Here is a 111,183-nt window from a genome sequence, read left to right on the forward strand (position 1 = left end):
AACTGCCGACCTCAGCCTTACCAAGGATGCGCTCTACCACTGAGCTACGACGGCGACGACGGAGCGGATAACCGCCCGTACCTATTTAACAACGAGACACTACACCAAACTGGTCTGCCAATCTGCGTTTAAACAGAGAGGCGAATGGTGCCGTCGGGCAGGATTGAACTGCCGACCTCAGCCTTACCAAGGATGCGCTCTACCACTGAGCTACGACGGCGTCTCGCTGAGGAGGCGGCTTTTAGCCAACGACTCTCGGGGGGCGCAAGTGAAAAAATGCATGTTGATCAAAATCTTTGCACGATGTCTGTTGTCTGAATGGATATCTCGGATCGCGATAACAACGGTTCCTCTGCGGCCCCTGCTACGGAACCGCCCGTGCCGGACGCGAAGGCTCCGGTCGCCAAGCCCTTGGACCCCAAGGCAGAAAGGGCGCAGCGACTTGCGGCTGCGCTGAGAACGAACCTGCGTCGGCGCAAGATGCCGGGGGCTGCGGCGCGTCCGGAGCCAAAGGATCGTAACTAGAGGTGAGCGCCTAGCGCACAAAGGTGTGAAACAAGCCCTTTCAACGGGGGCAAAGGCCTTGCTAGATAGCCGATACACCGGACCACAGTGGTACCGGTCCTGAAGGTTTCCATGGACAGCATTGTCATCCACGGCGGCAATCGCCTGAACGGCTCGATTCCCGTAAGTGGCGCCAAGAACTCCGCCATCAAACTGATGGCCGCTTCGATCCTGACGTCGGAGCCTCTGCGCCTGACCAATATGCCGCGCCTTGCGGACACCCGTTTTCTGGGCGCGTTGCTGCGCGAGTTCGGTATCACCGTCACCGAGAGTGATGGTGGCGATGGTCAGCAAACCCTGTTTGACGCGCGTGAACTGACCTCGACGTTTGCGCCCTATGATCTGGTTCGCCAGATGCGCGCTTCGTTCAATGTGCTGGGCCCGCTGCTGGCGCGTACTGGCGAGGCGAAGGTTTCGCTGCCGGGTGGTTGCACCATTGGCGCGCGTCCGGTCGATCTGCACCTGATGGCTCTGGAAGCCATGGGCGCTCAGATCGAGCTGGAAGAGGGCTATGTCACCGCCTCGGCCCCCAAGGGCTTGCAAGGTGCCGAGATCGAGTTTCCGTTCGTCTCTGTCGGCGCGACCGAGCATGCCTTGCTGGCGGCCGCGATGGCCAACGGCACTACGGTTCTGAAGCGTGTAGCCAAAGAGCCTGAAATCGGTGATCTGGCCCGCTGCCTGATCTCGATGGGTGCCAAGATCGAAGGTCTGGATACGGACCAACTGGTCATCACGGGCGTGACGTCTCTGCATGGCACTGACTGGTCGGTGATTCCGGACCGTATCGAAATGGGCTCCTATGCTGTGGCTGCTGCCATGGCTGGCGGCGAAGTTCGACTGACCAAGGGGCGTGCCGACCTGATCGTGGCCCTGACCGATCTGATGCGCCAATCTGGTGTGGAGATCGAGGAAGCTGCGAACGGCGATGTCATCGTTCGTCGTGACCCCACCCAGCGTCTCAAAGCGGTCAATGCCACGACCGAAATCTATCCGGGCTTCGCGACTGATCTGCAGGCCCAGTTCATGACCCTGATGACCCTCGCAGAGGGCGAGAGCGTCATTCACGAAACGATTTTCGAAAATCGCTTCATGCACGCACCGGAACTGATGCGCCTCGGAGCCGATATTACCGTATCCGCAGGCGAAGCCCGCGTGCGGGGTGTCGAACAGCTGCGCGGCGCTCCGGTGATGGCAACGGACCTGCGGGCATCGATGTCGCTGGTGATTGCTGGTCTGGTCGCCGAGGGTGAAACCACGGTAGGCCGCGTCTATCACCTGGATCGCGGCTTCGAACGGATGGAAGAAAAGCTGGGGGCCTGCGGTGCAGACGTCCGGCGCGTCAAAGGCGACGGCCAAGAGCACTGAATCGATGACTGACCCGATCGACAGCGTCCGCGAAGAGCACAACCACAGTGACGGCTCGGCCAAGACCGACCTTGCGCCGTTGCGTCTGCTGGCCGAGGACGCTGACGATCTGCAGATCATTTCGGCCGCGCTTCAGGATGCGGTCATGCGGCCGGTCGATATCCGGTGGGAGCGCAAGGCACGGCGTCTGACGCTGGTTCTGTCGCGGTTCTGCTGGGAGTGCGGTGGTACGCGTGTCGCCTCGGCAATGCAGTTCGGCGACGTCCAGTCGGTCAAGAGCCGCCGTTTGCCTCGCGCACCAGAGAGCCCGCTGGAGTTGCTGGCCATCGATTTCATGCCGACCGAAGCGCCTTCCGGTCGCGTGATCATGATGTTTGCCGGGGGCGGTGATCTTCGTATCGATGTGGAATGCCTTGACGCAGTCTTGACCGATCTTTCAGATCGCTGGCCGACTGCGGCAGCACCGGCGCATCCGGCCGACGACAACACCCCTCTGGAAGCCTAGGCTTTAATGACATGAATGCGGATCTGACCAAGATCGAGATCGACAGCGGCAGCCTGCCTGCCGCGACAGCCGAAATCGAACACGAGCGTCGTGTGGCGATCTTCGATCTTGTCGAATCCAACGTCTTCAAACCCGAGGGCGGTGCGAGCGGACCCTATGTGCTCAAGCTCTCGTCGCAGGACAACCGCTTGGTTTTTGACATTAGCGGACCGGACTACAACCACGTCCACGCCCTGTCCCTGACGCCGCTCAAGACTGTGATCCGCGATTACGGCTTGATTTGCGAAAGCTATTACGAGGCGCTGAAAGGCTCTTCACCCAGCCAGATCGAGTCGGTCGATATGGGCCGCCGCGGACTGCATAACGAAGGCGCAGAGCTGCTTCAGACCCGCCTTGAGGGCAAGGTCGAGATGGACAAGGAAACCTCGCGTCGCTTGTTCACTTTGGTTTGCGCCCTATATCGACGCGGCTGAACTCGACTAATCCACCGTTTTAGTGCATTAGAGCGCGCTCTGATCAACGGCTCGCGTCAACGCCCGGCGCGAGCTCATTGCTGTTTCAACGGGCGAGAGAGGCCGCATGGCTAAGGAAGAACTACTTGAGTTCCCCGGCGTGGTCAGCGAATTGCTGCCCAACGCTACTTTCCGCGTAACGCTGGAAAACGATCACGAAATCATTGCCCACACTGCAGGCAAGATGCGTAAGAACCGCATCCGCGTGCTGGCAGGCGATAAGGTTCTGGTCGAAATGACTCCGTACGACCTGACCAAGGGCCGTATCACCTATCGCTTCAAGTAAGGACGCGCCTTGTCGCGTCCTGACGTCACGGCTGGGAAGTTGGTATTAGCCTCTTCCAGCCCGCGCCGGGTGGAACTCCTGGCGCAGATCGGAATCGTTCCCGATCAAATCGATCCCGCAGATATCGACGAAACCCCGCTCAAGGCTGAACTGCCTGCGCGGTTGGCGCAGCGTCTTGCAACGTCCAAAGCGGCCGTTGTGGCAGAGCGTCATCCCGATGGCGTAGTGCTGGCGGCGGATACGGTTGTCGCTGTGGGGCGTCGTCTGCTGGAAAAACCGGCTGACGAAAATGAGGCCCGTCGATTCCTGAAGCTGCTGTCGGGTCGCAATCACCGTGTTTTCACCGGCATTGCTGTGGTTTCCAACGGTCGCACGTCGTGGCGTGTCGTTGACACTCGCGTCACCTTCAAAACCCTGTCTGATTCAGAAATCGACGCTTACGTCGCCTCTGGCGAATGGCGCGGCAAGGCAGGCGGCTATGGCATTCAGGGTCGTGCAGCGGCCTTTATCCAGCGCATCGTGGGCAGCCATCCGGCTGTGATGGGCCTGCCGCTCTATGAGGCCAGCAATCTTCTATACGGTGCTGGCTGGCGTCCGGCGGCGTAAAGTCGGTGGCCGACTTTCAATATTATCTGGACGAGATGCCGGGCGAAACGCGCGGCATCGTCGTCTCGGATGACCGAATCCACTCTCTATATATAGAGCGCGACAGTGATACGCCCCAGCACCGCTTGGGAGCGCAGAGCGTGGGTCGCATCACCAGAATCGAACCGGGGCTGCGCGCAGCCTTCGTGGATCTGGGATGTGGTGAACCCTACGGCTTCATGGGTCTGGGAAAGAACCAGCGCTTTTCCGAAGGCGAGAAAGTTCTTGTCGAGGTCACAGCAGAACCCCGCGAAGCCAAGGGGCCGGCGCTTAAACGTCTCGGCAACGCCGATGGCGAGCCTCGTCTGGTAAAACCTGCACCACGCGTGCGCGAGATTTTGGAATCACTCGCTGGCTCCAATCCTGTCCGGATGGGACTTGAAGCCATCGAAATGGCGATTCACGCCGAGGAAGAGGCTAGTGCGGCCCAAGTCCTGCGCCCGGAATATGGGCTGGATTTATCCGTACAACGGACACGCGCCTTAATTGCCGCCGATATCGACTACGCTCCGTTGCCCGGCAAGGACAGTCGTAAGGGTAGGGACGCAGTCAACAAACACGGGCTTTTCGAGGTCGCGCGTCTTCTCCGGCTCAGGCACTGGGCGGGTACGGTGGTGGTAGATCTTGCCGGAGTGGGATTCGTCGACGATACGATACTGACGACTGCCAAGTCCGCCTTTTCCACGTTCGAGAGCGTGTCATTTGGCCCATTAAGTCGCTTTGGTCTGTTGCAGTTCTCGCTTCCGTGGCGGTACCAGCCGATCGATGAGCGTCTGGCTCATCCCGCAACGGCGGGTTTCAATGCCGTGCGCGAGCTTCGGCGGGCGCTGCTGACCGATACGGCGTCGCCCGTGTACGAGTTGGTGTGCGGGGCAGGGGAGGCCGCTGTTCTTGCTCCTGCTGTCCGATCGCTGGGGCCGAGAGCGCGACTTTGCGCCGACGGTAAGCCCGGCCAGTACATTATTAGAGAGGGATAGAACCATGGCCCTGTGCCCGATCTGCAAGCGTCACGAGACCGTCGAGAAATACAAGCCTTTCTGCTCGCGCCACTGCGCGGACATTGACCTCAATCGCTGGTTTACCGGCGGCTACGCCATTCCGGGACCTGAAGAAGAGATTGATGAAAAAGATCGCGGAATTGAGTGAATTAGCCTCTAGACAGCCCGAAACACTCCCCCTATAGAGACCACCTCGCCGCGGCGCAGATGGCCGCAGCGAAGACGAGATGCCTGGATAGCTCAGCTGGTAGAGCAGCGGATTGAAAATCCGCGTGTCGGTGGTTCGAACCCGCCTCCAGGCACCATCTCCTTTCCCTACATACGTAAACAATGCTCAATCCGACCACGGTTTGCCGTTTCGGATGCCTGCTGCCATTGTCGCAGGCCATGAAATAGTCATATTTCAGCTGGGGACGTTTCGCGCCAGCGGAGCTGTTACTTGCACAACGATATGCGCGAAACGGGCATATCCCGCAAATTCCTTGCGTTAGCCGATATCGGGCTCTCAACAATCAGGTAAAAGCTATTTTCCGGCCTTGACGCTCCGTTAGGGGTTCGTCAAAGGGACTTTAACCGCATTCCTTACTTGCAGGGCTGAGGTGGAGGGCTATTGTCCTTACTGCAGTCCTCGCCTCGGTGCCGTTATGGTGCGAGTATGGGGTTCGGCGCCAACCGGCGGGGGAGAAATCCGGCGGTGGTTAAGATTTCATTTGAGAGGCGTTCGACTGACGCGGGCGTCTCTTGGGTTCCACGAGTCAGACCAAAGCAGGAACTGGCGAAACATGCTCGATAGCAAGAAGACGAATATCCTCCTGGCCATGGCCGGCGCTGCCGTCCTTATGGCAGGTTCGCCGGCTCTGGCGCAGGACGCCGCTCCGGCAGCTCCGGCCGCCGCAGCCGCACCGGCCGCTGATGCCGCCGCAACCCCGGCTTCGACTGAAGCCCCGGCAGCTGACGCTGCTGAAACTCAAGAAGATCCGGCTTCGGTTAAAGAAGCTACCGGTGGCGGCCACGGCAAGCTGACCCCGATCGGCATGTTCATGATCGCCCACCCGGTCGTTAAGATCGTTATGGCTGGTCTGCTGCTCGCCTCGATCTTCTCCTGGACTCTGCTGCTGATCAAACTGGTTGAGTTTGGTTCGCTGAAGAAGGCCACCGCAAACTTCCTGGATGCTTTCCGCGGTGCTCGCACCCTGGCCGACATCCGTCGCGTTTCGACCTCGGAAGAGTTCGAAGGCAACCCGCTGGCTGACATGGCTGCTGCCGCAACTTCAGAAATCGAAGTCTCGCGTCAAGCTGGTCTGGACGTTGCCGGTGCAAACCGCGGTTCGACCGTCCACCGCGTTGAAACTGCAGTTGCTGCAGTTCAGTCGACCATCGGTGGTCGTCTGTCGGGTGGCCAACAGTTCCTGGCTTCGGTCGGTTCGTCGGGTCCGTTCATCGGTCTGTTCGGTACCGTTTACGGCATCATGAACTCGTTCATCGGTATCGCCGAATCGAACACCACCAACCTGGCCGTTGTTGCTCCGGGTATCGCTGAAGCACTGCTGGCTACCGGTATCGGTCTGTTCGCAGCTATCCCGGCTGTTATCTTCTACAACTACTTCTCGACGAAGATTGCAGCTTACGGCACTCAGGCTGACGGCTTCCAAGCTGAACTGCTGAACACCATCTCGCGTCAGCTCGACAAGGGAGCATAAGACGGATGGCCGCCAAACTTTCCGGTTCCGGCGGCGGCAAGTATACCGTCGAGGCGAACAGCGAAATTAATATCACGCCCTTCGTTGATATTATGCTGGTTCTACTCATCATCTTCATGGTGGCGGCTCCGCTCGCCACCGTGTCGGTGCCGGTAGAACTCCCTCGTGCCGTCGCTCCGCCGGCCCCGAATCCGCCGAAGCCGATCTTCATCTCCATCCAAGACGATGGTGATGTTTACGTCGGCGACTTCAGAACGTCGGTTGAGACTCTCGGTGAAGACCTGAAGTCGCAAATCGGTACGCGTTCTCCTGACGAAGAGCGGATCTTCATCCGTGGTGACCAGAAAACCCGTTATGGCAACTTCATGCAGGTCATGAACGCCTTGCAGGACAACGGTTTCTACAGTGTCGCGCTCGTCGGCAACGAACAGTAAGGGGGCTAAGGATAAGCATGTCCGCTGAACCTCATCAGCCAAGAAACCCCCTTATCGATGCGCCCCGGAAGAAGAAAAAGCTTTCTGCCGGTGCCATCGTCGGTATCAGCGCGTCTGTAATCGTCCACGCCTTGGCAGGTCTGTACCTGTACAAGACGAAGTTCGAAGTTCAGCCGTTCGACTACGTCGACGAAGCAGTGGATGTGGAGCTGATGGACGCTCCGCCGCCGCCGCCTCCGCCGCCGCCGCCGCCTCCGCCTCCGCCGACGGATACTCCTCCGCCGCCGAAGCTTCAGGTGCGCGAACCGGTAGTGACTGATCTGGCTCCGCCAGTGACGGTCAACATCGAGCCGACCAAGAAGGAAGACCGTCGCGATTACGAGGGTCCTCCGGTAGTGGTCCAAGGTCCTCCGCCGCCTCCAGCGCCGCCGGCTCCGCCGCCGCCGCCGAAGCCGTCGGTGATCACCAACCCGCAGTGGTCGCGCCAACCGCGCGTCACTGAGCGCGACTTCCCGCAACGCGCCCTTGACCGTGGTGTCAGTGGCTCGGCTACGGTGGAGTGCACGGTGACCCAATCGGGGTCGCCGAGCGGTTGCCGCGTTGTTAGCGAAGAGCCGTCGGGCATGGGCTTCGGCCAAGCCGCGGTTCGCGTTATCCAACGTGGTCAGCTTTCGCCGCGTACGGTTGACGGTGCTGCTCAGGACGCCAAGTTCGTAGTGCGTATCGTCTTCCCGCTGGCTGATTAATCAGCCTTTGTGGTGACCAAAGTTAAGGCGCTCCGGTTTCGACCGGGGCGCTTTTTCTTTGCCTGAAACTATCGAACGGGAGCCGGATTGCGGCTCTGCGCGTTGGCGACGTACAAGCGGATTAACGCGGCAATGGCCGTTGAATATGAGGACATGACATTGCGCACGATTTCGACTTCGATCCGTCTGGGAATGGCCGTGCTGCTTGGCAGCAGCGTGATGGCGGGATGTGCGTACAACGAGACGCTGGGCCGCAACCAACTGGTGATCATGGACGACAGTGCTCTGATCCAGGCATCCCAGTCGGCCTGGAACCAGACCCTGCAAACGCAAAAGATATCGAACGACCGCGCCATGAACGCGCGTGTGACCTCGGTGGGAACGCGACTCGTACAGGCCGCAGGGCTACAGAATCGCCAATGGGTTTACGCCGTCTTTGATGATGCGACGCCCAATGCCTTCGTGCTGCCGTCGGGTCATATGGGCGTCACGACGGGCCTGCTGCGTCTGACGACCAACGACGACCAGCTGGCCACGGTGATCGGGCACGAGATTGCCCACGTGGTCGGCCGACACGCGGCAGAACGCACCAGCACCAGCAGCCTTACCCAGCTTGCACTTGGAGGCATCCAGAGTGCGGCAGGAGACTATGGTCAAGCCGTTGGTGCATTCGGCGGCATCGGGGCCCAGTTGGGCGTCCTGCTGCCGTTCTCGCGTAAGCACGAACTCGAAGCCGACCGTCTGGGCGTGGATTACATGGTGCGTGCAGGATACCGCGCGAGCGAATCTCTCGTGCTGTGGCGAGCTATGGCTAGCGCGCAGAATCGCGCAGGTACGCCGGAGTTCGCTTCGACCCACCCGTCGGACCAAACCCGTATTGCCGCGCTTGAGGCTTATATCGCCCAGCGGGGCTACTGATTTTCCAAAGAACGGAAAAATACATCGCGTTTGATGAAAAGTGCTCTTGAATCAAACGCTGAGGCTAGGTAGAGAGAGCGCCTCGCAGCGATGTGCAGCCTTAGCTCAGCTGGTTAGAGCGCCGGTTTGTGGAGCCGGAGGTCCTCAGTTCAATCCTGAGAGGCTGTACCATTCCACCGCTTTCGGGCGGTGACGCGAATAAAGAGGTCGGACTGGCGAAAGCCGTGTCCGACCTTTTTGCGTTTAGGCCTTGGTTTCCGTGGCCTTTGGCGGCTTGCGCTGGGGCAGCAGTCGAGCCAGCACGGCACGCACCGGAGAGGGGGCGGGAACCTCGACCGTGGCAGCGGGAAGCGTTTCATGCGGCTTAGGCGCGGGACGTCTCAACGCCTCGACGGGCTTGTCGATCTGCGAAAGGGCTTCGGCGGCGGCCGCCTCGCCGGCGGCAATGCCGGGCTCGAACGCCTTCCATTCACGGATATCGACGCCCTCGGGCTTGGGCAGAATCAGCACATCGGTTTCGGCGCGTGCTTCGGTCAGTTCGGCGCTGGTACTTAAGGTCGCGGCGCGCATCAGGATCGATACGATGGGTGGGCCCTGTTTCCATGCGCCGGACATGATCCATCGCCACCACGACGGAGGGTTCTCCAACTGCTCGGCATTGACGCCGCGTGTTTGCGAGACGTCACTGCCAATCATCGGGCCATGGTTGAACCGGCGCATGACGTCGCTGGGGAAGTTCCGGAGCACGGCCCCGTCCACCAGCACCTGTCCGTTGCGGACATAGGGCGGGATCACCCCTGGAATAGCCACGGACGCGCGAAGCGCATGGCGCAGGAGGCCGTCACGATGAACCTCGATCCGCCCTGAGGTCAGGTTCGCAGATACCGCAAAAAAGGGTAGGGGCATGTCCTCGATGGCCAGATCGTCATAGGCCTCCTTCAGCAAGCTCCCCAGCTTGCGCGCGCGGGTCAGTGCCACGAGCGGGATGGCTATGTCGGATAGAGGGTCATTGCGGACGAAGGCGTTATGTATGCGTGTCTCCAGCTCGTCCTGTGTCCATCCCAGAGCGGGGCCAGCAGCAATGACGGCTCCCATTGAGGAGCCACCCAAAAAGTCGAGCGGAATCTTTGCGGCTCTCAGTACGCGAAGGACCCCGATATGGGCATAGGCGCGCGCGCCGCCGCCGGACAGGACCAGACCCACGGACGAGCCCGTGATGATGCGTGCGATCCGGTGCGCGTCATGCGCGGACCCATCCTGACAATGGAACCAGCGGCCGGGCGTCATCGCTGAAAGCCACGGTTGTGACGGGCTGCGCTGGTTGCTCGGGACGGGCGACAGGAGGATCAAATCGGTCAGTTGATGCACCAGTTCGGTGTCGCCGTTTCGTCGACCGACTTGAGCGGGCGGGGCATTGTTCGGGTCCCCCACGATGAAGAGCCTGTCGACCTGTCGGGCACAAAGATGGGCCCACACCGGATCAGCGGCCTCGGCGACATAGAGGACGAAATCGTTGCTATCTTCCACGCGAGCGAACCAGTCGGAGGCCAGTGTCTTGGCATCGCGGTCGATGATCGTGACGCGATAACCCTCGGCCTGAATGGCCGCATGAATGGCATCCACGAACGGGCGGATCGGGGCTTCACGGGCGGAGACAAAACCGTAGACCGTAGGGAAGTCGGTGCGGCCCTTTTGGCGCGTGCGACGGATCATGACCCGCGCGACTTCGGCCATGAGATCGGGGTGGGCGCGGCTTATCTCGTAGAAGGCAGCGCGGGGCAGGGCGATCACCTCGCTGTCGCGCAGGGCGACAACATTCGAGGTATGGGCCGTGTCAGCCAACATCGACATTTCGCCGACGGGCGTGCCCGGCTGGACCACGCCGATGAACTCCGCCTCCTGCCCCTCGCGGGGTTTGAAGACCCCCAGACGGCCCGATTGAAGAATGTAGAAGGTGTCTGCCGGATCACCTGCCGAGAACAGCCGGTCCCCTTCGGTCAGGGCAAACCAACTGGCTCTGCTGTCGGGATGCTCCGTCAGGATGCGCGCGAGAGTGGCGTCCAGATTGTCTCTTGTGTTGGTTGGCATCGGCTCTGCTTTAGTCTGTTGCAGACAATACCGTTGTTCGTTCGCAACTCGATAGTCGGTTTGCGGCTTTATTGCTGAGATTGACGATACGGAGTGAGCGACAGTGAGAGCATCATGATCCTGTCGCCCGTCGAATGTGTGTCGATGAGGACGATCGTTAAAACCGTTCGCGCTTATCGCGGCGATCCGGTTTAACCTCGCCCAAAGAGCTCTAACGGAAGTGAATCATGACCGATCCGAATAAACCCAGTGACGGTATGCCCTCGGAAGAGGATCTGAACGCACTGGACATCACCGATGCCGAGGCGGCAGCCATCAACAGCATCGCGCACCCTCTGGTTGCGGAGGCGGCTCCGGATGCCAACAGCGATCTGGTGAAGATCGACAGCCTGCCGTCAGGCGTGGTGTTTGTGACGATCAACCGTCCGGAAAAGAAGAACGCTTTCAACGCCGAGGTCATCGCGGCCCTGCACGAGGCATTCGAGACCCTGCAAGGCGCGGATCACGTCCGTGCGGTGATCGTGCGCGGTGCGGGGGGTACGTTCTGCGCCGGTGCCGATCTGAACTGGATGCGCGACGCGGCCGAGTGGTCCGAGAGCGAGAACCGTGACGATGCTATGGGTCTGGCCCGTATGCTGAAGGCCCTGCACGACGTTCCGGCCCTGACGGTGGCGCTGGTAGAAGGTGCAGCCATGGGCGGCGGTGCGGGCATCGTAGCGGCCTGTGACATGGCCGTCGCCGTAGAGGGTGCCCGTTTCGCATTCTCGGAAGTGCGTCTGGGTCTGATCCCCGCGACCATCGCGCCTTATGTGGTCGAAGCCATTGGCGCACGTCGCGCACGCCAACTGTTCCTGACGGCCAATGTATTTGAGGCCGATTATGCGGCGCATACGGGTCTGATCGACCTGATCATCGGTCAGGACCAGATCGACGAGTTCATCACGATGGTCACCGATGGGCTCATGGCTAATGCGCCGGGGGCTATGGGCGATGCCAAACGTCTGGTGCACGATGTGGCCGGACGCGAAATCGACGGGCGTCTGATGGAAGATACGGCCAAGCGTATCGCCAGGGCGCGCATCTCTGCCGAAGGTCAGGAGGGTGTCCGTGCCTTCCTCGACAAGCGCACGCCAAGCTGGGCGGAGTAATCCGACATCGAAAAGGGGGCCGGTTGGCCCCCTTTTTTTTAGCTGATCCCGAGGATCCAGCCTTCTTCGTTTTCGACCTTGGCCACGTCTTCGGACGAGGTGCCCGCCGGAGGTGCGAAGGCTTTTTGCAGCTTGCCCTCGTCGTCCATGGTGGCGATGGCCTCGGCGGCGGCGCGGACTTCGGACTGGGTCTTGTATTCCTTGACACCGTCGGCGCTCACCTGACGGGTGGCTTTGAACAGGGCAGGCCAGACCTCGACGACCAGAGTGTTGATCGACGTCAGATCGTCTTCACCTAGTTCGCGCCAGCCCGTGCCGAACGGCCACAGAGCTGCCGACGTCCCCAGCTTGTCCAGCAGGCGGCGCAGCATCGGCACGCCCACCAGCGTCAAACCCCCGATGGCCCCTGCGCCGTGCATCTGCCAGACGCTGTGCGGGGGCAGCTTCAACTTGCGTGCGGCCAATTCGGTAGCGCGGAATTCGGGGATGTCGCTGCCCGAGCCTTCGGGCGGCTTGGTGGTGGTCAGCCAGCGCTGCGCTTGACTGGCCGGAGCGCCCCAGAACGGCCACGGCTGATCCGTCATCAGGCGGTTCATCTTGGCGGCGACCTGATAGCGGTTGTTGGTGTTATCGGCCTTGTCGACGATGTTGGTCGACAGGAACTTGCCCATCGCGTCCCACGGGCGACCTTCCAGCTTCAGCAAGGCTGCTGTGCCGGCCGGGAAGCCGAAATCAAAGTCCAGACCCAGCAGGACACGGTCGCCGCGCTTGCGGTGCTCGGCCAGCAGGTTCTCCAGCATGGCTTCGCCTTCCGTGCGCGAGGCAACATTGTGGGTCTCGGTGTACAGGCGGAAACGCACATCGCGCTTGGCCACGCCGATCCACAGGGTTTGCTCACCCAGTTTCTTACCTTCGGCGGCAGTCCATTTTGCGATGATGTATGCGTCGAACAATCGGGCCACGTGGGGCTCCAGTTAAATAATAGCGGTTGAGGAGTTGGTTTGTTTCTAGCGGTCCGTGCAACGGACGGGAAGGGTGGTTAACCCTTCACGACCGCTTCGATGTGCGCCAGCCAGCGTCGGGCCAGACGGAGGCCCTCGTTGGCCGAGCCTGTCAGTTGAGGGCCGGAAGAGGTGTTATTGGCCGCAGGGCCGCCTTCCGGTGCGCTCCAGTGGGCCCGCCACAGACTGATTTCGAACTCGGGGCAGTGCGGGTCACGGAACATCAGGCGAAGGATGACGCTTTCGGCATCCTCGACCAGCACATCAAGATCATTGCGACCCAGATGGCGACGCACACGGGCGACGACGTGGCGATCAACGATCACCTCTGCGCCCTCGATCTCGGGGTATTCGAAGACCAGACCGATGGAGCCCTTGTTCCAGAGAACGGCCAGTTGCTCGTTGTCGAGGTCCAGGCCCGCAGCCTTGCCCTCGGCCGGCGCGATAGCCTGCATGTCCGGCGTACCGGACAGTGCATTCTTCATCGCCCTGCGCAAACGCCGCTCGGACTCCATCCACCATGACAGGAAGAAAAAGGTGGTGGTCGCAAAGGCGGCGATCAGGGCGACCAGTAATATGGCCCTGAACGTCTCCCCCATGATCACCCCTCCAAATCTAGGTCCACGACCACCGGAACGTGATCACTGGGCTTTTCCATATCGCGGGCGTCGCGGTGGGTTTCAATCTCACGGAATCGGTCCGCTGCTTGGGGGGACAGTAGGGCGTAGTCGATGCGAATACCATTGTTCCGCTGCCACGCTCCGGCCTGATAATCCCAGAAGGTATAGGTGCCCTTGGGTTCGTTACCCAGTTCGTGGGCATCTGAAAGACCCAGCCATTTCATGCCCTTGAGGGCAGCGCGGGTTTCCGGCTGGAACAGGGCGTCATTGACCCAGTCTTCAGGCTTGGCCGCGTCGTCGGCGGTCAGGATGCAGTTGTAGTCGCCGCATAGGGCCAGCGGCTCTTCGAACGACAGCAGCTCCTTGGCGCGGTCGTGCAGGCGCTGGAACCAGTTCAGCTTGTACGGAAACTTGTCGGTGTCGATCGGATTGCCGTTAGGCAGATAGATGGACGCGACCCGGACCGGTGTGGGGCTTTCGATCAGTGCCTCGATATAGCGCGCCTGTTCGTCGTTCTCGTCACCGGGCAGGCCGCGAACGACGTCCGACATCGGGAATTTGGACAGTAGTGCCACGCCGTTATAGCTCTTCTGGCCGTGTGTCTCGACGTTGTAGCCAAGGCTTTCAAAGGCTTCACGCGGGAACTTCTCGTCCACGCACTTGATCTCCTGAAAACAGGCGACGTCGGGTTGAGCGGCTTCAAGCCACGCCAGCACGGTAGGCAGGCGGGCGTTGACCGAGTTCACGTTCCAAGTGGCAATACGCATAGGTCTTGATTAGGCCGACGAGACGGCAACCGGAAGAGACAAAAAGAAAAACGCCGCCGGGGTGATCCCCCGACGGCGTCTGTTCCATCAGAATGACCGCTAGGATCAGTCTTGGGCCGGCACGTTGCTGCCTTGCGGAGCGCCATCGGTCAGCTTGCAGCCACCGCCGATTTGGGCGGCTTCGGCGCAAGGATAGACTTGCTGCACGACATGCTCGTTGTTCAGGCGAGCGATGAGGCCATCGGTGCCGTTGCACTTGGCTTCATAGAAGCCGCCGTTCGGGTTCGAACCCATGAAACGCACGTCGGCGATGTCGCAGGCTGCCGCATCCGAACCGGCGAACCACGTCTTCACCGTGGCGATCTGCTCGTCCTTGGTGGTGTAGTTGCAGGTCACATTGGCCGAAGCGAGGGTGAGGCAGGAATCGACTTCCCAGCCGCCGCCAGCCTTGCGGTTGATGCGATAGCCTTCGACGCCTTCGCAGCCGACTTCATAGACGAAGTTCTCGCCCTTGCGGCCGATCAGAGCGTACTCGTTCACGGCGCACGGCACAGCGGCTTCGCGAGCCATGTTGGCGATGACGGTGTCATAGTTGGCGTTGGCCGGCAGGGAGCATTTCGGACCCAGAACGACTTCCGGGTTGGCAGCCTTTTGGCGGGCCTGGGTGGTGTCGTTTTCGTAGCAGTCAACGATGGTCACCGGATCGGTGGTCACCAGCATGAAGCCGAAGTCATTGGCGCAGGCGACTTCGAAGAATTTTTGCTGTTCGGCCGTGACGCCGAGCAGCTTGGCTTCGGTCGGCTGGCAGCGGACGCTGTTCGCGGTCAGGATGCCTTGGGCTTCGGCCAGCACTTCTTCGGGCGACGGGGCAGCCGGTGCAGCAGCCGCTTGCTGACGGCGACGGCCTTGTTGTTCGCGGTTTTGCAGACGACCCGGTTGTACGCGTTCAGCGTTCGGGCGTACGTCACCGGCTTGGCTGCGCTGTTCCTGCATGGCAGGAGCGGCAAAGGCCGACGCCGGTGCAATGGTCAACAGGGCCAAGCTGGCGGCGACGCACAAAGCTTGCGACTTGGAACGGTAGGACACTGGGTAAACTCCTCGCCTCATAAATTTCTGGTGCAGCCTTGGCTGCATGAAATCGCAGGGTCAAGGCAAGATTGGGGTCGGACACTGGACCGGCGAAAGAAAATCTGACAAGTCGGAAGCATAGTTTCGATTGGAGACGGACTTGGCCGACGGGACCTCCCCGGACCTGACGCGCGTAGAGCGGGGTCTCACCTATCCTCAACCAGCGCTGCCCGAAGCCGGGCAGGCGATCGAGGTGGCAGACGGTGTTCTGTGGCTGCGGTTCGCGCTTCCCATGGCTTTGGACCACATCAATGTCTTCGCGATAGCGGACGGGCAGGGCTGGGTCATTGTCGATACGGGGCTGTTTACCGACCCCAGCCGCGAAGCATGGGAGACAGCCCTCGCAGGCGCGCTGAAAAATCTTCCGATTAGTCGCGTGGTAGTCACCCATATGCATCCGGATCATATGGGCGGTGCGGGGTGGCTATGTGCGCGAAGCGGCGCACCCTTGCTGATGTCACGACTGGAATACCTTTCGGCCCAGTTTTACATCACAGAAGATGCCGCCCCCGCTTCGGCAGAGGCCGAGGTGTTTTATCGCGCGGCCGGATGGAGCGAGGACGAGATCACGCGCTGGAAAACGCGACGTGGCCGTTTCTCCAAGACCGTATCGGCGCTTCCTGCGCAGTTCATCAGGCTTAAGGACGGCGATGAGCTTACCATTGGTGGCCGTGTGTGGAGTGTGGTGACGGGCGAGGGGCACAGCCCTGAACATGTCTGTCTGTGGCGCAAGGACGACGGCGTCTTCATCGCGGGCGACCAGATCCTGCCCAAGATTTCTTCGAACATCGGCGTTTGGGATACCGAGCCGGAGGCCAATCCGCTGGATGAATGGCTGCGGTCGCTGGAAGACCTGAAGGCGATGTTGCCGGATGATCTTCTGATCCTGCCTTCGCACGGCGAGCCGTTCTATGGCGTGACCTCGCGCCTTGAGGCGCTGTTGCGCGGGCATGAGGTAGGGTTAAAGCGGCTGGAGCGTTCGCTGAAGCAACCGTGCCGCGCGGTCGACGTGTTCGGTGCGCTGTTTGCCCGCAGTATCGGGCCCGAAGTTTTAGGCATGGCGACCGCAGAATCGCTGGCACATTTGAATTATCTCGAAGCCCGTGGTCGGGTCGTGCGTGAACGCGATAGTGACGGCGTGGACTGGTGGAAGATTGTGGAGGAAGCCCAGTGACCGATTTGATCAAAACGCGCGTCGAGAATGGCGTGATGTTCGTGGTGATGAACCGCGCCGACAAGATGAACGCGATCACGCAGGCGATGTACCTGGGCATGACGCAAGCCTTCCAGCAGGCCCGCGAGGACGACAGCGTGCGTGCTGTGCTTCTGGCCGCAGAGGGCGACAGCTTTACTGCCGGTAACGACATCGCCGACTTCATGCGACTGGGTCAGGTGGACGGCAATCTTGTCGACAGCGACGTGTTCAAATTCCTGAAGGCGCTGGCGGATCTGGACAAGCCGCTGGTGGCCGCTGTGCGCGGTCGCGCTGTGGGTGTGGGTCTCACCATGCTGCTACATTGCGATATCGTGGTGGTCGCCAAGGATGCGAAACTCTCTGCACCGTTCATCAATCTGGCGCTGGTCCCCGAGGCGGCTTCGACGCTGTTGATGCCCCGCGTGATCGGCCACCCGCGTGCGTTTGAACTGTTCGCTCTGGGCGAGACGATCGACGGCGGGCAGGCTTATGAATGGGGTCTGGCCAACCGCGCGGTGCCAATGGCGGCGGTCGAGGCGGTGGCGCGCGATTTTGCTGAACGTCTGGCCCAGCGCGCGCCGAATGCCGTGCGCCAAACCAAGCGGTTGATGCGCGATGCGGAAGGCATGTGGGACCTGATGCAGCGCGAAGGCGAAATCTTCTCTAACCAGATGAAGAGCCCCGAGGCGCTGGAGGCCTTCACCGCCTTTATGCAGAAGCGACAGCCGAATTTCGGCTAAGGGGCTGATAACCCACAGCTTAGCTTTGCTGTAATCCAGATTTGGCGGGCATCCGATCAATTGATGATTGATTCGTGTGGCGCTTGGTCCTAGTGCGCGCCCATGAAAACAGTGCACGCGTTCCCGTCTGATACGACCGCCCCCGCCGTGGTGGCGATAGAGCGCGAGTCTGCGGTCGATGCAGTGGCCGTGGATGCACTGGTTATGGCGGCCTTCGGTCCGGGGCGTTTTGCCAAGACTGCAGAGCGCCTGCGCGAACAGTCGGCAATGTTGTCGGGTTTCACCATCTATGACGATGGGGCACTGATCGGCTCGGTGCGCCTTTGGTCGGTGACGTCCGGTCAGGCGCGAGGCGCGTTCCTTGGCCCCATCGCGGTCGCGAAAACCATCCGCAGCACGGGTCTGGGCGGCAAGCTCGTCGCGCGCTGCATCGAGGAAGCCCGCGATCTCGGCTTGGACGGTATTTTGCTCATCGGTGATCCGCCGTATTTCGAGCGCTTTGGTTTCAAGCCGGCACCCAAGGCTGTTTTCAGCGGCCCTGTGAATGCCGCCCGCGTCATGTGGTTGCCCCTGACGGATGTGTCGCCAGACGGTCCGGTACGGCCGGTCGACTGAGCCCGCGCAAATACGGCTTCAAATAGCGGCCATTGCTGCCCATATTCTGCGTATGCAGAATCCGACGGACAAACCGGAAAAGTCTATCTCCTCGCTTCAGGCTATGGCCGATGCCGCAAAACAGGCACCGGGAAGAGGGCTGCCGCCGGTGCATCTCTGGCATCCGGCGCATTGTGGCGACATCGACATCCTTATCCGCGCCGATGGTGTGTGGATGCATGAAGGGTCGCCGATTGGCCGCCCAGAGCTTGTCCGACTGTTCAGCACCATCCTTCGCAAGGATCCGGACGGCTACCATCTGGTGACGCCCGTGGAGAAGCTGAAGATAGAGGTGGAAGACCTGCCGTTCCGCGCCGTCGCGGTGCGTGAAGAGGGCGGGCAACTTGTGTTCACGACCGATCAGGGTGACGAAGCGATCGCCGGTGCTGAACGCGCCATTGTCGTCGAGACGGACGCCGCGACGGGCGAACCGTCACCGCGCGTCCATATACGCGGTGACCTGTGGGCGCGCATCGTCCGCTCTGTCTTCTACGATCTGGTGGAACGTGCCGAGGAGATTGACGGTGCTTTGGCTGTCCGCTCCGGTAATTCGGTGTTTGCGCTGGGGCCAAAAGGGGCAGGGCTTTGACCGAGGCGCAGTCGCAGGCGTTGCGCGCGCTGCTGGTTGCGCGTCTGGGAGCGCCGTCTGACTGGAGGCTCGAGAGTGCGCCGCGCTTTTCCGACTTCGATCTGAACCACGAGATGGAGCGCCCCGAGCGGACGCTGCGTCCCGCTGCGGTCCTGATCGCGGTTATGGAGCGCCCTGAAGGGCCCACTGTCCTGATGACCCGACGCTCAGACTCTCTGGCGAGCCATACCGGACAGATCGCCTTTCCCGGAGGGCGTCTCGATCCCGGTGAGACGGCAGTCGATGCCGCCTTGCGTGAAGCGTGGGAGGAGGTCGGGCTGGACCCTGCACTGGTCGAGGTGCTGGGAGTCGGCGATGGATATGAGACCGGCACAGGCTTCGCTGTCACGCCGGTGGTTGGCTGGCTGAAGGGCGAGCCGAGCCTGAAACCGTCACCCGCCGAAGTGGCCGAGGTGTTCGAAGCACCGTGGAGCTTCTTGATGGATCCGGCCAACCATCGTCGCGACTTTTATGACAGCGAAGGTCAGCCGCGGCGCTGGTTCTGGGCCATGCCTTACCGCGAGCACTACATCTGGGGCGTGACGGCGGGCATTCTACGCCGTCTGTGCGACCGGCTGTATGAGGACAAGGTGGCGTGAGCACGCCTGATCTAACCGCACAGGAATGGATGTCGGCAGAGAGCTCGAAGGCCGTCATCGCTGCCCTGGAGGTCGCGGGCGGGCAAGACTGTGCGCGCTATGTGGGCGGCTGCGTCAGGAATGCGATTTTGGGCGCGCCGGTCGATGATGTCGACATCGCCACCCAGCTTTTGCCGAACGAGGTACTGGCGGCGCTGAAGCAGGCGACGATACGCGCCGTGCCGACCGGGATCGAACACGGGACCATCACCGCGGTGGTGCAGGGGCGACCCTACGAAATCACTACGCTGCGGCGTGACGTCGAAACTGATGGCCGCCGCGCGGTCGTCGCATTCACCAAGGATTGGGCCGAAGATGCGGCGCGTCGCGACTTCCACCTGAACGCCCTTTACGCGAGCGGCACGGGGCAGATTTTCGACCCGACCGGCTACGGATTGGATGATGCACTGGCAGGCCGTATCGCCTTTGTAGGGGAGGCCGAGCAGCGTATCCGTGAAGACTATCTGCGTATTCTGCGGTTCTACCGCTTCTGGGCATGGTATGGCCGTGGTCCGGTCGATGCGGCAGGACATGCTGCATGTTCGGCCTTGGCACAAGGCGTCGCGACCCTTTCAGCAGAGCGGATTTCCAAAGAACTGCTGAAGCTACTCGCTGCCCCTGATCCGGTTCCGGCTGTGGACGCCATGATGGATGCGGGTGTGCTGGGTGTTCTGCTGCCCAAGCTGGAAACTTCGCTGTTCAGGGCTGTCGCGGGTATAAGTGGCGATCCCCTGTTACGGCTGGCGGCCTTGTTGCCGCGCGATCAGACGGTCGCGACCGACGAAGCCAAGCGTTTGCGTCTGTCGAACCATCAGCGGGATCGCTGGCTGGCGGCGATCATACCCTTGCCGAGCGATCTTAATGCCAAGCAGGCCCGCGAGGTGATCTGGCAGGCCGGGGCGCAGGCTTTCGCCGATCGTTCGATATTGGCTGAGGCCGGTTCACCGCAGTTGGCCCCCTATGCGGCACTGCGCGAGATGGCGCGCGACTGGGTGCCGCCACCCATGCCGGTGGGCGGTCGGGATTTGGCGGACTTGGGGATCAAGGCTGGTCCTATGACAGGGCAGATACTCAAGGCGTTCCAAGCGTCGTGGATCGCAGATGATTTTCCCGCGCACGGCCATCATGAACGTCTGGCGCAGGCTATTCGACAGATCGTGCCCGCTGGAAACGGGTGATCACGGGGCGGTGGTCCGAGCCGTTGCGTCTTCCAAGTTTCCTCTCGACCACAACCAGTTCGGGTGAATGCCACACCTGATCAATGGTGATCGCTACGGGCGAGGGCACTTTGGCGGGCCATGTTCCGGGGAAGCCCCCTGCGGGTATCATGCCGTTCGATTGCTGAATCTGGCGTCCGATACGGCCGGACGAAACAGAGTTGAAATCGCCGGCAATTATGGCGTCATCGCCCAGTTTTTCGCGGGCGATGGCGAGGTCTTCGGCCTGAGTAATCTGGGCGTGCTGATAACGATAGGGCCACGGGCGGGTTAGGTGCGCGGCCATGAAGCCGATGCGGCCCAGTGGAGTGGTGATGCGGGCCGAGGCGGAGAACAATTGGTCCTTGGTGTTCTCCTTGATAGGTTTGATGGGCCAGCGGCTGGCGACCAGAGCGCGGGCGGGGGCTACGTTCCGGTTGCCGACAATCGATACCTCGCGATGGGGATGATCCGGCAGCAGGATGTCGAGGTCGGCTGCGGGGGCCTCGCCCACTTCGACCAGCAGTACAATGTCGGGATCAGCTTCGGCGATGGAGGCAGCCATTGCGGCCACGTCGGTATTTCGTGCCCAAAGATTGGCCGAATAGACAGTGATCGTTTCGGACTCTGCATCGGCCTTGGCCTGAGCGGGGAACCATTGGGGCCAGACCGCGACGGTCAGCATAACGGCGGTAAAGGTCGCGAACAGTGCCGAAGGCCGCAGGCGTAGCAAAGCCAGCAGTCCCGCCCACGCTACACAGGCGAGCAGGGCCGGAGCGACGAAATGATTGGCCAGGTCCGGCCAGCGATGTTCGCTCTGGCTCAAAGCGGCCAAGGCCACGCCAAGCGGGATCAGTGTGATGCCCATGGCCAGCAGGTTCAGAATAATCCGGATTGCAGCGCGGGATTTCGTCATGTCCGCAGCGATAGCTGAAACTCCGGAGCGCTCCAAGCATGGCAGGTTTCCAACTTTGTCTGTCCTAACCGTCGCGCGCAAACCTCGTTGAAATAAGGGATTGGGCGACGCTTGCGCCCATTTGCGCGCCTTGGCGGGCGAGCGGCGGATGCTGGCTTCCGACGAACAACGGAGGCCGTGAATGACGGACGATAGCGCGCGGTTGGGCCTGCCCTATGTGATGGCGGGCCAACTGCAGAAACATGTGACGGTGAACGAGGCGCTCACCCGTCTGGATGCTCTAGTGCAAACGGCGGTGGTCAGCCGCACCCGTTCCAGCCCGCCGAGCGTGGTTACGGAAGGCGACCTTTATCTGGTGGGCGATACTCCGTCAGGCGCTTGGGCGGAAATGGCCGCGGGTGATCTGGTGCGGGCCGACGTGGGCGGCTGGGTCAAGGTGGAGCCGCTCTCCGGCATGCTGGTGAGCGTGCTGGACGAAGGCGTCACTCTGGTGCGTGCCGAAGAGGCATGGCGGGGGCTGGGCGAGACGCTAGGCGGGATTTTGCAGGTTGATCGCTTGGGCGTAGGGGCCGAGGCCGACGCTACGAATGCGTTCAGCGCACGTCTGAACAAGGCTTTGTGGGCCGCACGACCCACTGAAGATGATGGCGACGGCGACTTGCGGTTCACCCTCAACAAGCAGGGGCCGAGCCATACGGGATCAATCCTGTTTCAAAGCCAATGGAGCGGTCGCGCCGAAATCGGCCTGATGGGCGACGACGATTTCAGGTTCAAAGTCAGCGCCAACGGTACGACGTGGAACGAAGCGCTGCGCGTCGATCGCTCGACGGGACGGGTCTGGTTTGCCTCCGGCGCCTCGCGGCGCGAGACGGTGGTTGTAGCGTCGTCCGCCACACAGAGCGTTCCGGCATGGGCACGCTGGGTCGAGGCGGTTTGCATAGGGGCGGGCGGAGCGGGTGCCGAGGGTATGTCCGGCACAGCGGCCACAGTGCGTCACGGTGGTGGCGGTGGCGGTGCGGGTGGGGTCAGCCATGCCATCTGGGCTGCCGAGCACCTCGGGCCGCTGAACATCGTTGTGGGCACCGGCGGCACCACTTCGGGCGCGCATGGCGGTGACACCACCATCACGACCCACGGCCACCTTGTCCTGAAGGCAAGTGGCGGGCGCGGGGGCACTGCGGGACAGGGCGGTGCTGGCGGCTGGGGGACCGGTGGCATGGCCAGTTCCGGCCTTCCCACCAATCGCGCGGAATGTCCTTCGTCGGCTGGCGGTGGCGGCTACGGCGGAAGCCTCAGCAGCACAGACGTCGTCAGCTCAGGTACAAGCGGCGGCGTCGGCCATCCCTGCGGCGTCCCATCTCAAGGGGGGGCGGGCAGTAACGTGGCAGTGGGCGGAGCAGCACCTGCAACGGTTCTGCCTGATCTCGGGTGGCTGGGCGGAGGCGGCGGCGGCGGTGCTGCCAGCGCTCAGTCGTCCGGCTTTGCGGGGGGCGACGGGGCCGAGTTTGGTGCAGGCGGCGGCGGTGGCGGTGCCGGTCTCAGCGCTGGGGGCGCGGGCGGCCACGGGGCCTCGGGCGTCGTTCGCCTGACGTTTGTGGGCTGATCCGATGACCCGCGATGTAACCGGCGACGACCTGTCCGAGCTGCTGTTGGACGCGGAGATCTGGGACGCACCTGATCGGCTGAGCGCTGACGAATGCCTCGACGAGATCGGTGCCGACTGGCGCCAGACCCGTCCGCGAAAATCCCGCTTTGAAGAGGAAATGTGAATGCGTAACCCATCTTCTGCACGTCCCAATCTGGCCGAGGGCCGATGGGTGTGGCGCAGGCTCTATGTCTATCTGGCGACCATGTTGATCTGGCTGTTGCTGCGCGATGCGGTACATCGCGCGCCGCCGGAGCAGGTTCGGCATCTGGCGGATGGCCTCATGGGGCTCGTGGCTTTGATGAGCCTGCTCTATCTGGTCGCGCCGTCGGCCCAGCAGGTGGTCAACCTGGCGCGTGGCCACAAGGCGGGTGGCCAATGAGCTTTCGCCTGTCCAAGCGCTCGCTCCAGAGCCTGAGCGGTGTCCATCCCGATCTTGTCCGCGTGATCCAGCTGGCGATCCAGCGCACGCCGGTGGATTTCATGGTCATCGAGGGACTGCGCTCGCCCCAACGTCAGGCAGCGCTTGTCAAAGCGGGGGCAAGCCGCACCCAAAACAGCCGTCATCTTAGCGGCCACGCGGTGGACTTGGCCGCATGGGTCGATGGGCAAATCCGCTGGGACTGGCCCCTTTACCCCCGCATTGCCGAGGCGGTTAAGGCGACCGCCCACGAATTGTCGGTGCCGGTTGTGTGGGGCGGCGACTGGCCCAGTCTACGCGATGGCCCACACTTCGAGCTGTGCCGGAAGATCTATCCATGACTGGCTTGAACAGGGTGCTGACACCAGTGGGCTGGGTAGCGGTTGCGGCGGTTCTGACGGTCTTGTTGGTGGCCTTTGCAGGGTTTGATCCTTTGGGCCTGAGAGCGCGCAAGATGGAGCAGTTGCGGCGACAGGCCGAAGCGGGTGCGCAAGAGCAGCGGGCCCGCCATCTTGAAGCCAGCGAGAACGCGCGGTTGGAGACGCTGCAAGCGGAGGGCGCGCTCCGCCGCTCCGACTTGGCGCAAAACACAGGGAAACTGGCAGGGGAGGCGGGGGATGACCCGACAGGCCAAATCACTTTGGGCGATGCTCGTCTTGAGCGCCTTCGCCAGCATGACCGCCTCGTGTGCGAAGGTGCCGGTTACGGTGCCTGTCAGCCCGCAGGTGGTGCTGCCCGCTGAGGTGACAACGCCGTGCCAGATTGCCCGCCTAGGTGCTACAGCCACGCTGGCTGACCTGGAACAGGCCTATATGCAGCGGGGTGCACAATTGGCGGCCTGCGACGCGGCGCGAGCACTGGCGCTTGAGGTCATTATGACCGAACGCCGTATGCGAACGGACTGGGCTAGGCAAGATTAACCGGGCAGGTTTTTCCTCTGCCGGTTAATGGCATTCGCGATGCCGATTGCTGTGTAAAATAATTGCCTAAAATCAATAGGTTAAAATATTAAGGAGCGCTGGTTTGTGGCGCGTCGATTGCGGCTTCATCGCGCGAGTAGAATGCTCCCGGCGCTAAAATGGCGCTGGCCACACAACGTGAGCAAGGAAGCCAAAATGGCCAATTCGATCAACACCAACGCCGGCGCTCTGATTGCGCTGCAACACCTCAACTCGACCAACCGTCAACTGGAAACCACGCAAAACCGCGTGAACACCGGTATGAAGGTTGCCACTGCTAAAGATAACGGAGCCATTTTCGCTATCGCCACCTCTCAGCGCGCCGAAATGGGTGCTCAAGATGCGGTTCGTCAGTCGATTCAGCGTGGTCAGTCCATCGTGGACGTCGCGTTGTCGGCCGGTGAGACCGTGATCGAGGCCCTGCAGGAGCTCAAGAGTCTGGCTGTCGCCATTCAGGATGCGCCCAAGACCTATGCTGCTGACGGTACCACCGTCACGGGTCTGGGTGACAACGCCAAGAAGCTGGTTGCTGACTTTGAAGCCATGGTGAAGGAAATTCACGTGGCTCTGGCCGGTGCTACCTTTGACGGCGTGAACGTCTTCAAGGCGACGGATGCCGCCGGTATCAAGGTCACCATCAACACTGCTGCCGCGAACAATACGTTCGAGATTAAGGGAGCAAGTGCTGCTGCGACGGCTGCGGACCTGGCATTCGGTAGCACGGCGGGTACTGCCGGTGCGGCTGGTACGTTCAACCAGGCCACGGGCGCCTGGGCTCCGAAGGCAACTCCGACCGCGGGTGCAACCCCGTCGGCGTTGACCGACTATGGCGTGGACAAGGTTGAGGCTGCGATTACGTCGTTCTCGTCGACCATGGCTGACCTCGGCACCAAGTCGAAGTCGCTGGGTCGCCAGATGACCTTTGTCGACAAGTTCCAGGATTCCCTGGAAACCGGCATCGGCAATCTGGTGGACGCGGATCTCGCCAAGGAAAGCGCGAAGCTTACCGCGCTGCAGACCAAGCAACAGCTGGGTGTGCAGGCTCTGGGCATCGCGAACCAGTCGAGCTCCATCCTGCTCAATCTCTTCCGCGGCTAATCGCGAAGGAGGAGGGCTGGAATGGCAGCCTGCCAAAGGGGGCGGTTCAACCGCCCCCTCTTTCCTTTGGTCGGCAATATATGCCGCCACCCGGTAAGTTCTGCCGGTCTTGGTGGGCATATTTTTCCTAGTGCGTTCTAGAAGGCAGGCGTAGTCCGCCCTTCGAGTCCTGATATGGCAACGGTTTGGCAGTTGGCCTGACGTTTGCACCTATGCGTAGCGAGCAAAATGCTCCCGTGGCCAAAATGGCGACGGCTTCACGAAGTGAAACACACATAGGAGGCCAGAATGGCCAACTCGGTAAACACCAATCGTGGTGCGCTGATCGCACTGCAGAACCTCAACGCGACCAACCGTTCGCTGGAGGTAACCCAGAACCGTGTAAACACGGGGATGAAGGTTTCGTCCGCCAAGGACAACGGTGCAATCTTCGCCATCGCTACGTCGCAACGCGCCGAAATGGGCGCGCAAGATGCCGTCAAGCAATCCATCGAGCGTGGTAAGTCGATCGTCGACGTCGCTCTGGCTGCTGGCGAAACGGTTGTCGAAGCCCTGACCGAAATGAAGAGCCTGGCCGTCGCCATTCAAGACGCTGTCGCCGGCTCGGACACTGCCAACAAGCTGAACGCCGACTTCTCGGCGCTGGTGACCGAAATCCGCTCGGCTGTCGCCGGTGCGACCTTCGATGGCGTGAACCTGTTCAAGGCCAATGCTGCGGCCGTCGAAGTCACGATCAACACCGCCAGCTCGAACAACAAATTCACCGTCAAGGCCGCCGCCGGTACCGCATCGGGCGCGATTGCCGCTGATGGTTCGATTGATCCGACGATCAACGCCACGGGTACGGCGTTCAACTTCGACACCCTGACGGCCCGCACGGCTGCGAACGTCGAAACCGCCATCAACAACTTCACCAGCGTCATGGCCGACCTCGGCACCAAGTCCAAATCGCTGGACCGCCAACTGACCTTCGTCGGCAAGATGCAGGACTCGCTTGAAACCGGCATTGGCAACCTCGTCGACGCCGATCTGGCCAAGGAAAGCGCCAAGCTGACCGCGCTGCAAACCAAGCAGCAACTGGGTGTCCAGGCGTTGTCGATTGCCAACCAGTCCAGCTCGATCGTCCTGAGCCTGTTCCGCTGATTTCTACGAGACAGCCGCCTTTGAGGGGGCTGTCTTCGCCCACCTAGACCATCCAGAAAGAGTATCCAGTAACCAGTAAGCGTGTGTGCGGGCAGAAGGCCCAACCTTGCCAAAATGGCGAGGAAACAACGTGACATGGAGGCCAGAATGGCCAACTCGATCAACACCAATCGTGGCGCACTTGTTGCGCTGCAGACCTTGAACCAGACCAACAAGTCGCTGGAAACCACGCAGAACCGCGTGAACACCGGCATGAAGGTTTCGTCGGCCAAGGACAACGGTGCCATCTTCGCCATTGCGACTTCGCAACGTGCGGAAATGGGCGCTCAGGATGCCGTGAAGCAGTCCCTGCAACGCGGTCAATCCATCGTGGATGTGGCGCTGGCTGCGGGTGAAACCGTGACCGACGCGCTGACCGAACTGAAGAGTCTGGCGGTTGCCATTCAGGACTCGACGGCGGGTGGGTCCAGTGAAACCAAGCTGCTGGCCGATTTCGACGCCATCGTCAAAGAAATCCACACCGCTCTGGCCGGTGCGACCTTTGACGGCGTGAACCTGTTCAAGACCGGCACTCTGGTTGAGGTCACCACCAACACCGCGAGCACGGGCAACAAGTTCACCCTGAAACTGGCTGCTACGGCGGCTGCGGCAACCGGTCTTGCCTTCGGTGGCTCGCCGACCCCGGCAACCGGTGCGTGGGATCCGCCTGCGGACGCGACAGCCAAGCGTACGGCCTACACTGCGGCCAATGTCGACACGGCTCTCAACGGTTTCACCACCGTGCTGGCCGATCTCGGCACCAAGTCGAAGTCGCTGGACCGTCAACTGTCGTTCGTCAGCAAGCTTCAGGACTCGCTAGAGACCGGTATCGGCAACCTCGTCGACGCCGATCTGGCCAAGGAAAGCGCTCGCCTGACCGCTCTGCAAACCAAGCAACAGCTTGGCGTGCAGGCACTATCGATCGCCAACTCGTCGAGCAGCATCCTGCTCGGCCTGTTCCGCTAACACGTAGGGGAGGGAGATACCTTCACATCCGTCGGATCTCCCGACCCTGACCACCTCGAATACCCAGTAAAAGCAAGCGTTGAGTAACGAGCGCAAGGCTCGCCCCGCCGTAAAACGCGGGTTCACAAAATGTGAAACATGGAGGCCAGAATGGCCAACTCGATCAATACGAACCGCGGCGCTCTCGTCGCTCTGCAGACCTTGAACCAGACGAACAAGGCGCTGGAAACCACGCAGAACCGCGTGAACACCGGCATGAAAGTCTCGTCGGCCAAGGACAACGGTGCAATCTTCGCGATTGCAACGTCGCAGCGCGCTGAAATGGGTGCCCAGGATGCGGTCAAGCAGTCGCTTCAACGCGGTCAATCGATCGTGGACGTGGCACTGGCTGCCGGCGAAACCATCGTGGATGCCCTGACCGAACTGAAAAGTCTGGCCGTCGCTATCCAGGATGCTTCCGGCGACACCGCAACCAAGCTGAATGCCGACTTCACCGCCATGGTGACGGAGATTCAAACCGCGATTGCCGGCGCGACCTTCGATGGCGTGAACCTGTTCACGGACACCACCGCAGTATCGGTTTCGACCAATACCAAAGGCGGCACCTTCTCGCTGCACGACGGCACGGCAGTCGATCCGATCACCGACGGTGATGCGGACATCTCGGTTGTGGCCAACCGCACTGCGGCAAATGTCGATTCCGCGATCAACTCGTTCACGGACGTGTTGGCCGGCTTGGGTACCAAGTCGAAGTCGCTGGATCGTCAACTGTCCTTCGTCGGCAAGCTGCAAGACTCGCTGGAAACCGGCATCGGCAACCTCGTCGATGCGGATCTGGCCAAGGAAAGCGCTCGCCTGACGGCTCTGCAAACCAAGCAGCAGCTTGGCGTGCAGGCGCTCTCTATCGCGAACTCGTCGAGCAGCATCCTGCTCGGTCTGTTCCGGTAATCGGTAGGAGAGGGTGTCGTTGCCGAAAGCGGCGACACCCCTTCCTGATCACCTCAGTACTGTGACCGGCGCAAAATGCGCCCGCCGCCAAAAAGGCGGCGTTTTGTAAAAAACAAGGAGGCCAGAATGGCCAACTCGATCAACACGAACCGTGGCGCTCTCGTCGCTCTGCAAACCCTGAACCAGACGAACAAGGGCCTGGAAACCACCCAGAACCGCGTCAACACCGGCATGAAGGTGTCGTCTGCCAAGGACAACGGTGCAATTTTCGCGATTGCAACGTCGCAGCGCGCTGAAATGGGCGCACAGGACGCAGTGAAGCAATCGCTGCAACGCGGTCAGTCGATCGTGGACGTGGCTTTGGCTGCGGGTGAAACCGTCGTCGACGCCCTGACCGAAATGAAGAGCCTCGCCGTTTCGATCCAGGACGCTGTGGCGGACTCGGACACCGAAACCAAGCTGATGGCGGACTTCGACGCTCTGGCGAAAGAAGTTCACACGGCTCTGGCTGGCGCGACCTTCGACGGTGTGAACCTGTTCAAGGCTAACACCGACGCTATCTCGGTCACCATCAACACGGCTTCGGCGAACAACAAGTTCGAGCTGAAGGCTGCGAGCGGCACTGCGTCGTCGGCCTCGCTGGTGTTTGGCGGTACCGCAGACGGCACAGGCGGCTGGACCGCTCCGGCCGACAACGCGGCGAAGAAGACGGCCTATACCGCCGCCAACGTCGAAACCGCGCTGAACACCTTTACCTCGACCCTCGCGGACCTTGGCACCAAGTCGAAGTCGCTGGATCGCCAGATGACCTTCGTCGGCAAGATGCAGGACTCGCTGGAAGCCGGTATCGGCAACCTGGTTGACGCTGACCTGGCTAAGGAAAGCGCCAAGCTGACGGCTCTGCAAACCAAGCAACAGCTGGGTGTGCAGGCGCTGTCGATTGCGAACTCGTCGAGCAGCATGCTCCTCGGCCTGTTCCGATAACCCTGATGGGGACGGGCAGGGAAACCTGCCCGTCTCGATCACTAGAACGGAAAGGACGCGCAAAAGGCGCGAACAGATATGGCAGACAATATCTCCGCTATCAGCAGCGTAGGAAACGCACTGACCGAGCCACCCCGCAATGATGCGATGGCACCCGCATCGGCATCGCAGAGCTCGGCGCAATCTGCCGAGGCTTTGGGCCAACAGCGACTGGTCATCGAGCCGGTCTCGTCCCACCGCTTTGTTTATAAGGTGTTGGATACCAACACTGGTGAGGTCATTCGCCAGCTCCCCAACGAGCATGTCGAGAAGATGATCACCGATCCCAGCTACAAACAGGGCGGGCTGGTCAAAACCTCGGCTTAAACCGCGGTCCGGAGTTCGCCTGCTGATTGAAATTCAGTGGTCGCCTTGACCCCGCCGGACACTGTCGGTCTACTTTCCAGCGCCTCCGGAATCGCTCCGGCAGGCGTAATCGTGGTTTTCATGGCGTTAACCATACGCTCATGAGTCATGGTTAATGAGGGAAGCGGTACAGAAAGTCCGGGGGCTTAAAGCCATGACCACAAGCGTTCATACAAATAGCTCGGCGCTGATTGCGCTGCAAAACCTCAACTCCACCAACAGCAAGCTGGGTGCGGTCCAAAACCGCGTCAGCACGGGCTTGAAGGTGCAAGGCGCAAAAGACAACGCCGCGACCTGGGCTATCGCCCAGAACCAGCGCGCCGACACGTCTTCGCTGGAAGCTGTTAAAACCAGCCTCAACCGCGCAACCTCGATCGCCGACGTCGCTTTGGCAGCCGGTTCGCAAATCTCGGACATCATCACCGAACTGAAGCAAAAGGCAGTTGCTGCCTCGGACCCTTCGGCTTCGGACGCCTCGAAGAAGGCTTATAACGACGAGTTCCAGACGCTGGTGGCGTCGCTCACGTCGTTTGCCAAGAACGCGACCTTCGATGGCAAGAACATCCTCGACAACTCTCTGACCGCCGACCTCGAATTCATCGCCAGCGCCGATGGCGGCGAGACCATCGCCCTGACGCCACAAGCGCTGGATGCCGATGCACTGGGCCTGTCGGGTCTGGATCTCACGACCGATCCCGCGACGGCACTTACCGCAGTGACCGACGCACTGGCGACCTCCAGCGAAAAGCTGGCCGAGCTGGGCGCTCAAGCCAAGCAGATCGAGCGTCACACCACCTTCGTGGGCAAGCTGATGGACTCGCTGGAAGTTGGCGTCGGTAACCTGGTCGACGCCGATCTGGCCAAGGAAAGCGCCCGTCTGCAGGCGCTGCAAGTCCAGCAACAACTGGGTACCTCGGCTCTGTCGATCGCCAACCAGGCACCGCAGTCGATCCTGTCGCTGTTCCAAGGCTAATCCCCGAAAACGACTTTCCTCAAGCGCCGGCCCGACATGTCGCGGCCGGCGCTTTTGCGTCTGGCGTGTGCGCTGGAAAAACGTCCGCGAGTTAACGATTTCGCGCCACGAATACTGTAAAGCTAGGGCTAGGGAGTTTGCGCAGATGCGGGTCAACAACAGTTACCTGTTGGGTCTGTACGGGGGCGATCCATACGGTATCGGCACCTCCGGCACATCTGCGTCTGCCGTAAAGGCACAGCCGACAGCCCCTTGGAGCACTTCGAGCGCCAGCAAGCAGCCGACGGCGTCCGAGCTTTTGCGCAAGGCTATTGGTAGCAGCCGCTTCATTGATGAAGGTGCGAACAAGCTCGATCTGCGCACCAAGAATTCGAGCGAATACAAAACCCTCTTCGCGATGCATACCGGCCTTCAGATGCTGGAGGCATTAGCCCTGCGCGGCATGGAGAAGGGTATTTCCAAGACCGAAGCCGCCAACCTGCAAAAGCGGTTTGATGCCGGTCTGAAGGAAATCTCCAACTACCTCGCCACTGCGGGTTCGGAAGTGGACACTGTTCGGCTGGTGAACGGCGTGTCCTCGACCCGCTCGCAGAGCACGACGGTCATCCCCAAGGACAACCACGTCTATAAGACGGGGACGATACACAGCGGAAGCCTGACCGAGCCGGTCGCCGCCTATCAGGGCGACGTTCGCTTCAATATCAGCATCCGGACTGCGTCGGGTACCCAGTCGATTGCCATCGATCTGGGCCAGATGGGCGATACCCCCCGCACGCTTGATGCGGTGGTTGGCCATATCAATAGCAAGCTTGAAGCCGCAGGCGTCGAGACGCGCTTCTCGCGTCAGGAAATCCCCGGCGAGCCCAAGACTATGACAGTCGGCAGCAAGACCATAACCTTGCCGTCCACAACCAGTTCTTGGGGCATGACCGTTACAGGAAGCTCGACCGAGACGGTCGGCTTCAGCGCGGTGAATACCGGCACTTCGGTCAGCGTCATTCAGGGGTTTGGCGTAACCAATGCAGTTCAGGCCTTGAAGTTCGATCCCTCGGGTATGGCGGGCGGCAGCCCGGGTATCGGCGAGACCAACTGGGTCGATGGGCGCATCGACCAGTCATCACTGCCAAAAGGTATCTCGACCGTGCGCGCCTCAGCGGCGGCGGCGGACGGGGGCACATGGATCGTTGCCGACGTCACGGACGACGTTAACGGGCACAGTGTGCGCGGGCAGTCTGATGTCGTGCTGATGAAACTGGATTCGGCAGGGCAGGTCATTGTCAGTCGCGGGCTGGGTGCCGCCTCGTCGGCTGCCGGTTATGCAATCTCTGTGGCCGATGATGGTCGGGTTGCTGTGGCCGGTTCCGTCACCGGTGGCCTTGTTCCGGGCCAGACGGTTGCCAATGTCTCACTGAGCGACAGCTTCGTGACCGTGTTTGACGACAAGGGCGTCGAGCAATGGACCCAATCGCGCGGTGCCAAGGCGGCGGACGAGGCGACAGCCGTCTCGTTCGGAGCCGATGGCCGCGTCTATGTTTCCGGACGGGCCCAGTCGGCTATGCCCGGGGCCTCTGCCTCGGGGGGCTGGGACAGCTACGTCCAGACGTTCGGAGTCTCGCAAGCCACGCCGAACGGACCCGTCACCGCCACCGCATTGGGCACTACCCAGTTCGGCACCATTGGCGATGACAACGTTCAGGCCATGACTGTGGACGGGAACAACCTCTATACGGCCGGCGTCGAGAACGGCAGCTTCGTTGTTCGCCAGTTCCGTATCGGAACAGGTGGTGCGCCCGAACTGTTGTCGACCCGAAATCTAGGCGCTGCGATTGGTGGCGAAGTGGCCGGAATCGCGGTGTCCAAAGGGAAGCTTATCGTTTCGGGGGCCACCAAGAACGGCAGCCTTGATGCTGGCACCATCAACCGTGCCCATGCCGGTGGAACAGACGTCTTCGTCGCCAGCCTGTCGACAGACCTCGCGGCCTCAGGGGCTGATCGCCTGACCTATTACGGCGGCGCGGGCGAAGACTCGGCTGCGGACGTAAAGATCATCGACGGCGATGTGTGGGTGACCGGGACGTGGGACCGCGACAAGACCGCAAAAGACAGCGACCCCCACATCGCCTATCTGGCCAAGATCGATGCCGAGACGGGAACGGTCGACTGGAATCGTACGTGGACGGGCGAGAAACAACAGGCCAAGCCGATGGCTCTGGCAGTCTCGCAAACAGGGACCAGCGTACTGGACAAACTGGGCCTTCCCAGTGGCGAACTTGTTCAGGACGTTTCGCAAAAGCTTGTGGATTCCACCGCGCTCCGGGCGGGCGATCGTTTCTATGTGACCAACCCGAACACCGGGCGCAAAACCGCCGTCACCATCGACGCCAAGGACACGCTGCAAACCCTGGCGACGAAAATCGAGACGGCATCGGGCCGCCATTTAAAGGTGACCGTGTCGACCGAGCGCGACAAAGGCAGCTCAGATGACGCAAACAACCGCGTGCTGGCAGGCGGGGGTCAGTATCTGACTATCACCAATGCTGACAACCGCGAGGGCGCGCTGATATCGGGTGGCGAGACAGGGCGGGACGCACTGGCCGGTCTGGGCATTTCCGCGGGTTTCATCGGCAAGGGTGACGACAAGCGAAAAACGGTGGGGATCGAACTGCCGCCCTCGCTGAACCTGTCATCTGCCGACGCTGCTCTGCGTGCGCGGGACTATGTCCAGTCGGCCCTGCGCGCCGTCCGCGAAGCCTATCGCGCCATGAGCCCGACCATGCTTAACGCCAGCAAGAACACCAATACCGGCACCGCTTCGCCGTACTGGTCAAACCAGATTGCCAACTATCAGGCCGCTTTGGCGCGTCTAACGAGCTAAGCTTCGCAAGGCTTTAGTTGACGCGAGTGTCTTCTGCGGGGTTATTGAAGCCATTAATCGCGTAGAGGGCCGCATGGCTTTTCCAAAAGATACCCGCACGATCGTGCTTGTGGGCGTAGGCGTTGCCGTACTGGCAGGTGCCGGTGCCGCCCTCATGTTCGGCGCGGGTAAACCGAACGACCCGAATGTTAAGCCTCCGGCTGCAGAGGGCGGTCTCAAGATCGATCTGGCCGAAGCGCCTGCGCTGGAAGCGACCCGCGAACTGCGCTGCTATGTCGGTGGCCAGTTTGTCGGCATGGCGACCTTGGCCAACTGCGCCCAGCGCAATGGCGTGGCCAAAGACACGCTGGATGTCGGTCTGGATGCAACCGGCGCCTTGGCCGCAGCTCCGACCGCTTCATTCGCGCCGCCGCCCAGAGAGCCGGTCGTCGATGTTCAGCCCAAGCCCGAGCGCCCGTCGACCACTACGGCACCGGCTGTCACCAACGCTTCGACCGATGGCGTGTGCCTGCGCCATGTCGGTAACGAGTGGCGTCAGGTGGGGCAGGGGCTAAGTCAGGCGGACTGCGTCAAGGCGCTGTACGCCGGTGTTTGCGTTCGCACGCCGGGCGAAGCTCAATACGGTCGCTGGAATGATGTGACGCTGCGACTGGTCCCGCGACGTGTCGAAAGCTCGAACGACAACGCCAGCTTCCGCACCTTCACCGAACAAAACCGCCAATGCCAGTTCCCGAGGCTGTAATGCGCTCTTTCGTTAAAGTTGGCCTTCTGGCTGCTGTGTCCGCTTTGGGCCTTTCGGCCTGCGAAAAGCCGGTCGAGGCTCCGATGGATGCAGGCATCTGCTACCATCTGGGCGATGACGCGACCCAGAAGAACGGCATCCGTTTCAACGTTGTCGCTCGGGACCAGCCGCAGATCGAGTTCTGCGCGGCGCGTCTGGAAGAGTTGCGGATCAAATTCCTGCGCATGGGCGGCTCGAACAATGATCTGATCGGGGCGTATCAGGGCCAGTTTATTTTCATCGACCGTCAGGGCGTGAAGATGAGCAAATCGCTGACCGGACCGCGTTTCTTTGCCCTGACACGCACGGGCGATGGACGACTCGCCATTCCCGGTGCAATTCAGCGCGAGATCGACGGGCGACCGATTGCAATCGCTCCCTAACGAACACGACATTTCCGGTTGCGAAATCGGAACATAAATGGAACATTCCGCCAACTGCTTGCAGAATGGCGGGCTAAAAGAACAAAAGGACATCGGTCATGGCGGGCAGCGTCAACAAGGTTATTCTGGTCGGCAATCTGGGCCGCGATCCGGAAATCCGCACCCTGAACTCGGGCGACCGCGTCGCTAACCTGCGTATCGCGACCTCGGAAACCTGGCGCGACAAGGCCACCGGCGAGCGCAAGGAAAAGACCGAGTGGCACTCGGTGGTCATCTTCAACGAGAACATCGTCAAAGTGGCCGAACAGTATCTGAAGAAGGGCTCGACCGTTTACGTCGAAGGCTCGCTGCAGACCCGCAAATACACCGACGCCCAGGGCGTCGAGAAATACTCGACCGAAATCGTCCTCCAGCGCTTCAACGGGACCCTGACCATGCTGGGCGGCCGTTCGGAAGGCGGCTCGGGCGGCGGCTACGGTGGTGGCCAAGGCGGCGGTCGTAATGACGACGACTACTCGTCGGGCTTCTCGACCGGCGGTGCAAACCGTCCGTCGGGTCCGAAGGAAAGCTATGACCTGAACGACGACATCCCGTTCTAAGTCAAAGGCTTCGGCCAAAAACATATGACGCAGAGAGCGTATAGCTATCGCGACGACCCTACCGTCCCGTCCTTTCCGGACGACCGGCCGGTGGTCCTGTTTGATGGCGATTGCGCTCTCTGCTCACATTCTGCGCGGACCTTGCTCAAGCATGGTCCGCGTTTTCGTTTATTGCCCACGCCGTCGCCGCTGGGGCGAGCCCTGCTGGATCACTATGGTCTGGACGTCGATGACCCGGCGACCATGCTGGTGATCGAGGACGGCAAAGCTGTTGGCATGTCTGACGGGGTGATCCGCTTGGCGGCGGGGCTGCCGCTTCCGTATCGGCTGGGTGTTCTGGCGTGGCTCGTGCCGCGTCCGGTGCGTGACCGGGCCTATACGTGGCTGGCGAGGAACCGACGCAAGTTCAGGGGAGAGGCATGGTGTGCCATGCCACCGACCGGCGTCGATGTTTCCGACCGCGTAATCGGCTGATTGATCAAAGTTTCGGGGGAGACTGTATGTCCAAGCGTATCCTGGTATTGGGGGCCAATGGTTTCATTGGTTCGCGCATAGCCGCCGCCCTGTCGTCGTTTGGTTGGCAGGTCAGGGCGGGGGCGCGTAACCCCCTCTCGGCCGGACTGCGGGCCCCGCATTTCGAGTGGGTGAAGGCCGATTTTCACGCACTGACGACACCCCAAGCGTGGGCACCCTTGTTGGAAGATGTCGAGGCGGTGGTGAACTGCGTCGGCGTGCTGCAGGACGGCGGTAAAGACAGCAACCGCATCGCCCACGTCGAGGGGCCCCGCGCCTTGATCGCTGCGTGCGAGGCCGCCGGCGTTCGCCGTCTTATCCACCTGTCCGCTGTCGGAGCAGACGCGGCCGCTGGTACGGAATACGCAACCTCCAAGGCCGAAACGGAGGCCATGGTGATGGCCTCGGAACTGGACTGGGTGATCTTGCGACCGTCACTGGTGGTGGATCGTGCGGCATTCGGGGGGACAGGCTTTCTCCGCGCGCTGGCGGCCATGCCGCTGGCGATGCCTGTTGTCGGGGGCGATCAAAAGTTCAAACCCGTTCCGCTTTCCGATCTGGCAGAGGTAGTGGTCCGTCTGGCGTCCACGCCAATAATCAATCGCGAGGTCGTGGAAATCGCCGGTCCCGAGACTGTGACGATGACCCAGACACTTGCGCTTTATCGGGGGTGGCTGGGGTTAAACCCCGCACCTGTCGTGCGCGTTCCGCGCTGGATGGCCGCGCCGGCCATTAGGGTGGGCGATATTCTGGGGCGATTGGGTTGGCCGTCCCCTCTGCGCACCACTTCGATGAAGCAACTGGATTACGGGGCCGCAGGGCAGGACAGCGACTGGGCCGAGCGGCTGGGTATCCGTGCCACCGGATTTGGCCGTTTCCTTTCGGAAAATCCTGCGGGCGTTCAGGACGTTTGGCATGCACGCCTGTGGGCGGTCCGGCCTATTGCAATCCTGACCCTTGGGCTGTTCTGGCTGCTCACTGGCGTGATCAGCTATACGGCGGGGTGGGAACAATCCTTTGCTATTATCCGCGAGTCCGCCGCGGCGAGATGGGCGTGGCCGATTGTTTGGTTCGGTGCTCTGCTGGATGTCGTACTGGGGCTGGCCTTGTTCGTCAGGCCCTGGACGGCACGGGTAGCGACGATGATGTTCCTCGCCACAGTCGGTTATCTGATCGCCGCCACGGTCTTGCTGCCGCACTACTGGTTCAACCCCTTGGGGCCGTGGCTCAAAGTTCTGCCGATGATGGCGTTGTGCCTGTTTGTGGCTGCCACGGATGCGAGGCGCTGATCCATGTATGAGCTGCTGAAGATCATTCACATCATGTCCGGTGCCGTCCTGTTCGGCACGGGCGCGGGCATCGCCTTCTTCATGGTTCGCGCCCACCTGACCAAGGACGCGGCCACGGTCGCCTCGGTCGGTGCCATCGTCGTGCTGGCAGACTTCCTGTTTACCGCGTCTGCTGTGGTGGTTCAGCCCATCAGCGGGCTGGGCCTCATCCATCTTCAGGGATATGGCCTGTTCGAGCCGTGGCTGGTCGCGGCCTATGCGCTCTATGGGCTGGTGGGCGTTTGCTGGCTTCCGGTGGTGTGGATCCAGATGCAGATGGCCAAACTGGCAAAGGCTGCCGCTGCTGATGGGCTACCTTTGCCCGAGCGCTATCACCGCCTGTTCCGGACATGGTTCATCCTCGGATGGCCCGCCTTTGCAGGGGTAATCGGCATCTATTGGCTGATGGTCGCCAAGCCCGTGTTCTAGCGGGCGAAGCGCCCCTTTGTCGCGGCTTCTGCCAAGGCTTCGCGCACAGCAAGGGTCAGCTCTTCCATCGTCCGGACCTGACGCACGCCATAGGCCTCGGCGGTGATGTCGACATTGCCCTTTCGCCAGAAGCCATCGGGGGCCAGCACGATCAGCTTTCCGCCACGAGCGTGCAGGCCCATTTCCAGCAGGCTGATCGGGCTTTGGGTGCTGGGCGCGAAATACATGACGATGACGTCGCTGGCTTCCAGTGCGGCCAGTTCCCATTCCACCTGACGGCGGAACTCCGGCTCGGACGCTTCGGGCTTCCACGCAGGGTTCCAGTCCGGACGACGCGGGTTCAAGATCACCACATCCATATCCGACAGCGCGCGGGTCATGGCGGCCTGCCAGTCTGGCGCGCCGCCCATGTCGATGCTGCCGCCCATGAACACGCGCGGCAGGTTGTGGTCCAGCGGAAGAGGCGAGGGAGACGTCACCAGAACCGGCTCCGCGAGGCCTTCACCGGCAAATGCCGACATCGCAAAGGCTGCACCCATAGCGCAGGCCATACGGCGCAGTTTTATCGAAGCAGGGGACATGGGAATCTCGCGTAAGCCACTGGAACGGGCTCTATTAGCGCGTGTCGCAGATTACCGAAACACGCTGACAAATATCGTGAGAAGCCAAAGCACACGCCCTATGGCATGGCCTGTGGGGAAATGACCGATCAAAAGCTTACCCCACTGGAAATCGGCGCCATCCTGGCCATTGTGGTCATCTGGGGCGTGAACAACGCCGCCGCGAAACTGGCGACGGAATATATGCCCCCGCTGATGGTCGCGGGGCTGCGCTTTGCCATTGCTGCGGTTTGCTTGTTGCCGTTCGTGCGCCCGCCGTTTCCGAACTGGAAGGCGATGCTGACAATCGCATTCCTCGGCGGTGCGGTGCACTACGGTCTGGTCTATTACGCCTTCTCTCTGGCGCAGGACGTCAGTCCGGTATCCGTGGCCACACAGATGTGGATACCGTTCACCTCCATGTTCGCCTTCCTGCTATTGGGCGAGCGGCTGAAATGGCCGGCTGTCGTGGGGATGATTATCGCCTTTATTGGCGTCGCATGGATGACAGCGGACCCGCATGCGCTGCATGACTGGGAAGCCATTGTGTTCGGCATTCTGGCCGCGGCGGTTTGGGCGCTGGTGACGGTGATTGCGCGTCGTACCACGAAGGTCCCGCCGTTGAAGATGCAAGGGATCCTCGCGTTGACTGCATTGCCGACGATGGCGCTGGGCTCGTTCGTGTTTGAAACGGGTCAGCTCGAGGGCTTGAAGGCTGCACCCCCGCTGGTCTGGGCGTCGATTGTGTGGGCGGGGCTGTTGTCGTCGGTTATGGCCACCAGCTTGCTGTTCTGGCTGGTCCAGCGCCGCGAGGCGGGGCGGGTTACGCCCTACCTGCTGGGTTCAACCGTGGTGTCTGTGCTGATGGGCTGGTTGTTCATGGACGACCTGCTGACCGGCCAGATCGTGGTCGGCGCTGCTTTGACGCTTGTAGGGGTGATCGTTGTGTCGCTGGCCGAACGAAACCTGCGTGTCGGCGCGGCGAGGTAATCACGCCGAAATGGAATGAAAAAAGGGGCGGACCATTTGCGTGGTCCGCCCCTTTTGCGTCGTTGAGCGCTGGGTTAGTTGGCCTTGATCACCGCGCAAGCCACGCGGTCACCTGCGCCGCCAATGGGTTGGCTGGTGTGGTCGTCGCGGTTGGCGTGGATCACGATCGCCGAGCCATCGGCGTCCAGCAGCGGCTGCCCCGGGGCACCGTCGATCAGGCGGGCCTTGCTGGTGAACAGTTCGGCCTTGGCCACACCATTAGCGTCGGCATAGATGTTCGGCAGATCGCCATCATCCGGACCGGCCGGATTAAGCAGGCCATGCGGCACCTTGGGGTCGGCATGGTTGATATGGGCACCGGCGGAGGTGAAAGGCGCTTCGCACTGGCCGGTGGCGTGCAGGTGGATGCCGTGCCAACCCGGCGTCAGGCCTTCGGCCTCTACGATCATCAAAACGCCCGATGCGCCTTGTTTCAGTTGCACATGGCCGGCGGCCTGACCTTGATTGTTCAGCAGGTGAACCAGCATTTCCGACGCGCTCGGCGCGGTTTGTGCGGCCTGTGCAGCATGACCAGCATGGCTATGGTCCTGTGCGACCGCAGCGCAGCCGATCGTCATGGTCAGGATGCCGCTGGCGGCGATGGCGATGGCAGTTTTTTTCATTGTCATTCTTCCTGTTGCTATCGGCATTTTGGCCCCTCGCAGCTTTTGCCACAACGGGCCTAGAGTGCTAGAAACCGACCCTAGCGGATCACGTTCCGATTCCGGCCATTTAAAGCCTGATTTCATTGACCGACGACAGTTACCAAAACGGCGCACCAGCGTCTTCCGGCGATATCGCAACGATCACTATCGAGAATGAGCTGAAACGCTCGTACCTCGACTATGCCATGAGCGTTATCGTCAGCCGTGCATTGCCTGACGCCCGTGACGGCCTGAAGCCTGTTCACCGTCGCATCCTGTATTCGATGTACGACCTGAACATGTCGCCAGACCGCGCCTATTCGAAGTGCGCGCGTGTTGTCGGTGACGTGCTGGGCCGCTTCCACCCCCATGGTGACTCGTCGGTCTACATGGCGCTGGTGCGTATGGCGCAGGATTTCTCCATGGGCCTCACGCTCGTGGATGGTCAGGGTAACTTCGGCTCGGTCGACGGCGATATGCCGGCTTCGATGCGTTACACCGAAGCACGCATGACCCACGCCGCCGTGGCGATGCTGACCGATATCGACAAAGACACTGTCGATTTCCAGCCGAACTACGACGAAAAAGAACTCGAACCTGCCGTTCTTCCGGCGCGTATCCCGAACCTACTGGTTAACGGCGCGGGCGGTATCGCCGTCGGCATGGCGACCAACATCCCGCCGCACAACCTGGGCGAAGTGATCGATGCTGCTGTCGTCCTGCTGGATGATCCGAACGTGTCGGACGAAGCCCTGCTGGATATCGTTCCGGGTCCGGACTTCCCGACCGGCGGCGAGATCATGGGCCGCACCGCGCCGCGCAACGCTCTGCGGGACGGCCGTGGCTCGGTCATCGTTCGCGGCAAGGCCTCGATCGAAGAGATCCGCAAGGATCGCGAAGCCATCGTCATCACCGAGCTTCCGTATCAGGTCAACAAACAGACCCTGATCGAGCGTATCGCCGAAATGGTGCGCGAGAAGCGTCTAGAAGGCATTGCCGACGTCCGCGACGAATCCGACCGTACCGGCATGCGCATGGTCATCGAGCTGAAGCGCGACGCTTCGGGCGACGTCATCCTGAACCAGCTCTACCGCTACACGGCGCTGCAGTCGTCGTTCGGCGTGAACATGCTTGCGCTGAACCATGGCCGTCCGGAACAGATGGGCCTGCGCTCGCTGCTGGAAGCCTTCCTCGAGTTCCGCGAAGAAGTCATCGTTCGCCGTATCAAGTTCGAACTGAACAAGGCGCGTGATCGTGGTCACGTCTTGGTCGGTCTGGCTGTGGCCGTCGCAAACATCGACGAAGTGATCCACATCATCCGCTCGTCGGCTGATCCGTCGGAAGCCCGTGAACGCCTGCAGGCCAAGGCTTGGCCCGTCGGCGACATGATGGCTCTGGTCGACCTGATCGCCGACCCGCGCACCGTTCTGGTTGAAGGCGGTCTGATCCGCCTGACCGACGAGCAAGCCAAGGCCATTCTGGCGCTGACCTTGTCGCGTCTGACGGGTCTGGGCCGTGACGATATCTTCGGTGAAGCCAATACGCTGGCAGGCACGATCTCGGGTCACCTCGAAATCCTGTCTGATCGCAAGCACGTGCTGGCCATCATCCGCGAAGACCTGCTGTCGGTTAAGGACCAGTTCGCTGTGCCGCGTCGCACCGTTATCGGTGAAGGCGACCACGAGATGGAAGACGAAGACCTGATCCCGCGTGAGGACATGGTCGTGACCGTCACCCATACCGGCTACGTCAAGCGCGTGGCGCTGAACGCCTACCGTACGCAACATCGCGGCGGTAAGGGCCGTTCGGCCATGTCCATGAAGGACGAAGATGCCATCACTGGCGTATTCTCGGCCTCGACCCACACGCCGGTTCTGTTCTTCGCCACCAACGGCAAGGCCTATAAGCTCAAGACGTGGCGCCTGCCGCTGGGCACGCCGCAGTCCAAGGGCAAGGCCTTCGTCAACCTGCTGCCGATCGAGCCGGGTGACAGCATCATGAACGTGCTGCCGCTGCCGGAGGATGAAGGCACGTGGGGCGACTACGACATCATGTTCGCCACTAAGTCGGGTGACGTGCGTCGTAACAAGCTCAGCGACTTCGCCACCGTGAACCGCGCAGGCAAAATCGCCATGAAGCTGGAAGAAGGCGACCACATGGTTGGTGTCGCCATCTGTAATGCCGAAGACGATATCCTGCTGACGACCGCTCTGGGCCGTGCCATCCGCTTCAAGGCCGACGACGTTCGCGTCTTCAAGGGTCGCGACTCCACGGGCGTGCGCGGTATCCGTCTGCAAGACGGCGACGAAGTTATCTCCATGGCTGTTCTCGGCCGTGTTGACGCAACGCCGGAAGAACGCGCCACCTACGTCAAACTGGCTAACGCCAAGCGCCGCGCGACATCTGAGGACGGCGAGGAAGACAACACCCCGACCGAGGCCGAGGACGAGGTCGAAGCTTCGGTCGAGCTGTCAGCCGAGCGTTTCGCCGAACTCGAAGCCGCAGAGCAGTTCATCCTCACCGTCTCTGAAAACGGTCTGGGCAAGCGCTCGTCGGCTTACGAATACCGCCGCACCGGTCGTGGTGGTCAGGGTCTGACCGCGCACGGTCTGGGCGGCCGCGCTGGCAAGCGTCTGGCTGCAGCCTTCCCTGTGGAAGCTGCCGATGACCTGCTGCTGGTCACCGACGGTGGTCAGATGATCCGCACCCCTGTCGAGCAGGTCCGCATCGTCGGCCGCGCTTCGCAAGGCGTGATGATCTTCCGCACCGGCAAGGACGAGCGCGTCGTCTCGGTCGAGCGCCTGCCAAGCTCGGGCGAGGACGATGCCGACCTGGGTGAAGGCGACGTCATCGAAGGTACCGCTACGGAGGTTTCGGCGACGGAGGCTCCGGCCACGGACGCGTCGGAAGACTGATCCTTATGGCTGTCGAACCGCAACTGTGGGTCGACGGCCATCCGGCCACCAAGGCCTACCTGCTGCAAATGGCAGCCGTAAACTATGGTGCCGTGACCTCCTTCGGTTACGCGCAAGGCGGTGTTCGCGGGTTGGATATGCATTTGGAAAGGCTCGCGGCTTCATGCCGCGAGCTTTTTTCATGCGATCTGGACAAGTCGTTGGCTGTCAAATGGATAGCCCATGCAGTTCAGGCGCTGGATCAAGCTTGGGTCCGTGTGACCGTCACTGGATCGGACATGTCACTCCGCGCGCCGGAAAGCGTCGAGGGCCTTAGGGTTGGCGTTTGGGTTTCGGGCCCTTCGTCGCCTCTGCCGGACGGGCAGGCGGTTCGTTCGATCCGACATCTTCGCGAATTGCCGCACCTTAAACACCTGGGGACGACCGGCATTATCCACGCCCGACGTCAGGCGCGGCTGGAAGGCTTTGACGATGCCTTGCTGACGGGCGAGGTCGGCATGATTTTAGAGGGCACGCTCTGGAATGTCGGCTTTGTGCGAGGCAACACTGTCGTATGGCCGACCGGCCTCATGCTGGACGGCGTGACCCGGCGGCTCATAGTCAAGGGGCTGGACCAAGCCGGCATTCCGCAAACTTCAGAGGTCGTGACCCTATCGGACCTCAAGGCCTATGATGCGGCGTTCCTGTGCAATGCAGCAACCCCCGCTGCCAGCATAGACCGTATCGATGCGCATGCGTTCGCGGGAAATCCTCAAATGATCCAGCGGCTTCGCGATGCATGGACTAGCCAGCCTGTCCAGCTACTGTAGGCGAACAGGTTTCCGGACGAAGCGGTCCCGTTTCCGCTATTTTTGACTTTTCGCACCTGCTAAGACTTACGAACTTACCCTTGGGGAGGCTTCGGGAAGCCTATGCGTATTGGACTCTATCCGGGCACTTTCGACCCGGTCACAAATGGCCACCTCGACATCATCGGTCGTGCTGTCAAACTGGTCGACAAACTGGTGATCGGCGTGGCGCAAAACGACGCCAAGGGGCCGTTGTTCACGACCAATGAACGCGTGGAAATGCTGCGCGAGGAAGTGGCGCATTTCGGCGGCACCATCGAGGTTCGTCCCTTCTCGAGCCTGCTTATGCATTTCGCGGAAGAGCTGAACGCGAACTGCATCGTGCGTGGCCTGCGTGCCGTGGCGGACTTCGAGTACGAATTCCAGATGACGGCAATGAACCAGCGCCTCAACAGCGAGATCGAGACAGTGTTTCTGATGGCTGATCCGCGTCATCAGGCGATTGCTTCGCGTCTCGTGAAGGAAATCGCTGTGCTTGGTGGCAACATCGAAAGCTTCGTCAGCCCCACGATTGCGGCGGCTGTGCTGGATAAAGTCCGCAAGGACTGAGGTATATCTGAATGAAAAATCTGGTGATTTCGATGGTCGCGGCGTCGACCTTGCTGGTCGGTGGAGCGCAGGCCCAAACGGCAGACTGGCGCACGGTTACGCCCGAGAATCTTTGGATCATCGATACGTCCAAAGGCCGCGTGATGGTGGAACTGGAGCCCCGCGTGGCTCCTGCCCACATCGAGCGTATCCGCACCCTGACGACTGCGGGCTTTTACGACGGCCTGAAATTCCACCGCGTGATTCCCGACTTCATGGCCCAGACCGGTGATCCCAAGGGGACCGGCGAGGGTGGTAGTGAACTGCCGGACGTTCCGGGCGAGTTCTCTTTCCGCCGCGGTCGTGATGCCGGTTTCGCCGCGGTTCCGACCGCCACCGGTGGCTACCGCGGCATGGTTGGCTCGGTCGCCGTGGTTTCGCAGCCTGATGCCCAGATGATGATCAATGCGGACATGAAGGTGCCCGCTGTTCCGCTGTTCTGCGCCGGTGTGGCGGGCATGGCCCGCGCGGGTTCGCCCAACAGCGCCAACAGCCAGTTCTTCCTCATGACTGCCCGGAATGACGCGCTGGACGGCAACTATACGGTACTTGGCCGCGTGGTTGGCGGAATGGACGCGATCAAGGCGCTCAAGAAGGGCTCGGACAGCAGCGACGGCGCGGTCGGTGAAGGTGCGGACACCATCACCCGTGCGCGTCTCGCCTCGCAGTTGCCAGAGAACGAACGTCCCGACGTGCGCGTTGCCGTCGCTGGCGGGGCTGTGTTCAATGCGGCGGTAGAGGCCGCCCGCACCGCACGCGGTTCGGCCTTTGACGTCTGCGACGTCGAGATTCCGGTGGAGATCGGCACCCGCTGATTTCACGCTAAAACATAAGGGGAGGGGTCATGAAGCCCGCATTGGTTCTGGTCGCAGCAGCCGCTGCGTTGTTCGGTTTGGCCCCTCTCGCTTCGGCGGCAGTTGATACGCCGTCGGCTGCTGACTTCGAGCAGGTTCCGCCCGAAAACCTGCTGGTGATCGACACCACCAAAGGCCGGATTTGGATCGAGATGACGCCGGACGTCGCTCCGCTCCATGTCGAGCGTCTGCGTCTGCTGGCTCGCGAAGGCTTCTATAACAACGTTAAATGGCACCGCGTCATTGACGGGTTTATGGCCCAAACCGGTGACCCGACGGGGACAGGCGAGGGCGAAAGTTCGCATCCTGATCTGAAGGCCGAGTTCACCTTCCGGCGGGGTGCCGACACGGCGTTCACGCCCTTCGTCAGCCCAGCAGGCTATCCGGTCGGCTTGCACAACAGCCTGCCGATGGTCACCCAGCCCGATCGCTTCTTCACCCACTCCGAAGACCGGAAAGCTACGGCCTGGGCTGTCTATTGCCCCGGTGTCGCAGGCATGGCGAGAGACGACGATCCCGACAGCGCCAATAGCCAGTTCTTCCTCATGCGCGACTATTACCCGACGCTGGAGCGGCGCTATTCCGTCTGGGGCCGCGTGGTGGCTGGGCAAGACGTGGTCAACAGCCTGAACGCGGGTGCGCTACCCAGCGGAATGGTGGAAAACCCCGACCTGATGCTGCGGGTGCAGGTGGCATCCGATATGGCCGTAGCCGAGCGCCCGCAGGTATATCGCGCGCGTCCAGATGGGCAGGCGTTTAAAGCCGCCGTGGCTGATATTATGCGCCAGAAGGGGGCCGAGTTCTCGGTCTGCGACGTGCCCGTACCCATGCGGATCGTGGATCCGGCCTAAGATATCAGGCGGCGGGCTTTGCCCCGCCCTTGTTCGAGCGCCGCCGGCGACGGCGGCGTTTGCGGGTGGGTTGTGCAGCTTCGCTCATCAAGGTCAGCAGCAGCCCCTCACGTAATCCGCGGTCGGCCACGCGTACGCGATCGCACGGCCAAGCCCGCTGCACGGCTTCAAGGATGGCCGCGCCCGCCAAGACCAGATCGGCGCGATCTGGCCCGATGCAGTTCTCTGCCGCGCGTCCTGCGGGACCCAGAATGATCAGGCGATTAGCAGCCGCTTCGCAGTCGGCGCGGGTCATCCATAAGCCGTCCACCAGATCGCGCTGATAGCGGCGCAAGCCGAGATGGATACCGGCAAGACTGGTGATCGCACCCGACGTCCCCACCATATGGGCGCGGCCTTGTTTGTACAGGGCGTGGTATTCGGGATCGTTCGGAGCACCGGCAGCGATGGCTGCGGCCACGTCGGCGACCATGGCCTCATACCATTCAACCGGAGACCCTTTTGGCTCTGGATGGCGTTCGGCAAGGGTCACAACGCCCAGCGGGGCCGACATCCATGCGACGGTTTCCAGCTTGTCGTCGGTGCGGCGCATCCAAGACAGCTCGGTTGATCCACCGCCTACGTCGATCACCAAAACCGCCTCGGACGTGGGGTCGATCAGATTGATGCAGCCCGCCACCGACAGGCTGGCCTCTTCGGCGGGGTCGATGATGCGAAGTTGCAGGCCGGTTCCACGGCGGACGCGTTCGATGAACGCCTCGCCGTTTTCGGCGGCGCGACAGGCTTGAGTCGCAACGGCGGCCAGATGTTCGGCTTTCAGACCACGGCGGGCAATGCGTTCGGCGCAGAGGGACAGCGCCTCATAGGCTCGCTCCATCGCCTTGTCGTCGAGCTTTCCGGTACGTGAAAGACCTTCGCCAAGGCGCACTATACGGCTGAAGGAATCGACCACGCGGAAGCCGTCACGCGACGGACGCGCGATAAGCAGGCGACAATTATTGGTCCCCAAATCCAACGCGCCATACAGCGGCGCATCGCGATTTGAATCGCTCGAACGGCGGGGCCGAGCGGGCTGGGACCGTGAGTCGCGGCCGTGAGGCGCGCCTTTGGTCTCCGGCATTGGGCCGACTGGGTATGTGGGCGGTCCAGAGTGGCGCCCGTCTCAATCAGCCTAGCCCGCCAAGGGGACCGAGGCCAAGCCCCTTATGCGTGGTGTTGCGGATTAGGTTGTTAGAACAGCGTTACAAATAGTCACATACAATGACAATTTGAATGCAACCGAAGGGCTTTCCGGTGCGTATCGATTGCATGATCAACGCTCGCACAGCTCGATTTGGTCTGGGCCAAAAGGTCCGCCATATCCACCACGCCTTCTATGGCTTGGTGCTGGACGTTGATGCGCAATACGAAGGCGCGCCCGACGAAATCGGGTCGGTCAGCCCCGAGCAGCCGTTCTATTCCATCATGATCGACAGCGATGAAGGCACTTTGATCGCCTATGCCGCCGAGGAATCGATCGTGATGACGGAGGGCGTCGAGCCGATCACCGAACAGGAGCAACTTCGCCTGTTCAACGTCGATGCCAATGGCCGACACTCTCCGCGTATTCACGCGCTGCAATAATCAAACGCGGAAACGGTCCCACGGGCCGGTGATGGCGACCGTCGCCCCTGGCGAATACAGGTTCACGAACATCGTCTGACCATCGGGCGAGAAGCAGCAGCCCGCCCATTCATTGCTGCTGTCGTCGTCCTCGTGCGGTTCCGCGTTGCGGGCTAGGGTATAGATGCGCCCATCGGGCATAACGCCCTTGATGTGGTTGGTGCCGACCTTGCGATCCTCGCAGCCGATGATGTGGCCGTTGGGGGCAATGGTGATGTTGTCGATGTAGTCCAACACGGCGCGGTCCGCAGATTCCACGAACAGCTCCAACTGGCCCGGTTGTGTCGTCTCGTCCTGCGCGCCTTCGCGTGGGGAGGGGGCATAGCGCATGATCTGGCCGTGTCGGCTGACGCCTCCCGAGGTGCAGGTGAAATACAGATGGTCGTCGGCCCAGTGCAGACCTTCGCCTCGTGCGAACAGGGCGGCCCCCTTGGCGTGACCGCGCAGGTTCAGGTCGCCTTCCGGACTTTCAACCTCGTCCAGATCGACCCAGCGCACTGCTAGCTTGTCGCCCTGTTTCCAGAGGGGGCTGTTCCAGTTTCGGGTGTCGGCGGAGGGCTGATTGGCGATCATCAGCGCTTGCAGGCGACCACCCTTGTCCAGATGGCGCGGATCTATCGGCAGATAGCGATAAAAGAGCGAGTTCTCGACGTCTTCGGTCAGATAGACCACGCCGGTGCGCGGATCGATGCAGGCGGCTTCATGCTTGAACCGGCCCATGGCCTTGATCGGCTTGGGATCAATTAGTCCCGTCGCATTCGCAGGCACCTCGAACACCCAGCCGTGGTCTTGTGGCAGGCCGTGTTTCAGGCCCGCAACGCTCTCTTCGCACGACAGCCACGATCCCCACGGCGTCTTGCCGCCCGCGCAGTTGGTGGCCGTGCCCGCCAGCGACAGGTGGCTGCGCTCCAGCTTTTTGGTCTTGAGGTTATAGACCAGCGTGGTCGTACCGCCGCCCAGCGGATAAACGCCGCCGTCCGGATCGGGATAGACACCATAGACCTTCGAGCGGTCGATATTGTCGGCCAGACGGTGCGTTGCCCCCCACGCCGAGAGGTTGATTTCGTCCGGGTCGACCTCGTGGTTGCGCACTAGAATGACGCGGTCGTCGTCCATTGGAAAACAGGCCATGCCGTCGAACTTGTCCGGCGTCATCAGGCCGTCGCTCATCGTTTCGCCTACCTGAGAGATAACGCGATAGCTAAAGCCTTCGGGCAGGTCGATCAGGCCGTAGGGGTCTTTGACCATTGGGCCATAGCCAAAGACCTCATTGTGGAAGGTGGCATCGACAAACCCTTCAGCCAGCGCATGGGCGCGTTGGGCGTAACCGGCAAGGGCGAGGGCAGTGGCGGAGACCATAAAGGCGCGGCGGGACTGGTTCATAGGGCTGTCCATGTCGGGAACGGGTTACACGGGTATGACAGGGGTTTGTACAGACTGTGAAACGGCGCGCTTTGGTGCGGAAACACCGAGGAGCAGTCCGAGCACGCCTATCCGCTTGGCAATTTCATAGGCCAAAACCGATCCCCCCACTGTGATGAACAACACAATGCCCATTTCGGCGAACAGCGGAAGTTTCATTTTCTCAACATTAGCAGCGACCACGACCGTTATCGTCTGGTGGACGATGTAGAAGCTGAAGATACCGCCCCCCAGATACTTCATCAGCGGAGTGGTGCGCGTCACATGCTTGGCCGCAAAACCGAGGATGGCGACGATGAAGCTCCATTGGTCCACCGCATAGACGGCGCGCATGAGATTGCGCAGGGCTTCGGGCGGGGTCGTCCCCTCGGGATACAGGGTCATGTAGCTGACAAAGGCGACATAGCTGACCAGCGCCACTGCCAATGCCACGTAGCGATGCTTGACGAACTGCGACGTCAGCCTTGGTGCGTCCACCATCAGGCAGCCGAATGCAAAGGCCGGTAGGCTGAGCGCGTGGGTATAGAGATCGCGCACGACATCATGGGTGACGGGGAAGTGAGGGTACAGGCCGATACGGATCGCGGCCAAGAAGGCGATCGGCAGAATGAACAGCCACGGGCCTCGCAACACACGTTCCAGACGTTGTGCCCACACACCGAGGCGTGATGCGGCTACGCCTGCAACCATGGCCGCCATCAGCCCGTACAGCAGGACATAGGCAAGGAACCAAAGATGGTTCCAGGTGGGCGTGATGAGGCATTCTTCGGGGTTGCACCACTGGCCGCTGGCGGTCATGTACTTGGTCCAGAAGCCAGCCGTTGCGACCTCTGGCGAAAGGCCTGACAGTAGCGTGCCGGTGCGCGCCATCTCCATGACCTGGTAATAGGTTTGGGGCGGCACGATCATCATCATGCCGAACAGAAGCGGCAGGCCGAGACGCGACAGGCGTGCACCGCCCAGCCGCTCGGCCGCACCCGAACCCTGACGCTTATAGGCTTCGTAAAGCAGACGGGTCGCGGAACCGGAAACGATGAATAACAGTGTCATTCGCCATGGACTGGTGAACCACATCAGCGGCTGTAGCCATTCCTGCGGGCGGGCGCTGTTCACGTGCCAGTCCCACGGCACATAGAACATGCCGACGTGATAGAGGATGAGCAGGGCAAAGGCCCCGATGCGGATGGCATCCAGATCGTGCCGGCGCCCGATCATTGTGCCTTGCGGTTGCGAGAGTGCTTGGGTCATGGCGGCTATTCGGCGTAACATTGCGTGCTGGAACAAGGTCGAGGGGGCCGGTGTGGCCAGCGGTGGGACGAAACGCGAATGGTTGTGACGAGTGGCACCTGGGGCGGGACGAACGGAGCCGACAGGGATGACCTGCTAAAGGGCGGGGGGCTGATCGTTATCGGCGCGGGGCTGGTTTGCGCGATCAACGTCGTCACCACCTTGATGGACACACCCGACGCGGCGCGGTGGGAGCCGCTGGTCTGGGAAGTATCGAGCCTTATCGGATTGGCCGCTGCGATCTGGATACCCTGGCTGGCCGCCGCCAAGGCCCATCCCGATGAGTTATTGGCCGCCCGTTGGGCCACGCGTTTGCATTTCGTGGCGGTGCATATCGTCGGCCTCTTGGCCTATAGCGTGGTGCACGTTGGCGTCTTCGTCGCCCTTCGCGAGGCGACCTATGCGGCCATGGGCGCGGACTATGATTTCAGCGGCTTTTTGTCGGAGTTCCGCAAGGACCTGCTGTCCTATCTGCTGCACCTGTCGGTGTTCTGGACGGTCACCATGGTGCGCCAGAACCGCAACGAAGAGGTAAGGCCCGTCAGCTTCGATATCCGTGATGGGGCGCGGATCATCCGTGTGCCGCTGGCCGACATCCTGGCCGTGACGGCGGCGGGGAACTATGTCGAGTTCCTGCTGGCTGATGGTCGCAGGCCTTTGATGCGGGCGACCATGGCGGCGGTCGAGGCGCGGCTGGCTCCGGTCGGATTCGTACGCAGCCACCGCTCGTGGCTGGTCAATCCCGACCACATGACGGGTTTGGAGCCTGCGGGATCGGGAGACTGGACCGTATCGCTGGGCGCGGTGGAAGCCCCCGTGTCGCGTCGCTATCCGCAGGCGCTGGAGCGACTTCGGGCCTAGCGCTGGAACGGGTAGAAGTCGTTGCCGAGGTGAAGGATGGACGTCAGTTCGTCCAGAGCGCCACGGCTTTCCTCCAGCAGGGCCGGATCGGCCAGATCGGCAGGGCGCAACTCCTCGCGGTACCAGCGCAGCGCCCACATGGTCAGGCGGGCGTGCAGTTCATCCGTCATCCGCATGGCGGCGTTGGTAGCGGCCAGTTCCTCATCCGTCAGCACGACACGCAGGCGCAGGCAGGCGGGGCCGCCGCCATTGGCCATGGACTGGCGCACATCCACATATTCCACGCGGCCGATCGGCCCGTTTGACGTGGCGATACGCTCTGCCACCGCATGGCTGCGCGGGTTATCGCGCGTCTCGGTGGGGCAGATCAGGGTCAGGCGGTCCTCGCCCGGTATCTGGATCAGCATGGAGTTGAACAGATAGCTGCTGATCGCATCGGCCAGAGGCAGGTCAGCGGCGGAAACCTCGACGAACTTCGGCTCGAAGCCCTTGGCGGCGGCGCGGATGGCGGCCTTGGTGGCCTCAAGGTCTTCAAACGCCAGTTCGTGGAAGAAGAGGGTATCCAGCGCGCCCACGCACACCACGTCATTGTGGAAGGTGCCGCCCGCGATGGCGGCGCGTCCCTGACGGGCGAGGACCACGTTCGAGGCGGTATGGCGGCGCATGATGGCCTCGCACGCCTCGCGGGTCTGGCGGGCGGGGAAGGGACCATCCCACGCCTCGAACGCCTCGCGGCCCCAGACGAACAGGTTCACGCCCTCGCTGCCGTGGTCGGCGCAAAGGCGCACATGGTTGGCCGCACCCTCGTCGGCCAGATGGCTGACCGGCGACAGGGCCGGATGGACGGCGAAATGGCTCGCGTCGGGGAAGAGGGCGTTCAGCGCCCTTTGCGTCTGCTCGTGCTCAAGGCTGCGGTGCAGGTTGGTGACCAGATTGGCGGGCGTGAAATGCACGCGGCCATCTTGGCTGTCGGCACTGGGGGTCACGGTCGCGGCGTTGGCCGCCCACATGGGCGAGGCCGAGCAGGCGGCGGCGGCAAAGCTCGGCGCGTCCTTCCATGCCCGCTCCAGCACCTGTGCGTCGGTACCCGCGAAGCCCAGAGAGCGCAGGAAGGGGATGCTCGGGCGTTCATGCGGGGGCAGGACGAACTGCGGCAGGCCGAGGTCTGCAAGCCGCTTCATCTTGTCGATCCCCTGCAGGACCGCCGCACGCGGAGACGAAGCCTCGCCCTTGTTCAGGCTGGACGCCAGATTGCCCGGCGACAGGCCCGCATAGGAGTGCGTCGGCCCGATCAGGCCATCGGCGTTGGCTTCGACCGCGTGCGAGGACATTACATCAGGCCTTTGATTTCACTGGCAATGTTCTTCACGCCCTGAGCCTCGAAGCTGGCGACCGGATAGGCGCAGTAGTCGGCGGCGTAGTAGGCGCTGGGGCGGTGGTTGCCGCTGGCACCGAGGCCGCCGAAGGGCATGTCACCCGCTGCGCCGGTGGTCGGGCGGTTGAAGTTCACCACGCCTGCGCGGATGGTGGTGATGAAGCGATCCCACAGCGTGGCATCATCGCTGATCAGCCCAGCCGACAGGCCGTAGCGGGTGTTGTTGGCGGCCTCCAGGGCGTCGTCGAAACTGTCCACGCGGATGACCGACAGGAACGGCGCGAAGATCTCTTCATCCGGCACGTTCACGCCCGTCACATCGATGATGGCGGGTTTGACGAAAGCATCGGCCAAGCCGTCAATCGGACCCGAGGCGCGGATGACCTTGGCTCCCAGGTCGATACGTTCCTGAAGATCAGACAGAGCCTTCTTGGCGGCGCGTGCCGAGATCAGCGGGCCGCCGTAAACCTCTTCATTGCCGTTCCATGCGCCGTAACGCAGGCGGTCCGACAGTGCTGCCACAGCCTCGACTACCGCGTCACCCTGCGGGCCGTTCGGCACGATCAGGCGACGGGCGCAGGAGCAACGCTGGCCCGAGGTGATGAAGGCGGACTGAACAACGTGAGTGGCCGCAGCCTCGGGATCGGACACGTCCCAGACGACCAGCGGGTTGTTGCCGCCCAGTTCCAGCGCGAGGATCACATGCGGATCATCGGCGAACTTCTTGCGGAAGTGGGCTCCCGCTGCGCCCGATCCGGTGAACATCAGGGCGTCGATCTTCTGGTCCAGCAGGGCCGCGCCGACGTCCTTGCCCCCCTGTACCAGATTGATCACGCCGTCCGGCACGCCCGCTTCCAGCAGGCATTGCACCATCAGTTCACCCGTCTTGGGGGCTTCTTCCGAAGGTTTGAACACCACCGTGTCGCCCGCCAGAAGGGCCGGCACGATGTGCCCGTTCGGCAGGTGGCCGGGGAAGTTGAAGGGGCCAAGCACTGCAGCGACGCCATGCGGGCGGTGGCGCAGGACGGCGCGTCCAAACGCGGTGTCGCTGCTGCGTTCGCCCGTGCGCTCGTCATAGGCGCGGATGGAGATGTCCACCTTGCCCTGCATGGAGCCGACCTCGCCTTGCGTCTCCCACAGGGCCTTGCCTGTCTCGCGGCTGATGGTCTCGGCGATCTCGGCGGCGCGTTCCTTCAGCTTAGCCTGATATGCCTTTAGGATGGCGACGCGCTCTTCGCGCGGGCGTAATGCCCAGTCGGCCATGACCGCGCGGGCCTTGGTGACGGCGTCTGCGACCTGTTGCGGCGTGCTCTCTGCGCCTTCCCAGACGACTTCGCCGGTGGTGGGGTCGATGGATTGGAACGTGGTCATTGCGGCAACTCAGACTTTAACGCGGACGGTATCGCCAGCCTTGACCTTTAGGGCGGTGGCGGCGTCGGCGGTGATGGTGACGGTATCGGCTTGCAGGTCGGCCTTCACGCGCACGGCGCGGAACTTGGCCAGACTATCGGTCGAAATCAGGGCGGGCAGGTCGGCCTGAATGTCGTGACCGATCTGGACCTTAAGCGGGCGGGCATCGCGCACGGTGCGGATGTTGTCGCGCCCACAGGTAACGGTGGGGCCGGCATCGAAGATGTCGACTAGGCCGTTGGGGCGGAACCCTTCGGACTCCAGCAAGGCCATGGCGGGCACGCCCTGAGGGTGGACTTTCCCGATCACCGCGCGGGCCGGTTCGGGCAGAAGCTCGACATAGATAGGGTGGCGCGGGGCCAGATCGAGGATGAACTGTTTGTCGGTCGAGCCGGTCATCCGGTCGGCGTCGTCAAAGTCCATCGGGAAGAATTTGTGTGCGACGTGATCCCAGAAGGGGCATGCCCCGTCCGGCGTGAAAACGCCGCGCAACTCCGCCAGCACATTCTCGGCAAACATATCAGGCTGCGTGCCCATCAGCATATAGCGCGACTGGGCCAGCAAGCGCCCTGCGCCCCCGCGACGGCGGTCGGCCTTGAGGAACAGCGAGCCCACCTCTGACCAGCCCGCGCATTCATTCACCAGCACCAGCGTCTGGTGGTTCATCTTCACGCCCAGCGAGGGCGACTGGGTGATGTTGTTCACGAGGCGGAAGGAGAAGAAGGGACGCTTCAGACCCACGGTCGCTTTGACGCCGCCGATGCCGTCGACATCGCCTGTGTCGCCATCTTCAAGCATCAGGGTGTACCAGGCTTCTTCCCACGGCAGTTCGCCACTGAAGGACTGTTTGCTGGTCTCCAGACGCTCGCTCAGGACATCGGCATCTTCGGGCAGGCTGGTGAAACCCGGACCCGAGAGGATCGCCAGTTCCATCAAGTCGTCGAGGTCCGTCGGCATAGCGGGGCGAACAATAAGCATGGCTTACAGGGTCTCCAGACGAAGCTTTTTCAGCCGTTTCGCATCGATTTCACCAGACGCGATCTTGCTGAGAATAAGGGCAGACAGGCGGGCGCGCTCAAGGAAGCTGTCAGGCCACGCATATTCCTGATCGGAGTGGATATCGCCGCCTATGACGCCCAGCGTGTCGACATTGGGCAGGCCCGCAGCGTGCAGGTTGTTACCCTCGCAAACGCCGCCCGAGGGTTGCCATCGGATAGACTGGCCCAGCAGGTCGCCCGCCGACTTCACCGCGTTGAACAGGGCGGTCTGGCTAGCATCCATCGGTTTGGGCGCGCGGGTCATGCCGCCGTGAAGGTGCAAGCTGATGCCTGCAAATGGCGGCTCGGATGTGATCTCGGCAATGGCATCGATCACCCATGAAGCAGACTGGGCATCGGGCACGCGCACATTGAAGCGCACCACGGCATTGTCGGCCACGACGTTCAGCGGTGATCCGCCGTCGATCTTGGAAACGTTGACCGTCACACCTTCGCGCTGGCCGTTCAGAGCGTGCAGGCGGGTGGCGATGATGGCGGCGGCGGCAATGGCATTCGCACCTTCGTGGAAGGCACGGCCCGCGTGGGCGGCCTTGCCGTTGACGATCAGGTGGTAGTTGCCGCTGCCTTTGCGTTCACCCGCCAGTGTGCCATCGGGCAGGGAAGGCTCATACGTCAGGCCAATATGGCCCTTGGCGCCGAGTTCAGCCAGCAACGGTGCGGAGCCCGGCGATCCGATCTCTTCATCTGGCGACAGCAGGGCCGTCCAGCCGACATTGTCTTTCAAGGGGTGGGCCTCGAACGCTTCGAGGGCACCCAGCATCACACTGATACCGCCCTTCATGTCGGCGATGCCCGGCCCGTTCAGCGCGCCATCGTCACGGACGCTCAGAGTCTGGAACGGGCTGCTGGCGTCAAAGACCGTGTCATAGTGGCCGGTCAGAACCAGTTGAACAGGGGCGTCAGGACGGCATGAGATTTTCAGCGCAGGGGCATAGTGGTCGGTTGTTACCGAACCGTCCGATGCCACCGATGTCGATGTCGCCGTACCTACACGTTCGATCTTTGCGGGCAGGGGCGAAAAGGCGAGTTCCAGCGCATCAAGCACGCCAAGCAGGCCATCAGTGTGTCGACTGCCCGAGTTCACGTTAACCCACGCGATAGCCCGTTCGATCAACTCTCCGGCACGCGGTGCCAGAGCAGCAAGGACGCGTTCGTCGTTCGGATGCAGCTCCATATCCAGCAGCCTATAGGCCCGAAGAACAAAGGTGAAGGAGCGATGATTTATGGCGCGGCGGATGGGAATCCGTGCAGTGCAGCGATAGGTTTTACCTCTTGAAGGCCGGAGTCGCGCATGAACCGTCGTTTTGTATCCCCGTTCGCATCTCTCGAATCGCGCCAGCAGGCCGAGTCGATGCAGGCCTGTTCAGTGACAGGGTTCGTGCTGTGGGCTGTTACGCTGGGAGTATTGGCGACGGCGATACTGGCAGGGATGGGGTCCGAACCCGAAGCCTCGCGAGGGGCAGCGGCAGGGCTATGCATATTTATGGCGGTGGTGGCAGCGGCCGCTGGCTGGGTGCAGTGGCGCAAGCCGAACCGCATTTTGCCGTCCTTCGGCGTGGCTTGGTCTCTGTATGAACTGTCTTCGTTGATGGTGGGCCTAATGGTGGGAGCACCCATGGCCGCGGGCGGGCTATCGTCCGCCTTTGCATGGGGAACGGCGGCTGTATTGGTGGTGTGCGCCGCACTGCATGTCGGCGCTCTGCGGGCGACCTTCTATCTGGCGCGCGCACAGTAGGGCCCGAGCCGACAGGCTCAGACTTATTGCAAAGCTTGATCGAGCGCTTTAACACCGCCGCTATTCGTGGCGGGGGAACTACAGTGAAATCAGCGGGTTTTGCCGTCTGGCGGGCGTTCCTCCATGCACCGTCCACGTATGCGCAAGCTCGGTTTATGGCCAGAGTGGCCTGCGCGGCTGTCGCAAGCCGCGCAATCTACACAGTCTATGCCTTTCTTGCCCTGCGGCCTTCCGGTGAAGAGGTCATTGCCGAACTGAGACGGGTTAAAGGGCCGGTGACGCTTGATGAAGCGGCCATCGACCAGGTGATCTTCGAGCGTGTCGCGGACATATTCGTCTGGCTCAGCGGAGGGATGACCGTAGCGGTGGTGGGCCTCTGCGCCGGGCTGGGAATCTGGCAATGGCGTCGTCCGGGGACGGCCATGCCGCTGACGTGCTTGTGCATCATCGCCTTTACTGTCCTGGTAACTCTCTTCGGTATCCAGAACGAACACGTGAGGGCCGCAGCACTGGAGCCTCAGAACCTGATCCTGCTGATGATGAAGCCGGTGCTTGTCGTGATGCTGTTTGCCGCCTATCGCGGAGGACGTTTCTGCCAACTCTATCGGAAGGACACGCCGTGACCGCGACCATCTATCACAACCCGAAATGCTCCACGTCGCGCAAGGCGCTTGAACTGCTGCAGGAAAAAGGCATCACGCCGACCGTCGTTGAATATCTCAAGACGGGGTGGGATGCGGCTACTCTGGATCGTCTGGCCAAGTCGACGGGGAAGGGTTTTGCCGGCATGCTGCGTATGCGCGAGGACGAGGCCAAGCAGTTGGCGGCGGATGGGGCATCGGACGATGTGATCCGTGCGGCCATGATTGCCAGTCCGGTGCTGGTTGAACGCCCTATCGTTGAGACCGCCAAGGGGGCGAGGATCGGTCGTCCGCTGGAGACGGTGCTCGAAATCCTCTAAGATCCAAAAGAAAGGCCGGGCGATCTGCCCGGCCTTTTTGTTTAGCCTCTAGTCTCGCTCGCGACGCCAGCGGATCGAGATGTTGGAGGTGTTGTCACCGCTGAAGGCAGAGGTGACAGCGATATTGCGCCGGACTTGCCACTCTACCCGCACCGTCGCACCGGCTTCGCCGCCGCCGATGATCTCGAGGTAGAGGTTTTTGCCCAGACGGCGTCCACCGGCGATGGTCATATTGGACGCCTCGCCGCCGAAGGACAGGCGATCCAGACCAGCCAGTTCGCGAAGGTTGCCGATGATGTCGAGGCCGCCACCCCCTGCGAGCGATGCCACACCGGAGGCCAGTTGTGCAGCCTCAAGAGCCGACAACTGCGAGACCGAGCGCCCGAACAGGACCCGCGCAAGGATTTCATCCTGCGGCAGTTCCGGCTCTGAGGTCAGGGCAATCTTCGGGCTGGCTGCCGTGCCGGTCACCTTGATGATCGCGGTGATCGACGGGTCCTCGCGGGTTGCGGTCAGGTTCAGCAGTATCTTCGCCGGATCGGTCGACAGGGTGATGCTGCCATCGTCGTCGAAGGTGAAGCGCTTGCCGGCGAAGTCGTAATCGCCGCGTACTACATTGGCCGTGCCCGAGAGCTCGGGCGAGGCGAGTGTGCCGCGAATACGGGCATCGGTTCGCAACAGGAGATCGAGACCGCGACCGCGTACCTCGATCTCGTCCGCCGTCAGATTGACGTTCAGAGCAATCGGGGTGGACAGCAGCGGGGTTGCCTCCGAACGTGAGCGGGTGGCCACCGGACGGCGCACCGCGTTGCGGTCGGTGACCGGCGCGCGGATGATGCCGTTGGAGCCGGGCAGGTTGGGCGTAATCTCTGCCTTGTCCACGTTCAATGTGCCGCGCAGGGTGATAGCGCGGGCATAGCGTTCCACCTGCACCGTGCCACTGGTGTTCACAGTGGCCACGTCGTTCTCGACGAGACGGAAGTTCTTCAGACCCAGCGTCAGGTTACCCAACGAGGCATCGGCATTGCGGTTGCCGCCAAGACGGTTGTCGGTCACCAGATCGCAGGTGAAGGTCTCGTTGAAGGTATTGGGCAGGGCCGAACCACGGCGCTCGAACCACAAGGTACCAAAGCCGCACAACTGGCCATTCCCATAGTCCTTGGCACTGAGGCGGGACAGGCGGACGCCTTCCTGATTGAAGTCGGCGTTCAGGAACACGTCCTTCAGGCGCAGGCCGGTAGAGCCTTCGTTGAACTTGCCGTCGGTCAGCGCAACGTTGCCGACGATGGTCGGCGAACGCACGCGACCGCTCAGGGTGACGTTGGCGCGTAGATTGCCCTCCAGCTTGCGGTCGATACCGTCCACCAGATCCCACAGCGGTTTGATCTCGCCATTGATCTTCAGATCGCCGGACAGGTTGCGCGTTTCGTCGGTAACCAGCTTGGCCGGATTGGCTTGGTTGATCATCGGCAGGGTCAGGTCCAGCAGGGCGAGAGCCCCCTGAGTAGCCTGATTGCGCGGATCGCAAATGCCGCCGCGGTTGCCGTAGGCGGCGCAGGCGCGGATGTTCATCTCGCGGGCTTGCAGGTCCGCGATCAGACGACCGTCTACGAGGACGTTGTTCTGGTCCGCACGCACGCTTGCGCTACCGGCGTTGGAGAAGACCACGTCGGCACCCCCATCCAGTGACGGTGCGCCGGTGTTCGACAGATTGGCCGTGCCGGTAATCAAGCCCTGCAGGTCGCTGTTGAGCGACTTGAGCGGTACATTTTGCAGGTTCAGTTTGGCATCCCAGCCCGTGCGGCCACGACCGAGCGGGCGCGGGTCCAGCGCCAGTGTGGCCGTGCCGTCGCCCAGCTGTGCCGCAACCAGTGCGCGATTGGTATCACCACGTCGCTCCACAAAGGTGCTGGGCAACAGCTGAGCGCGGATGCCGCGAATAACCGCATTTCCGCTGCCTTCCAGACGGTGGCCGTCACTCAGGCGGCGGTAAACCAGCGGGCCCTGGAAGGAGATCGGGTTTTCGCCCGTCATAACCAGATTGGTATTGAGCGTCAGCGCCGACAGATTGCCCTGACCAACCACTTCGATGCGGCTGAAATGCATGTTGCTGCCACGCAAAATCAGATCGCGGGCGCGAAGCGACACATCCACGCTCTCGGGACCGGCATTGGCAGGCAGCTTAATATAGCCGCGAACCTCGCCACGCTGGATGAAGGCACCGGGACGACCGGTGACTTCAAGGTCGGCGGTGGACGGGATCAGGTCCGACAAGGTGATGAACCCCTTGGCGGTGATGCCGCCGGCGTTCACATCCACATCGCTGAGGGCAATGGTGTCCTTGCCCAGACGGAAGCGGGCCTGACCGCGCGCGGCCTGACCTCGGTTCATGCCTGTCAGGGTGACGAAGCCGTCCGACGACCCGTCGCCGACGTTGAATTCCAGTCCCATCTTGGCGGCGTTGAGGATCAACTGGCCGATGGCAACTTTCTCGAAGTCGGCGTTGAAGCGGGTGCGCGGCGTGTTCAGCTTGCCAACGATAAAGCCGTCGCCCGCCATATTGCCGTCAATGGCGACAGGACCGACGCCAAACGGGCCGCGTGCCTTCCAGTCCAACGCAAGATTGAGCTGGTCGCCTTTGAGCGTACCCTTCGCCGCAACATCGGCCTTCTCGCCAATGAGGCGGCTGCCTTCAGTGAGGTGGATCGTGCCGTTGGCGAGGCTGCCGTTCAGCTTCAGCTTGGGCGAGCGGCCCAGCAGACGGTCGACCTCTTCAATGCCGAAGAAGAAGTCGCGGCCGCCACCGTCAAAGTTCAGTCCCCATGCACCGCCGGAGCGGGGCATGCTGCCACGCAGCTTGCCGCCAAAACGACCGCGCGCACCGGGCTTGATGACGCCGATATTGTTGACGTCGAAGTCTGCGTTGAATGACAGACCGCCCATCAGGTTGCGACGGCCCGAACCCGTTAGATTGAGCGCCGAGCCTTTCAAATCAACGTCTTGCAGCAGGATGTTGCCGTCGTTGAGGCGCGAGGCCGTTAGGTTCAGACGAGGCGAGCTGCCCAGCAGTCCGCCGATGACGCCCTTGGTTGTGCCACCCGCTCCGGCGAGCTGGCCTTTGACCGTATAGGTCTGGTCTTTGGTTTCCAGTCCCAGCGGGCCGCTGAGCCGGCTCAGGCCATAGCCCGCCAGTTCGGCATTGCGCACATCCACCGAGCCGTTGAGGGAGAACTTTTTGGCGTCGCCACTGAACACGCCCTCATAGGCGGCGGCGTCGCCGATCTTGGTGCCTGCCAGACGGGTCAGGGACGGGGTGCGAACCGTAAGCTTGATATTTTCGGCATAGGAACCGCCAGTCGTGCGGACATACCCCGAAGCCGTAGAAGTGATGTTCTCTGCCACCAGCTTCCATGCCATGCCCTGATAGCCCTCGCGCTTGCTGTCAGGCGCGGCCGCAAGGCCGATGCTGGCCGTGCGGCCAAAGCGCTGGATGAAGGGCTCCATCAGGTCGGAACCCGAGAAGTTCACATAGCCCGACATATAGGAGTTGGCCTCGGAGAAGTGGCCGTTGATGCGCAAGGGCGTGAACTCGCCGGTGGTCATCACCATGCGCACGTTGCGGCCATCCATCAGGCCCGTCGCCGAGAAAGGTTGGTCCGGCGAATAACCCAGGCTGCCAGCCAGAGGTCCGCCCTTGGCTTCCTGCGCCTGCAGGCTCAGGCGGATATCTTCGGGTTTGTCGCTCAGTACGGCCTGAACTTTGAGGAAGTCACCCGGCCGGCTGAGGCTGAGGGCATCGAACTTGATGTCTTTGTTGCCGGTTCGCGGCAGACCCGCGCTGCCGGACAGCCGCCATTTGCCGTATTCCTTGGAGAAGTCCTCCATCAGTTCGACGTCAGCGGCGAATTCGTCGATGTCGATGGAGAGCGCCTGCGGGCCGGAGGGCTCTAGGCTTGGTTCGAGTTCAGGACGGCGGATCAGGTGGATCGACTTGGCCGTGATTTCATCGGCATGGAAGCGTTTGACCAGAAGCGACCAATAGTTCCAGTCCACGTGAACGTCACGGGCTTCCAGCCACACGCCATCCTTGTCCGTTACTGTGACGCGCTGGATCGTGAAGTCGTCAAAGATATCGCCGCGAACGCCTTCGACATTGATCGCGCCATAGCGACCGATCTTCTTGCCGGCGACAAAGCTGGTGATCAGTTCGCGCCCCGCGTCAGACACCAGATAATAGCGGCCGCCGACCAGGGCGATGACCCCGATGCCGACGAGGGCACCCATGCCAATGCCGGTGAACACGGCCACCGTGCGGATCAAGGAACGCTTGCGCTTGGCCTTTTCGCGAGGCGAGGGTGTCGCCGCGTCGCTTGCGGAGTCAGGCGTTTCGGATTCGGGCGTGTCCGGCGGCAGATCGGTCAAAACGATTGGCCAATGCTGATGTAGAGTTGGAAGCTGGAGTCGCCCTCACGCTTGTTGAGCGGGAAGGCCACATCGGCCCGAACCGGACCGAACGGTAGTTTGTAACGCACACCGACGCCTGCGCCATAGCGCATATTGCCGAGGTTGGGGGCTTCGTCCGGGCCTGTGGCACCGCCGTCGATAAATCCGACGGCTTGCCAGCTTTCGCCGATGTTATGGCGCACTTCGAGAGAAGTTTCGAACAGGCTGACGCCCCCGCGGGGCGTGTTGTCCGGCAGGCGGGGGTTGATGCTCTGATAGGAGTAGCCGCGAACCGAGCCGCCACCACCCGAGTAGAACAGGCGGTCCGACGGCACATTCAGCTCGTTACCGCCGACAATGCTGCCAAGCTTGAGCCGACCGGCCAGAATGGTGCTACGGGCGCTGCCAATCGGGTAGTAGGCGGAGCCCTCGGCATGTCCGCGCAGGAAGTAGACGTTGTCCTCGCCCGCCACGATGGTCGGTTGCAGCGAACCGGAAACACGCCAACCCTCTGTCGGGTCCAGCAGGTCATCGGACCGGTCCAGCAGCGCCGATGTGCGCAGGGTCAGAATTGCGAGATTGCGGTCCATAGCAATCGCGTGCTCATCAATGGGGTCGTATCGCAGTTCCTGATAGCGACCGGCATCAAGCCCGATCCCGTACGAGAACCACGAGTTCGGCCCCCAACGCTGGTTCAGGTCGGCCCCAAAGGTCACGGCCTGACGCTGATAGGCGTCGGTATCTTCATTTACCAGCCATCCGCTGAGGCGCAGGGTGCGGTTCACCCGGCGGAAGTGCGGCAGGCTGTATTCGGCACCCAGGCGGCTGTCGATCGAGCCCCAGTGTCCGCCATAGGTCAGGGTCTCTGCGCGTCCGCTGCGGTTCAGGCGATTACGATACACACCCGCGCTAAAGCCGTCGTCGGTGGCATAGGTAGCGCGAGCGTCGATCTGGTCACGGCTCTTGTCCACCAGACTGACCGAGATCGGGACTGTAACCTCGGTCGCGGTGCGGACTTCGGGAGAGTTACCGTTGGGCAGGCTGACATCGACCGAGGCGTAGACGCCTGTATCGACCAGACGGCGCTCCATCTCTGCGAGAGCCTCCGGCGAGTAGATGTCGCCGTCCTTCCACGGTATCAGGCGTTCGACGAATTCCTTGCGCGTGCGGGTAGGCACGCGCGCGTTCTCGTTGGCGCGGTCGCCCGGGCGACGGCGACTGATGATGTCGCCGCGAATGTTGCGCTCCAGCCTGACCAGTGGGCCGGGGTCCAGATGGAACTCGGGACGCATCTGGTGATCGACAACGATATCGGCGTCGGGAGTATCCAGCGTCGCGCGTTCGCCCGTAGTGCGCGACAACGAAACATCTTCGATCTCCAGCAGACGAGGGTCGGCGGCGGCGTAGGCGAAGCCGTTGTTCTTGAGGACCACAACACCGCGCGCTTCGGCCGCCAGTACCGGCTCGAGGCGGGCAGGGGTGCCATCCTCTAGCTTTACGGCGTCGCGGGTTTTGGCGACGATATCGATCTCGGGGTGAACAGGGGCAGCGCCGAGGCGGACATAGGGAATGTCACCCGAAGCTTCGGCCATGCCCTCCGGAATGCGCACCTCGCCATCATCGTCGGTATCGAGAGAACTGTCTTCGGGCGCGACAGACTGACGACCGCCAGCGGCGTCGGGCGTGGCTTGAATGGCGGCTGTGGATGCCGAAGGCACGGTAGCCACGTCACGCGGCACACCGTCGGTCCACACCAGTTTTTGTTCGCGAATGACGAACTGGGGGCCGGGGTCGACCAGAACAATGGCGCGATTTTCCTCCACCGCCGTGGTCACTACTGGGCGGTAGTAGCCTTCGGTATTCAGGATAGCGACGGCCAGTTCCTGCGCGGAGCGCGCGCGGCGGCGCGCTTCGAGTTCGGACTGGGGGGCGTTGTCAATTTCGCCCACGGCCCGCTCCAGCTTGGATTGCAGGCCGTCGGGGAAGGTCACGCCCTCGGCGGGACGGACGTCGGCTCGGGGAACATCGGCGTGGGCGAGGGATGTGAACCCCATGAGAGCGCTCACCGCGCCGCCACAAAGAAGAAGCCCGATTTTCAAAGCCAAACCCCGTTTCTTAAGCCGAAAAGCCGCGAGGGGATCGCGGCGTCAGATCGTCAAAGTATGACGGGGGCGCATAGCACCCCCGACTGTCATCAATAGAAGAGGGTTTCGCTTTCCGGCTGAACCGACTCTTCGGAGGACTTCGGCTCGACCGGTACCGATTCAACCGGAGCAGCGTCGGTGGCCGGAGCCGGAACTTCGGCCGCTGCAGGCGCAGCCTGTTCGGCAGCTGCCGGAGTAGCCTCTTCGATTTCCTCGACTTCCGTCACGACCGGCTCGGAAGGCTGCTGCGGGTTATCGCACGCGGCCAGAGACAGGCTTGCCACAACGGCGAGGGCAGCGGGGATCGAAAGGAGTTTCATGCGCATGTTCATTTTTGACTCTTGAAGAACCGAAACGCGGGCTGAGGGGAGGCGGTTCCAGACTTAACCCACGCGGTTTGTGCAGACTTTGCCATGAATGGATTATGAAGTGATGACAGCCAACGGCACAACTTGCGGTGTGCCTGTTGATGAGGTGCGTTTGCTAGCGTCCACGATGGTGAGTCGAGAATCACGGCCCGCCGGTTCGATTCTAATGCGCCTTAAAACAAAGACTTCTGTTATCTGTTGTCCGCAACAGCTGAAAATCGGGTCTGATTTCTGCTCGAGCGCTAAAAAACGCATGGAAAACACGTTTTTTGTCGACGGCGGGCATAGAGGCCCTTGACCAACGAGGCGGAATCCAACAGAAAGCCGCCTCACACGGAGCGGTCGCCGCGGTTCTCCACGGATCGGCAGCTAAGTGGTTGTTTTTACAGTGTGCGCCCCTAGCTCAGTTGGTTAGAGCATCTGACTTTTAATCAGAGGGTCCTCGGTTCGAGCCCGAGGGGGCGTACCACTGTAAACAGCCTGTTCTGTTTCCAGACAATCTGATCTTCCTTCGCGCTGTTATCATTTTACGACAACGGTTTGAGCATTGTCGACGCACGCTGGAACGAACCCTGGCGAGGCGGGGTTATCCTCGCCATGACATCTTCAAAAATCGCTATTCTCGTGGTCGCAGGCCTGTCGCTATCTGCATGCGCGACGACCGGCGCGACCTCGTCTGCCGTGCGGGGCGTGGATCAGGTCAATGCCGGACTAGGCAGCGCCCTGCAGGCACCGCTAGAAGACCTTAATCTGGTCCGCCAAGAGATTCCCGCTGTTCTGAATGAGGCGGTTGCCGCACCTTACAGTGTATCAGGCATGGGGCGGTGCGCCGCTATCGGTGCCGAGATCGCCCGTCTCGACGAGGCGCTGGGTCCGGACCTTGATGTCACCAATGCTGCCGAAGATGTTGCTGTAGGCGATCAGGCAGCGGATGCCGCCGCCGATGCGACACTGGATGCTGTGCGCGACACTGTCACCGACTTCATTCCGGCCCGTTCGTGGGTGCGTCGTCTGACGGGGGCTCATCGTCATAGCGAACAGGTGAAGGCAGCGGTCCGCGCGGGTCTGCAACGACGCGCCTTCCTCAAGGGGATCGGCCAGCAAAAGAACTGTGCACCCCCTGCGGCACCCGCAGGATTCAACCGCCGCTAATAAAAGAAGGGAGCCGGTTGGCTCCCTTTTTCAATTCGATCAGGCCTTGAGGTGGCGGGCGCGGAAGTCCTTGCGGAACTGCTCGAACTCGCCCTTTTCGATGGCCTCGCGCATGGCGGCGGTCAGGGCTTGGAAGAAGGCGATGTTGTGCCAGCTCAGCAGGATCTTGCCGAGGATTTCGTCGGCACGGATCAGGTGGTGCAGATAGGCGCGGCTATAGTCCTGCGAGGCAGAGCAGGGGACCATCGGGTCCAGCGGGCTCTCGTCTTCGGCAAACTTGGCGTTCTTGATGTTGATCGGGCCATCCCACGTCCACGCCTGACCGTGACGGCCAGCGCGTGTCGGCAGAACGCAGTCGAACATGTCGACGCCGCGATAGACGGCTTCGACCAGATCGATCGGCTTGCCCACGCCCATCAGGTAACGCGGACGGTCCTTTGGCAGGAACTCCGGTGCATAGTCGAGGACTTCGCACATGGCCTCGTGGCCTTCACCGACGGCGAGGCCGCCGATAGCATAGCCGTCAAAGCCGATCTCCTGCAGGCGCTCGGAGGACTCGCGGCGCAGGTTCTCATAGGTCGAGCCCTGCTGGATGCCGAACAGGGCCTGCGTGTCGCGGGTGCCGAAAGCGTTCTTCGAACGCACAGCCCAGCGGGCCGATAGTTCCATACCCTGACGGGCGCGCTTTTCTTCGGCCGGATAGGCCACGCACTCATCCAGTTGCATCACGATGTCCGAGCCCAGACGGTCGGCCTGAATCTGGATCGAGCGTTCCGGCGTCAGAACGTGTTTGGAGCCGTCGATGTGGCTGGAGAAGGTCACAGCCTCTTCGGTCAGCTTGGAGATGCCCGACAGGGACATGACCTGAAAGCCGCCGGAGTCCGTCAGGATCGGCTTGTCCCAGCGCATAAACTTATGCAAGCCACCCAGTCGCTCCATGCGCTCCGGCCCCGGGCGCAGCATCAGGTGGTAGGTGTTGCCGAGGATGATGTCGGCACCCGTTTGCTTCACCTGATCGACCGTCATGGCCTTGACCGTCGCGGCAGTGCCAACCGGCATGAAGGCAGGCGTGCGGATGTCACCGCGTGCGGTTTTCAGGACGCCGGTACGGGCGCGGCCATCGGTGGCCTTGATATCAAACGGGAAGGTCAAAGTGTTCTTACGCGGTTAGAGCAGGCGCTGAAGCTGTTCGGCGCGTTGCAGGTCCTTGGGGCGGCCAAACAGTTTGCAGGTTTCGATCTGCTCGGCGACGGAGGGGATATAGATGCGTCCGCCGTCGACCGCCACAGGGATACGACTATTGAAGGTCATCATGGTCCATTCGCCGCCGTTGCGGACTTCCATCTCGGCCATGACCTCGACGGGAACGGGCGTGGTCAGAATTTGGCCGAACACGCGCGAACGGAACATGCCTTCACCCGGATCGGGTGACACTTCGCCATACAGGCCCTCAATCAGTGTCTTGGCGTCCCGCGGGCTGCACAACACATCGACGTCCGGCACATGCCATTCCGTCAGCCCGCTGAGCGCCATCGCCGCCCCGCCAAACACCCACCAAGGATCGCGCAGCTCCGTGGCCGCCGAGGCCAGAATATCGAGAGCGGCAGAGAGATCTTCGGGCAGGGTGTCGTAGTACGTAGGCATAAGACTTCTATAGTCCGCGAAGGTCAGCGAACGAAAGATCGCTGCTACCCGCAGACACAAAAAAGCGACGGCCGTGGCCGCCGCTCAATGTGATTGACCTTGGTATCAGCCGTATTTCTGCGCAAACGCCTGATCACTCATCGTGACGTAGATAATGGCTTCGATGAAGGCGATTAACGACGGGATGAAGGTCCAGCAGAAGAGCAGATAGATAATTCCCCAGCCGACGCGACCGAGATAGAATTTGTGAGCTCCAATACCGCCAAGAAGCAAAGCGAGCACTACGGCCATAACTTTGCTCTTTTGACCGGTCGCCCCGGCGACAATCTGCGGAGCGCCGCACTTAGGGCACTGGAAGGCGTCCTTGTGAAGAACAGTAGCGCAGCCACTGCAGTATTTTTGGCCGCCCATAATGGCATCAGTCATTTGATTTTCCCCGACTCATATTGTCTGGAGAGAAGTGTAACGCTGATATTCTTAACTGCGACCAAATACCGCAAAGCTTCCTTCAATTAGTGGGCTTTGAACAACAGGCTCCCGTCGCCATACGAATAGAAGCGGTACTCGTTTTCAATGGCGTGCTTATAGGCCGCGTGCATGGTCTCGAACCCTGCAAAGGCGCTGACCAGCATGAACAGGGTCGACTTCGGCAGGTGGAAGTTGGTCATCAGCACGTCGACCGCGCGGAACTTATAGCCCGGCGTGATGAAGATGGCGGTATCGTCGTGGAACGGACGGATGATGCCGTCCTCGCCGGTCGCGCTTTCCAGCAGACGCAGCGAAGTGGTGCCGACGCAGACGATGCGGCCTCCCTTGGCGTGCACTTCGTTCAGGGCATCGGCGGTTTCTTGCGAAACCGTGCCCCATTCGGAGTGCATCTTGTGATCCTTGGTGTCGTCAGCCTTCACCGGCAGGAATGTACCGGCACCAACGTGCAGGGTCACGGCATGGGTAGAGACACCGCGCTCCTTCAAAGCCGCGAGCAGTTCAGGCGTGAAATGCAGGCCCGCCGTCGGTGCGGCGACAGAACCGTCATGCTCGGCATAGACGGTCTGATAGTCCTTCTGGTCCTGATCGTCCTCGGGGCGCTTGGCCGCGATATAGGGCGGCAGGGGCATGACACCGACGTTGCGGATGGCATCGTCCAGCGCAGGGCCAGCCAGATCGAACTTCAGCGTGACAAGGCCGTCGTCGCCCTTGGCCTCGATGGTGGCGTCAACGCTGCCCATCTCGCAGGCGCGGTCGGTATCGGTGCCGAAACGCACGCGGTCACCGACTTTCAGCCGCTTGCCCGGTTTCATGAAGGCCGACCAGACATCCGGCGCATCGCGGTGGTGCAGGGTGGCCTCGACCTCGACCGTCAGCGTCTCGCCTTCGGGACCGACACGCTCGCGGATGCCGCTCATGCGGGCAGGGATGACGCGGGTGTCGTTGAACACCAGCGCATCGCCAGGCTGAAGCAAGTCCGGAAGATCGCGGACGATGCGATCCTCTAGCTGGCCATCCTTGACCACCAGAAAACGGGCGCTGTCACGCGGGGAGACGGGCCGCAGGGCAATGCGGTCCTCGGGCAGGTCGAAATCGAAGTCGGAAGTTTTCACAGGGCGGGGTGAACACCTGACCGCGCGGGCGGTCAAGTGCTGCCTTTATCGACCGTAGCGCGAAAGGTTCAGATCGCCCGTCTCGATGGCCGGTGTCTTGCCTGAAATCAGGTCGGTGACGACGGCCGCCGAGCCGCACGACATGGTCCAGCCCAGCGTGCCGTGTCCGGTGTTCAGCCACAGGTTGGAATAACGGCTGGCCCCGACGATTGGCGTACCGTCGGGCGTGTTGGGGCGAAGGCCACACCAGAACTCTGCATTCTCCAGATCACCGGCACCGGGGAAGAGACTCCCAACCGAATAGTTCAGCGTCGCACGGCGTCGCGCGACCAATTCCTTGTTGAAGCCGTTCAGTTCAGCCATGCCACCGGCGCGGATGCGGGTACCCAGCCGCGTGATGGCTATCTTGTAGCTCTCGTCCATCACGGTCGAAACGGGCGCGCGCGCATCGTCAACGATGTTGGCGGTGATCGAGTAGCCCTTCACCGGATACACCGGCAGTTTCAGATCGAGGTCCTTGACCATCTGCGGCGACCAGGAGCCCAACGCCAGCACATAGGCATCGGCTTTCAGGGCCTCCTTGTCGGTCACCACGCTGTCGATCTTGTCGCCTTCGCGGTTGATCGACTTGACCGTCTCGTTCCAGCGGAACTTTACGCCAGCAGCTTCGGCCATCTTGGCAAGGGTTTGGGTGAAGATACGGCAGTCGCCCGTCTCGTCACCCGGAAGGCGCAGAGCGCCTACATACGGCACATCCGAGAAAGCCAATCCAGGCTCCGCACGTCGGCAACCATCGGCGTCCAACAGCTCATACGGGACACCCTCGGACTGAAGCACCGAGACGTCCTTGTGCGCGTCCTTAAGCTGCTTCTCGGTACGAAACAGTTGCAGCGTGCCTTGCTGGCGACCGTCGTACTGTATGCCGGTCTGTTTGCGCAGCAGGTCCAGTTCATCGCGGGCGTACTCGGCGAGGCGGACCATGCGGCCCTTGTTCACCGCATAGCGGGCAGGGGTGCAGTTACGCAGCATCTGTAGCGTCCAGCGGATCATCGCCGGATCAAAACGGGTATGCAGGATAAGCGGCGCGTGGCGCATCATCAGCCACTTCACTGCCTTGGTCGGAATGTTGGGAGCCGCCCACGGTGCCGAATAGCCTGGGGAAATCTGGCCAGCGTTGGCGTAGCTGGTTTCCAGCGCCGCGCCGGACAAGCGGTCGACAACGGTCACCTCGTGACCGGCCTGGTTCAAGTACCACGCTGTCGTGGTGCCGATAACGCCTGCCCCTAGAACCAGAACACGCATGTTTCACGCTCGCCTTGTGCGGCCCTATCGGCCTGACGTTGCGAAAGCTACGCGCAGATATCAGGATTTTCCTGTCTTATTGCGCAATGTTCTGTGAATATGCGAAGCCAAACGCAACATTATTCAAGCTACACGGTGGTAAATTGTGCTGACCATTGACGAGGTGGATCGCCGTATCGTCCAGAGGCTTCGGGTAGATGGTCGCATCAGCAATGCAGACCTTGCTGATTCTGTTGGACTTTCTGCCTCGGCATGCCTGCGTCGGGTTCGCCAGTTGGAGCAGCGCGGGGTTATTCGCGGATACACTGCTCTACTGGGTGCCGAGGAAGAGGAGGGGTTGGTCGCCTTCGTGCAGATTTCTTTGGAAAAACAGACCGATGAATATATGCGGCGGTTCGAGGAAGCCGTGCGCCACTATCCCGAAATCCGCGATTGCTACCTGATGGCGGGGGCGTCGGACTATGTGGTGCGCGCGGTTGCGCCGACGATGGCGGCCTATGAAGTGCTGCACAAGGACGTGCTGTCGCGTCTGCCGGGGGTGTCGCGCATCCACTCCAGTCTGGCCATCCGCAATGTGCTCAAGGCGCGATAGATCGCCAAAAACCGCCGGTGTGGGCATAAGTCTTCGTTGACCCCACGCGCGTGAGGCGGCAAACCCGCCCGATGCTTCAGAACCTTGAAACCCTGTCCCGTGAGGCCCGTTCGTGGCCGTTTGAGCAAGCCCGTAATCTTCTGGCGCACGTGCTCAAAAAACGGCTGTCGGACGCCGACCGCGCTGTTGCGCAGTCCCTGATCGATGCTGGCAAGGCGGACGAGGCTCTCAAACAGTTTGAAGGCCTTGGCCGTCCAGTCATTCTGGAGACCGGCTACGGCCCGTCGGGCCTGCCGCACATGGGTACGTTCGGCGAAGTCGCCCGCACCACCATGGTGCGCAATGCGTTCCGTGCGCTGACCGGGGACCACTGGGAAACCAAGCTGATCGCCTTCTCGGACGATATGGACGGCTTCCGCAAGGTGCCGGAAGGTATCCCGAACCCGGAGATGCTGCGCGAAGACCTGCACCTGCCGCTGACCAAGGTGCGCGACCCGTTCGGCACCCACGACAGCTTCGGTGCCCACAACAACGCGCGTCTGCGCGCCTTCCTCGACAGCTTCGGCTTCGACTACGAGTTTATGTCGTCGAGCGAGACCTATAAGTCGGGCCGTTTCGACCAGACTCTGCTGCTGATGCTCGAGCGTTACGACGCGATCATGGGCATCATGCTGCCGACGCTGGGCGAAGAGCGCCGCGCGACCTATTCGCCGTTCCTGCCGATCAGCCCGATCACCGGCCACGTTCTGCAAGTCCCGACGCTCGAGCGCAACCTCGAGAAGGGCACAATTGTGTTCGACGACCCTGCGGGCGGTCGCACCGAGGTGCCGGTCACCGGAGGCCATGTGAAGCTGCAATGGAAGCCGGACTGGGCCATGCGCTGGACCGCGCTGGACGTCGACTACGAAATGGCCGGTAAGGACCTGATCGAGTCGGTTCGCGAAAGCGGCAAGATCTGTCGTGCACTGGACGGCTCGCCGCCGGTGGGCTTCAACTACGAACTCTTCCTCGACGTCGAGGGCAAGAAGATCTCCAAGTCGAAGGGCAATGGCCTGACGATGGAAGAGTGGCTGCGCTACGGCCCGCCGGAATCGCTGAGCTGGTACATGTTCCAGTCGCCCAAGTCGGCCAAGAGCCTGCACTTCGGCGTGATCCCGCGCGCGACCGACGACTGGATGTCCTTCGTCGAGCAGTACAAGACTCAAGAGCCGAACAAGCAGATCGATAATGCGGTCTGGTCGATCCACGGCGGCAACCCGCCGGAGACGACGTCGCCGGTCAGCTTCTCGCTGATGATGAACCTTGTCGGCGTGGCGAATGCGTCGAGCAAGGAGCAGCTCTGGGCGTATTTCGCCAAGTATCTGCCGGAAGCGACGCCGGAAAACGAGCCGCTGCTCGACCGTCTGATGGACTATGCGCTGAACTACTACGAGGACTTCGTGAAGCCCACGAAGGTCTATCGCGCACCGACCGAGATAGAAAAGGCGGCTCTGCTGGACCTCGCCGGTCGTTTGAAGGCATTGCCGCAAGACACTACGGACGGCGAAGTCATCCAGAACGAAGTCTATGCTGTCGGTAAGGAGCATGGCTTCGAACCGCTACGCGCATGGTTCGGCGCTCTATACGAAGTGCTGCTAGGTGCATCGCAAGGCCCGCGCTTTGGTTCGTTCGCGGCCATCTATGGCCTGCCGCAATCGATCGAATTGATCGAGAAGGGTGCCAACGGCGAACTGGCTGCCTGATCGGTCGATCAGTTTTGAACATAAGGCCGCTTTCCCTCGGGAGAGCGGCCTTTTTTCTGCGCATGAACCAATCCTGACAGAGTTTGTCGGGGAGCCTTCAGACGGTCTGGCGCATTGTGTCTGCATCGACCAACTCGATGACAGGAGAGAGCCATGTCGAAGATTTTCAAGGCCGGTTTGGCCACCGCTTCACTGATCGCTGCACTGGGTGCAACGGCTGTCCCGATGACCGCTAACGCGCAAGCGAACGGCATCACCAACTGCGACGCCCCTGGCGGCCGTCAGCAGGCCGGTGCCGCTATTGGGGCCGTCTTGGGCGGTCTGGCCGGTAGTCAGGTTTCGCGTAATGAGCGTGCGCTGGGTGCCGTCGTTGGCGCTGGTGCGGGTGCAGCTGCTGGTTCGTATATCGGCTGTAACCAGCAACGTGCGCGCGCTGGCCAGCAAGGTGGGCAGGATATGTATCGTGCCTCGTCCAACCTGAACATCCGCTCGGGTCCGGGTACTAACTATCGCACCACGGGCCGACTGTCGGCCGGTCAGCCCTTCACGGCAATCGGTTCGCAAGGCGAGTGGGTGCAGATTGCTGGCGGTGGCTGGGTCAACGCCCGTTACGTGACCCAGTAATCAGCCACTCCTTAGTAAGCGTTTGAGCCGTCTCCATAACGGGGGCGGCTCGTTTGCTATCTGCAGCTACTGGCTGACCCAAACGATACGCGCCATCCACTGGATGTCTGCGCGCAGGAGCGTGCGCGGCGGATAGGCAGTATTCAGGGAGATGAGTTGGACATGCCGCGACGTCGTCGGCCCGAGTTCTTTGGCCAGCGTCTCGCCTGAAAGGGTTCGCACCGCGACCCTGTCGCCAGATCGCACACGCGTATCCAGCAGATCGACAATCACCTTGTCACCGGGGCGATACAACGGGTGCATGGAATCCCCGTCGATCTCCAGACTAAAGAGCCCTTCACGTAGCGAGGGGAGAGCTGTCCGTTCCCACCCCTCGGCAAGCGGCAGCCCATCGTCCGAGAAAAAGCCCATCTCGCCAGCCTTGGCCAAGCCCAACAATGGCAGGCTTTGGTCTTTGGCGTCGTCGGCCATGGCGGCAAACTCGGCCAGTGACGTGTCGCTGGCCGTGAGGACGCGCATCACGCTTTCGGTCGAGGGCCATCGCGGCCTTGGCGGGTCACCCGGACCAAAGCGTTTAGAGGGGTTGAAGCTGGTCGGGTCCAGTCCGGCGCGTCGTGCCAATGCGGAAGGAGAAATGCCTTCCCGTTTGGCGAGAGCGTCCAAGCCTTTCCAGATCTTGGCGTGGGTGAGTGGCATTTGAACTTCCCGGGGGAAGTGCAAAATAGGTTAGGACGTTAGGAATATCTACCTAGTTCGTCAGAGGTGCTGTTGATTGCGACCCGCTCCTGCCAAGCGGTGACGCCGCCCCATACCAATGCAATGATAATTCCAAGCGATGAGCAGTTCACGACTGTCGAATAGGCCGACAGCGTAGGGGCAAAATTGATCAGAACCAGAAACTGGCAGGTCATGATTAAGAGCTGCAACGCTGCGGCCCATACCGGCCACGCGCTGTCGGATTTCCAGATCAGAGCTCCGAACGTGAACAGCAGAACGACATCGAGCACCCAGATCGCGATTGTTGCGTGGATCGCAAAGCCGTATTGCACGCGTAGGAATGTAGAGAGGAGCCAGCAGAGCAGATAGACTACCGCTCCAGTGCGCTCTTTAGCGCCCCCTAAAACCAACGCAAGGACACATCCGGCCAGCATCAAGGCCGCACCAATCCATCCGGCGATCGAAGTGAACAAAAAAGCCCCCAATCGAAATACTCGATGGGGGCTTTTTCACATTTTATTCCCTAACAAATAGTGCCGCTAGGGATTTTAACGAATTTTCCGGTGTTTAACTCACTGCGCGAAGCATGCCCTTGGTCGGACGGATCGGCGTGTCGTCCCATTCCAGCGGCTTATCGACCGGACCGGCTGCATAGACACCCCAGCCCATGCGGCGGTGGTCTTTTTGCATTTCAGCGTGGCATTCGACGATGGCTTCACGCGCAGCCGACAGCGCGGCGATGGTGGCCATTGCCTTCGATTGCGAGGCGGTGCCGGCAACCGGAGAAATGGAGAGTTGGTTACGGCCGGCGATCATGGCCTGAACCATGGCTGCGGCGTGGGCGATAGCCGCATCAACCGACTGTTCGGTTGCGTACAGCTCGCTCGAGATGCTGGTGACGACTTCGGTGCGGTCCATGTGTGTTCCCCATAAAACGCCGATCTGGCGAATTATGTTTAACAACGGTTAAGCTCGTTCGTAAAGACCTTATTAACCTTTTATTAACCAACTCATCGGTCCGCCGCACTAATCTCCTGTAGAATCATCAAGTTGGAAGTGGGCAGTAAGCGTTGCAATTGGCTTGTCGTGAGCCTCTTGCCAGGCCTCGGCTGTTACATATGCGACCTTCTTGCCTGCTTTGCGGATCTCTGCGCGGGCATAAACGTCGGTCGCACGGCCGACTCGCAGATAGGCGATCGACACATTGATCGGACGTGGAAGACGCAACCTTGGATAGAGATGCGACACCTTCGCCATGGCTGCCATTTCAAGCAGAGCGGCTGTCGTTCCTCCGTGGAGGGCCGGGATGAGCGGATTGCCGATTAAATGGTCGGAGAACGGCATGACAACCGTGACCTGATCGCCGAAGACCTCGGTCTTGAGGTTCAGGAACTGGGCATAGGGCAGGTGGTCGAGCAGGGGCTTGGTCATTCGGCGTCTCCTTGGCTTTGGTCACGCAGGGACGGCTTGTGAATGATGTAGGCGGCCTGTGAAGCCGCGACCGGATCGTTAGGGTCGTCTTCGAAAGCCCATGCGCGGACGAACGCCATGGTGCGATTCAACTGATAGCACTCTGCCTCTGCCAACAAATCACGACCGGGGGCAGCGGCGCGCATGTAGTCAACGCGCATGTCGAGCGTGGCGATGGACTGAAACTGGTTTAGCGCCAGCCATACCGACATGCCGCCAACGTGGTCCAACAGGGTGCTGACCAACCCGCCTGCCAGCACTCCGGAGGCCGGATCGCCGACCAGTTCGCGACGATAAGGCACGCGCATGCGCACGCGACGATCCTCGTGGCCCAAAAACTCGAAACCCAGTGCGTGGGTGTGTGCAGAGCCCGCTGCCAACTGGGGCAGGATGGCGAGCAGTTCAGGATTAGTCATTGAAACTCCTTGGGGAGGGCGGTCCAAACTGTGGGGCCGACCGCAAGGTGTTGTCTAGCGACGCGGTTAAAGATTCACTGCGTGGAGATTTGGTTCGCCGAAGGCTTCAACTTCGGTACGCGATGCCATGGCACGGATCATCGCCATACGCAGACGCTCGGGCTTGATCGGCTTTTCGACCACGCAGATCATGCCGGCTTCGAGATAGCCGGTGACATCGTCAGGATCGGCATTGGCGGTCAGGGCGATAATTGGCACTGAAGCGCGATCATCACCCAGTGCCCGAATGGCGCGAGTGGCTTGCACCCCGTCCATGCGCGGCATCTTGATATCCATCAGGATGATGTCGAAGCGCCCGTCCTTGGCCGCTTCCAGCGCTTCGGCACCGTCTTCGGCTGTCTCGGACGTGCACCCGAACATTTCGCATAGAGCGCGGGCCACGACACGGTTGGTCGCGTTGTCGTCGGCGATCAGAACGTGCGGACGGCCCATGACGTCCAGCCCTTCAAGATGGGCTACGTTGGGTTCTTCCTCGACGGCAGCGGTCGCACGTTCAACCGAGACGTCAAAGCCATAGGTCGTGCCGCAGCCATTATTGTTCTCGGCAAAGATACGACCGCCCAGAGCGTTCAGTAGGTGCCACGCTGTGGCCGAGGCGATGTTGCCTGTTGTCGAAAGGTCGCCAAAGCACGTAGCCAGTTGTTCCACATCCAGACCCGGGCCATCGTCACGGACGCGGGCCTGAAGTTGGATGCCAGCCGCAGTCGGTTCAGCCTTCAGCCCAACCTCGATCACGCCGTTTCGCGACCAGCGCAGGGCGCTCTCGATTAAAGTGTCATAGGTTGCGCGGAAACGCGGAGGGTCGATGAGTGCCAGAAGATCGGTGTCGCCCTCATAGCTGGCCATGATCGTAACGCCGGCGCTTTCGGCGCGAGTATTCCAGTCTGCCGTGATGGAATCCATAAACTCTCGCAGCGGCGTGGGCTGCAGGTTCAGGGTAAAGTTCCCGGTTCCGATTGCGGCGAGATCGCGGGCCTGTTGCAGCAGGCTGGTGCCCTCGGCAGCTGAGTTATGGATCGCGGCGACATATTCTGGGATCTGGCGGGACTGCGGTTGGCGTTTGATGAGCTCGGCAAACGCCTGAACATTGGCCAGGGGCGGGGCCAGTGCATCGGTCAGTGTGCGAACGAACAGGGCCTTTGCTTGGGCAATGGCCTGCTGATCCAGTTGGCGCGACTCGAGTTCCTGAATCCGGGCTTCTTGTTCCGCCAGCCGTTCGGCCTGCAGCCCGTTGACGAAGTGGAACAGCTTGATCGCTGTACCCACGCCGAAATACTGGCCGCGATGGGTCACGATGAAACCGCGCATCAGGGTGGACGCGCTGGATTTGAGAATGGTCTGGGAGAAGGACGCGATGCGGACGTCGGCATCCACAATCGCCGGCTCGGTATCCATGATCAGCGACACCGGTCGCGATGAATAACGGCTCTGGCCCAAGGGGGAGGCGAGTTTCAGCAGGAAGTCTTGACGATCGATCAGACCCACGGGGCGTCCGTTGTCGACCACGGGCAGAGCCATGGTGTCCGGATGCTGGGCAAACCAGCTAAAGACCTCGGGCACGGTGGCATGAGGGCTGACTGGAGGCACACGTTCTGTGAGCGTTTCAATCGTCGGCATTAGGCCGCACTCCACTATAGGAAATGTAACATCGCTTGGAATTCTTTTCTGAACGGTTAAGCTGTTGGTTGTGCGGACGTTCACACCTGTGAAGCCGTAGAAATGCTGCTTTTTTGCAGCACAGGGGCGTTGGCGCTATAAGCGCCGCTTCTTACCGAGCTTTCGTACTCTTTCTGGATGCGCGCGGCCCTTTGGCCGACCGCAGGTTTCTCATGAACGCTTTCCAATCCTCGTCGCCTTCCCAAGCTGCCCTCGTCCTCTTTTCGGGAGGGCAGGACAGCGCCACCTGTCTGGCCTGGGCGTTGGCTAAATATAGCCGAGTCGAGACCATAGGATTTGATTACGGTCAAAGACATGCTGTTGAAATGTCTGCGCGTTTGTCGGTTCGTGAAGAGATGAAGCGGGTGCTTCCTCAATACGCAGAACGCCTCGGCGACGACCATGTGGTCGATTTGACGGGTTATGGACGTATTGCGGAAAGCAGCCTGACCAGCGAGGTCGCCATCGAGATGGACGCCCGCGGGCTTCCCGCGACCTTCGTGCCGGGGCGTAACCTGATCTTTTTGACGACGGCGGCAGCCCTGTCAGACCGTCGGGGTCTGGGCGTACTGGTGACCGGCGTGTGTGAGACGGATTACTCCGGCTATCCGGACTGCCGTCAGGCAACTATCGACGCCATGTCGCACGCCCTGACGCTGGGTCTGGATCGTCCGGTGCCGATTGAAACCCCGCTGATGTACCTGACCAAGGCGCAGACGTGGGAGTTGGCAAACGAGATCGGCGGCGAGCCCCTGGTGGACGCTATTATCGAAGCCTCGCACACCTGCTATGCCGGTGATCGCGAGCACCGCCACGACTGGGGCTATGGCTGTGGCACATGCGCGGCGTGCGAGCTGCGCGAAGCGGGCTATCGCCAGTGGAAGGAAGGCTGATGACCTATTCGGTCAAGGAATGCTTCCTGACGGTTCAGGGCGAGGCGGGGCAGGCAGGGCGCGTCTCGGTCTTCCTTCGTTTTGCGGGCTGCAATCTGTGGAGCGGGCTGGAGCGTGATCGCGAAACCGCCGTCTGCACCTTCTGCGATACGGATTTTGTCGGCACCAACGGTGATGGCGGCGGCAAGTTCAAGACTGCGGACCTGCTGGCCGATCATGTGAACAGCTTCTGGACCGGCCGCGAGGGCGATCCGAAGTTGGTTGTCTGCACGGGGGGCGAGCCTCTGCTGCAGCTGGATGCACTGCTGATCGACGCCCTGCATGCGCGAGGCTTCGAGATTGCCATCGAGAGCAATGGCACCATCAAAGCCCCTGACGGCATCGACTGGATCTGCATCAGTCCCAAGGCCGATGCCGAAGTCATCCAAACCTCGGGGCAAGAGCTGAAGCTGGTCTACCCGCAAGAACAGGCCATGCCCGAACGTTTCGATTACATGGATTTCGAGCGCTTCTGGCTGCAACCGATGGATGGCCCGGATCAGGCCGCCAATACCCAAGCGGCCATGGACTACTGCCTGAAACACCCGCAGTGGCGTCTCAGTATCCAGACCCACAAATACATCGGGGTCAGATAAGCCGTCTGCCGAGTTGATTTGCCGTCGACACCGTCAGGTCAGCATTCCTGACCACGGCGCTGACGGCGTTCGCAGCGGCGCTCTTCCTTTTTGCGCTTGGCGCGAAGTTCTTCGTCCGACGTGGTGACGGCATCTACACCCGCACCGATGACTGCACCCGTGGCCTTGGCGGTGCCGCCGACAACGGCAGCGCCCGCGCCCACTACGGCTCCGGCCACGCATCCGCTGAGGCCGAGGGTCAAAACCATTACTGCGCCGATAGTGGCGATAGAGGTTGATCGGCGGTGGTGAGCATTCATGGGATTGTGTGCCATTATCGAAACCGGCAAAGCGGCTTCAGTCGGGGGAGTGATGATCCACATAGTACCGTTTGAAGCGGACCTACATAAGGCGGTACTTTCCGACATCTGGTTACGCGCCTCGATGCAAGCGCATCCCTTTATCGGCGAGGCGACGTTGCGCGAGCAGCAGCCGCTGATGGAGGATGTCTATCTGCCCATGGCGACGACCCGCGTGGCTGTGAAAGATGGCCGGATTGCCGGTTTCGCCAGCCTTCTGAAAGACCACATCGCCGCCCTGTTCGTTGATCCGACGGCACAGGGTCAGGGGATCGGGCGCGAACTGCTGGACCACGCGGCGCGGGGGCGGGAGCAACTGTCTCTGGAAGTCTACCTCCATAATCGAAAAGCCGTGGAGTTTTACGAACGCTATGGCTTTGTCATCGAGAGCCGGCGCGAGGTCGATGATCAGGGGCAGCCGTTCCCGAACGCCCGCATGATTTGGCGCAGGCCATGAAAAAGGGCGCTGGAGTGATCCAGCGCCCTTTCGCTTTCGGGGAATCAAACGGCCTTACAGGCTGTCGACCATCACCAGTTCGGCATCTTCCTTGGCGGTGATGGTGATCACCGGCTCGTCGATGATACCAGCGCCGTCGCGGGCGTTCAGCGTGGTGCCGTTGACGTCGACCTGACCGACAGCCGGAACCAGATAGGCGCGGCGACCGGATTTCAGGTCATAGGTCAGGCTCTCACCCGCCTTCAGCGTCGCGGCCAAAATTTGGGCGTCGGCGTTGATGTTCAGCGAGCCGTCGTTGGTGTCGCCCGAAGCCACAACCGTGAACTTGCCCGAGCGGTCCGACTTCGGAAACTCGCGCTGACCCCACGAAGGTTCTGCACCCGGACGATCGGTTTCGATCCAGATCTGGAACAGGGTCGTCAGCTCGTTTTCCATATTGTACTCGGCGTGACGTACACCGGTACCGGCGCTCATGACCTGCACATCGCCAGCGCCCGTGCGGCCCTGGTTGCCCATGGAGTCCTGGTGGGTGATCGCCCCCGTGCGGACATAGGTGATGATTTCCATGTCGGCGTGCGGGTGGGGCGGAAAGCCCGACTTCGCACCGATCTCGTCATCGTTCCAGACGCGCAGACGGCCCCAGCCCATACGATTGGGATCGTAATAGTTGGCGAACGAGAAGTGGTGCTTGGCATTCAGCCAGCCGTGGTTGGCGCCACCGAGGGTATTGAAAGGACGGACATCGATCATAGTGATCTCCCCAACGCTTAAAGTGTGCAGCCCGTTGCTGCTTCGTTGAGAGCTATATAAGGAACAGTTACTGTTACGAATAGGGGTGTAATGATCACGGATTGTTACGTGCTGCTCCTTTCTAACGTAGCGGTGGAGAATTGGCGAGCAGTTCGGTTCTTCGGCACCGTCACATGGTCTGGCGGTAGATCACGATCGGATGCATGCCTTGACGACAATTAAGTATTGTCGTTCTCTGTGGGGCTTTCATCGGGAGCGCATACTTTGATCAATGGCTTGATGTTTGCGGGCGCGCTTCTGGCGATGGAGCCGGAACTTCAATGGGTATCGCTATTGAAGGTGTACGGCGACGAGGTTACGCAGGATGTATGGGCGGATAACGAACGGCTGCTTCTCAAGCTGATTGGCCACCACCTTTGGATCGAGGAAAGCGTTCTGGACCGACGTCCCATTCAGGGATGTATGACATCCCATCAAAGAGGATGGGTCAGCCTTCCGGTCTGTGTCGGTGCCCGTCTAGAGGAAATGGAGGCACCGGAAGGAACAGTGTCTCTGACCATCGCCCCGTCACATGACAACGCCTCGGTGGAATGGACCTGTACCGGGACGGGTCGAGCCGGATTCGATGGATCGCGGCAGGTCGCCACTTTTAACCGAGCCGCCCTTGATAACCCTTCGATAGAAGACGTTCAGCGGGCCGCGCAGTGTTTACTGGCAGCAAGCAGAAACGGAGAGTGATGATGGCCGGATTTGTCACGAATTGGGGAAGGGTGATCAGCCCAGTCGCCGTTGGCAGCGCCCTTTTAGCGGCTACCGCCGTTCAGGCTTCGATACCGCCCACCTATAACATCATGTTCATCGGCGATGCGCGCGAGGCACGCGCAATCGGCGCTGCCGTCAGCGCCTATATGATCCAGCACGACGCCTATTTCGATCAACCTCTGGAGATGTCGCGATCGTCTGTGGCGGGGTGTATGGAGACCGACACTTACGCCGCCTGCATTGCCGAGGCGTTGAGCGCCCCCGCGCATTCATCGGTTCATGCCCCGGTGGTGGTCTGGGCGAGAGTGGATGGTGACAGCTTGATCTGGAGCTGTGCGGGTCGACTTGGCGAGGCTTCAGCCACGCTTGACGTATCTTTCAACCCGCAGAAGGCCTTGTTCGGTTCGGGTGAAGAGCAGAGCGCCGAACTTCGCAAGGCCGTTGCCTGTATCAAGGATGCGGGCCGGTCGGGCTAGCCTCCGAACATTCTAAGCGTATAGCGGCTATCGCGACTGGACATATGGGATCGGACACTTAGCGAATAGGTGCCGGTCCGAGGCATCGTGTGCCGCAGGCCTTGAACATTCAGATAGACCTCAGCGTCCACACTTCGTGCCAGAACGCTGCCTTTACAGGCGTCATCGGAAAAGATCGTTAGCGTTGGGCCCAACATTTCCAAGGTAAACCGCGCCAACTCGCCTTGGGTGGCGGCAAATTGGTAGCAATCGAAAAGGGCACCCTCTGATGTCTGACGGTCGTCGGCTATCAGTTCGCCGTGATAATAGGAGCCGGGCGCAATTCGAACGCTTCTATCATCGTTGCTCGTTAGACGAAGACTGTAACGACCAGTCTCAATATTGCGAAGTCCGATACTATAGATCGCAACAGCGACTTTTATCGGGGTCTCCGCATGGAAGGTTAGAAAGGAGATTTTTTGGCCACCTTGACCTTCCACGCCATCAGAAAAGCTTTTGCAGTCCGGAGCGGCTGTATCATCTCCGGGAATGACAATCAGTTTGGGGTTAAGGGTGGTTTCACCTTGAACATCAATCGCATAGTTGGTTCCTGCGCGCAGGCTGATTGTGTAGCAATCGACCGGCATGCGAAGGTTTGGATCGACGTCGCTTGCTGTCAACTCCCCGTGATGCAGACGGCCCACGGTCAGTGTTTCCTGGGATATCGCGGGCGATGCCAGAAACAGGGATACACATAGGACTGATAGGGGCTTTTTCACCGTACTATCCTTAGTGAATGGCGCGCGTTTGGAACATCAGCGCGCAGCTTAACACTCATTTGAATAACGGTAATCTGTAAAATGGTCGATGGCGCAGGATGCCGACACCTGAGGTGTCAGTCTTCAAGCGGTATCCCGTGCGCTTGGCAGTACATATGCCGCGCGTTTCGCGCCGAGTTACCCATTTTAACCTGCTCGACGGTCCAGGCGTCGAGGTCGCGGCCATCGGGATGACGTAGATCGACGCCCGCGCGTCGCAGTCGGCTCAGTAGGACTGAAGCACCGTAGTTAGCCGCTGAAATCCAGCCCAACATGTCACTGATGTCATCGGGTGAGAGCCCGTCCTTGTCAGGATTGTAGGCGTCGGAATCCAGAGCGTCGCCAAGCTGCTGAAGAACATCTGTGATGTTGACGGCCATTGGTACGCTCTTGGGTTGGTGTGGAAGTCTGAATGAGTTCACGCAACAACTTTAAACCAATACTGACGCCCTTACGGCTCCTTAGCCCACCTGCGCCCGATGCCGCAACTTGGCATCCGCCAGCACAATCGCTGCCATCGCTTCAACGACCGGAACGCCGCGCAGGGCGACGCAGGGGTCGTGGCGGCCCTTGGTGCGTAGGTCCACTTCGGCACCATCGCGATTGATGGTCTGGCGGTGGGTGAGGATCGAGGAGGTGGGTTTGAAGGCCACGCGAGCGGTGACGGGCTGGCCCGTCGAGATGCCGCCGAGGATGCCGCCCGCCTTGTTCGACAGGAAGACAGGCTCGCCATCGGGGCCGATACGCATTTCGTCGGCGTTTTCCTCACCTGACAGCATGGCGGCCTCGAAGCCCGCGCCGATTTCCACGCCCTTGACGGCGTTGATGGTCATCAGGCCCGATGCCAGTTCGCTATCCAGTTTCGCATAGAGCGGTGCGCCCCATCCGGCAGGCACGCCGGTGACTTCCAGCGCCACGACCGCGCCGATGCTGGAGCCTGCCTTGCGCACGGTATCCAGATAGGCTTCCCATTCCGGCACCACTTCATTGGATGCCGCGAACAGGGCGTTGTCATAGACGGCGCTGAAGTCGATCAGCTCGTCGGGGATGCGGTGCGGACCCAGTTGGACCACGCCAGCGCGGATCTGGATGCTATCGCCCAGCACCTTGCGCGCCACGGCTCCGGCGGCCACGCGGCTAGCGGTTTCGCGGGCGCTGGAGCGACCGCCGCCGCGATAGTCGCGCACGCCGTATTTGGCCTGATAGGTGAAGTCGGCATGACCGGGGCGGAAGGCGTGGGCGATCTCGCCATAGTCCTTGGAGCGCTGGTCGGTGTTTTCGATCATCAGGCTGATCGGCGTGCCGGTGGTGACGGGGCCGTTGCCGTCGTCGAACACGCCGGACAGGATTTTCACCGCGTCGGCCTCTTGGCGCTGGGTAACAAAGCGGCTGCCGCCCGGTTTGCGCTGGTCGAGGAAGGGCTGGATGTCCGCTTCGGTCAGCGGGATCAGGGGCGGGCAGCCATCAACGACGACGCCAATGGCCGGCCCGTGGCTTTCGCCCCAGGTGGTGATGCGGAACAGGTGACCGAAGCTGTTATGTGACATGGGTACGGGGATTAGGCCGCGCTGGCCTGTGTCGTCCAGTGCTGAGTGAACTGCTGGCGCATATGCTGAGCGTCGCTCAGGTGCTCGTCGCGGGCTTCGAGCGTGATGAACAGGTCGCCCGCAGGGTGTGAGCCACGGGCGGGCAAACCCTTGCCGGGGAAGGAAAGCTGCACCGGCTCTTGCATGTCTGGCACCAGCCAAGCGGTTTGCGGGCCGACAGGGGTATCCATCTCGATACGGCCACCGTCACGCAAGTAATGGGCCGGTACGCGCTTGTGCACGAAGAGATCGGACCCGAACACTTCGATGCCGAACTGGGGGCGGATGCGGACAGGGATGGTGGCGATATTCTTGAGCCGCAGACGGTCACCGTGGCGAAGACCCGCAGGAATGCGTAGGCGATACAAGCGTTCTTCGATCCATACCTCTGCGGTGCCGCCAGTAATGGCCTGAAGCGGGGTAATGACCGCCACCGGAGCGGGGCGCACGACGTGCAGATTGCGCGTGGGTGCACCGAGGGCGGGGCGGGGAAGCGGCTGGTTTTGCAGTAGGTGGTAGGCTTCGACCACATAGCGGAACAGCACCACGTCGCCATTGGGCGAGTCGGGGTGAACCGCCTTCGCCACGCGCCGGAAAGCGGTCGACAAATCCGCAGCCGATGTGGGCCCTGTAAGGCCTAAAATCTGGCGGGCCTCGAAAATTGTTAGCCGTCTTTGCTCCATGACAAAGACTGTTGCGGCAATATGGTCAAAGGGTCGTTAACCGTAACGACGCCGTTGGCGGACTTGGGTCCGACAGGCGAGAGAGTTATAACGCACGCCATGAGTCACGCAGCCATTCCACCCAGCCCGTCCCGCGCCGATTATGAGGCGCAACTGGTCCGTAACTCGGATGACAGCATCTTTGACGCTGCAGACCCGATGGCTGTCTTCGCGGACTGGCTGAAAGAGGCTGGCACGACCGAACTGAACGATCCCAACGCCATGACCTTGGCGACTGTGGATTCCCACGGCATGCCCGACGCCCGCATCGTCCTGTTGAAGGACATCGATGCACGCGGCTTTACCTTCTATTCCAATCTGGAAAGTGCCAAGGGGCAGGAACTGGCGGACCATCCGCAGGCCGCGCTGGTGTTCCACTGGAAGTCGCTTCGCCGTCAGGTGAGGGTGCGTGGGGTCATCGAGCCTGTAACCGCCGAAGAGGCGGACGCCTATTTCGCCAGCCGTGCGCGTGAAAGCCGCATCGGCGCATGGGCTTCGTCACAGTCCCGCATGCTGGAAAGCCGCGACGTGCTGGAACAGCGCGTGGCAGAGGAGACCGCCCGCTTCGAGGGCAAGGATGTACCGCGTCCGCCGCACTGGTCCGGTTGGCGACTGGTACCCGTGTGCATCGAGTTCTGGCGCGACCGACAGTTCAGACTGCACGACCGTATGCGGTTCGTCCGCCACAACGGGCAATGGGACGTTGAGCGGCTCTATCCGTAAATCAGGTGCCGTAGCGCGCCCAGAAGGTTTCGACCGCATCCTCGGCGATAGCGCGGGCAGTGCGTGACTGAACCGGATCCTTGTCTGTCGCCAACGGCAGCAGCAAGACTGGATACTCGACCATGCCCAGAAGTTGGCTCACCGCCCAACTGGGTTTTTCCAGCTTCAGCAGACCATCCGACGCCATCGCATCGAGCAGGGTGATCAGTTTGTGCGCGATATCTCCGCGTCCCTGATCAAAGAAGTTTGCCGCCTTGGCGCTAAAACGGGGTCGTTCTGCAACCACCAGCCGGAACATCTTGCGCACGAAGCCGTCGGACAGAAACTCGATATAGCGCGTCAAATATTCGACCAACGAGGATCGCGTGGGGCCGGTGGCCTCGGCGACCGACAGGATTCGGTCATAGAACTCGTTCGCGGCTGTATCGATAACGGCCTCGAACAGATCGGATTTACTGGCAAAGAAGCTGTACAGGGTCGCGGTCGAGACACCTGCAGCCCGCGCGATCGGCTCGATGCGCGCGGCTGCGTACCCTTCGGCCACAAACCGCAGGCGGGCCTCTCGGATGATCGTCTGGACCCGGGGGTCCTGGGGGGTGTTCATGAAGGTCCAATGGGCTGATGAGCTTTCATCTGTGCCGACATTGGACCAGCTTTGCTATTGACGCAACATAACAATGTTATGGAAAGCGCGAATATTGTCCCGCTTTGTCAAGATGACCGGTTATCGGACATACGGCTCAAGTAACGGGTGTAAAAGCACTGGTGCTACCAGACGTAGTACGTCGTTGCGATCTACCAGTCGAACAGCGGCAGTAGCATCGGCAACAATAAAGTCTGCGTGGACACGCGACGGCTCTGTAAAGGCCTCGTGACCGGGGCGTACAGTCAGCAAATATTGGTTCACAACAGAGTCCGCTGTGCGCCCGCGCTCGATCTGATCACGCAACAAACGACGGATGAAGCGAATGTCCGCAGGCGTATCCACGAACACCTTCACATCAAACAGCGCGGCCAACTGGGCGTTGCACAGAAGGTGAGTACCTTCGATGATCACAACATCGGCGGCGGGGACGTGTTCGCCGCCCGGCTCCCGCCCGTGGGTGATGAAGGAATAGATCGGAGCCGTAATCGCCTTACCGGCCTTGAGCGACGTAAGGTCGCGGATCAGTAGATCGTGATCGCGCGCGTCGACATGGTCGAAGTCGTGGGTCGCCGGATCGAAGCCGGGCACCGAAGCCGCATCGCGGTAATAGGAATCCTCGCGCAGGAGCGCGGCAACGCCTTCGGGAAGGGCTGAAATCAGGGCTTCTGCAAGCGTGGACTTGCCCGAGCCCGAGCCGCCGGTAATGGCAATAAGAATGGTCATAGGCCGGTTTCATTCACCGTTGCGGCCCGCGAAGCAAGACGACGAACGGCGAAAAATCCCTTTGAAGCCCCAATCCTGACGTTAGGTCACGTTGCATGGCCTTGGCTTAATGGCTTAGCGTCGCTGATAGCGCCGGTCGAAGAACAACAAGAGCGCAATACAGGGTCATATTTAAAGAGGAAACGCTTGATGCTGGGATTGATGCAGGACTGGCCGCTGACGGTAGATCGTATTCTCGATCATGCGCGCGAGTGGCATCCGCGATCAGAGGTGGTGACGCGCTCCGTCGAGGGGCCAATCACACGCGTGACCTATGCCGACTTGCACCAGCGCGCGAAGAAGGTGTCCAACGTCCTGAAGGCCTGGGGGATCAACGCCGGCGATCGCGTGGCGACCCTGTGCTGGAACACCGACCGCCACGTCGAGGCATGGTACGGCATTATGGGTATCGGGGCGGTGTGTCACACCCTGAACCCGCGCCTGTTCGCCGAGCAGCTGGTCTACATCATCAATCACGCCGAGGACCGCGTGATAATGACGGACCTGACGTTTGTGCCATTGCTGGAAGCCATCCTGCCGCACATTCCCAAGGTCGAACGCTTTGTCATCATGACCGACAAGGCGCACATGCCCCAGACCAAGCTGCCGAACTGCGAGGCGTATGAAGACCTGATCGATCAGGCTTCGGCCGATGTTGTCTGGGGTGGCTTCGACGAGAACACTGCCTGCGGCCTTTGCTATACGTCTGGCACGACGGGCAATCCCAAGGGTGTACTCTACTCGCACCGCTCCAACTTCCTGCACACACTCATGACCATGCAGGCCTCGGTGCTGGGAGCCACGCCGGACGATGTGATCCTGCCGGTCGTGCCGATGTTCCACGCCAATGCGTGGGGGATCGCCTTTGCCGCACCTGCTACGGGGACCAAGCTGGTCATGCCCGGTGCCAAGATGGACGGTGCCTCCATCTACGAGTTGTTGGAAACCGAGGGCGTGACTTTCTCGGCCGCCGTCCCGACGGTCTGGCAAGGGTTGCTGCAGTATATGCGCGAGACGGGCTCGCGCCTGTCGACGGTGAAGCGGGTGCTGATCGGTGGTGCTGCGGTGCCTGAAATGCTGATCCGCGCCTTCGAGGACGAATACGGCGTGGAGGTGGTTCAGGGCTGGGGCATGACCGAGACGTCTCCGGTCGGCACCATCTCCAACCTGCGTCCTGAAATGCGCGGCTGGACCAAGGACGACCAGATCCGCCAGCGCGTTAAACAGGGCATTCCGCCGTTGGGTGTCTCGCTCAAACTCGAGAACGACGAAGGTGAGGAACTGCCGCATGACGGCGAGACCTTCGGTCGCCTGCTGATCAAGGGACCGACCGTGGCCAAGGCCTATTTCAAAGGTGACGGGCCTATCGTCGACGCCGAGGGTTGGTTCGATACCGGAGACGTGGCCACCATTGACGATCACGGCTTCATGCAGATCACCGATCGCGCCAAGGATGTGATCAAGTCCGGCGGGGAGTGGATCAGCTCCATCGAAATCGAAAACCTGGCGGTGGGTCATCCCAAGGTGGAACTGGCGGCCGTCATCGGTGCGGCTCACCCCAAATGGGACGAGCGTCCGCTATTGATCGTGAAGCTGAAAGAGGGCGAGGCGCTGGACAAGCAGGAGCATCTCGACTTCCTGCAAGGCAAAATCGCCAAATGGTGGATGCCTGACGATGTTGTCGCGGTGGAAGAGATTCCGCTTGGCGCAACGGGCAAGATCGACAAGAAGCTGTTGCGTGAACGAATGAAGGATTATCGCCTTCCTTCAATCGGCTAGCGGATTCGAGAGGTCCTGATCCATGTCCCGAAACAAATCCCTGGTTGGTCTTTCTCGACTGCTTCTGTTGGTCACCCTTCTGACGCCGCTGATGGTGTTGGGGGCTGTGCTGGCGACGCGGACGGGTTTGATCAGCCTTGTGACGGGGTATGGCACCTTGGGCCTCAAAGTCGCGCCGGTACTGGCGTGGGTCGGGGCAGGGGCGGGCATCGTCTCGCTTCTGCTGCTGATCAAGAACCGGTCTTTGTGGCTCTATGGCGTTTTGTCAGTAGTCATCGCCGCCGTCTCGCTGGGAGCGGTGCAATACCAGTTGGCGCGTTTCGGGCCTTCGCCCCGCGACGTGACGTCCAATGTGGAGGATTCTCCGGCCTTTGGCCGTGCGCTACTGTCCGAGCGCCGCGCTGCGGGCGTTCGTCCAACGGTCGCCGCGGACTGTGATGGCCTTGAGGCTATCGACAGCCAGTTGGCACCCGATGTTGCCGCCTGGGCCCTGAAGCAGTCGGGCGTGACGGTCATGGGGATGTCTCCGTTCCGCGTCGATGGATGGAAAGAGGGTATGTGGTTCGGCATTCAGCACGACGTCACTGTGCGCATCCGTCCGGGACGCACGGATGTGCGCGTCGCGGCCCGCGACGGTCTGCCGATCGGTCCTCAGGCCTGTGATCTGGCCAAGCGCATCATCAGCGAGATGAATGCCCTGCGTTAAACGCTATGAAATAAGGTGCCAGTGCCCCGAAAGGCTGTACTCGTCGTCGGTGGTCACCCGACCATCCCGCGCCAGTTTAATCAGGTGTGACAGTACCGACAGGCTGGCGGCGGGCCATAGGGTCTGGCTGACGACGGCATAAAGCACGGGGACCATCTGGGCGATGGTGGTGTCACCTGCTTCGAGCCGCTCCAGCACCTGCGCTTCCCGGCCCGTGCGGTGGGCATGATACCCTTTCAAAAAGGGCTCGACGTCTGTGATGGGAGCACCGTGCGTGGGCCAGATCACATCAAAGCCACGCGCCATCACTGCCTCAAGACTAGCCATGTAGTCCGACATGTCGCCATCGGGGGGAGCGACGATTGTGGTGGACCAGCCCATGATGTGGTCGCCACTGAACAAGCCGTTCTCCTCGCGCAGCACAAAGGCCAGATGATTGGAAGCATGGCCGGGCGTCGCCATGACCTCAATCGTCCAGCCGTCGCCCTCGATGACTTCACCGCCGGAAATGATGACATCGGGCTGGAAGTCTTCATCGTCGTGTTCATCCAGACGAACCGCCTCTAATCCATCACGCATCGGAGGTTGTGCGGCGTAGATGGGAACTCCGCCGCATGCAGCCGCCAGGGCCTTGCTGAGCGGGGCATGATCAGAGTGGGTGTGGGTCACCAGAATATGGCTGACCGTACGATCTCCAATGGCGGCCAACAGCGCAGACAGATGCGCTTCATCTGCGGGGCCGGGGTCGATAACCGCAACCGCTCCTCCGGCACCCACGATATAGGTCCCTGTGCCGGTGAAGGTGAAAGGTCCGGGGTTGTTCGCGATCACCCGTTCCACCCGCGCCGATACGCGATCGTTGCGGCCGTAACTGAAATCGAATGACTTGATGAACTGCATGGTTTGTCCGGTCGAGAGGCGGTCCGGGTTTGATACGCCCATGGGGCTGGCCTGCCTATAGACAGCCTTGTTTCCTTAAGCTGACCAAGGCTCCGCAATCGGTCCGGTCAAAGGAGAACAGCTGAGTCGCGCAAGTTCTGTGTCTTCAGCTCGACAGTGTCTAAAGTCGCAAACCTGATTCGACGAACCCGGATAGTTAATTCGAATACTGTCAAGTTTGAAGAAGGTGCCCTCGGGGTAGCATTCCATGAGCTTCAACCGGTGCAGCAGCGCTGCCGGAGACGTGTGGGAAGCAACTGAAAATGTTCGAAAAACTGCATCATTGTGGCGTAATGCAAATGCCCCATCGACTGCGGACTGCTTGGAAAAGCCTGTGAATACTTAACGAAAAAGATCTCAGGCTTTGCCGTAATATGACTGTGATCCAAATGTGACGTAATTACCGCGATGTAGCCATATTTGGCCTAATTCCGTTACGGGCCGTTGACGACGTTTTGTGGATAGGGACGTATCGGCGTTCCACGGAGGAGGACTCAATATGTCGAATTTTAACGGGCGTAAGTGGTTGCTCGCCAGCAGCGTGCTGGCTGGAGCCGCCCTTGCCGGTGTGGGAACGGTTGCGCACGCGCAGTCGAGCCAAGAAGAAGTCGCTCAAGTCAGCGACATCGTCGTCACCGGTTCGCGTATCTCGCGTCAGGACTACAAGTCGGCCAGCCCGATTGTGACCGTCGACGCAGAAGACATTCAAGCGACGGGTTCGGTCACGATCGACTCGCTGATGAACGACCTGCCGCAATTTACGCCGTCGATCTCGTCGACGTCGAACAACCCGTCGAACGGCGGTCAGGCTAACCTCGACCTGCGCAGCCTGGGTTCCAAGCGTACGCTGGTGCTGGTGAACGGTCGCCGTCTGGTTCCGTCGAACGGCGACGGTTCGGCTGATGTCAACTTGATCCCGTCGGCTCTGGTTCGCAGCGTTGAAACCATCTCGGGCGGTGCTTCGGCTGCCTATGGTTCGGACGCTGTTGCCGGTGTTGCCAACTTCATCCTGAACGACCGCTTCTCGGGCGTGCAGATCGACGCCCAATACGGCCAGACCGACCGTGAAGATGGCGTGACCCAAAGCTACACCATGACCGTCGGCGGCAACTTTGCCGATGACAAAGGTAATGCTGTATTCTCGGTCAACCGTTCGACCCGCGACCTGATCTTCAACGCTGCACGCGATTTCTCGTCGATCTCGGGTGCTTCGGGCACCTCGCCGATGGGCTCGGTTGTGTTCGACAGCGCCAACCTGCCGTCGGCCGCTCTGGTTCGTGGTTACTTCAACGATCCGGCTCTGGCCCTGACCGGCGCCTTCGGCTTTAACAACGACGGCACCGTCTTCAGCCACGCCAAGGCCCTGAACTTCAAGAGCCCGGGCGGCATCGAGTATGATGGCTTCTATGAGCCGGGTTCGAACTATCTGTTCAACACCGGTGCTCTGAACTACCTGTCGCTCCCGATGGAGCGCTGGAACGTTTATTCGGCCGGCCGTTACACCGTCAGCGAGAACCTCGAGTTCTATGGCGAAGCCCTGTTCAACCAGTACGAAGCTTCGCAAGAACTGGCTGCAACCCCGGCCGCATCGTCGACCGGCTTCCGCGCTCCGGCAACGAACCCGTTCATCCCGACGGACCTGAAGAACTTCCTCAACAGCCGTCCGAACCCGCTGTCGTCGTTCCAGCTGAACAAGCGCTTCACCGACCTCGGTGGCCGTCATGCTTCGTATGACTATAGCGTTTACCAGCTGACCGGCGGCATCCGCGGTACCCTGCCGAACACCGACTGGACCTATGACCTGTACGCCCAGTACGGTCGCGTCAGCAACGCTGAAACCCAAACCGGCAACGTGTCGCGTTCGGCTGTTCAGACCCTGCTGGACGCACCTGACGGCGGTGCCAGCATCTGTGAGGGCGGCTTCAACCCGTTCGGCGTACAGCCGGTGTCGGCTGACTGCTTGAGCTACATCGGTCGTACCTCGCGCACGGCAACCGAAATCGAACAAACCGTTGTTGAAGGTACCCTGCAAGGTAAGGCCTTCGACATGCCGGCTGGTGAAGCCCGTCTGGCTGTCGGCGTTCAATACCGCGAAAACAGCTACGACTTCGCTTCGGATCCGTCGTTGGCCCGCATCAACCCGATCACCCCGCACCTGGGCGCAAATGGCCTGCCGGACGGTGGTAACATCGGTGGGGTGGAAATCGCCGGCTTCAACGCCGCTGACTCGCTGAACGGTTCGGTTCGCAGTATCGACCTCTTCGGCGAACTGCTGCTGCCGCTGCTGGCTGACAAGCCGCTCGTCAAGCAGCTGGACCTGACCCTGGGCTGGCGCTACGCCGACTACAGCTCGATCGGTGGCACCACGGCCTACCGTGCTGACATCGACTGGGAAGTGGTTGACGGCTTCCGCGTTCGCGGTGGCTTCAACCGCGCTGTTCGCGCTCCGTCGATCGGTGAACTGTTCTCGCCGGCAGGCGTAGGCTTCCCGGCCATCGGTAACGCTAACGCGACGGCTCCGGGCGGCGACCCGTGCGACGTCCGCGGCTTCTTCCGCCGCGGTGCAGACGCCGCTCAGGTTCGCTCGCTGTGTATCGCTCAAGGCCTGTCGGCTTCGGTCGTAGATAGCTACGAGTTCTCGAACAACCAGGCTAACGGTTGGTCGGGCGGTAACCCGGACCTGCAAGAAGAAACTGCTGACACCTTCTCGGTCGGCCTGGTTTGGCAGTCGCAATGGCAATCGCCGTGGCTGTCGCGCTTCTCGGCTTCGGTGGACTACTACAGCATCGAAATCGAAGACGTGATCTCGTCCATCGCCATCTCGGACGCTCTGCTGGGCTGCTTCAACGGCACCGGTGAGAACCCGAACTACGACGCTAACAACAGCTACTGCCAGCTGTTCAGCCGTGATCCGCTGAACGGTTCGATCGTCAACGCGATCGAAAACCTGGACAACCTGGGTGTTCTGAAGACTTCGGGCGTCGACCTGCAAGTCGACTGGGGCGTCCAACTGGCTGACATCGGTGCACCGGACTGGGGCATGATCAATGTCAACGCCGTCGTGGGTTGGTTGGGTACCCGTGAAGACTCGGTCGTCGCCGGTGGCGTTCTGACCGATCGTAAGGGCACCATCTCGGACAGCTTCGGCAACACCTTCCCGGAATGGAAGTCGCTGGTTTCGGCGAACTGGAAGCAAGGTCCGTTCGGCGTAACCGCTCGCTGGCGCCGTGTTGGTGAGATGACCGTTTACGGTTCGGACGAAGTTCTGGATGCAACCCACTACTTCGACCTGACCGGCAGCTGGGACATCAACGACACCGTCTCGCTGCGTGGCGGTATCAACAACCTGACCGACCAAGAGCCGCGCACCTGGGATCCGGGTGTTCAGGCCAACACCGACCCGTCGACCTACGACATCCTGGGTCGTCGTTACTTCGTCGGTCTGACGGCCAAGTTCTAATCCACGAAGGGGAGGCGGTTCGCCGCCTCCCTGACGGATCAGGCTTTTTAGGGCGGTGGTCTTCGGATCGCCGCCCTATTGGTTTGAGCGCGTATAGCGAGCGCAAAAAAGCCGCCCGTTTGGGCGGCTTTCTCGTATCAGGGTCGCAACCTAGTAGTTGAGGATCGGTGCCAGCCAGCGCTCGGCCGTCGCGACATCCCAGCCCTTACGGGCCGCATAGTCCTCGACCTGATCTCGATCGATCTTGCCGACGCCGAAATAGTGGCTCTCTTCATGACCGAAATAGAGGCCGCTGACCGAGGCAGGCGGGTTCATCGCATAGCTTTCGGTCAGTTCCATTCCGGCTTGAGATTCAGCGTCCAGAAGGCGGAAAAGCGTGGCTTTTTCGGTGTGATCTGGCTGGCAAGGATAGCCGGGGGCAGGGCGGATGCCCTTGTACTTTTCTTCGATCAGGTCCTGAACAGACAAGTCTTCATCGGCGGCATAGCCCCATAGCTTGGTACGGACTTCCTTGTGCAGGCGCTCGGCAAATGCCTCGGCCAGACGGTCGGCCAGTGCCGTGGCCATGATGGCCGAATAGTCGTCACCTGCCGCCTTGAATTCGGCGGCCTTGGCCAGTTCGCCATGACCCGCAGTCACCGCAAACGCCCCGATGTAGTCCTTGCCATCTTCGGCCACGAAGTCGGACAGGCACAGGTTCGGCTTGCCGTTGGTCTTGGCAATCTGCTGGCGCAGGCCGTGGAAGGTAGCGATCTGCTCGCTGCGGCCTTCATCGGCCCAGACGACGACGTCGTCGCCCTCGGCATTGGCCGGCCAGAACCCAACCACGCCCTTGGCCGTGTACCACTTCTCGTTGACAATCCGGTCAAGCATGGCGCGGGCGTCTTTATATAGGTCACGCGCAGCCTCGCCGACGATCTCGTCTTCCAAGATCTGCGGGAAGCGGCCGATCAGTTCCCAGCTTGCGAAGAACGGGGTCCAGTCGATGTGATCGGCCAGATCCTTCAGGTCCCACTCATAAGCGCGGGTGCCGAGGAAAGTCGGGGCGGGCAGCGGTGCAGGATTTGCAGCGTTGAAGCGGTTTGCGCGCGCGACAGGCAGCGGGGCACGGGCCTTCGCTTCCTGACCGCGGGCATATTGCTCTCGGATGCGGGCGTATTCTTCGCGGGTCGCGGCTTCGTTCTTGTCTTTTTCGGTCTCGGACAACAGGCCCGACACCACACCGACGGCGCGGCTGGCGTCGATGACATAGGTGGTCGATCCGGCCTTATAGGCAGGCTCGATCTTCACCGCTGTGTGGGTCCGGCTGGTGGTGGCACCGCCGATCAGCAACGGGATGTTCATCCCGCGCCGCTCCATTTCGGAGGCGACAAAGACCATCTCGTCCAGCGAAGGCGTAATCAGGCCCGACAGGCCGACAATGTCACAGTTGTGAGCGATAGCCTCGTCCAGAATGCGGTCGGCGGGCACCATCACGCCGAGGTCCACAACCTCGTAGTTGTTGCACTGGAGCACGACGCCCACGATGTTTTTGCCGATGTCGTGGACGTCGCCCTTAACAGTCGCCATCAGGATTTTACCGGCCTGCTGGCGCGGCTTTCCGGTCTTTTCGGCCTCCATGAAGGGTTCCAGATAGGCCACAGCCTGTTTCATCACGCGGGCGGATTTCACCACCTGCGGCAGGAACATCTTGCCCGCACCGAACAGGTCGCCGACCACGTTCATGCCGTCCATCAACGGGCCTTCGATGACGTGAAGCGGGCGCTCTGACGCGGCGCGGGCCTCTTCGGTGTCGGCCTCGATATATTCAGTGATGCCGTTGACCAGCGCATGCTCGATACGCTTGCCGACTGGCTGTTCGCGCCATTTCAGGTCCACGACCTTGGCGGCACCTTTTTCGCCCTTATAACGCGGTGCCATGTCGACCAGTCGCTCGGTGTTGGACACGTTCGTGCGCTGAGGGCGGTTCAGGATGACGTCTTCAACGGCCTCGCGCAGTTCCGGATCGATGTCGTCATAAACAGGCAGGTCGCCCGCATTGACGATGCCCATGTCCATGCCTGCATTGATGGCGTGGTAAAGGAAGACCGAGTGGATGGCGCGGCGCACCGGCTCGTTGCCACGGAAGCTGAACGACACGTTGGACACGCCGCCCGAAACGCGAGCGTAGGGCAGGGTGGCCTTGATGACCTTGGTCGCCTCGATGAAGTCCACGGCATAATTGTCGTGTTCTTCGATCCCCGTCGCCACGGCGAAAATGTTCGGGTCGAAGATGATGTCTTCGGGCGGGAAGCCGACCTCATTGACGAGGATGTTGTAGGCGCGGGTGCAGATCTCGATCTTGCGGGCGGCGGTGTCGGCCTGACCCTGCTCGTCAAAGGCCATGACCACGACCGCGGCACCGTAGCGCAGGCATTGCACGGCGTGATGGCGGAAAGCGTCTTCGCCTTCCTTCATCGAAATCGAGTTGACGATCGGCTTGCCCTGGACGCACTTCAGGCCTTCCTCGATCACCTCCCATTTGGAAGAGTCGATCATGATCGGCACGCGGGCGATATCAGGCTCAGCGGCGATCAGGTTCAGGAAGGTTTTCATGGCCTTGGGGCCATCCAGCAGCCCTTCGTCCATGTTCACGTCGATGATCTGGGCACCGGCCTCGACTTGCTGACGGGCGACATCCAGAGCGGCGGTGTAATCGCCCTCCACGACCAGTTTGCGGAACTTGGCCGAGCCGGTGACATTGGTCCGCTCGCCGACGTTGATGAAGACAGGACGCATCAGGCGTTATCCAGTTGAGCTAGGCGGCGGACGATAGCAGCGAGGTAGCCTCTGCTGTGGCAGGCGGCGATGTGACCCTCGCTGAAGCGCTCGCTTCTGACGATATAGGTGGCGTAGCCGAGCAGGGTGGCCTGATCGGCGGCGGAAATGGTTTCGATCGAAGGGTTCGGCACACGCTCGCCCTTCAACATGCGGTCGTAAACATCGGACGGTCCGCCAAGGCCGAGGGCCCCGAGCGCCCGTTCCCACGCGTAATAGACGGGGTGATATTTGGCGTAGCTGAACCCGGTTCCGGTGCGTTCCCACTTGACGAATTGATCGTCGGTGGTCGCATCCAACTCTTCGGCCAGTTCCAGCAGGCTAGACATCAGGCAACCAGTTCGAACGGTTCCAGACCCGACAGGCGAAGGGCGACGGGGCGTTCGGGAATAGCGCGCGGGGCAACGCCAGATACTTCCTCGGCGATGTGCTTGATGTGGTCCGGCGTGGTGCCACAGCAGCCGCCGACGATGTTCACCAAGCCCGACTTGGCCCACTCCTCGATGAAGTGGCCGGTTTCGTGGGGTTGCTCGTCGTATTGGCCCATGGCGTTGGGCAGGCCAGCGTTCGGATAGGCGCTGACGAGGGTATCGGCGACGCGCGAAAGCTCGGCAATGTGCGGGCGCATCAGTTCGGCACCCAGAGCGCAGTTGAAGCCGACCGCGAACGGTTTGGCGTGACGCACGGAGTTCCAGAAGGCCTCGGCCGTCTGGCCCGACAGGGTACGGCCCGAACGGTCGGTGATGGTGCCGGAAATCCAGATAGGCAGCGGCTCGTAGCCTTCGTCTTCGAGGTCCTTCACGGCCTTGATCGCGGCCTTGGCGTTCAGGGTGTCGAAGACGGTTTCGATCAGGAACAGGTCCACGCCGCCGTCGTGCAGAGCCTTCGCCTGTTGCTTATAGGCGTTGTAAACCTCGTCATAGCTGACGGCGCGATAGCCGGGGTCGTTGACGTCGGGGCTGAGCGACAGGGTGCGGTTCGTGGGGCCGATGGCACCGGCCACAAAGCGCGGCTTGCGTGGTTCTTTCTCGGTCCAGCGGTCGGCGACTTCGCGGCCGATGCGGGCGCCTTCATAGTTCAGGTCATAGACCGAATCTTCGAGGCCATAGTCGGCCTGGGCGATGGTGGTGGCCGAGAAGGTGTTGGTCTCGGAAATGTCCGCGCCGACGCTGTAGTAAACGTCGTGCAGACCCGCCACGATATCGGGACGGGTCAGGATCAGAAGGTCGTTGTTGCCCTTTTGCGGGTGGCTGTGATTGGCGAAACGCTCACCACGGAAGTCTTCTTCTGTCAGGTTCTCGCGCTGGATCATTACGCCCCAGCTGCCGTCCAGAACCAGAATGCGTTCCTTGGCCGCTTTATAGAGGGCGGCGATGCGTTCGGAGCGGGTCAGAGCCATAACTCAAGCAGCCTTTTGTTCGCGCACGCCCAGAACACGGCAGATGGCATAGACCAGATCGGCGCGGTTCAGGGTGTAGAAGTGGAAGTCCTCGAAGCCTTCTTCCTGAAGGCGGGCGCATGTCTCGGCGGCCACGGCGGCGGCGAGCAGTTTGCGCGTTTCCGGATCGTCATCCAGACCGTCGAAGTGGGCAGCCAGCCAGTCGGGCAGGGCGGCACCACAGGCCGAGGTCATGCGCTGAAGACCTGCAAAGTTCGACACCGGCATGATGCCTGGAATGAGTTTCAACGTAATGCCCGCAGCGCGCACCTGATCGCGGTAACGCAGGAAGGCATCCAGATCGAAGAAGAACTGCGACACGGCGCGGGTGGCACCGGCGTCTTGCTTGGCCTTCAACACATCCAGATCATGCTGGATTGACGGGCTTTCAGGGTGCTTTTCCGGATAAGCACCGACGGTAATGTAGAAACCGCCGACAGCATTGATCGCCTGAGCCAGCTCGGTCGCATTGGCATAGCCATCCGCGCGCGGGGTGTAGGCACCGCCAATGCCCGTGGCACCGGGCGGGTCACCGCGCAGCGCAACGATGTGGTCGACGCCGATGGACTTATAGCCCTCGATCACTTCATCGACTTCGGCGCGGCTGGCCTCGACGCAGGTCAGGTGCGCGGCGGGGCGCAGCGAGGTTTCGGTGATGATGCGCTGAACGGTGCGGTGCGTGCGCTCGCGGGTCGAGCCGCCTGCGCCATAGGTCACCGACACGAATGCCGGATTGAGCGGCTCCAGACGACGGATCGCCTTCCATAGATTGGCTTCGGCTTCGTCCGTCTTCGGCGGGAAGAACTCAAATGAAACGTTCACCGCCTTCTTGCTGTTTCCGGCGCGGGCGACAGGACCCAGCGGCGACAGCAGCAGGGCGCGAGCTTCGGCGAGAGAGGAAGGGGCCATGTCAGGCGCTCTTTCGGGCTTGTTCAGCGAGGCGGGTACCGGTCCAGACATGGACCGTCAGCCCCTCGCGGTCGGGCGGCAGGATGATGGGTTCGGAGGGCGTAAGGCCGCCCAGTTCGAGCCATTGGGCAATTTCAATGTCGGCGAAACCGAGGCGGCGATGCTGATGGGCCTCGCGCAGATGCTCGAAATTATGCGGCGCGAAATCGACGATCAGCAGCTTCCCACCGTCGGACACGAGGCGTGCGGCCTCGGCGACGGCGGCGGCCGGATCATTCAGATAGTGCAGAACCTGATGCACGATCACCAGATCGGCGCTGCCGAGGGGTAGGCGGGTCGAAAAGATGTCGCCGTGGCGCAGTTCGACCTTGTCCATGCCCGCCGCGGAAACATTGGCGCGGGCGATGTTCAGCATGTTCTGGCTCAGGTCCAGACCCACCGACATCTTGGCCTTTTTGCCCAACAGGGTGAGCATCCGGCCCGAGCCGGTGCCCAGATCGACCACGCGATCAAACGGACCGGGGCCCACAGCTTGTTCTACAGCGCGTTCGACGTCAGTCTCGCACACATAGAGCGAACGCATCTTGTCCCACTCGGGCGCGACCTGTTCGAAATAGCGGGCGGCTTCCTCGGCCCGTTCCTGACGAACCTCTTCGAGGCGGCGATGGTCCGCTTCGCCTTCACCGTCAGACAGGATGTCCAGCACCGTATCCGTCAGGCGGCGGGCGAGGGCATCGTGCGACAGGCGATAGAAAACGCGGGCACCGTCCGGAAAACGCTCGATAAGCCCGGCATCGGCCATCAGCTTGAGGTGACGCGAAACGCGCGGCTGGCTCTGGTCCAATACGCGGGACAGTTCCATGACCGACAGTTCTTCGGCAGCCAGCAGGGACAGGATACGCAGGCGCGTCGGCTCACCCGCGGCGCGGAGAATCTCTACAGTCTGGTCGGCACTAAGGTTCATGCCCCATATAAAGATATCTTTATATGATTATGCAAGGAAAAACGAAGCGGGAGCACACACTTATGCTTCGCATGCGCCCCATCTCCTGCACAGATCATCCAATAACGCGCTGTAGGACGCGTGTAGACACACTTTTTAATCCGCTATCGGCGTAACCAAGGGTTGTCCCGCGAAATGGGCCGCCAGATTCTGCATCGTCAGGAGCAGCATGCCCTGAACTCCATTTGTGGTCGCGCCGCCTGCGTGTGGAGACAGAACAAGATTTGGAACGTCGGTCCAGCGGTCAGCGGGGGTAGGTTCGGTCTCGAACACGTCCAGAGCGGCACCGCCCAACGCCCCTGACTTCAGGGCCTCGATCAAGGCACTCTCGTCGACGAGGGACCCGCGCGACACATTGATGATGATACCTTGAGGGCCAACCGCGCGGATAATTTCTGCGTCGATCAGGCCGCGGTTACTGTCATCTGCCCGGCAGGCGACAACCAGAATGTCTGTGTCTGCGGCGAGTTGCTTCAGGCTCTCGGCGCGCGTCCATTCAGTGTCCTTGGCACGCGGACCCCACCATTGGACATCGAGGTTGAAGGCTGACGCGCGTTTAGCCACTGCCGCGCCGATGGCGCCTAGACCGACGATGCCCACCTTCTGGCCCTGCAATGATCCGGTGACATTGCGCTGGTCGAGGCTCCAGTCACCGGAGATGACCATGGCATGCCCCGCCACAATCTCGCGGCGGGCCGCCAGCATAAGGCCCATAGCCATATCGGCGACGTCCTCGTGGTTCACATTGGGTGAGTGGCTGAGTTTCAGGCCGCGTTCACGGCACCACTCAACATCCAGCCCGTCGTATCCGGCGGTGAAACAGGCCACCAGTTCGAGGTTCGGCAACTTTTCGATGACGGGCTTGTCCAGCGGCTCTTCGCCCGCCGTGACAATGGCGCGTATCTCGTGAGCCGCTTCTACGGGCGGGCCTTCCCACAGACGAAAGACGTCATACTGGGTTTCAAGGAACGGGCTGAGCGGTGCCAGCATCCGGTTCATGATCAGGACGGCAGGACGGGTCATGCCTCTACACTATCGCCGTTTTCCAATCTGACCAGAGCAAAGAAAAACGGCCCCGCCCGTGTGGGCGAGGCCGTCGATCATTTCAGCTTAGGATCGGCTTAGCGGCCGAACTTCTGGTGCTGGATACGCTTCGGAATGATGCTGTCTGCACCAAGGCGACGCATCTTGTCCTGTTCGTAGGCTTCGAAGTTACCTTCGAACCATTCCACATGGCCGTCACCTTCGAAGGCGAGGATGTGGGTGGCCAGACGGTCGAGGAACCAGCGGTCGTGGCTGATGACCACGGCGCAGCCGGCGAACTCTTCCAGAGCCTCTTCGAGGTTCTGCAAGGTTTCGATGTCCAGATCGTTGGTCGGTTCGTCGAGCAGGATCAGGTTGCCGCCGGTGGCCAGCGTCTTGGCGAGGTGGACGCGGTTGCGCTCACCACCCGACAGTTGGCCGACCTTCTTCTGTTGGTCGCCGCCCTTGAAGTTGAACGAGCCAACGTACGCACGCGTATTGATCTCGCGCTTGCCGACCATCATCACGTCGGTGCCGCCCGAGATCGCTTGCCAGATGCTGTCATCCGGCTTCAGATCGTCACGCGACTGGTCAACGTAGGCCAGCTTGACGGTTTCACCGACCTTGATGGTGCCGCCATCCGGGGTTTCTTGACCGGTGATCAGCTTGAACATGGTCGACTTACCGGCACCGTTCGGGCCGATAACGCCAACGATACCGTTCGGCGGCAGCTTGAAGGTCAGGTTGTCGAACAGAACCTTGTCGCCGTACGATTTCTTCAGGCCTTCAACTTCCAGAACCACGTTGCCAAGGCGCGGGCCAGGCGGGATCTGGATGTGGGCGAAGGATTGAGCGCCGCGTTGCGACTCCTGTTCCTCGACCATGCGTTCATAGGCGGCCAGACGGGCTTTCGACTTGGCCTGACGGGCCTTGGCACCCGAGCGGACCCACTCCAGTTCGCGGGTAAGGGCGCGCTGGCGAGCTTCCGATTCCGACTGCTCTTGAACGACGCGCTTCTGCTTGGCTTCCAGCCACGAGGAGTAGTTACCCTCGTGCGGGTGGCCTTTGCCGCGGTCCAGTTCGAGCGTCCACTTGGTCACTTGGTCAAGGAAGTAACGGTCGTGGGTGACGAGGATGACGCAGCCCGGGAAGTTCTCCAGGTGGTGCTGCAGCCAAGCGACGGATTCGGCGTCCAAGTGGTTGGTCGGTTCGTCCATCAGCAGCATGTCGGGCTTCGACAGCAGCAGGCGAGCCAGAGCCACGCGGCGCTTTTCACCGCCCGACAGGTTGGTCACGGCCCAGTCGTCAGGCGGGCAGCGCAGAGCGCCCATGGCCTGATCGATACGGCTGTCGATGTCCCAGACGTCGGCGGCGTCGATCTTCTCCTGGAGAGTGGTCATCTCTTCCATGAGCTCGTCGGTGTAGTTTTCGCCGAGTTCGTTGGCGACTTCGTTGAAGCGGTTGACCCACTGCTTCTCTTCGCACCAGGCTTCGACGTTCTCGCGAACGTTCAGGCTGTCGTCCAGCTTCGGCTCTTGTTCCAGATAGCCACGCTTGATGCCGTCGGCAGCGCGCGCTTCGCCTTGGAACTCGTTGTCGATGCCAGCCATGATCTTCAGCAGGGTGGACTTACCCGAGCCGTTCACGCCGACCACACCGATCTTCGCGTCGTTGTAGAAGCTCAGCCAGATGTTTTCGAAGATTTTTTTGCCGCCAGGGAAGGTCTTGGTCAGACCTTGCATCTGGAAAATATATTGTTGCGCCATGCGGTGCGTCGCGCCCTTGATTCAGAGGAACTGGGAAGTTGGGGCTGATGTAGCGATTGGGGACGCAAAGGGCAAATCCGACGCGACGAATGTCGGGTTCACTTCGCTGGCAAAAGGGCCCCCAGCCCCCTCATGAAGCCAACCGGCGCTACGGTTTGGTGGTCTTCGCCTTCGACAACGAGGTTGCTGACAGTGAGACCGGGATAGTTGCGGCCTTTGAGAACGGCATTCATCCGGGCGTTGTCGCCAACCATGTCGTAGCTGTTGCCGGTCGTGGCGGGGGTTTCCTTCTCGCCGATATACATAAAGACCTTGGCTTTCAGGTCATCATGTTTGGCGGCATAGGCAGCCTCGGCGCGGAACATATGGTGGTTGTCGTACCAGAGGGACGGGCTACCCAGACATAGCCACTAAACGTTTCTGGATCGCTGAACAGGACCTGAGCGGCCAATAGACCGCCGTAGGAGTGGCCAAGCAAAACGCGCTGGCGCGCATCCGCGCGGTACTTGTTCTCGATAAACGGCAGGACGCTGCCCTTAAGCCATGCCTGATAGGCGGGGCCACCACCGCTAATGCGGTTTGGCGTGGGCGTGGGAGTGTAGTCGAGTCTTCGGCTCGCGTTGCCCTCTTCGCCTAAGGCGTAGGCGAGGCCGACGAGGATGTGCTCGGCGATTACAGGGCTGTCGACATTCATACGCCTCGCAAACTGGCGGATCAGCGGAAAGGCGTAATGGGCGTCGGTAACATAGAGGACTGGATAGGTGCGGTTCGGCGACGCGTCATAGCTGGGCGGTAGGGCGACGTAGACCTGATAGGTCGGCCCATCCAGTTTGTCCGGTACGTTCCAGACCTCTGTGCCGGCAAGCTGGTACGGCTCGCCCATGCCGGTCTGGGATTGATCCGTCTGAACGGATGCACTCGGAGCGGCTGACCGGGCATCCGCCGACTGGTCGCAGCCTGCAGCCAGTGTCAGGGCGACAACGTTCGCCAGCACAGTCCATGTTTCATCAAAGCTCGCCCCCAGGAAACAATGATTTCCGGTAACAAGCTTTACTGTGAATACGGCGGGATTTTGTTGTTACGCGACCGGCTGTGGAGTCTTGTGCTGCTTCATCACGCCAAAGAGACCAGTACCGAACAGCACCAGACCAAGGCCCAGCAGGAATATCGAGACTGCATTGCCGCCGATTTCCTGCTGATTGGCTGCGGAGATCGCCCTGGCGGCATCGTTGGCATTGGTCGCCGTCATAGCAACGGCGAACGTCTTGTCAGAGCACTGCTTGGCCATATCGCTGTCGCCGCCTCGATTTTGCACTTCGGCTCGGCAGGCTTGGGTCAGGTCTGCATCGGGCGACGGAGCCGTACCCGAGAACTGCATGAACCCGCCGACCAGCAGGAGCACAAAGCCAATGACGGCGGCGACAAGAGGTTTGGATTTCATAACGAACAGCCCGGACTTTGAATGTGTGTCCGGTAGCAAACCCGTCAGGCATCAATCCGATGCGCAAGGTTACCATTTCTTGCGTAACACGAGGGGAACCTGCCCTCATTTGAGGGCAGGCGGTCGTTGCATCACGCGTTGGCACCGCCGTCGACCGTGATCCCCGTGCCGGTGACATATCCGGCGGACGGGCCAGCCAGATAGGCGACGGCGGCCGCGATTTCCTCGGGCTGGCCATAGCGCTGGACTACCAGCGTTGGCAGGACGGCAGCGGCCACGGGACCGCCTTCGGGGTTCATTTCCGTATTGGTCGGGCCGGGGCGCACAAGATTGACGGTGATTTTGCGACCGCCCAGTTCGCGGGCCAGCCCTTGGGTGAAGGACTCAAGAGCGGACTTGGTCGCGGAATAGACGCTGATGCCGGCAAAGGGGACCTTCTGGCCCACATTGCTGCCGATGGTGATGATACGGCCGCCGTCGGTGATGTGCTTCAGCGCCGCCTGCGTTGTGAACAGAACGCCGCGCACGTTGACGTTCAACTGTGCGTCGATGTCCTCGGCGCTCATCTCGGCGAATGCGCCCATACGGGCGATGCCCGCATTGTTCACCAGAATATCCAATCCGCCCAGTTCGGCGGCAGTTTGCTCCACGGCGTCGCGCACAGCCTGTGGATTGGCGGCATCGGCGCGGATGGCAACAGCCTTGCGGCCCAAGGCTTGAAGCTCCGCGGCCAATGCCTCGGCCTTTTCCCTGGAGTTTTCATAGGTGATCGCGACGTCTGCGCCTTCGCTGGCGAGACGGAGGGCGATGGCGGCACCGATACCGCGGGCAGCGCCTGTTACCAGTGCGCGCTTACCGGAGAGGGGGAGGGAAGATTGGGTCATGGTAGTTCAGATTCATTCTGTAGTGAACGATACAGAATGAATGGTGGCGATACCTTGGTCGCGCAAGGGTTTGTTTAATGATCAATACAAATTATTATAGGCATATGACCCAGCCCGCCCCTCAAACCCGCACCGCCCGAGGCCGCCCGCGCAGCTTTGACCGCGATCAGGCGCTCGAAAAAGCCATGCGTGTTTTCTGGGAAAAAGGGTTTGCGGCCACGTCGATGACGGACCTCACGACGGCCATGGGCATTGCTCCGCCCAGTCTCTATGCGGCGTTTGGTTCTAAAGAAGACCTCTATGCCGAGGCTCTGGATTTATATGATCAGCGCGCGCGCACTCTCACCGAAGACATCTATAGCCAAGGGCCTTCACTACGAGATCAGATCGAGGCGTCCTTGCGTCTGTCGGCTCGTATCGACGGCAAGGATGTTCCGACCGGCTGTATGGTGATGATGGCTTGCGAGCAGTCGTCCGAACTTTCCGAAGAGCTACAGGACCGGTTGTCGGACAAGCGGTGCCGCGGCACGGACATGCTGAAAGACAGGCTGGAGCGTGCGTTGGAGACTGGTGAACTGAGGGCCGATGCGGACGTGGAAGGTCTGAGCCAATTCTATGGCGTGCTACAGCGCGGACTGGCGCTCAGCGGGCGCGTCGGCATCGAGCCGGATGACATGGAAACCGCTATCGCCAAGGCGATGCAGGCATGGGACCGCCTGACGGCAGCCTGATCAGCTGTAGTTGAAGCTGATTGAGATGCGTTGCTCGGTGGCGCGGTTGGCGGGCACTTCGTGGCGCAGCCAGCTTTCCCACATCAGGATCGTGCCTGACTGAGGGCGCATATAGACGAACGGCTTTTCGGCCTCGGTTGCGGTGTCCGTCACGCCTGGCCGGTTCATCATCATCACCAGACGCGGGTCTTCGATCTTCAGCGACGACGCGCCGTCCGGGATATGGATGTAGATGGTGCCCGAGATGATCGAGTGCGGGTGGATATGGCCGGTGTGGCCGCCGCCCGGCATCAGGATATTGACCCAGAGGTTATCCAACTTCGGCTTACGCGCCAGATCGAAGTTCAGCGCCTTGGCATAGGCCGTGGCGTGCTTGTCCAGGATGCGCTTCAGCTCGGCAAATTCGGGGAAACGCTGGGGCAGGTCGTTGATCGAGCCATAGGAGGTGTAGCCCGGATAGTGGTTGTCCTCGCACCATTTGATGCCCGCCTCGTCCTCTTCGCCCATCACAAGGCACAGATCGAGCAGCTCTTCATGCAGCTCGGCCCAGCCCTTGTCGGCGGCGACGGAGGTTTCGTAAATCTGGGTAGGGAAGAGGGTGCGGATAGCCATAGCCGCCTCATACGCCGATGGCCGCCTGCACGCAAAGCCGTGCTTTGCGTCTAGAAGGTCAGGTCTGCCTCGCCGCGCAGGATGGCCTCGGCCTCGGGCGTATGCTTGGGGCCGGTTCGCGGATGCAGCACCAGAGGTGGCAGCAGCCGCAACGGAGCCTTGCCCGTCTTGGTGGCTTGAACCAGCACGCGCTTGGCGGGCTCGTCCGCAAAGGAATGGACGGGGCGGATGGCGAATGATCCGGCCTTAGGAGCCAGTAGCGACAGGATGTCGGCTAGACGGTCGGCGCGGTGAACGATCACGATCTTGCCGCCCTCGCGCACAGACTTCACCAGAAACTCGGTCCAGGCCTTTAGCCCGTCATCGGCTATCCATGCGCCGCGCCGTTCCTCTGCAGGAGGGCGGATAGCGTTCGGGTCGTCGAAATACGGCGGATTGCTGACGGCCCAGTCAAAGGTCGGCAAGTCCAGCGCCTTGAAGCGTTTGGCCACGTCGCCGTTGATGATCGTCGCGCGCTCGGCCACGCCATTGGCCTGCACATTATGCATGGCCAGTTGATAGGCGAATGGATCGCGCTCCAGTCCGGTGACAGAAACCTCGGGGTGGCGTTTGGCGATCTGCATCAACACAGCGCCCGCGCCGCAGCCTGCCTCGATGATGCGCTCGCCCGCTTTTGGCGCGACTGTGGCCGCAAGCAAGGCGGCGTCCATGCCGGCGCGATAGCCTCTGGCGGGTTGGCGCAAAGACACACGGCCACCCAGAAGATGGGTTTCCGTCGTTTCGGCGGTGGTTTGGATGTCGTCTTCGGCTTGACCCTGCATAGTGCGGCCACCATTGTGCGCCGCATCGCGTCGGGGCAAGTCGGCGCGGCATGATTTTGTGATGAAAGAGACTGTTGTGGACGCTGCTACCGCCACTACCCCCCGTTCGAAAGGGGATGTGAACGCCCTTGTCGCTCTGGCGAAGGAGGACATGGCGGCCGTCGATGCCCTGATCATCGACCGCATGCAGTCGGACGTGCCGGTGATTCCCCTGCTGGCCGAGCACCTGATCTCGGCAGGGGGCAAGCGCCTGCGTCCTCTGCTGACCGTGGCATCGGCCCGCGCCTGTGGCGGCGAGGGCGATATCTCGGCGGCGCTCAAACTGGCCGCATCGGTAGAGTTCATTCACACCGCGACCCTGCTTCACGACGACATCGTGGACGGCTCGGAAATGCGCCGTGGCAAGGTCGCCGCGCACCTGATCTGGGGCTCGGCCTCGTCGGTGCTGGTGGGCGACTTCCTGTTCGCCCGTGCATTCGAGCTGATGGTCGAAACCGACTCCATCAAGGCGTTGGGTGTTCTGGCGACCGCGTCTTCGGTGATTGCTGAGGGCGAGGTCCTGCAACTGACCCGCTCGCACGACGTGAACCTCGACGAAGACACCTATCTCCAGATCATCCGCGCCAAGACGGCAGAGTTGTTCGCTGCGGCTGCCGAAACGGGAGCGCTGGGCGTAGGCGTATCGGCAGAGCGCGTGGCCGCCATGCGTGAGTATGGCATGTCGCTGGGTATCGCGTTCCAACTGGCGGACGACGCACTGGATTACGGCGCGACTTCGGAAGCTCTGGGTAAGAATGCCGGTGACGACTTCAACGAGGGCAAGGTGACGTTGCCGCTGCTGCTGGCTATCGAACGCACCAAGGACACGCACGCAGAGTTCTGGACCCGTACCGTCGATAAGGGCGAGCGTACCGAGGGTGACTTCGACATCGCGCTCAACCTGATGCGGGAATGTGGTGCCATCACCGGAACGCTGGACCGCGCTTATGAATATGCGGACCAAGCCAAGGCGGCGCTGTCGATTTTGCCGGAGACGCCGTGGCGCAAGGCTCTTGAAGATGTGGCCGATTATGCGGTCAGCCGCGGGGCCTGATTTGCCTGCTCAACAGACCAAAGCCTCGCCACCCGGCGGGGCTTTTTCTTTGCGGGGAGCATGAAAAAGGCGCTGATGGGATGCCCATCAGCGCCTCTTCGATTTCAAAGTCTTGCGCGACTTATTTCAGCGAGGCGCAGAACTTCTGGATACGGGTGCAGGCTTCGGTGAGGGCCTCTTCCGAAGTCGCGTAGGAGATACGGAAGTAAGGGGCGAGACCAAAGGCCGAGCCTTGCACAACCGCGACGCCTTCAGCGTTCAGCAGTTCGGTGGTGAAGACTTCGTCGTTCTCGATCACCACGCCCGACGGAGCGGTCTTTCCGATCACGCCCGCGCACGACGGGTAAACATAGAAGGCACCTTCCGGCGTAGCGCAGGTGATACCCTCGGCTTCGTTCAGCATCTTCACGACGAGGTCGCGACGCTTTTTGAAGGCTTCGGCGCGCGGGGCGAGGAAGTCTTGCGTACCGTTGAGCGCCTCAACTGCGGCCCACTGCGAGATGGTGGACGCGTTCGAGGTAGTTTGGCTGGCGACCTTGCGCATCAGGTCGATCAGCGGCTTGGGGCCACCGGCGTAACCGATGCGCCAGCCGGTCATCGAATAGGCTTTCGACACACCGTTCATGGTCAGGGTGCGGTCGAACAGGTCCGGCGCGACCTGAGCGATAGTGGTGTACTCAAAGCCGTCATAGACAAGGTGTTCGTACATGTCGTCGGTCAGCACCCAGACGTGCGGGTGCTTGCGCAGGACGACAGCCAGAGCTTCCAGCTCGGCGCGAGTATAGGCGGCACCGGTCGGGTTCGACGGCGAGTTCAGGATCAGCCACTTGGTCTTGGGCGTGATCGCCGCTTCCAGAACGTCGGGGCGCAATTTGAAGCCGTCAGCTTCTTCGCCAATCACGGTGACCGGCTCACCGCCAGCCAGCAGGACCATGTCCGGATACGACACCCAGTAAGGGGCCGGAACGATGACTTCGTCACCCGGGTTCAGGGTCGCCAGCATGGCGTTATAGATGACCGGTTTGCCGCCCGGAGCGACGTGGATCTGGTTGGTCTCGTACTTCAGGCCGTTCTCGCGCGCGAACTTGGCCACGATGGCGGCCTTCAGTTCCGGCATGCCGTCGGCATCGGTGTACTTGGTTTCACCGCGCTGGATCGCGTCGATTGCGGCCTGTTTGATGTTGTCCGGCGTGTCGAAGTCCGGCTCACCTGCGCCCAGACCGATCACATCGCGACCCTCGCGTTTGAGTTCGCGTGCGCGGGCAGTAACGGCGATGGTAGCCGAAGGCTTTACGCGGGCGAGGGCGGACGACTGAAGGCTGGACATAGTGATCCCGTCTGAACAAATGGACGAATGCGCCGGGGAGGCGAGGGTAGTTACCCATTGCTGCCCGCTTGCACAATCTTTGTGCGTCGAACACGGCATTTTTCCCTCGTTAGAGAGCGATTTATGCGACAGACGACCAATTCTGTGATCCAGATTATCGCGGGGACTACACCGAAGCGTCGCCTGTGGAGGTCGTATGTTTGTTTCTATTTTAGCTGCGCTCGCGGTCGGAGCTCAGCTTCCTCCAGCGACTGATGAAGAGCGGCTTGCGGTATTGGGACTGCCCTCGATCGCCGCCGAGGCTCAAACCGGGGCCGAGATATATCGTGTGCGGCTCATAAACGGGTACGGTCAGCCTCTGCCATCCGTTGCATTCACAAAGCGAAATGGTCAGTCGCCCACATTAGAAGTTCACGGGCGAAGTGGGGCGAGGCTCCACACGGGGGTGAACGATGAAGTCTGGTCGCGGGTTCCCGTAGGCTCCGCCAACGCGGACCGTGAACGCGCTCCCTTAGGATCTCGGCCGCTCCCGGAAGAAATGTGCCTTCACCCTTGGTTCGTGAACGTCGAGATGGCCAATAATGTAGTGCCGGGGCGGGGCCGAAAAGATGTTCGGTCCGCATCGAGCGCGACAGGTTCAGAAAACTATACGACGCGTTACGGGTTCGAACTGGTAGCGCTCGCCATTGAATCCGACGCGCCTTGCCAGTCAATCATAGTCGCAGGCGATGCGGTGGATGCCTTGATCTGGTGTGTCCGCTTCCAAGGGGCGCGGATGGTCGCAGCGTCGCTGTTCAACCAAATCCACAGAACGACAGAACGGGCGGCCGTCGAGCTTCGCACCTCCTCGGCTTGGAAGGCGTTCATGGGGCCGAAAAGCCAGCCTGTCGTGGATTGGTTGGGCGTGTTTGTACGTGCGGAGCCTCTCGACGACAGGGTTTCCACGTTTGTGTGGGACAAAATGCTGTCTTCGCAG

At 61.3% G+C, this 111,183-nt stretch carries 116 protein-coding genes and 4 tRNA genes (1 of these 120 only partly in view); 67 read left to right on the forward strand and 53 right to left on the reverse strand.

What is annotated here, in order from left to right:
* Window positions 1-145: 145 nt before the first annotated feature.
* A tRNA-Thr gene (locus LOX95_RS03575) sits at window positions 146-220 on the reverse strand.
* Between the two features lie 416 nt (window positions 221-636).
* Here LOX95_RS03575 and murA point away from each other — a divergent pair.
* The 13 genes from murA to LOX95_RS03640 all read left to right on the forward strand — a co-directional run bounded on the left by murA (window position 637) and on the right by LOX95_RS03640 (window position 8,844).
* Window positions 637-1,929: a UDP-N-acetylglucosamine 1-carboxyvinyltransferase gene (gene murA / locus LOX95_RS03580; protein WP_242913105.1), complete on the forward strand. Its 1,293-nt coding sequence runs from the start codon at window positions 637-639 to the stop codon at window positions 1,927-1,929.
* A 4-nt stretch (window positions 1,930-1,933) separates the two neighbouring features.
* Window positions 1,934-2,434: a DUF2948 family protein gene (locus tag LOX95_RS03585; protein ID WP_242913106.1), complete on the forward strand. Its 501-nt coding sequence runs from the start codon at window positions 1,934-1,936 to the stop codon at window positions 2,432-2,434.
* 11 nt (window positions 2,435-2,445) lie between these two features.
* On the forward strand, window positions 2,446-2,907 hold the full coding sequence (locus LOX95_RS03590; protein ID WP_242913107.1) for a UPF0262 family protein: 462 nt from the start codon (window positions 2,446-2,448) through the stop codon (window positions 2,905-2,907).
* 106 nt (window positions 2,908-3,013) lie between these two features.
* Window positions 3,014-3,232: a translation initiation factor IF-1 gene (gene infA / locus LOX95_RS03595; RefSeq protein WP_003164348.1), complete on the forward strand. Its 219-nt coding sequence runs from the start codon at window positions 3,014-3,016 to the stop codon at window positions 3,230-3,232.
* Window positions 3,233-3,241: 9 nt separating this feature from the next.
* Window positions 3,242-3,838, forward strand: a complete 597-nt coding sequence (locus tag LOX95_RS03600; RefSeq protein ID WP_242913108.1) for a Maf family protein — start codon at window positions 3,242-3,244, stop codon at window positions 3,836-3,838.
* Between the two features lie 5 nt (window positions 3,839-3,843).
* Window positions 3,844-4,854, forward strand: a complete 1,011-nt coding sequence (locus LOX95_RS03605) for an Rne/Rng family ribonuclease (protein ID WP_242913109.1) — start codon at window positions 3,844-3,846, stop codon at window positions 4,852-4,854.
* A gap of 4 nt (window positions 4,855-4,858) precedes the next feature.
* Entirely contained in the window at window positions 4,859-5,023 is a 165-nt protein-coding gene (locus LOX95_RS03610) for a DNA gyrase inhibitor YacG (RefSeq protein WP_242913110.1), read from the forward strand.
* Window positions 5,024-5,104: 81 nt separating this feature from the next.
* Window positions 5,105-5,180, forward strand: a tRNA-Phe gene (locus LOX95_RS03615).
* A 477-nt stretch (window positions 5,181-5,657) separates the two neighbouring features.
* Window positions 5,658-6,575 (forward strand): MotA/TolQ/ExbB proton channel family protein, encoded by a 918-nt coding sequence (locus LOX95_RS03620; RefSeq protein WP_242913111.1) that lies wholly within the window; start codon window positions 5,658-5,660, stop codon window positions 6,573-6,575.
* A 5-nt stretch (window positions 6,576-6,580) separates the two neighbouring features.
* The gene (locus LOX95_RS03625; RefSeq protein ID WP_242913112.1) at window positions 6,581-7,009 is read left to right on the forward strand and encodes an ExbD/TolR family protein; all 429 of its coding nucleotides are present in this window, start codon (window positions 6,581-6,583) and stop codon (window positions 7,007-7,009) included.
* A 17-nt stretch (window positions 7,010-7,026) separates the two neighbouring features.
* Window positions 7,027-7,755 (forward strand): energy transducer TonB, encoded by a 729-nt coding sequence (locus tag LOX95_RS03630; protein ID WP_242913113.1) that lies wholly within the window; start codon window positions 7,027-7,029, stop codon window positions 7,753-7,755.
* A gap of 153 nt (window positions 7,756-7,908) precedes the next feature.
* Complete coding sequence (locus tag LOX95_RS03635) at window positions 7,909-8,673, forward strand: M48 family metallopeptidase (protein WP_242913114.1); 765 nt, start codon at window positions 7,909-7,911, stop codon at window positions 8,671-8,673.
* Between the two features lie 94 nt (window positions 8,674-8,767).
* Window positions 8,768-8,844, forward strand: a tRNA-His gene (locus LOX95_RS03640).
* Window positions 8,845-8,916: 72 nt separating this feature from the next.
* Here LOX95_RS03640 and LOX95_RS03645 read toward each other — a convergent pair.
* Window positions 8,917-10,761 (reverse strand): patatin-like phospholipase family protein, encoded by a 1,845-nt coding sequence (locus LOX95_RS03645; protein ID WP_242913115.1) that lies wholly within the window; start codon window positions 10,759-10,761, stop codon window positions 8,917-8,919.
* Window positions 10,762-10,988: 227 nt separating this feature from the next.
* On the opposite strand from LOX95_RS03645, the gene LOX95_RS03650 reads away from it, so the two are divergent.
* Complete coding sequence (locus tag LOX95_RS03650; protein ID WP_242913116.1) at window positions 10,989-11,909, forward strand: enoyl-CoA hydratase-related protein; 921 nt, start codon at window positions 10,989-10,991, stop codon at window positions 11,907-11,909.
* A gap of 38 nt (window positions 11,910-11,947) precedes the next feature.
* Here the strand turns inward: LOX95_RS03650 and LOX95_RS03655 are convergent, their stop codons facing one another.
* The 4 genes from LOX95_RS03655 to LOX95_RS03670 form a co-directional block, all read right to left on the reverse strand.
* Window positions 11,948-12,871 carry a cobalamin biosynthesis protein CbiG gene (locus LOX95_RS03655; protein ID WP_242913117.1) on the reverse strand — a complete coding sequence of 308 codons (924 nt, stop codon included), beginning with the start codon at window positions 12,869-12,871 and terminating at the stop codon, window positions 11,948-11,950.
* Window positions 12,872-12,948: 77 nt separating this feature from the next.
* The gene (locus LOX95_RS03660; RefSeq protein WP_242913118.1) at window positions 12,949-13,509 is read right to left on the reverse strand and encodes a hypothetical protein; all 561 of its coding nucleotides are present in this window, start codon (window positions 13,507-13,509) and stop codon (window positions 12,949-12,951) included.
* A gap of 2 nt (window positions 13,510-13,511) precedes the next feature.
* Complete coding sequence (xth, locus tag LOX95_RS03665; RefSeq protein ID WP_242913119.1) at window positions 13,512-14,297, reverse strand: exodeoxyribonuclease III; 786 nt, start codon at window positions 14,295-14,297, stop codon at window positions 13,512-13,514.
* 105 nt (window positions 14,298-14,402) lie between these two features.
* A complete protein-coding gene (locus LOX95_RS03670) occupies window positions 14,403-15,383 on the reverse strand; it encodes a hypothetical protein (RefSeq protein WP_242913120.1) in 981 nt (326 codons plus the stop codon).
* A 142-nt stretch (window positions 15,384-15,525) separates the two neighbouring features.
* Here LOX95_RS03670 and LOX95_RS03675 point away from each other — a divergent pair, with 142 nt between their 5' ends.
* From LOX95_RS03675 to LOX95_RS03700, 6 genes are all read left to right on the forward strand, one after another.
* Window positions 15,526-16,599, forward strand: a complete 1,074-nt coding sequence (locus tag LOX95_RS03675; RefSeq protein WP_242913121.1) for an MBL fold metallo-hydrolase — start codon at window positions 15,526-15,528, stop codon at window positions 16,597-16,599.
* Complete coding sequence (locus LOX95_RS03680; protein ID WP_242913122.1) at window positions 16,596-17,360, forward strand: enoyl-CoA hydratase; 765 nt, start codon at window positions 16,596-16,598, stop codon at window positions 17,358-17,360. The genes LOX95_RS03675 and LOX95_RS03680 overlap by 4 nt, the downstream gene beginning before the upstream one ends.
* 102 nt (window positions 17,361-17,462) lie before the next feature.
* Window positions 17,463-17,975 (forward strand): GNAT family N-acetyltransferase, encoded by a 513-nt coding sequence (locus LOX95_RS03685; protein ID WP_242913123.1) that lies wholly within the window; start codon window positions 17,463-17,465, stop codon window positions 17,973-17,975.
* A gap of 52 nt (window positions 17,976-18,027) precedes the next feature.
* Window positions 18,028-18,603: a DUF1285 domain-containing protein gene (locus LOX95_RS03690; protein ID WP_486598868.1), complete on the forward strand. Its 576-nt coding sequence runs from the start codon at window positions 18,028-18,030 to the stop codon at window positions 18,601-18,603.
* Window positions 18,600-19,241, forward strand: coding sequence for a CoA pyrophosphatase (locus LOX95_RS03695; RefSeq protein ID WP_242913124.1), 642 nt, complete (start codon window positions 18,600-18,602; stop codon window positions 19,239-19,241). Before LOX95_RS03690 ends, LOX95_RS03695 begins: the two co-directional genes overlap by 4 nt.
* Window positions 19,238-20,458 carry a CCA tRNA nucleotidyltransferase gene (locus LOX95_RS03700; RefSeq protein ID WP_242913125.1) on the forward strand — a complete coding sequence of 407 codons (1,221 nt, stop codon included), beginning with the start codon at window positions 19,238-19,240 and terminating at the stop codon, window positions 20,456-20,458. The genes LOX95_RS03695 and LOX95_RS03700 overlap by 4 nt, the downstream gene beginning before the upstream one ends.
* Here the strand turns inward: LOX95_RS03700 and LOX95_RS03705 are convergent.
* Window positions 20,424-21,392: an endonuclease/exonuclease/phosphatase family protein gene (locus LOX95_RS03705; protein ID WP_242913126.1), complete on the reverse strand. Its 969-nt coding sequence runs from the start codon at window positions 21,390-21,392 to the stop codon at window positions 20,424-20,426. The two genes, LOX95_RS03700 and LOX95_RS03705, sit on opposite strands and share 35 nt — an antisense overlap.
* Window positions 21,393-21,573: 181 nt before the next feature.
* Here LOX95_RS03705 and LOX95_RS14215 point away from each other — a divergent pair, with 181 nt between their 5' ends.
* The 19 genes from LOX95_RS14215 (at window position 21,574) to LOX95_RS03800 (ending at window position 37,881) form a co-directional block, all read left to right on the forward strand.
* Entirely contained in the window at window positions 21,574-22,995 is a 1,422-nt protein-coding gene (locus LOX95_RS14215; protein ID WP_282452642.1) for a DUF2793 domain-containing protein, read from the forward strand.
* A gap of 4 nt (window positions 22,996-22,999) precedes the next feature.
* Complete coding sequence (locus LOX95_RS03715) at window positions 23,000-23,161, forward strand: hypothetical protein (RefSeq protein WP_242913127.1); 162 nt, start codon at window positions 23,000-23,002, stop codon at window positions 23,159-23,161.
* The gene (locus tag LOX95_RS03720; RefSeq protein ID WP_242913128.1) at window positions 23,162-23,419 is read left to right on the forward strand and encodes a hypothetical protein; all 258 of its coding nucleotides are present in this window, start codon (window positions 23,162-23,164) and stop codon (window positions 23,417-23,419) included. It begins immediately after the preceding gene.
* Window positions 23,416-23,799, forward strand: a complete 384-nt coding sequence (locus LOX95_RS03725; RefSeq protein WP_242913129.1) for a M15 family metallopeptidase — start codon at window positions 23,416-23,418, stop codon at window positions 23,797-23,799. The genes LOX95_RS03720 and LOX95_RS03725 overlap by 4 nt, the downstream gene beginning before the upstream one ends.
* Window positions 23,796-24,200, forward strand: coding sequence for a hypothetical protein (locus LOX95_RS03730; RefSeq protein WP_242913130.1), 405 nt, complete (start codon window positions 23,796-23,798; stop codon window positions 24,198-24,200). Before LOX95_RS03725 ends, LOX95_RS03730 begins: the two co-directional genes overlap by 4 nt.
* A gap of 373 nt (window positions 24,201-24,573) precedes the next feature.
* On the forward strand, window positions 24,574-25,515 hold the full coding sequence (locus LOX95_RS03735) for a flagellin N-terminal helical domain-containing protein (protein WP_242913131.1): 942 nt from the start codon (window positions 24,574-24,576) through the stop codon (window positions 25,513-25,515).
* Between the two features lie 288 nt (window positions 25,516-25,803).
* Complete coding sequence (locus tag LOX95_RS03740; RefSeq protein WP_242913132.1) at window positions 25,804-26,658, forward strand: flagellin; 855 nt, start codon at window positions 25,804-25,806, stop codon at window positions 26,656-26,658.
* Window positions 26,659-26,805: 147 nt separating this feature from the next.
* A complete protein-coding gene (locus LOX95_RS03745) occupies window positions 26,806-27,663 on the forward strand; it encodes a flagellin (protein ID WP_242913133.1) in 858 nt (285 codons plus the stop codon).
* A gap of 150 nt (window positions 27,664-27,813) precedes the next feature.
* Window positions 27,814-28,611, forward strand: a complete 798-nt coding sequence (locus LOX95_RS03750) for a flagellin (RefSeq protein WP_242913134.1) — start codon at window positions 27,814-27,816, stop codon at window positions 28,609-28,611.
* A 126-nt stretch (window positions 28,612-28,737) separates the two neighbouring features.
* The gene (locus LOX95_RS03755; protein WP_242913135.1) at window positions 28,738-29,595 is read left to right on the forward strand and encodes a flagellin; all 858 of its coding nucleotides are present in this window, start codon (window positions 28,738-28,740) and stop codon (window positions 29,593-29,595) included.
* 78 nt (window positions 29,596-29,673) lie between these two features.
* Window positions 29,674-29,961, forward strand: coding sequence for a flagellar protein FlaG (locus tag LOX95_RS03760; RefSeq protein ID WP_242913136.1), 288 nt, complete (start codon window positions 29,674-29,676; stop codon window positions 29,959-29,961).
* Window positions 29,962-30,154: 193 nt separating this feature from the next.
* Window positions 30,155-30,973 carry a flagellin gene (locus tag LOX95_RS03765; protein ID WP_242913137.1) on the forward strand — a complete coding sequence of 273 codons (819 nt, stop codon included), beginning with the start codon at window positions 30,155-30,157 and terminating at the stop codon, window positions 30,971-30,973.
* A gap of 145 nt (window positions 30,974-31,118) precedes the next feature.
* Entirely contained in the window at window positions 31,119-33,848 is a 2,730-nt protein-coding gene (locus LOX95_RS03770) for an autotransporter outer membrane beta-barrel domain-containing protein (protein ID WP_242913138.1), read from the forward strand.
* A gap of 73 nt (window positions 33,849-33,921) precedes the next feature.
* Window positions 33,922-34,590: a hypothetical protein gene (locus LOX95_RS03775; protein WP_242913139.1), complete on the forward strand. Its 669-nt coding sequence runs from the start codon at window positions 33,922-33,924 to the stop codon at window positions 34,588-34,590.
* Entirely contained in the window at window positions 34,590-35,012 is a 423-nt protein-coding gene (locus LOX95_RS03780) for a hypothetical protein (protein WP_242913140.1), read from the forward strand. The genes LOX95_RS03775 and LOX95_RS03780 overlap by 1 nt, the downstream gene beginning before the upstream one ends.
* A 98-nt stretch (window positions 35,013-35,110) precedes the next feature.
* Window positions 35,111-35,611 (forward strand): single-stranded DNA-binding protein, encoded by a 501-nt coding sequence (ssb, locus tag LOX95_RS03785; RefSeq protein WP_242913141.1) that lies wholly within the window; start codon window positions 35,111-35,113, stop codon window positions 35,609-35,611.
* A gap of 24 nt (window positions 35,612-35,635) precedes the next feature.
* On the forward strand, window positions 35,636-36,085 hold the full coding sequence (locus LOX95_RS03790) for a thiol-disulfide oxidoreductase DCC family protein (protein ID WP_242913142.1): 450 nt from the start codon (window positions 35,636-35,638) through the stop codon (window positions 36,083-36,085).
* A gap of 26 nt (window positions 36,086-36,111) precedes the next feature.
* Window positions 36,112-37,413: an SDR family oxidoreductase gene (locus tag LOX95_RS03795; RefSeq protein ID WP_242913143.1), complete on the forward strand. Its 1,302-nt coding sequence runs from the start codon at window positions 36,112-36,114 to the stop codon at window positions 37,411-37,413.
* A 3-nt stretch (window positions 37,414-37,416) separates the two neighbouring features.
* Window positions 37,417-37,881 carry a DUF2269 family protein gene (locus LOX95_RS03800; protein WP_242913144.1) on the forward strand — a complete coding sequence of 155 codons (465 nt, stop codon included), beginning with the start codon at window positions 37,417-37,419 and terminating at the stop codon, window positions 37,879-37,881.
* Here the strand turns inward: LOX95_RS03800 and LOX95_RS03805 are convergent.
* Window positions 37,878-38,462 carry a nucleoside 2-deoxyribosyltransferase domain-containing protein gene (locus tag LOX95_RS03805; protein WP_242913145.1) on the reverse strand — a complete coding sequence of 195 codons (585 nt, stop codon included), beginning with the start codon at window positions 38,460-38,462 and terminating at the stop codon, window positions 37,878-37,880. The two genes, LOX95_RS03800 and LOX95_RS03805, sit on opposite strands and share 4 nt — an antisense overlap.
* A 120-nt stretch (window positions 38,463-38,582) precedes the next feature.
* Here LOX95_RS03805 and LOX95_RS03810 point away from each other — a divergent pair, with 120 nt between their 5' ends.
* Complete coding sequence (locus LOX95_RS03810) at window positions 38,583-39,470, forward strand: DMT family transporter (protein ID WP_242913146.1); 888 nt, start codon at window positions 38,583-38,585, stop codon at window positions 39,468-39,470.
* Between the two features lie 74 nt (window positions 39,471-39,544).
* Here the strand turns inward: LOX95_RS03810 and LOX95_RS03815 are convergent, their stop codons facing one another.
* Window positions 39,545-40,087, reverse strand: coding sequence for a superoxide dismutase family protein (locus LOX95_RS03815; protein WP_427846571.1), 543 nt, complete (start codon window positions 40,085-40,087; stop codon window positions 39,545-39,547).
* A gap of 170 nt (window positions 40,088-40,257) precedes the next feature.
* On the opposite strand from LOX95_RS03815, the gene gyrA reads away from it, so the two are divergent.
* From gyrA to LOX95_RS03840, 5 genes are all read left to right on the forward strand, one after another.
* The gene (gene gyrA, locus LOX95_RS03820) at window positions 40,258-43,068 is read left to right on the forward strand and encodes a DNA gyrase subunit A (protein ID WP_242913148.1); all 2,811 of its coding nucleotides are present in this window, start codon (window positions 40,258-40,260) and stop codon (window positions 43,066-43,068) included.
* A 5-nt stretch (window positions 43,069-43,073) separates the two neighbouring features.
* Window positions 43,074-43,877 (forward strand): aminotransferase class IV, encoded by an 804-nt coding sequence (locus LOX95_RS03825; protein ID WP_242913149.1) that lies wholly within the window; start codon window positions 43,074-43,076, stop codon window positions 43,875-43,877.
* 102 nt (window positions 43,878-43,979) lie between these two features.
* Window positions 43,980-44,465 carry a pantetheine-phosphate adenylyltransferase gene (gene coaD / locus LOX95_RS03830; RefSeq protein WP_242913150.1) on the forward strand — a complete coding sequence of 162 codons (486 nt, stop codon included), beginning with the start codon at window positions 43,980-43,982 and terminating at the stop codon, window positions 44,463-44,465.
* Window positions 44,466-44,476: 11 nt separating this feature from the next.
* Window positions 44,477-45,319, forward strand: a complete 843-nt coding sequence (locus LOX95_RS03835) for a peptidylprolyl isomerase (RefSeq protein ID WP_282452643.1) — start codon at window positions 44,477-44,479, stop codon at window positions 45,317-45,319.
* Window positions 45,320-45,348: 29 nt separating this feature from the next.
* On the forward strand, window positions 45,349-46,209 hold the full coding sequence (locus tag LOX95_RS03840) for a peptidylprolyl isomerase (protein WP_242913151.1): 861 nt from the start codon (window positions 45,349-45,351) through the stop codon (window positions 46,207-46,209).
* A 4-nt stretch (window positions 46,210-46,213) separates the two neighbouring features.
* On the opposite strand, the gene LOX95_RS03845 is transcribed toward LOX95_RS03840, so the two are convergent.
* Window positions 46,214-47,329, reverse strand: a complete 1,116-nt coding sequence (locus LOX95_RS03845; RefSeq protein WP_242913152.1) for a Ppx/GppA phosphatase family protein — start codon at window positions 47,327-47,329, stop codon at window positions 46,214-46,216.
* Window positions 47,330-47,481: 152 nt separating this feature from the next.
* Here LOX95_RS03845 and hspQ point away from each other — a divergent pair, with 152 nt between their 5' ends.
* A complete protein-coding gene (gene hspQ, locus LOX95_RS03850; RefSeq protein ID WP_242913153.1) occupies window positions 47,482-47,832 on the forward strand; it encodes a heat shock protein HspQ in 351 nt (116 codons plus the stop codon).
* Here the strand turns inward: hspQ and LOX95_RS03855 are convergent, their stop codons facing one another.
* Window positions 47,833-49,254, reverse strand: a complete 1,422-nt coding sequence (locus tag LOX95_RS03855; protein ID WP_242913154.1) for an alkaline phosphatase PhoX — start codon at window positions 49,252-49,254, stop codon at window positions 47,833-47,835.
* A gap of 24 nt (window positions 49,255-49,278) precedes the next feature.
* A complete protein-coding gene (locus tag LOX95_RS03860) occupies window positions 49,279-50,541 on the reverse strand; it encodes an acyltransferase family protein (protein ID WP_242913155.1) in 1,263 nt (420 codons plus the stop codon).
* A gap of 84 nt (window positions 50,542-50,625) precedes the next feature.
* On the opposite strand from LOX95_RS03860, the gene LOX95_RS03865 reads away from it, so the two are divergent.
* Window positions 50,626-51,441 (forward strand): LytTR family DNA-binding domain-containing protein, encoded by an 816-nt coding sequence (locus LOX95_RS03865; RefSeq protein WP_242913156.1) that lies wholly within the window; start codon window positions 50,626-50,628, stop codon window positions 51,439-51,441.
* Here LOX95_RS03865 and astB read toward each other — a convergent pair.
* The 4 genes from astB to LOX95_RS03885 are packed head-to-tail and all read right to left on the reverse strand — an operon-like array spanning window position 51,438 to window position 56,458.
* Entirely contained in the window at window positions 51,438-52,772 is a 1,335-nt protein-coding gene (gene astB / locus LOX95_RS03870; protein ID WP_242913157.1) for an N-succinylarginine dihydrolase, read from the reverse strand. The two genes, LOX95_RS03865 and astB, sit on opposite strands and share 4 nt — an antisense overlap.
* The gene (gene astD / locus LOX95_RS03875; RefSeq protein WP_242913158.1) at window positions 52,772-54,187 is read right to left on the reverse strand and encodes a succinylglutamate-semialdehyde dehydrogenase; all 1,416 of its coding nucleotides are present in this window, start codon (window positions 54,185-54,187) and stop codon (window positions 52,772-52,774) included. Before astD ends, astB begins: the two co-directional genes overlap by 1 nt.
* Window positions 54,188-54,196: 9 nt before the next feature.
* Window positions 54,197-55,204, reverse strand: coding sequence for an arginine N-succinyltransferase (locus tag LOX95_RS03880; RefSeq protein WP_242913159.1), 1,008 nt, complete (start codon window positions 55,202-55,204; stop codon window positions 54,197-54,199).
* Window positions 55,205-55,207: 3 nt separating this feature from the next.
* A complete protein-coding gene (locus LOX95_RS03885) occupies window positions 55,208-56,458 on the reverse strand; it encodes a hydrolase (protein ID WP_242913160.1) in 1,251 nt (416 codons plus the stop codon).
* Window positions 56,459-56,575: 117 nt separating this feature from the next.
* Here LOX95_RS03885 and LOX95_RS03890 point away from each other — a divergent pair, with 117 nt between their 5' ends.
* The 3 genes from LOX95_RS03890 to arsC are packed head-to-tail and all read left to right on the forward strand — an operon-like array spanning window position 56,576 to window position 57,980.
* Window positions 56,576-57,019, forward strand: a complete 444-nt coding sequence (locus LOX95_RS03890; RefSeq protein ID WP_242913161.1) for a hypothetical protein — start codon at window positions 56,576-56,578, stop codon at window positions 57,017-57,019.
* A 35-nt stretch (window positions 57,020-57,054) separates the two neighbouring features.
* Window positions 57,055-57,642, forward strand: a complete 588-nt coding sequence (locus LOX95_RS03895; RefSeq protein WP_242913162.1) for a hypothetical protein — start codon at window positions 57,055-57,057, stop codon at window positions 57,640-57,642.
* Window positions 57,639-57,980, forward strand: coding sequence for an arsenate reductase (glutaredoxin) (gene arsC / locus LOX95_RS03900; RefSeq protein WP_242913163.1), 342 nt, complete (start codon window positions 57,639-57,641; stop codon window positions 57,978-57,980). The genes LOX95_RS03895 and arsC overlap by 4 nt, the downstream gene beginning before the upstream one ends.
* Before the next feature lie 48 nt (window positions 57,981-58,028).
* Here the strand turns inward: arsC and LOX95_RS03905 are convergent, their stop codons facing one another.
* The 3 genes from LOX95_RS03905 to LOX95_RS03915 form a co-directional block, all read right to left on the reverse strand.
* Window positions 58,029-62,402, reverse strand: a complete 4,374-nt coding sequence (locus LOX95_RS03905) for a translocation/assembly module TamB domain-containing protein (RefSeq protein ID WP_242913164.1) — start codon at window positions 62,400-62,402, stop codon at window positions 58,029-58,031.
* Window positions 62,399-64,477, reverse strand: a complete 2,079-nt coding sequence (locus tag LOX95_RS03910; RefSeq protein WP_242913165.1) for an autotransporter assembly complex protein TamA — start codon at window positions 64,475-64,477, stop codon at window positions 62,399-62,401. The genes LOX95_RS03905 and LOX95_RS03910 overlap by 4 nt, the downstream gene beginning before the upstream one ends.
* A 140-nt stretch (window positions 64,478-64,617) precedes the next feature.
* Window positions 64,618-64,887, reverse strand: coding sequence for a hypothetical protein (locus LOX95_RS03915; RefSeq protein WP_242913166.1), 270 nt, complete (start codon window positions 64,885-64,887; stop codon window positions 64,618-64,620).
* Between the two features lie 440 nt (window positions 64,888-65,327).
* Between LOX95_RS03915 and LOX95_RS03920 the strand changes: the two genes are divergently transcribed.
* Together LOX95_RS03920 and LOX95_RS03925 are read left to right on the forward strand one after the other, a co-directional pair.
* Window positions 65,328-65,404 (forward strand) — tRNA-Lys (locus LOX95_RS03920).
* Window positions 65,405-65,532: 128 nt separating this feature from the next.
* Window positions 65,533-66,087: a hypothetical protein gene (locus LOX95_RS03925; RefSeq protein WP_242913167.1), complete on the forward strand. Its 555-nt coding sequence runs from the start codon at window positions 65,533-65,535 to the stop codon at window positions 66,085-66,087.
* A 39-nt stretch (window positions 66,088-66,126) separates the two neighbouring features.
* Here LOX95_RS03925 and tgt read toward each other — a convergent pair whose 3' ends face one another.
* From tgt to LOX95_RS03950, 5 genes are all read right to left on the reverse strand, one after another.
* Complete coding sequence (gene tgt, locus LOX95_RS03930) at window positions 66,127-67,239, reverse strand: tRNA guanosine(34) transglycosylase Tgt (protein ID WP_242913168.1); 1,113 nt, start codon at window positions 67,237-67,239, stop codon at window positions 66,127-66,129.
* A gap of 15 nt (window positions 67,240-67,254) precedes the next feature.
* Window positions 67,255-67,731, reverse strand: coding sequence for a hypothetical protein (locus tag LOX95_RS03935; protein WP_242913169.1), 477 nt, complete (start codon window positions 67,729-67,731; stop codon window positions 67,255-67,257).
* 105 nt (window positions 67,732-67,836) lie between these two features.
* Window positions 67,837-68,157, reverse strand: coding sequence for a TM2 domain-containing protein (locus LOX95_RS03940; protein WP_242913170.1), 321 nt, complete (start codon window positions 68,155-68,157; stop codon window positions 67,837-67,839).
* 86 nt (window positions 68,158-68,243) lie between these two features.
* Window positions 68,244-69,332: a tRNA preQ1(34) S-adenosylmethionine ribosyltransferase-isomerase QueA gene (gene queA, locus LOX95_RS03945; RefSeq protein ID WP_242913171.1), complete on the reverse strand. Its 1,089-nt coding sequence runs from the start codon at window positions 69,330-69,332 to the stop codon at window positions 68,244-68,246.
* A 45-nt stretch (window positions 69,333-69,377) separates the two neighbouring features.
* Window positions 69,378-70,634 carry a D-amino acid dehydrogenase gene (locus tag LOX95_RS03950; RefSeq protein WP_242913172.1) on the reverse strand — a complete coding sequence of 419 codons (1,257 nt, stop codon included), beginning with the start codon at window positions 70,632-70,634 and terminating at the stop codon, window positions 69,378-69,380.
* Window positions 70,635-70,779: 145 nt separating this feature from the next.
* Between LOX95_RS03950 and LOX95_RS03955 the strand changes: the two genes are divergently transcribed.
* From LOX95_RS03955 to LOX95_RS03965, 3 genes are all read left to right on the forward strand, one after another.
* Window positions 70,780-71,226: an Lrp/AsnC family transcriptional regulator gene (locus LOX95_RS03955; RefSeq protein WP_242913173.1), complete on the forward strand. Its 447-nt coding sequence runs from the start codon at window positions 70,780-70,782 to the stop codon at window positions 71,224-71,226.
* 71 nt (window positions 71,227-71,297) lie between these two features.
* Window positions 71,298-72,968, forward strand: coding sequence for a lysine--tRNA ligase (locus LOX95_RS03960; RefSeq protein WP_242913174.1), 1,671 nt, complete (start codon window positions 71,298-71,300; stop codon window positions 72,966-72,968).
* Window positions 72,969-73,121: 153 nt separating this feature from the next.
* Complete coding sequence (locus tag LOX95_RS03965; RefSeq protein ID WP_242913175.1) at window positions 73,122-73,592, forward strand: SH3 domain-containing protein; 471 nt, start codon at window positions 73,122-73,124, stop codon at window positions 73,590-73,592.
* A 66-nt stretch (window positions 73,593-73,658) separates the two neighbouring features.
* Here the strand turns inward: LOX95_RS03965 and LOX95_RS03970 are convergent, their stop codons facing one another.
* The 6 genes from LOX95_RS03970 to LOX95_RS03995 all read right to left on the reverse strand — a co-directional run bounded on the left by LOX95_RS03970 (window position 73,659) and on the right by LOX95_RS03995 (window position 77,872).
* Window positions 73,659-74,288: a S24 family peptidase gene (locus LOX95_RS03970; RefSeq protein WP_242913176.1), complete on the reverse strand. Its 630-nt coding sequence runs from the start codon at window positions 74,286-74,288 to the stop codon at window positions 73,659-73,661.
* Window positions 74,289-74,326: 38 nt separating this feature from the next.
* On the reverse strand, window positions 74,327-74,782 hold the full coding sequence (locus LOX95_RS03975) for a hypothetical protein (RefSeq protein ID WP_242913177.1): 456 nt from the start codon (window positions 74,780-74,782) through the stop codon (window positions 74,327-74,329).
* Between the two features lie 94 nt (window positions 74,783-74,876).
* Window positions 74,877-75,227 (reverse strand): hypothetical protein, encoded by a 351-nt coding sequence (locus LOX95_RS03980; RefSeq protein ID WP_242913178.1) that lies wholly within the window; start codon window positions 75,225-75,227, stop codon window positions 74,877-74,879.
* 108 nt (window positions 75,228-75,335) lie between these two features.
* Window positions 75,336-75,740 (reverse strand): PaaI family thioesterase, encoded by a 405-nt coding sequence (locus LOX95_RS03985; RefSeq protein ID WP_242913179.1) that lies wholly within the window; start codon window positions 75,738-75,740, stop codon window positions 75,336-75,338.
* Window positions 75,737-76,195, reverse strand: a complete 459-nt coding sequence (locus LOX95_RS03990; RefSeq protein WP_242913180.1) for a PaaI family thioesterase — start codon at window positions 76,193-76,195, stop codon at window positions 75,737-75,739. Before LOX95_RS03990 ends, LOX95_RS03985 begins: the two co-directional genes overlap by 4 nt.
* 66 nt (window positions 76,196-76,261) lie before the next feature.
* Window positions 76,262-77,872, reverse strand: a complete 1,611-nt coding sequence (locus tag LOX95_RS03995; RefSeq protein WP_242913181.1) for a response regulator — start codon at window positions 77,870-77,872, stop codon at window positions 76,262-76,264.
* 212 nt (window positions 77,873-78,084) lie between these two features.
* Here LOX95_RS03995 and queC point away from each other — a divergent pair, with 212 nt between their 5' ends.
* Both queC and queE read left to right on the forward strand, forming a co-directional pair.
* Window positions 78,085-78,804, forward strand: a complete 720-nt coding sequence (gene queC / locus LOX95_RS04000; protein ID WP_242913182.1) for a 7-cyano-7-deazaguanine synthase QueC — start codon at window positions 78,085-78,087, stop codon at window positions 78,802-78,804.
* Window positions 78,804-79,439: a 7-carboxy-7-deazaguanine synthase gene (queE, locus tag LOX95_RS04005; RefSeq protein WP_242913183.1), complete on the forward strand. Its 636-nt coding sequence runs from the start codon at window positions 78,804-78,806 to the stop codon at window positions 79,437-79,439. Before queC ends, queE begins: the two co-directional genes overlap by 1 nt.
* A 38-nt stretch (window positions 79,440-79,477) precedes the next feature.
* Here queE and LOX95_RS04010 read toward each other — a convergent pair whose 3' ends face one another.
* Entirely contained in the window at window positions 79,478-79,687 is a 210-nt protein-coding gene (locus LOX95_RS04010; protein ID WP_242913184.1) for a hypothetical protein, read from the reverse strand.
* 103 nt (window positions 79,688-79,790) lie between these two features.
* Here LOX95_RS04010 and LOX95_RS04015 point away from each other — a divergent pair, with 103 nt between their 5' ends.
* Window positions 79,791-80,234 (forward strand): GNAT family N-acetyltransferase, encoded by a 444-nt coding sequence (locus LOX95_RS04015; RefSeq protein WP_242913185.1) that lies wholly within the window; start codon window positions 79,791-79,793, stop codon window positions 80,232-80,234.
* 54 nt (window positions 80,235-80,288) lie between these two features.
* Here the strand turns inward: LOX95_RS04015 and LOX95_RS04020 are convergent, their stop codons facing one another.
* Window positions 80,289-80,984, reverse strand: coding sequence for a pirin family protein (locus LOX95_RS04020; protein ID WP_242913186.1), 696 nt, complete (start codon window positions 80,982-80,984; stop codon window positions 80,289-80,291).
* A gap of 264 nt (window positions 80,985-81,248) precedes the next feature.
* Between LOX95_RS04020 and LOX95_RS04025 the strand changes: the two genes are divergently transcribed.
* Both LOX95_RS04025 and LOX95_RS04030 read left to right on the forward strand, forming a co-directional pair.
* Complete coding sequence (locus LOX95_RS04025; protein WP_242913187.1) at window positions 81,249-81,722, forward strand: hypothetical protein; 474 nt, start codon at window positions 81,249-81,251, stop codon at window positions 81,720-81,722.
* A gap of 32 nt (window positions 81,723-81,754) precedes the next feature.
* Window positions 81,755-82,222 carry a hypothetical protein gene (locus LOX95_RS04030; protein ID WP_242913188.1) on the forward strand — a complete coding sequence of 156 codons (468 nt, stop codon included), beginning with the start codon at window positions 81,755-81,757 and terminating at the stop codon, window positions 82,220-82,222.
* On the opposite strand, the gene LOX95_RS04035 is transcribed toward LOX95_RS04030, so the two are convergent.
* The 4 genes from LOX95_RS04035 to LOX95_RS04050 form a co-directional block, all read right to left on the reverse strand.
* The gene (locus LOX95_RS04035; protein ID WP_242913189.1) at window positions 82,219-82,905 is read right to left on the reverse strand and encodes a hypothetical protein; all 687 of its coding nucleotides are present in this window, start codon (window positions 82,903-82,905) and stop codon (window positions 82,219-82,221) included. The genes LOX95_RS04030 and LOX95_RS04035 overlap by 4 nt on opposite strands.
* A 191-nt stretch (window positions 82,906-83,096) precedes the next feature.
* Entirely contained in the window at window positions 83,097-83,399 is a 303-nt protein-coding gene (locus tag LOX95_RS04040; RefSeq protein ID WP_242913190.1) for a hypothetical protein, read from the reverse strand.
* 81 nt (window positions 83,400-83,480) lie between these two features.
* Complete coding sequence (aroC, locus tag LOX95_RS04045; protein ID WP_242913191.1) at window positions 83,481-84,566, reverse strand: chorismate synthase; 1,086 nt, start codon at window positions 84,564-84,566, stop codon at window positions 83,481-83,483.
* A gap of 11 nt (window positions 84,567-84,577) precedes the next feature.
* Window positions 84,578-85,213: a J domain-containing protein gene (locus LOX95_RS04050; RefSeq protein ID WP_242913192.1), complete on the reverse strand. Its 636-nt coding sequence runs from the start codon at window positions 85,211-85,213 to the stop codon at window positions 84,578-84,580.
* Window positions 85,214-85,387: 174 nt separating this feature from the next.
* Here LOX95_RS04050 and pdxH point away from each other — a divergent pair, with 174 nt between their 5' ends.
* Complete coding sequence (gene pdxH / locus LOX95_RS04055; protein WP_242913193.1) at window positions 85,388-86,050, forward strand: pyridoxamine 5'-phosphate oxidase; 663 nt, start codon at window positions 85,388-85,390, stop codon at window positions 86,048-86,050.
* 1 nt (window position 86,051) lies between these two features.
* Here the strand turns inward: pdxH and LOX95_RS04060 are convergent, their stop codons facing one another.
* Together LOX95_RS04060 and udk are read right to left on the reverse strand one after the other, a co-directional pair.
* Complete coding sequence (locus LOX95_RS04060) at window positions 86,052-86,654, reverse strand: TetR/AcrR family transcriptional regulator (RefSeq protein ID WP_242913194.1); 603 nt, start codon at window positions 86,652-86,654, stop codon at window positions 86,052-86,054.
* A gap of 120 nt (window positions 86,655-86,774) precedes the next feature.
* Window positions 86,775-87,419, reverse strand: coding sequence for a uridine kinase (gene udk, locus LOX95_RS04065; RefSeq protein WP_242913195.1), 645 nt, complete (start codon window positions 87,417-87,419; stop codon window positions 86,775-86,777).
* Between the two features lie 189 nt (window positions 87,420-87,608).
* Between udk and LOX95_RS04070 the strand changes: the two genes are divergently transcribed.
* Window positions 87,609-89,237 (forward strand): long-chain-fatty-acid--CoA ligase, encoded by a 1,629-nt coding sequence (locus tag LOX95_RS04070; protein WP_242913196.1) that lies wholly within the window; start codon window positions 87,609-87,611, stop codon window positions 89,235-89,237.
* Between the two features lie 22 nt (window positions 89,238-89,259).
* A complete protein-coding gene (locus LOX95_RS04075) occupies window positions 89,260-89,943 on the forward strand; it encodes a DUF1499 domain-containing protein (RefSeq protein WP_242913197.1) in 684 nt (227 codons plus the stop codon).
* A gap of 3 nt (window positions 89,944-89,946) precedes the next feature.
* Here the strand turns inward: LOX95_RS04075 and LOX95_RS04080 are convergent, their stop codons facing one another.
* Window positions 89,947-90,885 (reverse strand): MBL fold metallo-hydrolase, encoded by a 939-nt coding sequence (locus tag LOX95_RS04080; RefSeq protein WP_242913198.1) that lies wholly within the window; start codon window positions 90,883-90,885, stop codon window positions 89,947-89,949.
* Window positions 90,886-91,381: 496 nt separating this feature from the next.
* On the opposite strand from LOX95_RS04080, the gene LOX95_RS04085 reads away from it, so the two are divergent.
* Complete coding sequence (locus LOX95_RS04085; protein ID WP_242913199.1) at window positions 91,382-94,342, forward strand: TonB-dependent receptor domain-containing protein; 2,961 nt, start codon at window positions 91,382-91,384, stop codon at window positions 94,340-94,342.
* A gap of 150 nt (window positions 94,343-94,492) precedes the next feature.
* Here the strand turns inward: LOX95_RS04085 and metH are convergent, their stop codons facing one another.
* From metH to LOX95_RS04140, 11 genes are all read right to left on the reverse strand, one after another.
* A complete protein-coding gene (gene metH, locus LOX95_RS04090) occupies window positions 94,493-97,120 on the reverse strand; it encodes a methionine synthase (RefSeq protein ID WP_242913200.1) in 2,628 nt (875 codons plus the stop codon).
* Window positions 97,120-97,488 carry a DUF6508 domain-containing protein gene (locus tag LOX95_RS04095; protein WP_242913201.1) on the reverse strand — a complete coding sequence of 123 codons (369 nt, stop codon included), beginning with the start codon at window positions 97,486-97,488 and terminating at the stop codon, window positions 97,120-97,122. Before LOX95_RS04095 ends, metH begins: the two co-directional genes overlap by 1 nt.
* On the reverse strand, window positions 97,488-98,558 hold the full coding sequence (locus tag LOX95_RS04100) for a homocysteine S-methyltransferase family protein (RefSeq protein ID WP_242913202.1): 1,071 nt from the start codon (window positions 98,556-98,558) through the stop codon (window positions 97,488-97,490). The genes LOX95_RS04095 and LOX95_RS04100 overlap by 1 nt, the downstream gene beginning before the upstream one ends.
* Before the next feature lie 3 nt (window positions 98,559-98,561).
* A complete protein-coding gene (gene metF, locus LOX95_RS04105; protein ID WP_242913203.1) occupies window positions 98,562-99,506 on the reverse strand; it encodes a methylenetetrahydrofolate reductase [NAD(P)H] in 945 nt (314 codons plus the stop codon).
* A gap of 1 nt (window position 99,507) precedes the next feature.
* Window positions 99,508-100,470, reverse strand: coding sequence for an ArsR/SmtB family transcription factor (locus LOX95_RS04110; protein ID WP_242913204.1), 963 nt, complete (start codon window positions 100,468-100,470; stop codon window positions 99,508-99,510).
* Between the two features lie 135 nt (window positions 100,471-100,605).
* Window positions 100,606-101,532 carry a 2-hydroxyacid dehydrogenase gene (locus tag LOX95_RS04115; protein WP_242913205.1) on the reverse strand — a complete coding sequence of 309 codons (927 nt, stop codon included), beginning with the start codon at window positions 101,530-101,532 and terminating at the stop codon, window positions 100,606-100,608.
* 98 nt (window positions 101,533-101,630) lie between these two features.
* Entirely contained in the window at window positions 101,631-103,298 is a 1,668-nt protein-coding gene (gene ettA, locus LOX95_RS04120; RefSeq protein ID WP_242913206.1) for an energy-dependent translational throttle protein EttA, read from the reverse strand.
* A 98-nt stretch (window positions 103,299-103,396) separates the two neighbouring features.
* A complete protein-coding gene (locus LOX95_RS04125; RefSeq protein ID WP_242913207.1) occupies window positions 103,397-103,663 on the reverse strand; it encodes a hypothetical protein in 267 nt (88 codons plus the stop codon).
* The gene (locus tag LOX95_RS04130; RefSeq protein ID WP_242913208.1) at window positions 103,618-104,292 is read right to left on the reverse strand and encodes an alpha/beta hydrolase; all 675 of its coding nucleotides are present in this window, start codon (window positions 104,290-104,292) and stop codon (window positions 103,618-103,620) included. Before LOX95_RS04130 ends, LOX95_RS04125 begins: the two co-directional genes overlap by 46 nt.
* An 84-nt stretch (window positions 104,293-104,376) precedes the next feature.
* Window positions 104,377-104,739, reverse strand: coding sequence for a hypothetical protein (locus LOX95_RS04135; RefSeq protein WP_242913209.1), 363 nt, complete (start codon window positions 104,737-104,739; stop codon window positions 104,377-104,379).
* Window positions 104,740-104,870: 131 nt separating this feature from the next.
* Window positions 104,871-105,623, reverse strand: a complete 753-nt coding sequence (locus tag LOX95_RS04140; protein WP_242913210.1) for an SDR family oxidoreductase — start codon at window positions 105,621-105,623, stop codon at window positions 104,871-104,873.
* A gap of 104 nt (window positions 105,624-105,727) precedes the next feature.
* Between LOX95_RS04140 and LOX95_RS04145 the strand changes: the two genes are divergently transcribed.
* Window positions 105,728-106,354, forward strand: a complete 627-nt coding sequence (locus tag LOX95_RS04145; protein ID WP_242913211.1) for a TetR/AcrR family transcriptional regulator — start codon at window positions 105,728-105,730, stop codon at window positions 106,352-106,354.
* Here the strand turns inward: LOX95_RS04145 and LOX95_RS04150 are convergent, their stop codons facing one another.
* Both LOX95_RS04150 and LOX95_RS04155 read right to left on the reverse strand, forming a co-directional pair.
* A complete protein-coding gene (locus LOX95_RS04150) occupies window positions 106,355-106,966 on the reverse strand; it encodes a TIGR02466 family protein (protein ID WP_242913212.1) in 612 nt (203 codons plus the stop codon).
* Window positions 106,967-107,016: 50 nt separating this feature from the next.
* A complete protein-coding gene (locus LOX95_RS04155) occupies window positions 107,017-107,787 on the reverse strand; it encodes a tRNA1(Val) (adenine(37)-N6)-methyltransferase (protein WP_242913213.1) in 771 nt (256 codons plus the stop codon).
* 61 nt (window positions 107,788-107,848) lie between these two features.
* On the opposite strand from LOX95_RS04155, the gene LOX95_RS04160 reads away from it, so the two are divergent.
* Complete coding sequence (locus tag LOX95_RS04160) at window positions 107,849-108,880, forward strand: polyprenyl synthetase family protein (protein ID WP_242913214.1); 1,032 nt, start codon at window positions 107,849-107,851, stop codon at window positions 108,878-108,880.
* A gap of 121 nt (window positions 108,881-109,001) precedes the next feature.
* Here the strand turns inward: LOX95_RS04160 and LOX95_RS04165 are convergent, their stop codons facing one another.
* A complete protein-coding gene (locus LOX95_RS04165) occupies window positions 109,002-110,207 on the reverse strand; it encodes a pyridoxal phosphate-dependent aminotransferase (protein WP_242913215.1) in 1,206 nt (401 codons plus the stop codon).
* Between the two features lie 559 nt (window positions 110,208-110,766).
* Here LOX95_RS04165 and LOX95_RS04170 point away from each other — a divergent pair.
* A protein-coding gene (locus tag LOX95_RS04170; RefSeq protein ID WP_242913216.1) for a hypothetical protein crosses the window boundary here: on the forward strand, window positions 110,767-111,183 show its 5' portion. The gene runs 177 nt beyond the window's last position; only the first 417 of its 594 coding nucleotides appear in the window; its start codon is at window positions 110,767-110,769; its stop codon lies off the right edge, out of view.

The sequence above is a fragment of the Brevundimonas pishanensis genome (assembly GCF_022750635.1).
Taxonomy (GTDB): domain Bacteria; phylum Pseudomonadota; class Alphaproteobacteria; order Caulobacterales; family Caulobacteraceae; genus Brevundimonas; species Brevundimonas pishanensis.

What these genes read in the sequence shown, in the direction of transcription:
- murA (WP_242913105.1), top strand. Translation starts at nt 637, where the DNA reads ATGGACAGCATTGTCATCCACGGCGGCAATCGCCTGAACGGCTCGATT.
- LOX95_RS03585 (WP_242913106.1), top strand. Translation starts at nt 1,934, where the DNA reads ATGACTGACCCGATCGACAGCGTCCGCGAAGAGCACAACCACAGTGAC.
- LOX95_RS03590 (WP_242913107.1), top strand. Translation starts at nt 2,446, where the DNA reads ATGAATGCGGATCTGACCAAGATCGAGATCGACAGCGGCAGCCTGCCT.
- infA (WP_003164348.1), top strand. Translation starts at nt 3,014, where the DNA reads ATGGCTAAGGAAGAACTACTTGAGTTCCCCGGCGTGGTCAGCGAATTG.
- LOX95_RS03610 (WP_242913110.1), top strand. Translation starts at nt 4,859, where the DNA reads ATGGCCCTGTGCCCGATCTGCAAGCGTCACGAGACCGTCGAGAAATAC.
- LOX95_RS03620 (WP_242913111.1), top strand. Translation starts at nt 5,658, where the DNA reads ATGCTCGATAGCAAGAAGACGAATATCCTCCTGGCCATGGCCGGCGCT.
- LOX95_RS03625 (WP_242913112.1), top strand. Translation starts at nt 6,581, where the DNA reads ATGGCCGCCAAACTTTCCGGTTCCGGCGGCGGCAAGTATACCGTCGAG.
- LOX95_RS03630 (WP_242913113.1), top strand. Translation starts at nt 7,027, where the DNA reads ATGTCCGCTGAACCTCATCAGCCAAGAAACCCCCTTATCGATGCGCCC.
- LOX95_RS03635 (WP_242913114.1), top strand. Translation starts at nt 7,909, where the DNA reads ATGACATTGCGCACGATTTCGACTTCGATCCGTCTGGGAATGGCCGTG.
- LOX95_RS03645 (WP_242913115.1), bottom strand. Translation starts at nt 10,761, where the DNA reads ATGCCAACCAACACAAGAGACAATCTGGACGCCACTCTCGCGCGCATC.
- LOX95_RS03650 (WP_242913116.1), top strand. Translation starts at nt 10,989, where the DNA reads ATGACCGATCCGAATAAACCCAGTGACGGTATGCCCTCGGAAGAGGAT.
- LOX95_RS03660 (WP_242913118.1), bottom strand. Translation starts at nt 13,509, where the DNA reads ATGGGGGAGACGTTCAGGGCCATATTACTGGTCGCCCTGATCGCCGCC.
- xth (WP_242913119.1), bottom strand. Translation starts at nt 14,297, where the DNA reads ATGCGTATTGCCACTTGGAACGTGAACTCGGTCAACGCCCGCCTGCCT.
- LOX95_RS03685 (WP_242913123.1), top strand. Translation starts at nt 17,463, where the DNA reads ATGAAAACAGTGCACGCGTTCCCGTCTGATACGACCGCCCCCGCCGTG.
- LOX95_RS03690 (WP_486598868.1), top strand. Translation starts at nt 18,028, where the DNA reads ATGCAGAATCCGACGGACAAACCGGAAAAGTCTATCTCCTCGCTTCAG.
- LOX95_RS03705 (WP_242913126.1), bottom strand. Translation starts at nt 21,392, where the DNA reads ATGACGAAATCCCGCGCTGCAATCCGGATTATTCTGAACCTGCTGGCC.
- LOX95_RS14215 (WP_282452642.1), top strand. Translation starts at nt 21,574, where the DNA reads ATGACGGACGATAGCGCGCGGTTGGGCCTGCCCTATGTGATGGCGGGC.
- LOX95_RS03715 (WP_242913127.1), top strand. Translation starts at nt 23,000, where the DNA reads ATGACCCGCGATGTAACCGGCGACGACCTGTCCGAGCTGCTGTTGGAC.
- LOX95_RS03720 (WP_242913128.1), top strand. Translation starts at nt 23,162, where the DNA reads ATGCGTAACCCATCTTCTGCACGTCCCAATCTGGCCGAGGGCCGATGG.
- LOX95_RS03725 (WP_242913129.1), top strand. Translation starts at nt 23,416, where the DNA reads ATGAGCTTTCGCCTGTCCAAGCGCTCGCTCCAGAGCCTGAGCGGTGTC.
- LOX95_RS03730 (WP_242913130.1), top strand. Translation starts at nt 23,796, where the DNA reads ATGACTGGCTTGAACAGGGTGCTGACACCAGTGGGCTGGGTAGCGGTT.
- LOX95_RS03735 (WP_242913131.1), top strand. Translation starts at nt 24,574, where the DNA reads ATGGCCAATTCGATCAACACCAACGCCGGCGCTCTGATTGCGCTGCAA.
- LOX95_RS03740 (WP_242913132.1), top strand. Translation starts at nt 25,804, where the DNA reads ATGGCCAACTCGGTAAACACCAATCGTGGTGCGCTGATCGCACTGCAG.
- LOX95_RS03745 (WP_242913133.1), top strand. Translation starts at nt 26,806, where the DNA reads ATGGCCAACTCGATCAACACCAATCGTGGCGCACTTGTTGCGCTGCAG.
- LOX95_RS03750 (WP_242913134.1), top strand. Translation starts at nt 27,814, where the DNA reads ATGGCCAACTCGATCAATACGAACCGCGGCGCTCTCGTCGCTCTGCAG.
- LOX95_RS03755 (WP_242913135.1), top strand. Translation starts at nt 28,738, where the DNA reads ATGGCCAACTCGATCAACACGAACCGTGGCGCTCTCGTCGCTCTGCAA.
- LOX95_RS03760 (WP_242913136.1), top strand. Translation starts at nt 29,674, where the DNA reads ATGGCAGACAATATCTCCGCTATCAGCAGCGTAGGAAACGCACTGACC.
- LOX95_RS03765 (WP_242913137.1), top strand. Translation starts at nt 30,155, where the DNA reads ATGACCACAAGCGTTCATACAAATAGCTCGGCGCTGATTGCGCTGCAA.
- LOX95_RS03770 (WP_242913138.1), top strand. Translation starts at nt 31,119, where the DNA reads ATGCGGGTCAACAACAGTTACCTGTTGGGTCTGTACGGGGGCGATCCA.
- LOX95_RS03775 (WP_242913139.1), top strand. Translation starts at nt 33,922, where the DNA reads ATGGCTTTTCCAAAAGATACCCGCACGATCGTGCTTGTGGGCGTAGGC.
- LOX95_RS03780 (WP_242913140.1), top strand. Translation starts at nt 34,590, where the DNA reads ATGCGCTCTTTCGTTAAAGTTGGCCTTCTGGCTGCTGTGTCCGCTTTG.
- ssb (WP_242913141.1), top strand. Translation starts at nt 35,111, where the DNA reads ATGGCGGGCAGCGTCAACAAGGTTATTCTGGTCGGCAATCTGGGCCGC.
- LOX95_RS03790 (WP_242913142.1), top strand. Translation starts at nt 35,636, where the DNA reads ATGACGCAGAGAGCGTATAGCTATCGCGACGACCCTACCGTCCCGTCC.
- LOX95_RS03795 (WP_242913143.1), top strand. Translation starts at nt 36,112, where the DNA reads ATGTCCAAGCGTATCCTGGTATTGGGGGCCAATGGTTTCATTGGTTCG.
- LOX95_RS03800 (WP_242913144.1), top strand. Translation starts at nt 37,417, where the DNA reads ATGTATGAGCTGCTGAAGATCATTCACATCATGTCCGGTGCCGTCCTG.
- LOX95_RS03805 (WP_242913145.1), bottom strand. Translation starts at nt 38,462, where the DNA reads ATGTCCCCTGCTTCGATAAAACTGCGCCGTATGGCCTGCGCTATGGGT.
- LOX95_RS03810 (WP_242913146.1), top strand. Translation starts at nt 38,583, where the DNA reads ATGACCGATCAAAAGCTTACCCCACTGGAAATCGGCGCCATCCTGGCC.
- LOX95_RS03815 (WP_427846571.1), bottom strand. Translation starts at nt 40,087, where the DNA reads ATGACGATCGGCTGCGCTGCGGTCGCACAGGACCATAGCCATGCTGGT.
- LOX95_RS03825 (WP_242913149.1), top strand. Translation starts at nt 43,074, where the DNA reads ATGGCTGTCGAACCGCAACTGTGGGTCGACGGCCATCCGGCCACCAAG.
- coaD (WP_242913150.1), top strand. Translation starts at nt 43,980, where the DNA reads ATGCGTATTGGACTCTATCCGGGCACTTTCGACCCGGTCACAAATGGC.
- LOX95_RS03835 (WP_282452643.1), top strand. Translation starts at nt 44,477, where the DNA reads ATGAAAAATCTGGTGATTTCGATGGTCGCGGCGTCGACCTTGCTGGTC.
- LOX95_RS03840 (WP_242913151.1), top strand. Translation starts at nt 45,349, where the DNA reads ATGAAGCCCGCATTGGTTCTGGTCGCAGCAGCCGCTGCGTTGTTCGGT.
- LOX95_RS03845 (WP_242913152.1), bottom strand. Translation starts at nt 47,329, where the DNA reads ATGCCGGAGACCAAAGGCGCGCCTCACGGCCGCGACTCACGGTCCCAG.
- hspQ (WP_242913153.1), top strand. Translation starts at nt 47,482, where the DNA reads ATGCAACCGAAGGGCTTTCCGGTGCGTATCGATTGCATGATCAACGCT.
- LOX95_RS03855 (WP_242913154.1), bottom strand. Translation starts at nt 49,254, where the DNA reads ATGAACCAGTCCCGCCGCGCCTTTATGGTCTCCGCCACTGCCCTCGCC.
- LOX95_RS03860 (WP_242913155.1), bottom strand. Translation starts at nt 50,541, where the DNA reads ATGACCCAAGCACTCTCGCAACCGCAAGGCACAATGATCGGGCGCCGG.
- astB (WP_242913157.1), bottom strand. Translation starts at nt 52,772, where the DNA reads ATGTCCTCGCACGCGGTCGAAGCCAACGCCGATGGCCTGATCGGGCCG.
- astD (WP_242913158.1), bottom strand. Translation starts at nt 54,187, where the DNA reads ATGACCACGTTCCAATCCATCGACCCCACCACCGGCGAAGTCGTCTGG.
- LOX95_RS03880 (WP_242913159.1), bottom strand. Translation starts at nt 55,204, where the DNA reads ATGCTTATTGTTCGCCCCGCTATGCCGACGGACCTCGACGACTTGATG.
- LOX95_RS03885 (WP_242913160.1), bottom strand. Translation starts at nt 56,458, where the DNA reads ATGGAGCTGCATCCGAACGACGAACGCGTCCTTGCTGCTCTGGCACCG.
- LOX95_RS03890 (WP_242913161.1), top strand. Translation starts at nt 56,576, where the DNA reads ATGAACCGTCGTTTTGTATCCCCGTTCGCATCTCTCGAATCGCGCCAG.
- LOX95_RS03910 (WP_242913165.1), bottom strand. Translation starts at nt 64,477, where the DNA reads ATGGGGTTCACATCCCTCGCCCACGCCGATGTTCCCCGAGCCGACGTC.
- LOX95_RS03915 (WP_242913166.1), bottom strand. Translation starts at nt 64,887, where the DNA reads ATGAAACTCCTTTCGATCCCCGCTGCCCTCGCCGTTGTGGCAAGCCTG.
- LOX95_RS03925 (WP_242913167.1), top strand. Translation starts at nt 65,533, where the DNA reads ATGACATCTTCAAAAATCGCTATTCTCGTGGTCGCAGGCCTGTCGCTA.
- LOX95_RS03935 (WP_242913169.1), bottom strand. Translation starts at nt 67,731, where the DNA reads ATGCCTACGTACTACGACACCCTGCCCGAAGATCTCTCTGCCGCTCTC.
- LOX95_RS03940 (WP_242913170.1), bottom strand. Translation starts at nt 68,157, where the DNA reads ATGACTGATGCCATTATGGGCGGCCAAAAATACTGCAGTGGCTGCGCT.
- LOX95_RS03950 (WP_242913172.1), bottom strand. Translation starts at nt 70,634, where the DNA reads ATGCGTGTTCTGGTTCTAGGGGCAGGCGTTATCGGCACCACGACAGCG.
- LOX95_RS03960 (WP_242913174.1), top strand. Translation starts at nt 71,298, where the DNA reads ATGCTTCAGAACCTTGAAACCCTGTCCCGTGAGGCCCGTTCGTGGCCG.
- LOX95_RS03965 (WP_242913175.1), top strand. Translation starts at nt 73,122, where the DNA reads ATGTCGAAGATTTTCAAGGCCGGTTTGGCCACCGCTTCACTGATCGCT.
- LOX95_RS03970 (WP_242913176.1), bottom strand. Translation starts at nt 74,288, where the DNA reads ATGCCACTCACCCACGCCAAGATCTGGAAAGGCTTGGACGCTCTCGCC.
- LOX95_RS03980 (WP_242913178.1), bottom strand. Translation starts at nt 75,227, where the DNA reads ATGGACCGCACCGAAGTCGTCACCAGCATCTCGAGCGAGCTGTACGCA.
- LOX95_RS03985 (WP_242913179.1), bottom strand. Translation starts at nt 75,740, where the DNA reads ATGACCAAGCCCCTGCTCGACCACCTGCCCTATGCCCAGTTCCTGAAC.
- LOX95_RS03990 (WP_242913180.1), bottom strand. Translation starts at nt 76,195, where the DNA reads ATGACTAATCCTGAACTGCTCGCCATCCTGCCCCAGTTGGCAGCGGGC.
- LOX95_RS03995 (WP_242913181.1), bottom strand. Translation starts at nt 77,872, where the DNA reads ATGCCGACGATTGAAACGCTCACAGAACGTGTGCCTCCAGTCAGCCCT.
- queC (WP_242913182.1), top strand. Translation starts at nt 78,085, where the DNA reads ATGAACGCTTTCCAATCCTCGTCGCCTTCCCAAGCTGCCCTCGTCCTC.
- queE (WP_242913183.1), top strand. Translation starts at nt 78,804, where the DNA reads ATGACCTATTCGGTCAAGGAATGCTTCCTGACGGTTCAGGGCGAGGCG.
- LOX95_RS04010 (WP_242913184.1), bottom strand. Translation starts at nt 79,687, where the DNA reads ATGGTTTTGACCCTCGGCCTCAGCGGATGCGTGGCCGGAGCCGTAGTG.
- LOX95_RS04015 (WP_242913185.1), top strand. Translation starts at nt 79,791, where the DNA reads ATGATCCACATAGTACCGTTTGAAGCGGACCTACATAAGGCGGTACTT.
- LOX95_RS04020 (WP_242913186.1), bottom strand. Translation starts at nt 80,984, where the DNA reads ATGATCGATGTCCGTCCTTTCAATACCCTCGGTGGCGCCAACCACGGC.
- LOX95_RS04040 (WP_242913190.1), bottom strand. Translation starts at nt 83,399, where the DNA reads ATGGCCGTCAACATCACAGATGTTCTTCAGCAGCTTGGCGACGCTCTG.
- aroC (WP_242913191.1), bottom strand. Translation starts at nt 84,566, where the DNA reads ATGTCACATAACAGCTTCGGTCACCTGTTCCGCATCACCACCTGGGGC.
- pdxH (WP_242913193.1), top strand. Translation starts at nt 85,388, where the DNA reads ATGAGTCACGCAGCCATTCCACCCAGCCCGTCCCGCGCCGATTATGAG.
- LOX95_RS04060 (WP_242913194.1), bottom strand. Translation starts at nt 86,654, where the DNA reads ATGAACACCCCCCAGGACCCCCGGGTCCAGACGATCATCCGAGAGGCC.
- udk (WP_242913195.1), bottom strand. Translation starts at nt 87,419, where the DNA reads ATGACCATTCTTATTGCCATTACCGGCGGCTCGGGCTCGGGCAAGTCC.
- LOX95_RS04070 (WP_242913196.1), top strand. Translation starts at nt 87,609, where the DNA reads ATGCTGGGATTGATGCAGGACTGGCCGCTGACGGTAGATCGTATTCTC.
- LOX95_RS04075 (WP_242913197.1), top strand. Translation starts at nt 89,260, where the DNA reads ATGTCCCGAAACAAATCCCTGGTTGGTCTTTCTCGACTGCTTCTGTTG.
- LOX95_RS04080 (WP_242913198.1), bottom strand. Translation starts at nt 90,885, where the DNA reads ATGGGCGTATCAAACCCGGACCGCCTCTCGACCGGACAAACCATGCAG.
- LOX95_RS04085 (WP_242913199.1), top strand. Translation starts at nt 91,382, where the DNA reads ATGTCGAATTTTAACGGGCGTAAGTGGTTGCTCGCCAGCAGCGTGCTG.
- metH (WP_242913200.1), bottom strand. Translation starts at nt 97,120, where the DNA reads ATGCGTCCTGTCTTCATCAACGTCGGCGAGCGGACCAATGTCACCGGC.
- LOX95_RS04095 (WP_242913201.1), bottom strand. Translation starts at nt 97,488, where the DNA reads ATGTCTAGCCTGCTGGAACTGGCCGAAGAGTTGGATGCGACCACCGAC.
- LOX95_RS04100 (WP_242913202.1), bottom strand. Translation starts at nt 98,558, where the DNA reads ATGGCTCTGACCCGCTCCGAACGCATCGCCGCCCTCTATAAAGCGGCC.
- metF (WP_242913203.1), bottom strand. Translation starts at nt 99,506, where the DNA reads ATGGCCCCTTCCTCTCTCGCCGAAGCTCGCGCCCTGCTGCTGTCGCCG.
- LOX95_RS04110 (WP_242913204.1), bottom strand. Translation starts at nt 100,470, where the DNA reads ATGAACCTTAGTGCCGACCAGACTGTAGAGATTCTCCGCGCCGCGGGT.
- LOX95_RS04115 (WP_242913205.1), bottom strand. Translation starts at nt 101,532, where the DNA reads ATGACCCGTCCTGCCGTCCTGATCATGAACCGGATGCTGGCACCGCTC.
- ettA (WP_242913206.1), bottom strand. Translation starts at nt 103,298, where the DNA reads ATGGCGCAACAATATATTTTCCAGATGCAAGGTCTGACCAAGACCTTC.
- LOX95_RS04125 (WP_242913207.1), bottom strand. Translation starts at nt 103,663, where the DNA reads ATGTTCCGCGCCGAGGCTGCCTATGCCGCCAAACATGATGACCTGAAA.
- LOX95_RS04135 (WP_242913209.1), bottom strand. Translation starts at nt 104,739, where the DNA reads ATGAAATCCAAACCTCTTGTCGCCGCCGTCATTGGCTTTGTGCTCCTG.
- LOX95_RS04140 (WP_242913210.1), bottom strand. Translation starts at nt 105,623, where the DNA reads ATGACCCAATCTTCCCTCCCCCTCTCCGGTAAGCGCGCACTGGTAACA.
- LOX95_RS04145 (WP_242913211.1), top strand. Translation starts at nt 105,728, where the DNA reads ATGACCCAGCCCGCCCCTCAAACCCGCACCGCCCGAGGCCGCCCGCGC.
- LOX95_RS04150 (WP_242913212.1), bottom strand. Translation starts at nt 106,966, where the DNA reads ATGGCTATCCGCACCCTCTTCCCTACCCAGATTTACGAAACCTCCGTC.
- LOX95_RS04155 (WP_242913213.1), bottom strand. Translation starts at nt 107,787, where the DNA reads ATGCAGGGTCAAGCCGAAGACGACATCCAAACCACCGCCGAAACGACG.
- LOX95_RS04160 (WP_242913214.1), top strand. Translation starts at nt 107,849, where the DNA reads ATGAAAGAGACTGTTGTGGACGCTGCTACCGCCACTACCCCCCGTTCG.
- LOX95_RS04165 (WP_242913215.1), bottom strand. Translation starts at nt 110,207, where the DNA reads ATGTCCAGCCTTCAGTCGTCCGCCCTCGCCCGCGTAAAGCCTTCGGCT.